111 protein-coding genes and 2 pseudogenes (1 of these 113 cut by a window edge) are annotated in these 111,619 nt (G+C 69.9%); 63 read left to right on the top strand and 50 right to left on the bottom strand.

Translation table 11 applies throughout. The features are described 5' to 3' along the window. From R4I43_RS16655 to R4I43_RS16630, 6 genes are all read left to right on the top strand, one after another. A protein-coding gene (locus tag R4I43_RS16655) for an ABC transporter permease (protein WP_324266535.1) crosses the window boundary here: on the top strand, positions 1-518 show its 3' portion. Its footprint begins 490 nt before the window's first position; the window shows 518 of its 1,008 coding nt (coding positions 491-1,008); its start codon lies off the left edge, out of view; its stop codon occupies positions 516-518. After that, entirely contained in the window at positions 505-1,356 is an 852-nt protein-coding gene (locus tag R4I43_RS16650) for an ABC transporter permease (protein WP_324266534.1), read from the top strand. Before R4I43_RS16655 ends, R4I43_RS16650 begins: the two co-directional genes overlap by 14 nt. Continuing rightward, positions 1,353-2,390 (top strand): ABC transporter ATP-binding protein, encoded by a 1,038-nt coding sequence (locus tag R4I43_RS16645; RefSeq protein ID WP_324266533.1) that lies wholly within the window; start codon positions 1,353-1,355, stop codon positions 2,388-2,390. The genes R4I43_RS16650 and R4I43_RS16645 overlap by 4 nt, the downstream gene beginning before the upstream one ends. Beyond that, positions 2,387-3,406 carry an ABC transporter ATP-binding protein gene (locus tag R4I43_RS16640; RefSeq protein WP_324266532.1) on the top strand — a complete coding sequence of 340 codons (1,020 nt, stop codon included), beginning with the start codon at positions 2,387-2,389 and terminating at the stop codon, positions 3,404-3,406. The genes R4I43_RS16645 and R4I43_RS16640 overlap by 4 nt, the downstream gene beginning before the upstream one ends. 67 nt (positions 3,407-3,473) lie before the next feature. Continuing rightward, entirely contained in the window at positions 3,474-3,701 is a 228-nt protein-coding gene (locus tag R4I43_RS16635; RefSeq protein WP_324266531.1) for a hypothetical protein, read from the top strand. Positions 3,702-3,712: 11 nt separating this feature from the next. Beyond that, positions 3,713-4,642: an SDR family NAD(P)-dependent oxidoreductase gene (locus R4I43_RS16630; protein WP_324266530.1), complete on the top strand. Its 930-nt coding sequence runs from the start codon at positions 3,713-3,715 to the stop codon at positions 4,640-4,642. On the opposite strand, the gene R4I43_RS16625 is transcribed toward R4I43_RS16630, so the two are convergent. Then, positions 4,639-5,400: a TetR/AcrR family transcriptional regulator gene (locus tag R4I43_RS16625; protein ID WP_324266529.1), complete on the bottom strand. Its 762-nt coding sequence runs from the start codon at positions 5,398-5,400 to the stop codon at positions 4,639-4,641. The genes R4I43_RS16630 and R4I43_RS16625 overlap by 4 nt on opposite strands. Positions 5,401-5,466: 66 nt before the next feature. Here R4I43_RS16625 and R4I43_RS16620 point away from each other — a divergent pair, with 66 nt between their 5' ends. After that, on the top strand, positions 5,467-5,844 hold the full coding sequence (locus tag R4I43_RS16620; protein WP_324266528.1) for a VOC family protein: 378 nt from the start codon (positions 5,467-5,469) through the stop codon (positions 5,842-5,844). A gap of 7 nt (positions 5,845-5,851) precedes the next feature. Here R4I43_RS16620 and R4I43_RS16615 read toward each other — a convergent pair whose 3' ends face one another. Continuing rightward, entirely contained in the window at positions 5,852-7,189 is a 1,338-nt protein-coding gene (locus tag R4I43_RS16615; protein ID WP_324266527.1) for an MFS transporter, read from the bottom strand. Between the two features lie 313 nt (positions 7,190-7,502). On the opposite strand from R4I43_RS16615, the gene R4I43_RS16610 reads away from it, so the two are divergent. Beyond that, a complete protein-coding gene (locus R4I43_RS16610; RefSeq protein WP_324266526.1) occupies positions 7,503-8,297 on the top strand; it encodes an SDR family NAD(P)-dependent oxidoreductase in 795 nt (264 codons plus the stop codon). Here the strand turns inward: R4I43_RS16610 and R4I43_RS16605 are convergent. The 4 genes from R4I43_RS16605 to R4I43_RS16590 all read right to left on the bottom strand — a co-directional run bounded on the left by R4I43_RS16605 (position 8,273) and on the right by R4I43_RS16590 (position 11,164). After that, on the bottom strand, positions 8,273-8,506 hold the full coding sequence (locus tag R4I43_RS16605) for a hypothetical protein (protein WP_324266525.1): 234 nt from the start codon (positions 8,504-8,506) through the stop codon (positions 8,273-8,275). The two genes, R4I43_RS16610 and R4I43_RS16605, sit on opposite strands and share 25 nt — an antisense overlap. A gap of 43 nt (positions 8,507-8,549) precedes the next feature. After that, entirely contained in the window at positions 8,550-9,311 is a 762-nt protein-coding gene (locus R4I43_RS16600; RefSeq protein WP_324266524.1) for an IclR family transcriptional regulator, read from the bottom strand. Beyond that, entirely contained in the window at positions 9,311-10,543 is a 1,233-nt protein-coding gene (locus tag R4I43_RS16595) for a D-arabinono-1,4-lactone oxidase (protein ID WP_324266523.1), read from the bottom strand. The genes R4I43_RS16600 and R4I43_RS16595 overlap by 1 nt, the downstream gene beginning before the upstream one ends. Before the next feature lie 69 nt (positions 10,544-10,612). Further along, positions 10,613-11,164, bottom strand: coding sequence for an NAD(P)H-dependent oxidoreductase (locus R4I43_RS16590; protein WP_324266522.1), 552 nt, complete (start codon positions 11,162-11,164; stop codon positions 10,613-10,615). A gap of 115 nt (positions 11,165-11,279) precedes the next feature. Between R4I43_RS16590 and R4I43_RS16585 the strand changes: the two genes are divergently transcribed. From R4I43_RS16585 to R4I43_RS16570, 4 genes are all read left to right on the top strand, one after another. Continuing rightward, positions 11,280-11,936 carry a TetR/AcrR family transcriptional regulator gene (locus R4I43_RS16585; protein WP_324266521.1) on the top strand — a complete coding sequence of 219 codons (657 nt, stop codon included), beginning with the start codon at positions 11,280-11,282 and terminating at the stop codon, positions 11,934-11,936. A gap of 139 nt (positions 11,937-12,075) precedes the next feature. Then, positions 12,076-13,083: a TRAP transporter substrate-binding protein gene (locus R4I43_RS16580; RefSeq protein WP_324266520.1), complete on the top strand. Its 1,008-nt coding sequence runs from the start codon at positions 12,076-12,078 to the stop codon at positions 13,081-13,083. A gap of 9 nt (positions 13,084-13,092) precedes the next feature. Continuing rightward, positions 13,093-13,626 carry a TRAP transporter small permease gene (locus R4I43_RS16575; protein WP_324266519.1) on the top strand — a complete coding sequence of 178 codons (534 nt, stop codon included), beginning with the start codon at positions 13,093-13,095 and terminating at the stop codon, positions 13,624-13,626. Next, on the top strand, positions 13,623-14,933 hold the full coding sequence (locus tag R4I43_RS16570; RefSeq protein WP_324266518.1) for a TRAP transporter large permease: 1,311 nt from the start codon (positions 13,623-13,625) through the stop codon (positions 14,931-14,933). Before R4I43_RS16575 ends, R4I43_RS16570 begins: the two co-directional genes overlap by 4 nt. On the opposite strand, the gene R4I43_RS16565 is transcribed toward R4I43_RS16570, so the two are convergent. Further along, entirely contained in the window at positions 14,930-15,571 is a 642-nt protein-coding gene (locus R4I43_RS16565) for a TetR/AcrR family transcriptional regulator (RefSeq protein WP_324266517.1), read from the bottom strand. The genes R4I43_RS16570 and R4I43_RS16565 overlap by 4 nt on opposite strands. A gap of 144 nt (positions 15,572-15,715) precedes the next feature. Here R4I43_RS16565 and R4I43_RS16560 point away from each other — a divergent pair, with 144 nt between their 5' ends. Next, complete coding sequence (locus tag R4I43_RS16560) at positions 15,716-16,540, top strand: oxygenase MpaB family protein (protein WP_324266516.1); 825 nt, start codon at positions 15,716-15,718, stop codon at positions 16,538-16,540. Here the strand turns inward: R4I43_RS16560 and R4I43_RS16555 are convergent. After that, positions 16,537-17,319 (bottom strand): DUF1932 domain-containing protein, encoded by a 783-nt coding sequence (locus R4I43_RS16555; RefSeq protein ID WP_324266515.1) that lies wholly within the window; start codon positions 17,317-17,319, stop codon positions 16,537-16,539. The two genes, R4I43_RS16560 and R4I43_RS16555, sit on opposite strands and share 4 nt — an antisense overlap. Positions 17,320-17,605: 286 nt before the next feature. On the opposite strand from R4I43_RS16555, the gene R4I43_RS16550 reads away from it, so the two are divergent. From R4I43_RS16550 to R4I43_RS16515, 8 genes are all read left to right on the top strand, one after another. After that, on the top strand, positions 17,606-18,910 hold the full coding sequence (locus tag R4I43_RS16550; protein WP_324266514.1) for an MFS transporter: 1,305 nt from the start codon (positions 17,606-17,608) through the stop codon (positions 18,908-18,910). Between the two features lie 83 nt (positions 18,911-18,993). Continuing rightward, complete coding sequence (locus tag R4I43_RS16545) at positions 18,994-20,502, top strand: sensor histidine kinase (protein ID WP_324266513.1); 1,509 nt, start codon at positions 18,994-18,996, stop codon at positions 20,500-20,502. 25 nt (positions 20,503-20,527) lie between these two features. After that, complete coding sequence (locus R4I43_RS16540) at positions 20,528-21,196, top strand: response regulator transcription factor (protein ID WP_324266512.1); 669 nt, start codon at positions 20,528-20,530, stop codon at positions 21,194-21,196. A 161-nt stretch (positions 21,197-21,357) separates the two neighbouring features. Continuing rightward, positions 21,358-22,068, top strand: coding sequence for an alpha/beta hydrolase (locus R4I43_RS16535; RefSeq protein WP_324266511.1), 711 nt, complete (start codon positions 21,358-21,360; stop codon positions 22,066-22,068). 11 nt (positions 22,069-22,079) lie between these two features. Beyond that, positions 22,080-22,361 carry a muconolactone Delta-isomerase gene (locus tag R4I43_RS16530; RefSeq protein WP_324266510.1) on the top strand — a complete coding sequence of 94 codons (282 nt, stop codon included), beginning with the start codon at positions 22,080-22,082 and terminating at the stop codon, positions 22,359-22,361. Continuing rightward, positions 22,358-22,711 carry a protocatechuate 4,5-dioxygenase subunit alpha gene (gene ligA / locus R4I43_RS16525; protein WP_324266509.1) on the top strand — a complete coding sequence of 118 codons (354 nt, stop codon included), beginning with the start codon at positions 22,358-22,360 and terminating at the stop codon, positions 22,709-22,711. Before R4I43_RS16530 ends, ligA begins: the two co-directional genes overlap by 4 nt. Continuing rightward, positions 22,704-23,558, top strand: coding sequence for a class III extradiol dioxygenase subunit beta (locus R4I43_RS16520; protein WP_324266508.1), 855 nt, complete (start codon positions 22,704-22,706; stop codon positions 23,556-23,558). Before ligA ends, R4I43_RS16520 begins: the two co-directional genes overlap by 8 nt. A gap of 66 nt (positions 23,559-23,624) precedes the next feature. Then, the gene (locus tag R4I43_RS16515; RefSeq protein ID WP_324266507.1) at positions 23,625-24,368 is read left to right on the top strand and encodes a sensor histidine kinase; all 744 of its coding nucleotides are present in this window, start codon (positions 23,625-23,627) and stop codon (positions 24,366-24,368) included. Between the two features lies 1 nt (position 24,369). On the opposite strand, the gene R4I43_RS16510 is transcribed toward R4I43_RS16515, so the two are convergent. Further along, positions 24,370-25,623 (bottom strand): amidohydrolase, encoded by a 1,254-nt coding sequence (locus R4I43_RS16510; RefSeq protein WP_324266506.1) that lies wholly within the window; start codon positions 25,621-25,623, stop codon positions 24,370-24,372. A gap of 173 nt (positions 25,624-25,796) precedes the next feature. Here R4I43_RS16510 and R4I43_RS16505 point away from each other — a divergent pair. After that, positions 25,797-27,448, top strand: a pseudogene (locus R4I43_RS16505) (copper amine oxidase). 6 nt (positions 27,449-27,454) lie between these two features. On the opposite strand, the gene R4I43_RS16500 reads toward R4I43_RS16505, so the two are convergent. Next, complete coding sequence (locus tag R4I43_RS16500) at positions 27,455-27,664, bottom strand: DUF2277 domain-containing protein (protein ID WP_324266505.1); 210 nt, start codon at positions 27,662-27,664, stop codon at positions 27,455-27,457. Positions 27,665-27,738: 74 nt separating this feature from the next. Here R4I43_RS16500 and R4I43_RS16495 point away from each other — a divergent pair, with 74 nt between their 5' ends. From R4I43_RS16495 to R4I43_RS16480, 4 genes are all read left to right on the top strand, one after another. Next, positions 27,739-28,524: an MBL fold metallo-hydrolase gene (locus R4I43_RS16495; protein WP_324266504.1), complete on the top strand. Its 786-nt coding sequence runs from the start codon at positions 27,739-27,741 to the stop codon at positions 28,522-28,524. A 278-nt stretch (positions 28,525-28,802) separates the two neighbouring features. Then, entirely contained in the window at positions 28,803-29,339 is a 537-nt protein-coding gene (locus R4I43_RS16490; protein WP_324266503.1) for a DUF302 domain-containing protein, read from the top strand. A gap of 155 nt (positions 29,340-29,494) precedes the next feature. Beyond that, positions 29,495-30,289, top strand: coding sequence for an SDR family NAD(P)-dependent oxidoreductase (locus tag R4I43_RS16485; RefSeq protein ID WP_324266502.1), 795 nt, complete (start codon positions 29,495-29,497; stop codon positions 30,287-30,289). 119 nt (positions 30,290-30,408) lie between these two features. Beyond that, positions 30,409-30,906, top strand: a complete 498-nt coding sequence (locus tag R4I43_RS16480; protein WP_324266501.1) for a winged helix-turn-helix transcriptional regulator — start codon at positions 30,409-30,411, stop codon at positions 30,904-30,906. An 8-nt stretch (positions 30,907-30,914) separates the two neighbouring features. Here R4I43_RS16480 and R4I43_RS16475 read toward each other — a convergent pair whose 3' ends face one another. Then, positions 30,915-32,531 (bottom strand): AMP-binding protein, encoded by a 1,617-nt coding sequence (locus R4I43_RS16475; protein WP_324266500.1) that lies wholly within the window; start codon positions 32,529-32,531, stop codon positions 30,915-30,917. 25 nt (positions 32,532-32,556) lie between these two features. Next, a complete protein-coding gene (locus R4I43_RS16470) occupies positions 32,557-33,801 on the bottom strand; it encodes an acyl-CoA dehydrogenase family protein (protein WP_324266499.1) in 1,245 nt (414 codons plus the stop codon). A gap of 110 nt (positions 33,802-33,911) precedes the next feature. On the opposite strand from R4I43_RS16470, the gene R4I43_RS16465 reads away from it, so the two are divergent. Both R4I43_RS16465 and R4I43_RS16460 read left to right on the top strand, forming a co-directional pair. After that, a complete protein-coding gene (locus R4I43_RS16465) occupies positions 33,912-34,991 on the top strand; it encodes an acyl-CoA dehydrogenase family protein (RefSeq protein WP_324266498.1) in 1,080 nt (359 codons plus the stop codon). A gap of 20 nt (positions 34,992-35,011) precedes the next feature. Continuing rightward, positions 35,012-36,082 (top strand): LLM class F420-dependent oxidoreductase, encoded by a 1,071-nt coding sequence (locus R4I43_RS16460; protein ID WP_324266497.1) that lies wholly within the window; start codon positions 35,012-35,014, stop codon positions 36,080-36,082. A 261-nt stretch (positions 36,083-36,343) separates the two neighbouring features. Here R4I43_RS16460 and cofC read toward each other — a convergent pair whose 3' ends face one another. Further along, entirely contained in the window at positions 36,344-37,000 is a 657-nt protein-coding gene (cofC, locus tag R4I43_RS16455) for a 2-phospho-L-lactate guanylyltransferase (RefSeq protein ID WP_324266496.1), read from the bottom strand. Then, on the bottom strand, positions 36,997-39,561 hold the full coding sequence (locus tag R4I43_RS16450) for a bifunctional FO biosynthesis protein CofGH (protein ID WP_324266495.1): 2,565 nt from the start codon (positions 39,559-39,561) through the stop codon (positions 36,997-36,999). The genes cofC and R4I43_RS16450 overlap by 4 nt, the downstream gene beginning before the upstream one ends. Positions 39,562-39,915: 354 nt before the next feature. Here R4I43_RS16450 and R4I43_RS16445 point away from each other — a divergent pair, with 354 nt between their 5' ends. Further along, positions 39,916-40,440, top strand: a complete 525-nt coding sequence (locus tag R4I43_RS16445) for an SRPBCC family protein (protein ID WP_324266494.1) — start codon at positions 39,916-39,918, stop codon at positions 40,438-40,440. Further along, positions 40,440-41,486 carry an LLM class flavin-dependent oxidoreductase gene (locus tag R4I43_RS16440; protein WP_324266493.1) on the top strand — a complete coding sequence of 349 codons (1,047 nt, stop codon included), beginning with the start codon at positions 40,440-40,442 and terminating at the stop codon, positions 41,484-41,486. The genes R4I43_RS16445 and R4I43_RS16440 overlap by 1 nt, the downstream gene beginning before the upstream one ends. A 377-nt stretch (positions 41,487-41,863) precedes the next feature. Here R4I43_RS16440 and R4I43_RS16435 read toward each other — a convergent pair whose 3' ends face one another. Together R4I43_RS16435 and R4I43_RS16430 are read right to left on the bottom strand one after the other, a co-directional pair. Next, positions 41,864-42,982 carry an acyl-CoA dehydrogenase family protein gene (locus R4I43_RS16435; protein WP_324266492.1) on the bottom strand — a complete coding sequence of 373 codons (1,119 nt, stop codon included), beginning with the start codon at positions 42,980-42,982 and terminating at the stop codon, positions 41,864-41,866. A gap of 26 nt (positions 42,983-43,008) precedes the next feature. Then, on the bottom strand, positions 43,009-44,376 hold the full coding sequence (locus R4I43_RS16430; protein WP_324266491.1) for an AMP-dependent synthetase/ligase: 1,368 nt from the start codon (positions 44,374-44,376) through the stop codon (positions 43,009-43,011). A 28-nt stretch (positions 44,377-44,404) separates the two neighbouring features. Here R4I43_RS16430 and R4I43_RS16425 point away from each other — a divergent pair, with 28 nt between their 5' ends. After that, positions 44,405-44,935, top strand: a complete 531-nt coding sequence (locus R4I43_RS16425) for a nuclear transport factor 2 family protein (RefSeq protein ID WP_324266490.1) — start codon at positions 44,405-44,407, stop codon at positions 44,933-44,935. Here the strand turns inward: R4I43_RS16425 and R4I43_RS16420 are convergent, their stop codons facing one another. From R4I43_RS16420 to R4I43_RS16405, 4 genes are read right to left on the bottom strand one after another with little or no spacing between them, the layout of a single operon-like run. Beyond that, complete coding sequence (locus tag R4I43_RS16420) at positions 44,936-45,916, bottom strand: LysR family transcriptional regulator (protein WP_324266489.1); 981 nt, start codon at positions 45,914-45,916, stop codon at positions 44,936-44,938. A 31-nt stretch (positions 45,917-45,947) separates the two neighbouring features. Further along, positions 45,948-47,120 carry an acyl-CoA dehydrogenase family protein gene (locus tag R4I43_RS16415; protein ID WP_324266488.1) on the bottom strand — a complete coding sequence of 391 codons (1,173 nt, stop codon included), beginning with the start codon at positions 47,118-47,120 and terminating at the stop codon, positions 45,948-45,950. Beyond that, entirely contained in the window at positions 47,117-48,394 is a 1,278-nt protein-coding gene (locus R4I43_RS16410) for a CaiB/BaiF CoA transferase family protein (RefSeq protein ID WP_324266487.1), read from the bottom strand. The genes R4I43_RS16415 and R4I43_RS16410 overlap by 4 nt, the downstream gene beginning before the upstream one ends. Continuing rightward, a complete protein-coding gene (locus tag R4I43_RS16405; protein WP_324266486.1) occupies positions 48,391-49,713 on the bottom strand; it encodes an MFS transporter in 1,323 nt (440 codons plus the stop codon). Before R4I43_RS16405 ends, R4I43_RS16410 begins: the two co-directional genes overlap by 4 nt. Before the next feature lie 229 nt (positions 49,714-49,942). Here R4I43_RS16405 and R4I43_RS16400 point away from each other — a divergent pair, with 229 nt between their 5' ends. The 3 genes from R4I43_RS16400 to R4I43_RS16390 all read left to right on the top strand — a co-directional run bounded on the left by R4I43_RS16400 (position 49,943) and on the right by R4I43_RS16390 (position 51,869). After that, on the top strand, positions 49,943-50,872 hold the full coding sequence (locus R4I43_RS16400; RefSeq protein WP_407691257.1) for an alpha/beta hydrolase: 930 nt from the start codon (positions 49,943-49,945) through the stop codon (positions 50,870-50,872). A 46-nt stretch (positions 50,873-50,918) separates the two neighbouring features. Beyond that, positions 50,919-51,608 (top strand): SDR family NAD(P)-dependent oxidoreductase, encoded by a 690-nt coding sequence (locus R4I43_RS16395; RefSeq protein ID WP_324266484.1) that lies wholly within the window; start codon positions 50,919-50,921, stop codon positions 51,606-51,608. 135 nt (positions 51,609-51,743) lie between these two features. Continuing rightward, positions 51,744-51,869 (top strand): hypothetical protein, encoded by a 126-nt coding sequence (locus tag R4I43_RS16390; protein ID WP_324266483.1) that lies wholly within the window; start codon positions 51,744-51,746, stop codon positions 51,867-51,869. Between the two features lie 371 nt (positions 51,870-52,240). Here R4I43_RS16390 and R4I43_RS16385 read toward each other — a convergent pair whose 3' ends face one another. Both R4I43_RS16385 and R4I43_RS16380 read right to left on the bottom strand, forming a co-directional pair. Then, positions 52,241-52,786: a hypothetical protein gene (locus tag R4I43_RS16385; RefSeq protein ID WP_324266482.1), complete on the bottom strand. Its 546-nt coding sequence runs from the start codon at positions 52,784-52,786 to the stop codon at positions 52,241-52,243. Positions 52,787-52,844: 58 nt separating this feature from the next. Beyond that, entirely contained in the window at positions 52,845-54,743 is a 1,899-nt protein-coding gene (locus tag R4I43_RS16380) for an alkyl/aryl-sulfatase (RefSeq protein WP_324266481.1), read from the bottom strand. A gap of 169 nt (positions 54,744-54,912) precedes the next feature. Between R4I43_RS16380 and R4I43_RS16375 the strand changes: the two genes are divergently transcribed. From R4I43_RS16375 to R4I43_RS16360, 4 genes are all read left to right on the top strand, one after another. Then, positions 54,913-55,140 carry a LapA family protein gene (locus R4I43_RS16375; RefSeq protein ID WP_324266480.1) on the top strand — a complete coding sequence of 76 codons (228 nt, stop codon included), beginning with the start codon at positions 54,913-54,915 and terminating at the stop codon, positions 55,138-55,140. A gap of 159 nt (positions 55,141-55,299) precedes the next feature. Beyond that, positions 55,300-55,797, top strand: a complete 498-nt coding sequence (locus R4I43_RS16370; protein ID WP_324266479.1) for a DUF1269 domain-containing protein — start codon at positions 55,300-55,302, stop codon at positions 55,795-55,797. Between the two features lie 60 nt (positions 55,798-55,857). Then, on the top strand, positions 55,858-56,925 hold the full coding sequence (locus tag R4I43_RS16365; protein WP_324266478.1) for an AI-2E family transporter: 1,068 nt from the start codon (positions 55,858-55,860) through the stop codon (positions 56,923-56,925). A gap of 625 nt (positions 56,926-57,550) precedes the next feature. After that, a complete protein-coding gene (locus R4I43_RS16360) occupies positions 57,551-57,802 on the top strand; it encodes a hypothetical protein (RefSeq protein ID WP_324266477.1) in 252 nt (83 codons plus the stop codon). On the opposite strand, the gene R4I43_RS16355 is transcribed toward R4I43_RS16360, so the two are convergent. Next, positions 57,779-57,967 (bottom strand): hypothetical protein, encoded by a 189-nt coding sequence (locus R4I43_RS16355; RefSeq protein ID WP_324266476.1) that lies wholly within the window; start codon positions 57,965-57,967, stop codon positions 57,779-57,781. The two genes, R4I43_RS16360 and R4I43_RS16355, sit on opposite strands and share 24 nt — an antisense overlap. Here R4I43_RS16355 and R4I43_RS16350 point away from each other — a divergent pair. The 3 genes from R4I43_RS16350 (at position 57,878) to R4I43_RS16340 (ending at position 59,570) form a co-directional block, all read left to right on the top strand. Continuing rightward, the gene (locus tag R4I43_RS16350; protein WP_324266584.1) at positions 57,878-58,492 is read left to right on the top strand and encodes a GAP family protein; all 615 of its coding nucleotides are present in this window, start codon (positions 57,878-57,880) and stop codon (positions 58,490-58,492) included. The two genes, R4I43_RS16355 and R4I43_RS16350, sit on opposite strands and share 90 nt — an antisense overlap. 110 nt (positions 58,493-58,602) lie before the next feature. Further along, positions 58,603-58,938: an ArsR/SmtB family transcription factor gene (locus tag R4I43_RS16345; protein ID WP_324266475.1), complete on the top strand. Its 336-nt coding sequence runs from the start codon at positions 58,603-58,605 to the stop codon at positions 58,936-58,938. Then, positions 58,935-59,570, top strand: coding sequence for an SRPBCC family protein (locus tag R4I43_RS16340; protein ID WP_324266474.1), 636 nt, complete (start codon positions 58,935-58,937; stop codon positions 59,568-59,570). Before R4I43_RS16345 ends, R4I43_RS16340 begins: the two co-directional genes overlap by 4 nt. A gap of 355 nt (positions 59,571-59,925) precedes the next feature. Here R4I43_RS16340 and R4I43_RS16335 read toward each other — a convergent pair. From R4I43_RS16335 to R4I43_RS16325, 3 genes and pseudogenes are all read right to left on the bottom strand, one after another. Next, positions 59,926-60,417 (bottom strand): annotated as a pseudogene (locus R4I43_RS16335) (oxidoreductase); the annotation flags it as partial. After that, positions 60,417-60,572 (bottom strand): hypothetical protein, encoded by a 156-nt coding sequence (locus tag R4I43_RS16330; protein WP_324266473.1) that lies wholly within the window; start codon positions 60,570-60,572, stop codon positions 60,417-60,419. The pseudogene R4I43_RS16335 and the gene R4I43_RS16330, both read right to left, overlap by 1 nt. A 28-nt stretch (positions 60,573-60,600) precedes the next feature. Continuing rightward, the gene (locus tag R4I43_RS16325; protein ID WP_324266472.1) at positions 60,601-61,539 is read right to left on the bottom strand and encodes an NADP-dependent oxidoreductase; all 939 of its coding nucleotides are present in this window, start codon (positions 61,537-61,539) and stop codon (positions 60,601-60,603) included. Between the two features lie 130 nt (positions 61,540-61,669). Between R4I43_RS16325 and R4I43_RS16320 the strand changes: the two genes are divergently transcribed. Next, positions 61,670-62,158 carry a MarR family winged helix-turn-helix transcriptional regulator gene (locus R4I43_RS16320; protein WP_324266471.1) on the top strand — a complete coding sequence of 163 codons (489 nt, stop codon included), beginning with the start codon at positions 61,670-61,672 and terminating at the stop codon, positions 62,156-62,158. An 86-nt stretch (positions 62,159-62,244) separates the two neighbouring features. Here R4I43_RS16320 and hchA read toward each other — a convergent pair whose 3' ends face one another. Further along, positions 62,245-63,126: a glyoxalase III HchA gene (gene hchA / locus R4I43_RS16315; RefSeq protein ID WP_324266470.1), complete on the bottom strand. Its 882-nt coding sequence runs from the start codon at positions 63,124-63,126 to the stop codon at positions 62,245-62,247. A gap of 198 nt (positions 63,127-63,324) precedes the next feature. Here hchA and R4I43_RS16310 point away from each other — a divergent pair, with 198 nt between their 5' ends. Together R4I43_RS16310 and R4I43_RS16305 are read left to right on the top strand one after the other, a co-directional pair. Continuing rightward, the gene (locus tag R4I43_RS16310) at positions 63,325-64,116 is read left to right on the top strand and encodes a hypothetical protein (RefSeq protein ID WP_324266469.1); all 792 of its coding nucleotides are present in this window, start codon (positions 63,325-63,327) and stop codon (positions 64,114-64,116) included. Further along, entirely contained in the window at positions 64,056-64,583 is a 528-nt protein-coding gene (locus tag R4I43_RS16305) for a PucR family transcriptional regulator (RefSeq protein ID WP_407691261.1), read from the top strand. The genes R4I43_RS16310 and R4I43_RS16305 overlap by 61 nt, the downstream gene beginning before the upstream one ends. A gap of 118 nt (positions 64,584-64,701) precedes the next feature. On the opposite strand, the gene R4I43_RS16300 is transcribed toward R4I43_RS16305, so the two are convergent. The 5 genes from R4I43_RS16300 to R4I43_RS16280 form a co-directional block, all read right to left on the bottom strand. Next, on the bottom strand, positions 64,702-64,953 hold the full coding sequence (locus R4I43_RS16300; protein ID WP_324266467.1) for a hypothetical protein: 252 nt from the start codon (positions 64,951-64,953) through the stop codon (positions 64,702-64,704). Between the two features lie 392 nt (positions 64,954-65,345). Beyond that, the gene (locus R4I43_RS16295) at positions 65,346-66,080 is read right to left on the bottom strand and encodes a dihydrofolate reductase family protein (RefSeq protein WP_324266466.1); all 735 of its coding nucleotides are present in this window, start codon (positions 66,078-66,080) and stop codon (positions 65,346-65,348) included. After that, positions 66,080-66,895, bottom strand: coding sequence for a dihydropteroate synthase (gene folP, locus R4I43_RS16290; protein WP_324266465.1), 816 nt, complete (start codon positions 66,893-66,895; stop codon positions 66,080-66,082). Before folP ends, R4I43_RS16295 begins: the two co-directional genes overlap by 1 nt. 311 nt (positions 66,896-67,206) lie before the next feature. After that, positions 67,207-68,019 carry a thioesterase family protein gene (locus R4I43_RS16285; protein WP_324266464.1) on the bottom strand — a complete coding sequence of 271 codons (813 nt, stop codon included), beginning with the start codon at positions 68,017-68,019 and terminating at the stop codon, positions 67,207-67,209. 41 nt (positions 68,020-68,060) lie between these two features. Further along, a complete protein-coding gene (locus tag R4I43_RS16280) occupies positions 68,061-68,645 on the bottom strand; it encodes a TetR/AcrR family transcriptional regulator (protein WP_324266463.1) in 585 nt (194 codons plus the stop codon). A gap of 121 nt (positions 68,646-68,766) precedes the next feature. On the opposite strand from R4I43_RS16280, the gene R4I43_RS16275 reads away from it, so the two are divergent. Continuing rightward, the gene (locus R4I43_RS16275) at positions 68,767-69,762 is read left to right on the top strand and encodes an NADP-dependent oxidoreductase (RefSeq protein ID WP_324266462.1); all 996 of its coding nucleotides are present in this window, start codon (positions 68,767-68,769) and stop codon (positions 69,760-69,762) included. Positions 69,763-69,800: 38 nt separating this feature from the next. After that, the gene (locus R4I43_RS16270) at positions 69,801-70,502 is read left to right on the top strand and encodes an SDR family oxidoreductase (RefSeq protein ID WP_324266461.1); all 702 of its coding nucleotides are present in this window, start codon (positions 69,801-69,803) and stop codon (positions 70,500-70,502) included. A gap of 27 nt (positions 70,503-70,529) precedes the next feature. On the opposite strand, the gene R4I43_RS16265 is transcribed toward R4I43_RS16270, so the two are convergent. The 6 genes from R4I43_RS16265 to R4I43_RS16240 all read right to left on the bottom strand — a co-directional run bounded on the left by R4I43_RS16265 (position 70,530) and on the right by R4I43_RS16240 (position 75,075). After that, the gene (locus R4I43_RS16265; RefSeq protein WP_324266460.1) at positions 70,530-71,282 is read right to left on the bottom strand and encodes a LysE family translocator; all 753 of its coding nucleotides are present in this window, start codon (positions 71,280-71,282) and stop codon (positions 70,530-70,532) included. Between the two features lie 195 nt (positions 71,283-71,477). Next, positions 71,478-71,906, bottom strand: coding sequence for a VOC family protein (locus R4I43_RS16260; protein ID WP_324266459.1), 429 nt, complete (start codon positions 71,904-71,906; stop codon positions 71,478-71,480). Positions 71,907-72,066: 160 nt separating this feature from the next. Continuing rightward, positions 72,067-72,498, bottom strand: coding sequence for an acyl-CoA thioesterase (locus R4I43_RS16255; RefSeq protein WP_324266458.1), 432 nt, complete (start codon positions 72,496-72,498; stop codon positions 72,067-72,069). 35 nt (positions 72,499-72,533) lie between these two features. Continuing rightward, positions 72,534-73,178: an alpha-ketoglutarate-dependent dioxygenase AlkB family protein gene (locus R4I43_RS16250; protein WP_324266457.1), complete on the bottom strand. Its 645-nt coding sequence runs from the start codon at positions 73,176-73,178 to the stop codon at positions 72,534-72,536. Positions 73,179-73,215: 37 nt separating this feature from the next. Next, positions 73,216-74,385 (bottom strand): acyl-CoA dehydrogenase family protein, encoded by a 1,170-nt coding sequence (locus tag R4I43_RS16245; protein ID WP_324266456.1) that lies wholly within the window; start codon positions 74,383-74,385, stop codon positions 73,216-73,218. Positions 74,386-74,472: 87 nt separating this feature from the next. Beyond that, entirely contained in the window at positions 74,473-75,075 is a 603-nt protein-coding gene (locus R4I43_RS16240) for a QsdR family transcriptional regulator (RefSeq protein WP_324266455.1), read from the bottom strand. Positions 75,076-75,185: 110 nt separating this feature from the next. Between R4I43_RS16240 and R4I43_RS16235 the strand changes: the two genes are divergently transcribed. The 7 genes from R4I43_RS16235 to R4I43_RS16205 all read left to right on the top strand — a co-directional run bounded on the left by R4I43_RS16235 (position 75,186) and on the right by R4I43_RS16205 (position 82,491). Beyond that, a complete protein-coding gene (locus R4I43_RS16235; RefSeq protein WP_324266454.1) occupies positions 75,186-76,154 on the top strand; it encodes a phosphotriesterase family protein in 969 nt (322 codons plus the stop codon). A 73-nt stretch (positions 76,155-76,227) separates the two neighbouring features. Then, a complete protein-coding gene (locus R4I43_RS16230; protein WP_324266453.1) occupies positions 76,228-77,766 on the top strand; it encodes a class I adenylate-forming enzyme family protein in 1,539 nt (512 codons plus the stop codon). 202 nt (positions 77,767-77,968) lie between these two features. Then, on the top strand, positions 77,969-78,718 hold the full coding sequence (locus tag R4I43_RS16225; RefSeq protein WP_324266452.1) for a metallophosphoesterase: 750 nt from the start codon (positions 77,969-77,971) through the stop codon (positions 78,716-78,718). A 43-nt stretch (positions 78,719-78,761) separates the two neighbouring features. Beyond that, positions 78,762-79,085, top strand: a complete 324-nt coding sequence (locus R4I43_RS16220) for a metallophosphoesterase family protein (protein ID WP_324266451.1) — start codon at positions 78,762-78,764, stop codon at positions 79,083-79,085. Positions 79,086-79,264: 179 nt separating this feature from the next. Next, positions 79,265-79,471, top strand: coding sequence for a hypothetical protein (locus R4I43_RS16215; protein WP_324266450.1), 207 nt, complete (start codon positions 79,265-79,267; stop codon positions 79,469-79,471). After that, a complete protein-coding gene (locus tag R4I43_RS16210) occupies positions 79,461-80,600 on the top strand; it encodes an amidohydrolase family protein (protein WP_324266449.1) in 1,140 nt (379 codons plus the stop codon). Before R4I43_RS16215 ends, R4I43_RS16210 begins: the two co-directional genes overlap by 11 nt. Positions 80,601-81,075: 475 nt before the next feature. Then, positions 81,076-82,491, top strand: coding sequence for a sodium:solute symporter (locus R4I43_RS16205; RefSeq protein WP_324266448.1), 1,416 nt, complete (start codon positions 81,076-81,078; stop codon positions 82,489-82,491). 60 nt (positions 82,492-82,551) lie between these two features. Here R4I43_RS16205 and R4I43_RS16200 read toward each other — a convergent pair whose 3' ends face one another. Continuing rightward, positions 82,552-83,919 carry an aspartate aminotransferase family protein gene (locus R4I43_RS16200; protein ID WP_324266447.1) on the bottom strand — a complete coding sequence of 456 codons (1,368 nt, stop codon included), beginning with the start codon at positions 83,917-83,919 and terminating at the stop codon, positions 82,552-82,554. A gap of 75 nt (positions 83,920-83,994) precedes the next feature. After that, a complete protein-coding gene (locus R4I43_RS16195; RefSeq protein WP_324266446.1) occupies positions 83,995-85,368 on the bottom strand; it encodes an APC family permease in 1,374 nt (457 codons plus the stop codon). A gap of 185 nt (positions 85,369-85,553) precedes the next feature. On the opposite strand from R4I43_RS16195, the gene R4I43_RS16190 reads away from it, so the two are divergent. Continuing rightward, positions 85,554-86,990: a gamma-aminobutyraldehyde dehydrogenase gene (locus R4I43_RS16190; RefSeq protein WP_324266445.1), complete on the top strand. Its 1,437-nt coding sequence runs from the start codon at positions 85,554-85,556 to the stop codon at positions 86,988-86,990. Between the two features lie 224 nt (positions 86,991-87,214). On the opposite strand, the gene R4I43_RS16185 is transcribed toward R4I43_RS16190, so the two are convergent. The 6 genes from R4I43_RS16185 to R4I43_RS16160 form a co-directional block, all read right to left on the bottom strand. Then, positions 87,215-87,697: an Lrp/AsnC family transcriptional regulator gene (locus R4I43_RS16185; protein ID WP_324266444.1), complete on the bottom strand. Its 483-nt coding sequence runs from the start codon at positions 87,695-87,697 to the stop codon at positions 87,215-87,217. 78 nt (positions 87,698-87,775) lie between these two features. Beyond that, a complete protein-coding gene (locus R4I43_RS16180; protein WP_324266443.1) occupies positions 87,776-88,804 on the bottom strand; it encodes a Gfo/Idh/MocA family protein in 1,029 nt (342 codons plus the stop codon). Beyond that, positions 88,801-89,520 (bottom strand): ThuA domain-containing protein, encoded by a 720-nt coding sequence (locus R4I43_RS16175; RefSeq protein ID WP_324266442.1) that lies wholly within the window; start codon positions 89,518-89,520, stop codon positions 88,801-88,803. Before R4I43_RS16175 ends, R4I43_RS16180 begins: the two co-directional genes overlap by 4 nt. Positions 89,521-89,534: 14 nt before the next feature. Further along, on the bottom strand, positions 89,535-90,335 hold the full coding sequence (locus tag R4I43_RS16170; RefSeq protein ID WP_324266441.1) for a carbohydrate ABC transporter permease: 801 nt from the start codon (positions 90,333-90,335) through the stop codon (positions 89,535-89,537). Between the two features lies 1 nt (position 90,336). Then, entirely contained in the window at positions 90,337-91,224 is an 888-nt protein-coding gene (locus R4I43_RS16165; protein ID WP_324266440.1) for a carbohydrate ABC transporter permease, read from the bottom strand. Positions 91,225-91,235: 11 nt separating this feature from the next. Further along, positions 91,236-92,456: an ABC transporter substrate-binding protein gene (locus R4I43_RS16160; protein ID WP_324266439.1), complete on the bottom strand. Its 1,221-nt coding sequence runs from the start codon at positions 92,454-92,456 to the stop codon at positions 91,236-91,238. Between the two features lie 244 nt (positions 92,457-92,700). Here R4I43_RS16160 and R4I43_RS16155 point away from each other — a divergent pair, with 244 nt between their 5' ends. The 3 genes from R4I43_RS16155 to R4I43_RS16145 all read left to right on the top strand — a co-directional run bounded on the left by R4I43_RS16155 (position 92,701) and on the right by R4I43_RS16145 (position 96,673). Then, positions 92,701-93,696: a LacI family DNA-binding transcriptional regulator gene (locus R4I43_RS16155; RefSeq protein ID WP_324266438.1), complete on the top strand. Its 996-nt coding sequence runs from the start codon at positions 92,701-92,703 to the stop codon at positions 93,694-93,696. A 20-nt stretch (positions 93,697-93,716) separates the two neighbouring features. Next, the gene (locus tag R4I43_RS16150) at positions 93,717-94,724 is read left to right on the top strand and encodes a sugar phosphate isomerase/epimerase family protein (protein ID WP_324266437.1); all 1,008 of its coding nucleotides are present in this window, start codon (positions 93,717-93,719) and stop codon (positions 94,722-94,724) included. 110 nt (positions 94,725-94,834) lie between these two features. Then, a complete protein-coding gene (locus tag R4I43_RS16145) occupies positions 94,835-96,673 on the top strand; it encodes a CocE/NonD family hydrolase (protein ID WP_324266436.1) in 1,839 nt (612 codons plus the stop codon). An 18-nt stretch (positions 96,674-96,691) separates the two neighbouring features. Here R4I43_RS16145 and R4I43_RS16140 read toward each other — a convergent pair whose 3' ends face one another. After that, a complete protein-coding gene (locus tag R4I43_RS16140; RefSeq protein WP_324266435.1) occupies positions 96,692-97,801 on the bottom strand; it encodes a substrate-binding domain-containing protein in 1,110 nt (369 codons plus the stop codon). Between the two features lie 184 nt (positions 97,802-97,985). On the opposite strand from R4I43_RS16140, the gene R4I43_RS16135 reads away from it, so the two are divergent. The 4 genes from R4I43_RS16135 (at position 97,986) to R4I43_RS16120 (ending at position 103,578) form a co-directional block, all read left to right on the top strand. Beyond that, the gene (locus tag R4I43_RS16135) at positions 97,986-98,966 is read left to right on the top strand and encodes a hydroxyacid dehydrogenase (protein ID WP_324266434.1); all 981 of its coding nucleotides are present in this window, start codon (positions 97,986-97,988) and stop codon (positions 98,964-98,966) included. Further along, positions 98,963-100,912: a DUF2264 domain-containing protein gene (locus R4I43_RS16130; RefSeq protein WP_324266433.1), complete on the top strand. Its 1,950-nt coding sequence runs from the start codon at positions 98,963-98,965 to the stop codon at positions 100,910-100,912. The genes R4I43_RS16135 and R4I43_RS16130 overlap by 4 nt, the downstream gene beginning before the upstream one ends. 308 nt (positions 100,913-101,220) lie before the next feature. Further along, positions 101,221-102,489: an MFS transporter gene (locus tag R4I43_RS16125; RefSeq protein ID WP_324266432.1), complete on the top strand. Its 1,269-nt coding sequence runs from the start codon at positions 101,221-101,223 to the stop codon at positions 102,487-102,489. Between the two features lie 51 nt (positions 102,490-102,540). Beyond that, the gene (locus R4I43_RS16120; RefSeq protein ID WP_324266431.1) at positions 102,541-103,578 is read left to right on the top strand and encodes a cellulase family glycosylhydrolase; all 1,038 of its coding nucleotides are present in this window, start codon (positions 102,541-102,543) and stop codon (positions 103,576-103,578) included. A 57-nt stretch (positions 103,579-103,635) separates the two neighbouring features. Here the strand turns inward: R4I43_RS16120 and R4I43_RS16115 are convergent, their stop codons facing one another. Both R4I43_RS16115 and R4I43_RS16110 read right to left on the bottom strand, forming a co-directional pair. Beyond that, a complete protein-coding gene (locus R4I43_RS16115; RefSeq protein WP_324266430.1) occupies positions 103,636-104,394 on the bottom strand; it encodes a sugar phosphate isomerase/epimerase family protein in 759 nt (252 codons plus the stop codon). Between the two features lie 7 nt (positions 104,395-104,401). Further along, on the bottom strand, positions 104,402-105,931 hold the full coding sequence (locus R4I43_RS16110; RefSeq protein WP_324266429.1) for a BNR repeat-containing protein: 1,530 nt from the start codon (positions 105,929-105,931) through the stop codon (positions 104,402-104,404). Between the two features lie 382 nt (positions 105,932-106,313). Between R4I43_RS16110 and R4I43_RS16105 the strand changes: the two genes are divergently transcribed. Together R4I43_RS16105 and R4I43_RS16100 are read left to right on the top strand one after the other, a co-directional pair. Beyond that, complete coding sequence (locus R4I43_RS16105) at positions 106,314-107,237, top strand: MFS transporter (RefSeq protein ID WP_324266428.1); 924 nt, start codon at positions 106,314-106,316, stop codon at positions 107,235-107,237. Further along, positions 107,207-107,605 (top strand): MFS transporter, encoded by a 399-nt coding sequence (locus R4I43_RS16100; RefSeq protein WP_324266427.1) that lies wholly within the window; start codon positions 107,207-107,209, stop codon positions 107,603-107,605. Before R4I43_RS16105 ends, R4I43_RS16100 begins: the two co-directional genes overlap by 31 nt. 58 nt (positions 107,606-107,663) lie before the next feature. Here the strand turns inward: R4I43_RS16100 and R4I43_RS16095 are convergent, their stop codons facing one another. Continuing rightward, positions 107,664-111,407 carry a glycoside hydrolase family 2 TIM barrel-domain containing protein gene (locus R4I43_RS16095; protein ID WP_324266426.1) on the bottom strand — a complete coding sequence of 1,248 codons (3,744 nt, stop codon included), beginning with the start codon at positions 111,405-111,407 and terminating at the stop codon, positions 107,664-107,666. Positions 111,408-111,619 lie beyond the last annotated feature (212 nt).

Genomic DNA, 111,619 nt, shown 5'->3' with positions numbered 1-111,619 from the left:
TCCTGGCGCTGCTGCTGGTGCTGGTGTTCGCGGTGAACATGGCGGTGTTCCCCGCCATCGGGTTCATCCCCCTGTCGGAGAGCGTCGGCGGCAACCTGCACTCGCTGGTGCTGCCCGCGCTCGGCCTGGGCATCCCGCTGTTCTGCATGTACACCCGGTTCCTGCGCGGCGATCTGGTGGACCAGCTGCAGGGGGAGGACTACATCACCACCGCGCGGGCCAAGGGCATCGGGCCGTGGCGGGTGCTGCTGCTGCACGCGTTCCGCAACTCCGCGTTCGGGCTGATCACCGTCGTCGGCCTCAACCTCGGTACCTTGATCGGCGCCACCGTGATCATCGAGCAGATCTTCGCGCTGCCCGGGCTCGGGCAGCTGCTGCTGCAGGCCATCAACACCCGCGACTACGTGGTGGTGCAGGCCTGCGTCGTGCTGTTCGCCGTGGTCACCGTCGCCGCGAACCTGCTCGCCGACCTGCTCTACGCCGTGCTCGACCCGAGGATCCGCTATGGCAGTCGCTGAAGCCCTCCCCGTCCAGGCGCCGCGGCCGGCCTGGTCCCGCAACCTGCCGATCGTGCTGCCCGCGGCCGTGGCCGCGCTCATGGTCGCCGCCTGCTTCCTGGGCCCGTGGGTGCTGCCGTTGGCGCCGCCGACCGGCGGCAACGTGCTGGAGTCCTACCTGCCGTCGTTCACGCCCGGGCACCTGCTGGGCACCGACCCCAACGGCAACGACATCCTCTCCCGCGTGCTGCACGGCGGGCAGTCCTCGCTGACGGTGGCGGTGTCGGTGAACGTGCTGGGGCTGCTGGCAGGCGGGAGCCTCGGCGCCCTGTCGGGTCACCTCGGCGGGATCGGCGACACCATCATCATGCGGTTGCTGGACGTGCTCATCGCGTTCCCGTCGCTGGTGCTGATCCTCGCCGTGGCCCAGAGCCTGGGACCGAGCCAGACCAACACGATCCTGGCGCTGGCGTTCTTCAGCGTTCCCGCCTTCGCCCGCATCTCGCGCGCGGCGACCCTGCGGTTGCGGGAGCAGCCGTTCATGGCCGCCGCCGAGCTGTGCGGCACGCCGGGCTGGCGCATCCTGCTGCGGCACGTGGCACCCAACATCATCCCGCAGCTGACGACCTTCGCGATGCTGGGCATGGGGCTGATCATCGTCATCGAAGGCGCCCTGAGCTTCCTCGGACTCGGCATCCAGCCACCCGCCCCGAGCTGGGGCAACATGATCGCCCAAGGCCAGCAGAGCCTGTCGGCCACGCCGATGCTGGTGGTGTGGCCGTGCCTGGCGCTGTTCGTGACCGTGCTGGCGTTCAACCTGCTCGGTGAATCCCTGCGATCCCGCTGGAGCGGCGAATGAGCATCGATCGCGCCACCCGAACCCAGGAGTCCACATCGGAGTCATCGGAAACCGCGCCGCTGCTGGAGGTCTCGGACCTGCGCGTGCGGTTCAGCCGCCGCGGCAGGCACGTGCACGCCGTCAACGGGCTGTCCTACCGGCTGCGCCCCGGCCGGATGCTGGCGATCGTCGGCGAGTCCGGGTCCGGCAAGAGCGTCAGCGTCCGCTCCCTGATGGGTCTGCTGCCGCCGACCGCGCAGGTGAGCGGATCGGCCCGCTTCGACGGCGTGGAACTCGTCGGCATGCCCGACAAGCAGCTGCGCCGGTACCGCGGCGCCGACATCGCGATGGTCTTCCAGGACCCGGCCCGGTCGCTGAACCCCACCATGCGCGTCGGTAACCAGATCACCGAAGCCATCCGCGCCCACAGCGACGTCGACCGGGCGCGGGCGCGCGAACGCGCGGTGGAACTGCTGCGGCTGGTGCGGCTGGCCGCACCCGAGCAGCGCTTCCACGAATACCCGCACCAGCTCTCCGGTGGCATGCGGCAGCGGGTGATGATCGCCATCGCGCTGGGCGCTGAGCCCCGGTTGCTCATCGCCGACGAGGCGACCACCTCGCTGGACGTCACCACCCAGGCCCAGATCATGGAACTGCTGCTGGACCTGCAGGAACGGCTGAACATGGCGGTCATCCTGATCAGCCACGACCTCGGGCTGGCCGCCTCCTACGCCCAGGACGTCATCGTCATGTACGCCGGGCGCGCCGTCGAGCGCGCCGCCACCGCCGACCTCTTCGAGCACGTCCGGATGCCGTACACGCGCGCCCTGCTCGGCGCGATCCCGGTGCTGGAACGGCAAGCCCACACCCTGCTCCCGGTCATCCCCGGCCAGCCGCCCGACCTCGGCGCGCTGCCGCAGGGCTGCCCGTTCCGGCCTCGCTGCTCCGAGGCCACCGAGCGGTGCAGCGAGGAACCGCCGTTCGCCGAGCACGAGCCCGGGCACTGGTGGGCCTGCTGGCACCCGGCCACCGACCAGGAGGAGGCGAGCGCATGACGGCGGTGGCAGACCGACCGGCGACCGACCCGGCCCGCACCGGCGAACCGCTGCTGCGGGTCCGCAACGTCGTGCAGCAGTTCACCTCCCGAGGTGCCGGGGGAGTCAAGGGCGGCACCGTGCACGCCGTGTCGGGCGTGTCGTTCGACATCCACCCCGGCGAAACCCTCGGCGTGGTCGGCGAAACCGGCTCCGGGAAGTCCACGCTGGCCAGATCGATCCTGCAGTCGCCCCGGCCGCGCTCCGGCGAGGTGATCTTCCAGGGCGCCGACCTGATGCGGCTGCGCCGGCGGGCGCTGGTGGAGGCCCGCCGGGAGCTGCAGATGGTCTTCCAGGACCCGTTCGGTTCGCTCAACCCGCGCTGGCGCGTCACCGAGCTCGTCGAAGAACCCCTGCTCGGCTACGGGATGCGCAGCGCCGAAGCCCGCCGCAGGCGCGTCGGCGAACTCCTCGACCTCGTGGGCCTCGACCCGGCCACCTACGGTCGCCGCAAACCCAAGGAGCTCTCCGGCGGTCAGTGCCAGCGCGTGGCGATCGCCCGCGCCATCGCCCTCAACCCCGCGCTGGTGATCTGCGACGAGGCGGTGTCCTCGCTGGACGTGCTGGTGCAAGCGCAGGTGCTCAACCTCTTCGAGAACCTGCGCCGCGAACTCGGCCTGTCCTACCTGTTCATCTCCCACGACCTGGCGCTGGTCAAGCAGGTCAGCGACCGGGTCGCGGTCATGCACCTCGGCCAGATCGCCGAGATCGGCCCGGCCGAATCGCTCTACCGGCATCCGCACCACCCCTACACCGCGGCGCTGCTGGCCTCCATCCCCGGCCTGGCACCCGGCGCGGGCAGGGCGCAGGGGCGCTCGGCGCCGCTGAGCGGAGAACCGCCGTCGCCGCTGGATCCGCCGAGCGGCTGCCGGTTCCGCACCCGCTGCCCCGCGGCGCAAGAGCGCTGCGAGCGGGAGCAGCCGGTGCTGCGCGAGCACGCGCCGGGACACCGGGCGGCCTGCCACTTCCCGCGGTGACGGGGTTGTCGCAAACGACCAGGTTCGCGGCGGGCGGGAGCCGGCCGCCTGATTCCGGAGGTGTGGCGTGAGCATCGACGAATCCGCGCTGGCACAGCTGCGCAGCACGCTCGCGGCCGATGACTACCAGCTGGCCGTCGCCGACAGCGACGGGCAGGTGCGGGTGAGCATCACCGCGGGGCCTGCGGCCTGCGAGGACTGCCTGGTGCCCAAGCCGCTGATGCGGGGCGTGCTGCACCAGGCCCTCGGCGTCCCGGAGGACGCCATCACCTTGATCTATCCGGGCGAGGACTAGAGGGAGCGCACGTGGAGATCTCACTCGAAGGCAGGGTCGCCATCGTCACCGGCGCGGGGCCCAACATCGGCAGCGGGATCGCGCTGGCGCTGGCCCGCTACGGCGCGACGGTCGCCTGCAACGACGTCGACGCCGATGCCGCGAAGGCCTGCGTCGAGCGCATCGAGCGCAACGGCGGCACCGCCCTCGCCATCCCCGGTGACGTCACCGACGAGCAGCAGGTCACCGGCTACATCGACACCGTGGTCGAGAAGTTCGGCCACATCGACATCCTCGTCAACAACGCCGCCCTGCTCGGTGGCAGGGGCGTGCTGGACGAGAGCACCGACTTCTTCCGCCGCGCCATCGAGGTCGCCGGGCTCGGGAACTTCCTCAACACCAAGCACGTCGGCAGGCACATGGCCGCCAACGGCATCCGCGGCTCGATCGTGGCGATCTCCTCCTCCAACGGCTGGTCCGGTACCGCGGGAGTCATCGCCTACGCCTTCCACAAGGGCGGGGTGAACAACTTCGTGCGCGCCGCGGCGATGGACCTGGCGCCCTACGGCATCCGCGTCAACGGTTTCACCCCGACCGCGCCCACCCCCGACAACCCGGCGCTGATCGCCGAGCGCGGCCCCGGCGGCGTGCTGGAACGCCCGCGCGCCAACGGAATCGGCGGTGAGACCGGCGACGAGCCCTGGCGCAGGCCGTCGCGCTGGGCGGGGGAGCGGGCGCCGCTGGTGCCGATGGGCAGCACCGGCACCCCCACCGACATCGGCCACGCCGTCGCGTGGCTGTGCTCGGACTATGCCCGCCTGATCACCGGCTGCGACCTCGTCGTCGACGGCGGGGCGCGGGCCAAGAACTTCGCCTACGCCCCCGCGGCCCCCGCCGACGTCGCGGGCCCGGCCCCGCTGTTCCCGCTGGACATCACCGGCGAGCTCGACCGCGATCTCTAGTCGCCGACGAGGGTTTCGAGGCCGTCGAGGATGCGCTGCAGGCCGAAGTCGTAGGCGTGGCCGGGGCTGCTGGGACCCCGGTACTCAGCTCCTCCGGCGGAGCCGATCCGGGCCGCGTTGGGGTACTTGGCCGGGTCGAACACCGCCGCCAGGATGGGTTCGTTGGCGCGCCACCACTGCTCGTCGGTGGTGGCGCTGTCGCGTTGGGCCGCCTCGGCTTCGGCTTCCGAACGCGCCGCGGCCTGCACGAAGTCGAGCACGAGGGTGAGGGCCTGATCGATGTGCACGTCGTCGAGGCCCAGGTCGAGGAACGCCCCGAGCTCGTGCTCGTACTTGGCGATCAGGCCCGGACCCAGCGGCGGGCGGCTGGTCGAGACCTTCAGCGCCCACGGGTGCCGCCGGTACAGCTGGCGGTTCTGCGCGGCGACCAGCGCGACCCGCTCGCGCCACGGCAGGTGCGCCAGGGGTTCTCGCGGCATCCGCTGGTAGATGCCGTCGAGCATGAGGTCCAGCAGTTCGGCCTTGCCGGGGACGTAGGTGTACATCGACATCGTCGAGACCCCGAGGCTCTCGGCGACCCGTCGCATCGTCACGGCCGCCAGGCCGTCGGAGTCGGCCAGCACGATCGCGGCGTCGACGACCTGGTCGATGCTCAGCCCCTTGCGCGGGCCGCGCTGCGGTGGGCGTTCACCCAGCTCGTGCCGCCACAGCAGTTCCAGCGTGCGCCCGGGGTCCCCGGCGCTGCTCCGCTCGACCACCACACATCACCTCCGTACTATGTACAGTGTACGGCGTACGGATTGTCGAGTGGGAGGGGGTGCCCGGTGCGGATCAACGCTACTGCGGTGTCGCTCAACGTCGAGGACGTGGCCGCGTCCAGCCGGTTCCTGGTGGAGCACTTCGGTTTCACCGAGGCCATGTCCGCCGACGGGTTCGCCTCGCTGTCCCGGCCCGACGCCGGGGTCAACGTGGTGTTCCTGCGCCGCGGCCTGGCGACCCTGCCGGAGGACCAGCGCGACGACCACGCCGCTGGGCTGATCCTCGCCTTCGAGGTCGACGACCTGGAAGGTGAGCTCGCGCGGTTGCAGGCCGAAGGGGTGGCGATCACCATGCCGCTCACGGCGGAGGAGTGGGGCGAACGGGCCTTCCAGGTCCGCGACCCCAACGGCGTCATCGTCCAGCTCGTCGACTGGAACGGCTGAGCGCCGATCAGGCCTCCGCGGCCGGAGCCCGAACCGCCTGCTCGCTCGAGGTCGGGTTGGTCTCCGGTCCGCGGCGGACCGCGAAGAACATCAGCACACCGCCCAGCAGCACCAGCACGACCGGCCCGTACTCGTAGGGCATCAGCGCGCTGAGGCCCAGCAGCCAGAACGTGTAGAGGCCGGGCAGGATCAGCCCGAACATGTAGCCGATCCCGTAACCGCTGGCCCGCACGCTCGCCGGGAACCGCTCGTTGAGGTACACCAGGATCACCCCCAGCGGGGCCGACGGCGTGGCCTTGGCGATCACGCCCAGCAGCACGATGAACCAGGCCGGAGCCCCGGCCGGAACCGTGATCGCCAGCAGCAGGAACGAGCCCGACACCGCCACCGTGATCACCAGCGCCGCACGCATCAGCAGCTTCCGGCGGCCGATGCGCTGGCCCAGCACGGCCATGCCCAGGATCGCCGCGATCGTCACCACCGAGGAGACCATCTCCACCGTCGTCGTCAGCTGCGGGCTCACGTCCAGCACCTGCACCAGCAGGGTCGGCAGGAACGACACCGACATCTGCGCGGTGAACCAGTACCCGCAGGTGAACAGGAAGACGCTGAGGATCAGCGCGCGGTGCGTGGTGAACAGCTCCACCACCGGCTGCTTGCGGCCCTCGGCCCGCCGCCGCTCGTACACCGACTCGTCCTCGACGACCTTGCGGTAGTGCATCAGGTACGCCACGCCGAGCGCGAACCCGACCAGGAACGGGATGCGCCAGCCCCAGGTGAGGAAACCGTCGTGGCTGAACGACTCCAGCAACGCGTAGATCAGCAGGTTCACCCCGAGCACCGAGGCCGGTGCGCCGATGCCGATGAGCCCGCCGATCCAGCCGCGCCGCGCCGGCTGCGCCTGCTCCAGCGCCAGCGGGATCGGCGCGGAATACCCGCCGGCCAAGAAGATCCCGCCGATCAACCGCAGGATCGCGAACATCGTGATCGCCCCGAAGCCCATGAGCTCGTAGCCGGGCAGCAGGCCCATCACCAGGGTGATGATCGTGAAGCCCCAGCCGCTGATGATCGTCACGCGCTTGCGCCCGATCCGGTCGGAGAGGTTGCCGAAGATGACGCTGCCGATCGGGCGGGCCAGCAACCCGATGGTGAACAGCAGCGTCGTGAACGTCGCCCGCGCCTCCACCGGCAGTCCCGGAGGCAGGAAGTAGCCCATCGCGGCGGGCAGCACGAACGCCGGGAGGTAGACGTCGAAGCTGTCGACGAACATCGAGATCGCGCCGCCGCGCGCGGATCTGCGCTCATCGGCCTCGCTGATCGACTTTCCGGAACCGGACAGCGTCATCGCTGGCCTCCCGTGGTCGTGGTGGTCAACTCCGGGTTTCTCGGTCAGCTGCCCGGTCAAGCGCCGGATCCGGCTTCGGCGAGGCGCCGACTGCTGGGAAGCGGCACGGATCACACACTAGGGAGGCCACGGCGCCCGGTGGAAATAAACGAAAACCCGCCCACCGCATCAACCCCGTCAATACCCGCAGCTCACCCCGCGCGAACCCGCTGCCGCGCAGGCCGATTCCGCACCCGCCACATCCGCACCCCGGAAGAGCAGTCCGCTGTGGACCGAGCAGCGGGCGCTTCCCGGACGCAATATCCTCGCTGGCATGCAGCTAGATCTTTCCGGACGCACCGCGCTGATCACCGGATCCACGCAGGGGATCGGGTACGCCATCGCTCAGGGGCTCGCGCGGGCCGGGGCCCGGGTGGCGATCAACGGGCGCACCGCCGAACGCGTCGACGAAGCCGTGCGGCAGCTCCAGCAGGACGTGCCCGGTGCCCAGGCCGTCGCAGCGGCCGCCGACGTCACCACCGAGGACGGTGCCGCCGACCTGCTCCGGTCGCTTCCGCGCGTCGACGTGCTGATCAACAACCTCGGCATCTTCGGCGCCCAGCCGGCGCTGGAGATCACCGACGACGACTGGCGCCGGTACTTCGAGGTCAACGTGCTCGCCGCGGTGCGGCTGACCCGCGCCTACCTGCCGGGCATGACACGGCAGGGGTGGGGCCGCGTGCAGTACCTCGCCAGCGACTCGGCGGTGGTCATCCCCGCGGAGATGATCCACTACGGCATGTCCAAGACCGCGCTGCTGGCCGCCTCCCGCGGGTTCGCCAAGGAAGCAGCCGGAACGGGGGTGACCGTCAACTCGGTGATCGCGGGGCCGACCCACACCGGCGGCGTGGAGAAGTTCGTCTACGAGCTGGTCGACTCGACGCTGCCGTGGGAGCAGGCGCAGCGGCAGTTCATGCGCGAGCACCGGCCGCAGTCGTTGCTGCAGCGGCTCATCGAGCCCGAGGAGATCGCCAACATGGTCGTCTACCTCAGCTCGCCGCTGGCCTCGGCGACCACCGGCGCCGCGGTGCGCGTCGACGGCGGCTACGTGGACTCCATCCTGCCCTGATCGTCCAGGTGCGGGTGCGAGCCCAGCCAGTCCCACATCGGTGCGGCGGCGGTGAACTCGCGCTGGGCGCCGCAGCGGCACATCGCCCGCATTCCGCCGGGCGTCCACTCGACGCGGTTGGTGAGGGCCTCGCGGGTCAGGCAGGTGGTGTCGATGGCGGGGCTCCTGTCGGGTCCGCGAGCGGTCGCGAAGGACGGTGGTCCCCACACCGTAGGTCTGTTGATCTTGACAGTAAACGGGGTGAACCGCGAGTCAGGTGATCGCCCGCGAGATCGCGCGGGCGCTCGCGCGCACCAGAGCGCTCAACGAGTGCGGGGTGGCGGAACCGTGCCGCACGACCAGCGACACCGCGGCGATGACCTCGCCCCGCTGGTCGTGCACCGGGGCCGCCACCGACAGCGCGTCCTCGGTGACCTGCCGGTCGCTGACCGCGAAACCGCAGTTGCGCACCTCCGCCAGCATCCGGCGCAACACCTCCGGATCGGTGACCGTCAGGTCGGTGAAGCGCGGGATCTCGGCGCCGAGCACCTCGTCCTGGACCTCGGCGGGGGAGTGCGCCAGCAGCACCAGGCCGACCCCAGTGGCGGTCAGCGCGAACCGCCCGCCCACGCGGGTGCGCACCGGCACGGCACCGCTGCCCGCGATGCGCTCGACGAACACCACCTCGGTACCCTCGCGGATCGCCAGCTGCACGTTCTCCCTGGTCACCGCCGAGAGGTCCTCCATCGTGGGCAGCGCGAGCTCGCGCAGCCCCAGCCCGCGCGGTGCCAGCGCTCCCAGCTCCCACAACCGCAGGCCCACCCGGTAGGCGCCGTCCGGGCCGCGTTCCAGCGCGCCCCACTCGACCAGATCGCCCAGCATCCGGTAGGTCGTGGAGGTCGGCAGCCCGCTCTGCCGGGCGAGTTCGCTGAGCGTCATCGCGGTGCGTTCCGGGGAGAAGGCGTCGAGCAGGTGCAGGGCGCGGCGCACCACCGGACCGGTCGGCCCGGCCGGTCGTCCGCGCCGCGCCGCCATCACAGCCCGATCGTGCGCGCGAGGAAGTCGTTGCCGAACTTGCCGTCCGGGTCGAAACGCCGCGCCAGCGAGCGGAAATCGGCCAGCTTCGGGTACAGCAGGTCGAGGTCGGCGGGTTCGGTGGTGAACAACTTGCCCCAGTGCGGACGCCCGCCGAAGGGCTCCAGCGCGGCCTCGATGTCGGGCAGCAGCGCCTCCACCGCCGACTGCGCGGGCCGCCAGGTGAAGTGGAAGGCCACCGAGTCCGAGCCGTGCGCGGGGCTCAGCCACAGGTCGTCGGCGGCGATGGTGCGCACCTCGCTGATGCGCAGCAGCGGAGCCATCTTGTCCGCCAGCGGCCGCAGCGCCGCCAGGGCCGCCGCGCCGTGCTCGGCGGGCACGAAGTACTCGCTCTGCAGCTCGTCGCCGTCGCTGGGCGTGAAACCGGCCTTGAAGTGCGGCAACCGGTCGTGCCACGCGCCCGCCACGCCCAGCTGCTCGGTGAGGTTGTCGATGCCGGTGTCGCGCAGCATGTGCGTGGGCACCTCGGCCGGGCGGGCGCCGAAGAGCTCCGCGGGCGCGTCCTGGCCGACGCGGGCCTTCGCCCACACCTGGACGACCTCGTCGAAGTCGGTGAACACGCTGACGCTGTAGGCGGCGGAGGTGATCGCCTCGAACTCGCCCAGCAACGCGTCCCAGCCGAGTTCGAGGTGCACGGTCGTGGCCACCTCGAAGGCTGGTTGCACGCGCAGGCCGATGCGGGTCACCACGCCCAGCGCGCCCAGGTGCACCACCGCTCCGGCGAAATCGCGATCCCCGGGCCGCAACCGCACGAGTTCGCCGTCGGCGCGGACGATGTCGAGCCCGGCCACCGCCGCGCTCAGCGACGGGTTGCCCACGCCGGAGCCGTGGGTGCCGGTGGCCGTGGCGCCGGCGACGGTGATGTGCGGCAGCGAGGCCATGTTGTGCAGCGCGCGCCCGGAACTGGCCAGGTGGGTGGCGAGCTCGCCGTAGCGCATGCCGCCCGGGACCCACGCGAGGTCACCGTCGATGTCGACGTCGGCGGGCAGCGCGTCCAGGCTGATGTGGTCGGCGGTGGTGTCGGCGATGTCGTTGAAGCAGTGCCGCGAGCCCAGCGCCTTGACCCGCTCGGCACCGGCGACGATCCGCCGCACCTCGTCGACGTCGCGTGGGCGGTGCGTTCGCTGCGCCCGGTAGGTGAGGTTCTTCGCCCAGTTCGTTCCACCAGCCACGGGCGCCACGTTAACCCGGTGAACACCGGCGGCGGTATGGCCCTCTCCTCCACACCGCCGCCGGGAGGATCACGCGGAGAGGTTGGCCTTGAGCTTGCCCAGCGCGGTGGTCAGCTGCTCGACGACCTCCGGGTCGTCGGCCGGGTGGGTCTCGGCGAAGCGGGTCATCGAGCCCGGGATGCTGAGCTTGACCTCGTCGACGATCGAGGCACCGGCGATGCCCGCGGACTTGCGGGTCTCGTCCTGCGCCCAGACCCCGCCGTACTGGCCGAAGGCGGTGCCGATCACCGCGGTGGGCTTTCCGGACAGCGCACCCGCGCCGAACGGGCGGGACAGCCAGTCGATGGCGTTCTTCAGCACGGCCGGGATGGTGCCGTTGTACTCCGGTGCGAACAGCAGGAACGCATCGGCGGCACCGGCGACCTCGCGCAGCCGGGTGGCGGCGGCGGGCACGTCGGCCTCGGTGTCGATGTCCTCGTTGTAGAAGGGCAGGTCGCCGAGACCGTCGAAGATCTCGATCTCGACATCGCTGGGTGCCAGGCTGCGAGCGGCCTCGGCGAGCTGGCGGTTGTGGGAACCGGCGCGGAGGCTGCCGACGAGCGCGAGGACCTTGACGGACATTGGTATCTCTCCAGGTGAGGAGTAAGGTGAGGGAAAGCGGACCGTGGTCCGATTACGTTGTACCACCGAATCGGACCGCGGTCCAGTTCCCTGTGGGAGGCGTTACGCTGTGCGCATGAGTGGTGGCATACCGCCGATCGGCCCGACCGGTGACACCCTGGCCGGTCCGGTGGATCTCGACGTCACGGCCGCCGACGCCGGCCGCAGGCCGCGCGCCGACGCCGTCCGCAACCGGGCCAAGCTCCTCGACGCCGCCGCGCGCCTGGTCGCCGACTGCGGCGCCGCGAACCTCACGATGGACGCCGTGGCCGCCGAAGCCGAAGTCGGCAAGGGCACCGTGTTCCGCCGCTTCGGCGACCGGAACGGCCTGCTGCTGGCCCTGCTCGACCACGAGGAGCAGCGGATCCAGGAGGCCTTCCTGTCCGGCCCGCCCCCGCTGGGGCCCGGGGCGCCGGCCATCGAGCGGCTGCGCGCCTTCGGCCCGGCCGTGATGCGCCACGAGCTCGACAACATGGAGCTCTACCTCGCCGCCGAGCCGCCGGTGGAGCGCCGCTGCTCGGTCCCCGCGCGCGGGCTGCGACGCGCCCACCTGATGATCCTGCTGCGCCAGACCGAAGCCACCACCGACGTCGAGCTCGCCGCCGAAACCCTGCTGGCCTCCATCGACACCCCGCTGCTGCACCACCTCGTCGAACAGAGGCGCTTCCCGCTCGCACGGCTCGAAGCCGGCTGGCAGGACCTGGTCACCCGGCTGGCCACGCCGCTGCCGTGAGCTTCCGCTGAGCGGGAAGATCAATTTGGTGAAATCCTGTTCGCAGTGCGAGCCTCCGGCGGCTCATGCGTGAAGGGAGTTCGCCGGTGAACGACCCGGTTTTCGAAGTGCGGCCCCAGCGGCTCCCGGGGAGCGCTCGATGAAGGCGATGCCGAGGCGGAACTTCCTCGCCGCGGCCGGGCTGGGTGTTCTCGCCGGCGTCGCGGGCTGCGCGCCCAGCGCGCACCGGCCGGTGGCCGCCACCTACCTGACCACCTCCTACGACGACCTGTACCCGGGCGTCGAGATGTTCCTCGGCAAAGCCCTCGAACTCGGCGGATTCGACTTCGACGTGTTCCCCTCCGGCCAACTGCTCGGAGCCGAGGAACTCGTGCCCGGCATGCTGCACGGCGTCGCCGACGTCGTCCTGCAGACCAGCTCCTACGTGTCCTCCAGCTTCCCGATCCTCGGCTCGCTGGAACTTCCCTTCACCACCGAGGACTTCGACCGCTACCTGCGCGCCTGCGACCCGGACAGCGACGTCTCGCGGCTGATCAACCAGGGGTTGATCGGGCAGAACATGCGGATGCTCGGCGGCATGGCCACCGGATTCGAATACCTCTGGACCATCGACAAACCCATCCGCACCCCCGAGGACGTGCGCGGGCTGCGGCTGCGCGTCGCAGGCGAGATCGAGGGCGAGACCGTCAAAGCGCTCGGCGGCGCACCGGTGTTCCTCGGCTCCGCCGAGCTCTACCAGGCGCTGGAACGCGGCACGATCGACGGGATGATGAGCTACCTCGGCACCGTGGTCTCCCGCGACCTGCAGGAGATCCTGCGCTACGGCACCGCCGCCCACTTCGGCGCGTACACGGTGGACGCCTACTGCCGCGCCGACTGGTACGACTCGCTGCCGCCGCACCAGCGGCACGCGCTCGACGAAGCTGGTCGCGTGCTGTTCCGCGACGGCACCGCCACGCTCGTCGACGTCCACGAGCACGACTACCTGCCCGCGGTGCGGCAAGCCGGCGTCGAACTGATCGAGCTCGACGAAGCCGGGCTGCGGCCCTTCCGCGCCGCCGTGTCCGCCGTGCACGAACGCTGGCGCCACCTGCTGGGCGACCCGGTCGCCGCGCAGCGGGCGCTCGAGCTGATCCGCGACGCATGAGGAGCGACGATGCTTGACCACCTGCGCCGCATCGTGCTGATCGGCACCCGGTCCCTGGCGGTGCTCGCCATGATCACCATCGCGCTGATGATGCTGTCCATCAGCTACGACGTGATCGCCCGCTACGCCTTCCGGGCGCCCACCGACTGGGCCTACCCGCTCAACTCCAGCGCCGTGCTGGCGGTGACCGTGCTCGCGATCCCGCACCTGTACGCCACCGGCCACCACATCTCGATGGACCTCGTGCACCGCTCGCTGCCGCCGAAGCTGCGCCGGGCCGCCGACGGGATCACCGCCACCGCCGCCGCGCTGCTGGGACTCGTGCTGGCCATCACCGGGTTCCAGGCCACCGCGCTGTCCTACACCCACGGGCTCGCCGGGGCCGGCACCTTCAGCGTTCCACTGTGGATGCCCGACCTGGTCCTCGCCGTGTCCGGCGCGTTCCTGCTGCTGGTGGCCGTGCTGTTCCCGCCGCACGCCGAACCCGAACTCGCCGCGACCGCCGCAGGCGCCGACGACGCACAGGACGGAGCCCACGCGTGATCCTCTCCCACGGTCTCATCGTGGCGCTGGCGGTGGTGCTGCTGCTGGTGCTGATCGCGGTGCGCACACCCATCTTCATCGCCCTGTCGGTCTCCGGCATCACCGGACTGCTGTGCCTGTCCGGCTTCGACGGCCTCAAGCTCGTGCCGCTGGCGATGGGCGCGCAGCTGCAGGAGTACGCGCTGGTCGCCGCACCGCTGTACATCCTGCTGGGGGAAGCGCTCGCCGTCACCGGGCTCGGACGCGACCTGTTCGCCGCCGCGCACCGCTGGTTCACCCGCGTGCCAGGCGGTCTCGGCGCCTCGGCCGTGGCCTCCTCGACGCTGTTCGGCGCCATGTCGGGGGTGAGCATCTCCTCGGTGGCGCTGATCGGGCGGATGGCGGTGCCCGAAATGCTCTCGCGCGGCTACAAACCCGGCTTCGCCGCCGGATCCGTGGCGGCCTCGGGCGCGCTGGCGATGCTCATCCCGCCGAGCCTGATGTTCATCCTCTACGCCTCGGTCACCGGCGAGAGCGTCGCGTCGCTGTTCGCCGGCGGCATCGTGCCCGGGCTGCTGCTCGCGGCGCTGATGATCGGCTACGTCGTGGTCCGCGCGAAGCTCAACCCCAGCAGCGCACCCCGCGACGGCGAGACGTTCAGCTGGCGCGAGCGCTGGGCAGCCATCGCCAAGATCACCCCGGCGCTGGTGCTCATCGCGCTGGTGCTCGGCTCGATCTACACCGGGTTCGCCACGCCCACCGAGGCCGCCGCGATCGGCGCGCTGCTGGCGTTCGCCGTGACCGGCCTGGTGTACCGGAAGCTGGGCTGGGCCAACCTCAAGCTCATCTTCGCCTCCACCGCTACGGTCTCGGCGGCGATGCTGGCCATCGTCGGCTCGGCGTTCGTGTTCACCCAGATGCTGGTGGTGGCGCGGGTTCCGGAGAACCTCACCGACTTCGTGGTCGGCCTGGACGTGCACCCCTACGTCGTGCTGATCGGCATCATGCTGGTGCTGATCCTGCTCGGCTGCCTGGTCGACGCCGCCTCACTGCTGCTGGTGGTCACCCCGATCCTCGTGCCGGCGATCGAGGAGCTCGGCTTCGACCCGCTGTGGTTCGGCGTCCTGCTGGTGGTCAACCTCGAGATGGCGGTGATCACCCCACCGGTCGGCCTGAACCTCTACACGATGAAGTCGGTCGTCCCGGAGCTCGACCTCGGCGAGATCTTCAAGGGCATCGCCCCCTACCTGATCATCGAGTTCGCGCTGATCCTGCTCATGATCGCCGTCCCGGGCACCGCCACCTACCTGCCCAGCGTCATCACCTAGGTGGTCGTGCCTCGGCGCTGGTGCGGGAGCTCCGAGGTGGCGAGGAAGATCTCGCTGCACCAGTCGACCACCTCGGCTTCGGAGGCGGCCAGCCCGCCGTCGAGCCACGCCGTCAGCGTCTGGGCGAGGCCGCCGACCAGGAAGCTCGACAGCAGCTCCAGCCGGGCGCCGGCCTGCACCCCGTAGACCTGGCGGGCCTGGGTCCCCAGCAGCTGCGTGAACAGCCGGGTCGACTCGGTTCGCCGGTGCGCCAGCGGGGTGCCGGCCAGGAACGGGGAGAACAGCAGCCGGCCCCGGCGCGGATCGGCGGCGATGAGCCGCACGATGGTCGAAAGACCGGTCCGCACCTTCCGGTCGGGTTCGGCCACGGCGGTCACCGCGCCCAGTGCGGTGGTGGCGATCTCGTTGACCACGTGGTCGTAGACGGCGGTGGCCAGCGCGTCGCGATCGGTGAAGCTCTCGTAGAAGTACCGGTTGGCCAGCCCGGCCTGGCGGCAGACCCCGCGCACCGTCAGGCTCGGATCACCGTCGGGGGAGCCGAGCAGCTCCAGCCCGGCCTCGATGAACGCGGCGCGGCGCTCGGCCTGGCGGTCCGAACCCGTCACGCCGCCGTAGACGCGCAGAGGAGTGGTGGCCACCGGGACATCTTGACATCTCGCGCGGCTGCCCGTCCCCTGTATGTGGGAACGACCGTTGTCAGACGTCCGTGCGATTTCAATGGAGTTCAGGTTCCCGGTTTCCATTGAAATCGGGTTCGGCGCCGGTGGTCAGGAGGTCGTGCAATGCGGGGTCGTGCGGGGGAGCGGACCGGGGTCGGGGGTTCGGTGCTCGGTGCCGGGCTGCTGGCGGGAGCGGCCAACGTCATCATGCAGCTCAGCCACCCCGGCGTCGGCCGCGGAGTGGTGGAGAGCCGCGTCGACAGCGGCAACCTGTTCAAGCGCCCGGTCAAGCGCACCCGCACCACGGTCACCTACCTCGCCGTCGCGCTGCTGGGCACCGACGAGGAGCGCGCGGCGTTCCGGCGCGCGGTCAACAAGCAGCACGCGCAGGTCCGCTCCACCGAGCGAAGCCCGGTGCGCTACAACGCCTTCGACCCCGAGCTGCAGCTCTGGGTGGCCGCCTGCCTGTACAAGGGCGTCGAGGACACCAACCGGATCTTCGGCGGCGTCACCGACCCCGACCAGCTCGACGAGCTCTACCGCTCCTCGGCGGTGCTGGGCACCACGCTGCAGGTGCGACCGGACATGTGGCCCGCCGACCGCGCCGAGTTCGAACGCTACTGGGACAAGCAGCTCGCCGAGGTGCGCATCGATGACGCGGTGCGCGAGCTGCTGCACGACGTGGCTTCGCTGAAGTTCCTGCCGAATCCGCTCAGCGCCGTCCTCGGCCCCGTCAACGCCTTCCTGACCACCGGGTTCCTGCCGCCGAAGTTCCGCGAGGAGATGCAGCTGCGCTGGAGCGACGCCGACCAGGCCAGGTTCGACCGGATCATCCGGGTCGTCGCCGCGGTGGTGAACCACATCCCGCTGCCGATGCGCGGGTTCCCGTTCAACCTCGCGCTCTGGGACCTGCGCAAGCGCATGCGACGCGGGATGCCGCTGGCTTAGCGCCCCTCGCTCAAGCGGGCGTGGAGATCGCGGCTGGCAGCGGCCATGACGGGGGAGAGGCCGAAGTCGGTGAGCATCTCGGTGGCCGCCGCCATCTCGTCGGTCCGGCGCTGCGAGTGCTGGTAGGTGCCCGAGACGATCCGCTCCACAGTGGACTCACCGGCCTTGGTGAAGTCGGCGATGATGTTCTCCCGCAGCAGGTCCTCGAAACCGGCCGCCTTCGCCGCTTCCAGCGCCTCCACGATGGAAGCGGCCATTCCCTTGAAGTACACGCTGCGCAACAACTTCCGCGTCGCCGCCAGCCCCGCCGGACCGTCGAGCACCTCGACGTGGGCGCCGAAACCACCCAGCAGCTCCGCCGTGCGCCCCGCGCCCGGGCCGCTGACCAGCATCGGGACTCGCAGGCGCGGCTCGGGGACCGGAGCCATGATCGCCACGTCGGCGAAGGTCACCCCGCGCCGCTCGGCGATCTCGGCCAGCCGCTGCTTCTTCGCCGGCGAAGCCGTGTTGAGGTCGGCCCACACCGAGCCCTCCGGCAGCGCGCCGATCCCGGCCTCCATCGCCTCCACCGCGACCGCCGAGCGGTTCACGCTGAGCACCAGGTCCGCGCCGGTCGCGGCATCGGCCTCGCTGCTGGCCGCCACCAGGCCCGGCCCGGCCGTCACCGCCGGGTCGTAGCCGCGCACGACCGCGCCCGCCGCCGCCAGGTCCGCGCTGATCGCGCCGCCGGCCTCGCCCAGGCCCAGCACGCCGATCACGGTCCGCTCCGACTGCTCCATCCGGGGCCACCTCCGCTCGCTCCGCCTCGCATCCGCACCAAAAATAGCTCGCCGGACCGATTCGGACCGTTATCGTGACGCATCACAACGTCCGAAACGTCCACACCAGACGGTGTGTCCGCGCAAGCGACATTTGACGCATTCGTCCCGCGCCGGGTGTTGAGCACCGGTTGCGACGCGCGACCCGCGCCCGGCGAGCCCGCAACCACTTGGATGGCGGTGGCAGCCCGCCGCCGTCCGCGCCGGACGGCGTCCGGCCCATCCGCGTCCGAAGGAGTGCGCAGCCGTGGCAGATTCCGAGACGAGCACCGGTCCGTCGAGACGAACGATCCTCACCGCGAGCCTCGTGGGCACCTCCATCGAGTGGTACGACTACTACATCTTCGGCACCGCGGCAGCCCTGGTGTTCGGGACGCTGTTCTACCCGCAGTTCTCACCTGCCGCCGGCACCATCGCCGCGTTCGGCACGTTCGCGATGGGCTTCATCGCGCGACCGCTGGGCGCGGCGCTGTTCGGGCACTTCGGCGACCGCATCGGCCGCAAGTCCATGCTGGTCATCACCCTGGTCATCACCGGAGGTGCCACCTTCTGCATCGGACTGCTGCCCACCTACGCCGCCATCGGCCTCGGCGCCCCGCTGCTGCTGGTCGGACTGCGACTGCTGCAGGGCCTGGCCGTCGGCGGCGAGTGGGGCGGGGCGGTGCTCATCGCCACCGAGCACGCCGAACCCCGCCGGCGCGCCTTCTACGGCAGCTTCGCCCAGTTCGGCGTGCCGATCGGCGTGCTCACCTCGAACCTGGCGTTCCTGGCCGTGTCCGGCATGCCCGACGACAGCTTCACCTCCTGGGGCTGGCGCATCCCGTTCCTGCTGAGCATCGTGCTGATCGTGGTGGGCCTGCTGGTGCGCGCCCGGCTGCAGGACACCCACGACTTCGCCCGGGTCAAGCAGCAGGAGGGCGTCAGCAAGATGCCCATCGGCGAACTGGTCCGCACCGAACCCCGCAACCTGGTGCTGGCCTGCCTGGCCTCCATCGCCCCGCCGGCCACCGGCTACATGGTCATCGTCTACATGCTCAACTACGGCACCAAGGCAGCCGGGTTCTCCCGCTCCACGCTGCTGACCCTGATCCTGCTGTCGACGCTGGTGTGGATCGCGGCGATCGTCGTCGCCGCCATCGCCGCCGACCGCCACGGCGCCAAGAAGGTCTACGTGCTCGGCGCGCTGACCGCCGTCATCTGGCCCTTCCCGATGTTCGCGCTGGTCGACACCGGCAACTGGGCCGCGGCCGGGTTCGCGTTCTTCGTCGCCGCGATCGTGCAGGGCATCATGTCCGGCGCTCAGGGCGGGCTGTTCACCGAGCTGTTCGACGCCCGCTTCCGCTACAGCGGCATCTCCATCGCCTACCAGATGGGCGGCATGATCGGCGGTGCGCTGACCCCCATCGTCGCCACCTCCCTCTACGCCGCCACCGGGTCCTCCAGTCCCCTCGCGCTGTACCTCACGGCGCTGTGCGCCATCACCCTGGTCACCGTGCTCGGACTGCGGACGCGGGCCGGGGTGACCGCGCCGAGACCCGCGGCAGCCGAGTGACGGGCGCTTCCGCCGGGGAAACGCGTGGTTGATTTCGCACGCCCGGTGGGCCTTAGATTCAAGGGGGCAGCGAGGAGGCTGGAGTGCGACCACCCGTGCGTGCGACCTCGGCGGGAGCCACCGCCGAGCCGGTGGTGCGCGCGCTGGTCGACGTCTCGGCCGACGGGCTGGCCGTTCTCGACGGCAACGGCCGGTTCACCGAGGTCAACGCCGCCGGGCACCGCATCCTCGGCCTCGGCGAGAAGGCCCTGCACGGCCACCCCTCACCGTTCGAACTCGGCCGCAGCCAGCCGTCCTCGGACATCCGCAGGCAGACCGAGTGGCAGGGCGGCGACGGCCGCTGGCAGCGCCTGGAATACCGGGTCTCGGCGCTGCCCGACGGCCGCTGCGTCGTGTGGTTCACCGACGTCACCGAAACCCTGCGCGAGCAGGAGCGGCTCTCGGCGATCACCCGCGCCGCCGCCAGCGTCGCCGACTCCGGATCGCTGAGCGCCACCCTCGAGGCGGTGGCCCGCGAGGTGTGGATGACCGCCAACATCTCCGCCGTGCAGATCATGACCATCGACAACCCGCGCGACGAGCTGCGCGTGGTCGGCATGGCGGGTTTCGGCGACACCGCCGGGTTCACCGACCGGCTCAGCGAATGCCGCAGGCTCGGCGCCGACGTGCGCTTCATCGACGCCCTCGAGCAGCACCAGCCCGTGGTGGTGCTGCACCGCAAACGGGTGATCATGAACGATCCGCGCTGGATCCCGCTCAAGCAGATCATGAGCGAACCGGACTGGGACAGCTTCGTGTCCATGCCGCTGGTGGTGCGCGGCAGGGTGTTGGGCGTGATCAACGCCTACTACGTGCCCGGCGACGACCCCGGCCCGAGCTCGCTGGCGTTCCTGTCGGCGATGGCCGACCACGCGGCGGTGGCCATCGAAACCGCCTCGCTGCTGGCCCAGACCCGTTCGCGCGCGCAGATGGAAGAACGCCGCAAACTGGCCCGCGACCTGCACGACTCCGTGGTGCAGCAGCTGTTCTCGATGGGCATGCAAGCCCGCGCGCTGCGCTCCAGCCTGGACCGCACCGGCGGCAGCGGTACCGACGTGCGCGACGGCGTCGAGGAGATGGTGGGCCTGGCCCGCAACGCGCTGGCCGACCTGCGCGGGCTGGTGTTCGAACTGCACCCGCTCGACCTCGCCGACCGCGGCCTGGTCGACGCCGTGCGCAGCTACGCCGCCGGCGTCGAAGCCCGCCACGACCTGGTCATCGACGTCCGCGCAGCCGAAGACCTGGAACTGGACCTGGGCATCGACGTGGCCGAAGACCTCTACCGCATCGTCCAGGAAGCCCTGCACAACGTCGTCAAGCACGCCCGCGCGACCCGCGCCGGGATCGACTTCGGGCGCTCCGGCCGGGGCGGGGTGACCGTGCGCATCACCGACGACGGCATCGGCGGCGAAGCACCGGCCAGCGGCAAGAGCCTCGGCTTGGTGTCGATGCGGGAGCGCGCCGAGCGGTGGCGCGGCGGTCTGGCCGCCGGGGCCCAACCCGGTGGGGGATGGGCGGTCGAGGTCGCCCTGCCCGCCGGCCCGGCCTGCTGAACACGACGGAGGGAGCGGTGACCAGATGATCGCAACCGATGCGGTGGGGGTGCTCGTGGTCGACGACCACGCCATCGTCCGCCGGGGGCTGCGCGCCTACCTCGACTCCGAACCCGAGCTGGAGATGCTCGGCGAGGCCGTCGACGGGCAGGACGCCGTGGCCCGACTCCAGGAGTGGCGCGTCACCGGCGCCCGCATGCCGCACGTGGTCCTGATGGACCTGCAGATGCCCAGGATGGACGGCATCGAAGCCACCCAGGCCATCGTGCGCGCCCACCCCGAGGTCAAGGTGGTGGTGCTGACCAGCTTCGGCGAGGCCGAACGCGTCCACGCCGCCCTCTCGGCCGGTGCGGCCGGATACGTCCTCAAGGACGCCGACACCGACGAGGTCGCCACCGCCATCCGCGCCGCCGCCACCGGCGAGGTGCACCTCGACTCCGCGGTGGCCCGGCTGCTGGCCCGCCGCATGGCCGCGCCCCGCACCGGGCTGACCTCGCTGACCGGCCGCGAACGCGAAATCCTCGTCCTGGTGGCGCAAGGCCTGTGCAACCGCGAGATCGCCGAGCACCTGGTCATCAGCGAGCGCACCGCCCGCACCCACGTCTCCAACCTGCTCGGCAAGCTCCAACTCGCCTCCCGGACCCAAGCCGCCCTGCTCGCCATCCGCGAAGGCCTCGTCGCCCCACCCACCTGAGACCGCGAACCCGTCCGCTCGGCAACGGACGGATGACGTAGCCCAGGTCGTCGCAACGGTGGTGGGCGAGGCGACTGCGGTCGGATCTTCGGGAGCGGGCGGGTTCGTAGGTTCGTCGGGAGAGGGCGGATCTTCGACGCGGCAGGGGAGAACCACGCGACATGGACGAGACTTTCGTGCTGGTGCACGGGGCCTGGCACGGCGGCTGGTGCTGGGACCGGGTCGCCCCGCTGCTGCGGGAGGCCGGGCACGAGGTGCACGCGCCGACGCTGACCGGGCTGTCGGAGCGCTCCCACCTCATCTCCCCGCAGGTCGGGCTCGACACCCACACCGACGACATCGTGCGCCACCTCGACGTCCTGGGGCTGCGCGAGGTCGTGCTGGTCGGGCACAGCTACGCCGGCCAACTGGTCAGCACCGTCGCCGACCGGCGCCCGGAGACCGTGGCGCGCCGGGTGTACCTCGACGCGTTCGTCGGCACCGACGGCGAGGCCGCCTGCAACCTGCTGCCCGACCAGGTGCGGCACCACTGGGCCGAATCGGCGATCAGCGACGGCTTCGGCTGGATGGTGCCGCCGCGCTCGTTGGCGGTGCTGGGCGTGAGCAAACCCGACGACGTCGACTGGCTGACCCCGAAGCTCACCCCGCACCCCTGGAAGACCTACACCGATCCGCTGCGGCTGACCGGGGCCGGCGACGAGGTGCCCGCCGCGTTCGTCGAATGCGTCGACTGGATGCGGGTCTTCCGCGCCCACGCCGCCCGCGCGCACGCCCGGGGCTGGCCGGTGCACGAGCTCAAGACCGGCCACGAAGCCATGGTCACCGCCCCCGCCGAACTCGCCGCGACCCTGCTCGACATCGTCCGGAACTAGGAGGAGCGCACGTGGAGTTCCTGGTCCGCTCGGAGAACCGGATGCCACCCGACATCCCCGAGGAGCGGCGCGCCGAGCTCAAAGCCGCTGAGCGCGCCCGCGCCGTGCAACTGCGCGAGCAGGGCGTGCTCAAGCGCCTGTGGCGGGTGCCCGGCCGCAACGCCACCGTCGGCCTCTACGAAGCCGCCGACCCGGCGCAGCTGCACGAGGCGCTGATGTCGCTGCCGATGTCGCCGTGGCTGGAGGTCACCGTCGAAGCGCTCGCGACCCACCCGCAGGAGGCGGGCGCATGACCGCGATGGACGACATCCCCGGCACCTACGTCTTCGACGGGCGCGCCGGACGCCGCGGGTACCGGCTCAACAAGATGCTCATGACCTTCCGCGACCCGGCCGCCCGACAGCGGTTCCTCGCCGACGAAGCCGCCTACTGCGCCGAGTTCGGCCTCACCGACGCCCAGCGCACCGCCGTGCTGGATCGGGACTGGCGCGCGCTGTGCGACGAAGGCGGCAGCATCTTCTACGTCTTCAAGCTCGCGATGGTCGACGGCAAGTCGATGCAGCACCTCGGCGGTGCGTTCACCGGCATGACCGAAGAGGAGTTCGTGGCGATGATGCGCGCGGGAGGCAAGACCGATGGCTGAGGTGATCTGGGGACTGGCGACCTCCCACGTGCCCTCGATCGGAGCCGCGATGGACGGTGGCAAGACCCGCGACCCGTACTGGAAGCCGCTGTTCGACGGCTACCGCCCGGCCCGCGAGTGGATGGCCGAACGCACGCCCGACGTGGCGCTGGTGATCTACAACGACCACGCCAACGCCCTCGACGTCGACGTGGTGCCCACCTTCGCCCTCGGCACCGCCGAGAAGTACCCGGTCGCCGACGAGGGGTTCGGCCGCCGCCCGGTGCCCGACCTCGTCGGAGCCCCGGACCTGTCGCTGCACCTGCTGGAACAGCTCGTCGACGACGGCTTCGACATGACCGCCCTGCAGGCCCTCGAGGTCGACCACGGCTGCACCGTCCCGCTGTCGGTGTACTGCCCCGAACCCGGCGACGCCTGGCCGTGCGCGGTGATCCCGCTGCTGGTCAACGTCATCCAGTACCCGCAGCCCACCGCCGCCCGCTGCTACGCCCTCGGCAAGGCCATCGGGCGCGTCCTGCGCGACTACCCGGAGGACACCACCGTGGCGATCTTCGGCACCGGCGGGATGTCGCACCAGCTGGCCGGAGCCCGCGCCGGGTTCATCAACCCCGACTTCGACCGGATGTTCCTCGACGAGATCGAAACCGACCCCGAGCACCTGGCGGGCCTGACGCGCGCCGACTACGTCCGCCAAGCCGGATCCGAGGGCTTCGAGCTGGTCATGTGGCTGATCATGCGCGGCGCCCTGGCCGAACGCATCCAGCGCGTGCACGAGGTCTACCACGTCCCGGCCTCCAACACCGCCGCCGCGCTGGCGCTGTTCGACAACCGGCCGCCCGCCCGCTGAGACCCCGGCGTGGCGCGTTCCGCCACGCCGACCGGCCGGGCACCCGGAGCCGGTACGTTGTCGGGCGTGTCACGGGAGAACGAGCGCCACCTCGTCGAGGCGCTGGTGGTGCTGCTGGCGATGGTCTGGTCGCTGGTGCTGGTCTGGAACGACGACCCGTCGGCGGGCGCGTTCTTCGGCGGTTACTTCGTCGCCGGACTCGCCGGGGTCCTGCTGCCGGCGCGCGTCGGCGTCGCGATGGGCGTGCCCTACCTCATCGCCCTGTACGCGGCGCAGACCCGAGGGGCGGACCGCCCGGCGGGCTCGGTCCTGCTCATCGTGCTCGGCGCCATCGCCTGCTTCGCCATCGGCGGCTACGTCCGCAGCCGTCACCGCGGCCACGACACCGACCACACCACGACGACGGCGCAGGAAGCCCCCGTGCTCGAACCCGAAATCGTGCCACCCGGACCGCGGACGCTGCCGCTGCTGGCCGCCGAGTTCGAGCACGACACCAGCCTCCCGTGCCCGGTCGCGGTCTCCGGTCAACCCGTCGACCTGCCCGAACCCGTCGGTGAACTGCTGCACCTGGTCGCCCGGGAAGCGCTCGCCGACGTGCGCGAACACGCCCGGGCCCAGCGGGTGCGGGTGGCCGTCGAACACCGCGCGGAGGAGGTCCGGCTCACCGTGCAGGACCACGGAGAACTCACCGGCCGCGACCCCGTGCACGTCGCCGAGCTCGGGCAGCGCGCCGAAAACCTAGGCGGTGCGCTGGAAACCACGCCGACCGACGACGGGCAGCGGGTGTCGCTGCGGCTTCCGCTGCGCTGACTCAGCGCAGCCAGATCCCGGCCGCGGTCACCAGCGCCGCCGACGCCCGCCGCAGGGTCGGCTCCAGGCCGGTGGGCACGAACTCCGGGGAGTGGTTGCCCGGTGCTCGTCCGGCCGCCACGGCCGCGTTCGGCTTCGCCGGATCCGGGTAGAGCGCGGGATCGAAACCGCCGAAGTTCCAGAACACCGACGGCACCCCGGCCGCCGCGCCGAACACGCCGAAGTCCTCACTGCCGGCCTTCGCCGGCGGCTCGTGCACGAACCCCTCGCCGAACTCCGCGGTGAACGCCTCTGCGATGCGGCGAGCCGCGGCGGAGTCGTTGACCAGCAGCGGGAACCCGTTGATCGGTTCGACGTCGGGTTCGCGCGGCGCGCCCGCCGCGGCGGCCTCGTGCCGGACGATGCGGCCGATGGCGTCGAGGACCTTCTCCCGCACGTCCGGGTCGAAGGTGCGCACGTTGAGCTTGAGCTCGGCGGTGGCGGGGATGACGTTCTCCTTGCCTCCCGCGCGCACCGCCGCCACCGTCACCACCGCGACGTCCTCCGGCGAGATCTCCCGCGCCACCACGGTCTGCAACCGCAGCACGATGGAGGAGGCGATCACGATGGGATCGACCGTGGCCTGCGGCTGCGCACCGTGACCGCCCCGGCCGTGGACGGTGACCCGCAGGCTGTCGGCGGCGGCCATGAACACCCCCGGCCGCACGTACAGGTGCTCGCTCGGCGCCGACGCGACGTGCTGGCCCAGCGCCACGTCGTAGGCGGGGAACCGCTGCAGGAAACCGTCGTCGATCATCGCCTGCGCGCCACCACCGCCCTCCTCGGCGGGCTGGCACACTGCCAGCACCGTGCCCGACCAGGAGTGCCGCTGCGCGGCGAGCTGTTCGGCCGCGCCGATCAACGCGGCCATGTGGGTGTCGTGGCCGCAGGCGTGCATCACCGGCGACTCGTTGCCGTCGGCGTCGAGCCCGGTCGCCGTGCTGCGGTAGGCCACCGCGTCGATCTCCCGCACCGGCAGGGCGTCCATGTCGGCGCGCAGCAGCACCCCGGGCCCGTCGCCGTTGCGCAGCACCCCCACGACCCCGGTGCCGCCGATGCCGGTGGTCACCTCGTAGTCGGCGGCCCGCAGCCGCTGCGCCAGCACACCGGCGGTGCGCACCTCCTGGAACGACAGCTCCGGATTGCGGTGCAGGTCCTCGTAGAGCTCGCGAACCCCCGCGATGCGCTCGTCCAACCCGGCCAGCAGCCCCGACATCCAAGCTCCCCTCTCGCGCGACGGGGTCAGCTTCGCACCTCGCACGCGGCCGGGCGAAGTGCGTTGGCCGGGTCGAGTCTCATCGGGCGACCGGCCTCGCCAGGCGAGGACATCAACGCCCTGCTGGGGGAGGCCTTCGCCGCCGGACCGGCGGCCGTTTTGGGGGAGGAAGCATGACCATCGCCGAACAGCCCGCCACCACGACCGCGCACCCGCTGGACCCGATGACCGCCGAGGAGGTCAGCGCGGTCCGCGCCGCGCTGGAGGAGGCCGGGCTGCTCGGCGAGCACGTCCGCTTCACCTTCGTCGCGCTGGAAGAACCGGACAAGGACGCCGTGCTGGCCCACCGGCCGGACCAGGAGATCGGCCGCCGGTTCCGGGCGGTGCTGCTGGGCCTGGCCACCGGTGTCTCGCACGACACCGTCGTGTCCGCCACGCGTTCCACTGTGGACTCCGCGCGGCGGCTCGATCCGGCGGTGGACGGGCAGCCGCCGATCATCGACACCGAGTTCGAGCTGGTCGAGGAGATCGTCAACGCCGACCAGCGCTGGACCGACGCGTTGCGCCAGCGCGGCATCGACCCGGCCACCGTGCGGGCCCGCGCCGCTGTCGGCCGGGGTGTACGACGAGCCGGGGGAGCGGGGCAGGCGGATCATCCGCTCGCTGGGCTTCCAGCAGTTCCACGCCGCCGACCACCCGTGGGCGCATCCGGTGGACGGGCTGTGCGCCTACATCGACCTGACCCACCGCGAGGTCATCCGCGTCATCGACCACCACCGGTTCCCGGCCCCGCAGGAGCCCGGCAACTTCGACGACCCCGAGGTCACCGGGCCGGCCCGCACGAGCCTGAAACCCATCGAGATCACCCAACCCGACGGCCCGAGCTTCACCGTCGAGGGAAACCGCGTGCGCTGGGAGAACTGGGACCTGCGGCTCGGGTTCAACGAGCGCGAAGGGCTCGCGCTGCACCAGCTGTCCCTCTACCCTGTTCACCGGCTCGCAGGAGACGCGGCGGCAGCGCAGGCTCGTGATCTCGTTCTTCACCACCGTCGGCAACTACGACTACGGCTTCTACTGGTACCTCTACCTCGACGGCACGATCCAGCTGGAGACCAAGGCCACCGGCGCCACCTTCACCGGCGCCTACCCCGACGAGGGCCACGACCACGCCACCCAGGTCGCCCCGGGCCTGGCCGCGCCGTTCCACCAGCACCTGTTCTGCGCCCGCCTGGACATGTCGGTGGACGGGCAGCGCAACGCCGTCGAGGAGGTCGAGGCTGAACGCGTGCCGGTCAGCGAGTCCAACCCGCGCGGAAACGCCTTCCGCGCCAAGCGAACCCGGCTGCGCGGTGAGCGCGAGGCGGCCCGGCTGGCCGACAACTCCCAAGCGCGCACCTGGCGCGTGGTCAACCCCGGCAGCCGGAACCGCTACGGCGACAACGTCTCGTACGTCCTCCACCCGGAGGGGCAGCCGTCGATGCTCGCCGACGAGTCCGCCTCGGTGCACGCCAGGGGCACCTTCGCCACCCAGCACCTGTGGGTCACCCGCTACGACCACGAGCAGCGCTACCCGGCCGGCGACTTCGTCAACCAGAACCCCGGCGGCGCGGGCCTGCCGTCCTGGGTCGAAGCCGATCGGGACATCGACGGCCAGGACATCGTCGTCTGGCACACCTTCGGCCTGACGCACTTCCCGCGCGCGGAGGACTGGCCGGTGATGCCCGTCGACCGCGCCGGGTTCACCCTCGAGCCCCAGGGCTTCTTCGACCGCAACCCCACCCTCGACGTGCCGCCCACCTCTGGCGGGCACTGCCGGGGCGCCTGACGCAGGTCAGCGGCCCCTGACCTGGAGCGTGTCTAGGAGCCTGGCGGTGGCCTGCTCGATCTCGTCCACCGCGCGCTCGAAGGCCTCGGCGTTGTGGGCGGCAGGGGCGCGGAAACCGGAGATCTTGCGGACGTACTGCAGGGCGGCGGCCCGGACGTCGGCGTCGGTGACCTGCTCGGCGTAGGGCGGGCGGAGGGTCTTGATGCTGCGGCACATGTCCGCATTGTCCGCCTGCCCCCTGACAGGGACCAGCGTTAGCGTGGAGCGGTCGCCGAAACCAGGGAGGGACGATGGGGTTGCCGATCTGCGCGACCTGCGGGACGCAGTACGCCGAAGCGCGCGAGGACTGCCCGATCTGCGAGGACGAGCGGCAGTGGGTCCCGCGCGACGGCCAGCAGTGGACCGACCTGGACGCCGTCCGCGCCGAACACCAGGCCGTGCTCCGCGAGGAAGGCGGCGTGCTGGGCATCGGGTGCGAACCGAAGTTCGCCATCGGTCAGCGCGCCCTGCTGGTGCGCACCGAGGCCGGCAACGTCCTCTGGGACTGCACGGCCTACCTGGACGACGAGATCGTCAGCGCCATCAACGGACTGGGCGGTCTGATCGGCATCGCCATCAGCCACCCGCACTACTACACCACGATGGTCGAGTGGGCCCGCGCCTTCGACGCTCCGATCCACCTGCACGAGTCCGACAGCCAGTGGGTCGGCCGCCCGGACCCGGCCGTCCGCTCCTGGCGGGGCACGACGAACGAGATCGCACCCGGCCTGACCCTGATCAACCTCGGAGTGCACTTCGCCGGCGGCACCGTCCTGCACCACGCGACCGGTGAGGGCTCGCTGTTCACCGGCGACATCGTCCAGGTCATCCCGGACCGCACCCACGTGGGATTCATGTACAGCTACCCCAACCTCATCCCGGAACGCCCGTCGGTCGTCCGCAGAACCGCCGACATCCTCGACGGCTGGACCTTCGACTCGCTGTACGGGGCCTGGTGGGACACGGTCATCCCGACCGACGCCCACGAGATCGTCCAGCGCTCCGCGGCCCGCTACCTGCGGTTCGTGCGCGACTGACGGGACGATTCCCGCTGGTCGTTCCGAGAAACTCGTTGATGTGGCCGGCTTGACCGTGCAGGGGGTCGAGCGGGCCACACAACGTGAGGCAGGCGTGTCGGTCTAGCAGGCGGCCGACGTTGGGTTGTCCGCCGGTGATCCGCTCTGGCTCATTGCTGACGTTTCGTGCTAACTTTATGGAAGTACGGTCGTACTTCAATCGCCACGATGACCAGAGCGAGCTGTTGCTGCCGACGAGGTCCTCATCTTCATGAGGGCTCAGCGAGGGGTGAGCGAGGATGAGTCCGACACCGGCCGGAACGGTCGCTGAGGTCGCGCACGAGGTCGTGCGGGTGTCGATCGACACGGGGATGTCCTTCAACGACTTCCGCGAGCGGTACGAGCGCGCTGTGCCTGCGTTGGACGTCGACCGCTTCCTGCCTCTGGTGTCCGCGCAGGCCAGCTGGGACGACGTCGTTGCCGCCACTGTCGAGAACGCGCCGCACGGGTTCATCCGGTACTGGAGCTCGGACGTCGCCAGCTTGATGCGGTTGGCCGGCGACGGCGGCTCCTGCGCGTCCTACCTGATGGGCAACCACACGATCGCCCAGCGGATGTACACCCACGACCCGGCGGTGATGCTCTACGCGCCACTTCGCACCGCCGTTCACGAAGACGGCCACGGGCGCACGTGGTTCGCCGTCGACCAGCCCAGCAGCCGATTCGCCAGCTTCGGGAATGCAGACATCGCGAAGGTCGGCCGGGAACTGGACGCCAAACTCGCAGCCCTGCTCGAAGTTCTCGGAATCGCGGTACCGCTCCGGCTGGCCTCGTGACCCGCGTTCTCCGGGGATGTTGCGAGCGGCGATCAACTCGGCGCGCGCTGGCCAAATCCACTCCTCACGACGTGCGAAAGGGGGCAGGGGACGTGCCCGCGAGGGCCGCGGCCCCGACAGCCCATGACCCGGATCGACTACCGCACCCAAACCACTTGATCACCGGGGCGAGTTCCGGCCTCGGCGCGGAGTTCGCCCGGCGGCTCGCTGAGCGAGGCTCGAACCTCGTGCTGGTCGCGCGTCGCGCAGACTTGCTGGAAGCCCTGGCCGACGAACTGTCCACGAAGTACCGGATCACCGCGACAGCGGTGCCCTTCGACCTCACCGAGCCGGCGCCGGGCGAGGCGTTGGCCGAGGAGCTCGCCCGGCGGGGGATCACCGTGACCAGCCTCGTCAACAACGCGGGCTTCGGCACCCACGCCCCGTTCCGCGAGGAAGATCCCGAACGCATCCAGAAGGAGATCACCCTGAACGTGGCCAGCCTGGTCGACGTCACCAGGGCGTTCATCGGCCAGCTCACCGGCGTTCTGGTCAACGTCTCCAGCGTCCTCGGGTATCAGCCGTGGCCGACCGCGGCCGTATACGGGGCGAGCAAGGCGTTCGTGCTGAGCTTCACCGAGGCGTTGTGGCAGGAGTCGCGAGGCACCGGGCTGCGCGTGCTCGCGCTGAGCCCAGGTCCGACTCGGACGGAGTTCTTCGACGTGGTCGGCTCGGAGGACATGGCCCGCGGTGCGCGAATGCAGACCCCTGGACAGGTCGTCGCCACCGCGCTGGACGCGCTGGACCGGCGCAACGCGCCGCCGAGCGTCGTCTCCGGCACGCTGAACTGGCTGAGCACCCTGGTTTCCCGCTTCGCCACGCGCAGGCGCACCGTGCTCGCCGTCGGTGCCATGACCCAGCGGCAGGCCCGCCCGAGCCGCGCTGAAACGCGCCACACCACCGTCAAGTGAACGACCTCATCGCCGAGTGCCAGCAAGGTCGTCCACTGCGCTGCCGGTTCGCGGGAGTGAGCCGCCAACGTCGTGCAGACCACGTGAGTCTCTCTTTAAGACCGTGTATTCTCCCTGGTATGAGGCGGACGTCTTTCGCGAACTGGCCGTGTTCGATCGCTCGGACGATGGATTTGCTGGGGGATTGGTGGACGCCCCTGGTGTTGCGGGAGGCGTTCTACGGGATCCGCCGCTTCGACGAGTTCCAGGAGTCGCTGGGCATCGCGCGCAACACCCTGACCGACCGGCTGCGTCGCCTGGTGGACGAGGGTCTGATGGAAAAGCAGCCCTACCAGAGCGTCCCGGTGCGCTACCACTACGTGCTGACCGAGAAGGGGCGTGACTTCTACGGCGTGCTCGCGGCGATGAACCGCTGGGGGGATCGATGGCTGTCGGGGGACAAGGGCGTGCCCGTGGTGATCCACCACGACCGGTGCGGGCACGACACCCATCCCGAGGTCGTCTGCGCCACGTGCAAGGAGCCGCTGAGGTCCGAAGAGGTCAGCAAGCGGATGGGGCCGGGGTATCCGCCTCGTCTTGCTGAGCGGCCGGATGTGCAGCGGCGCTTCTCCGGGTGAGACCGCGTTCAGGCGGGCGCCTGCTCGGGGTCGGGCGAGCGATCCGGCGCTGAGCGCTGGCGCAGCTCCTTGCGGAGGATCTTCCCGGTGGGCGATTTGGGGATCTGGTCGACGAAGGCGACTTCCCGGATCTTCTTGTACGGCGCGAGGTGTGCCGCGGCGAAGGCCAGCACTTCTTCCGCGGTGAGGTCGGGATGGCTCGTCTCGCGCGTGATGAAGGCTTTGGGGATCTCCCCGCCGTCCGGACCCGGCGCTCCGATCACCGCGACGTCGGCGATCGCTTCGTGGGCGAGCAGCACGGCTTCCAGTTCCGCGGGGGCGATCTGGTAGCCGTTGTACTTGATCAGCTCCTTGAGCCTGTCCACGACGCGGAAGACGCCGCCATCGTCGACGGTGACGACGTCGCCGGTGTGCAGGTACCCGTCGGAGTCGACGGTGGCAGCGGTGGCCTCCGGGTTGTTGAGGTAGCCGCGCATGACGTTCGGTCCGCGGCACCACATCTCGCCGCGTTGTCCCGGCGCCGCGTCTTCACCGGTGGTGGGGTCGACGACTCGTGCTTGCACGTTGGGCATGAGGATTCCGATCGAACCGCGGTCGATGTCGGTGCGGTCCGGTGGGATGCCGTGGGTGCAGGGACTGCACTCGGTGAGGCCGTAGCCCTGCACGACAGTGGCTCCGAGCCGGTCGCCGACGGCTCGTGCGAGCCTGGCGTCCAGCGGAGCGGCGGCCGACATCACGAGGTCGAGGCTGGTGAGGTCGTGCTCGTCCACGAGCGGGCTGGTGGCCAGCGCCAGCGCGATCGGCGGGACGACGTAGAGGTGGTCGATGCGGTGCTCGGCGATCGCGGCGAGGAACGCTGCGAGGTCGAACCGCGGCATGGTGAAAGTCGTGGCGCGGAGCCGGAGTCCTTGGTTCATGATCCCGGTCATCGCGTAGATGTGGGACAGCGGTAGCACCGCCAGCAGCCTGGAGCCGGGCTGAATTCGGCTGAGGGGATCGGCCTGCAGCAGGTTCGCGACGAGGTTGCGGTGGGTGAGCATCACGCCCTTCGGCAGCCCGGTGGTTCCGGACGAGTAGGGCAGGGCCGCCAGGTCGTCGGCCGCGGTGGTGATCGCCGGCGGGGCCGCACGCGTCGCGAGCAGGTCGGCGAACGCCGTTTCCGGAACGCTGCCCGCTCCTGCGCGGACCGGCCCGAGCACGATGATCTCCTCGACCCGCACGCCTTCGTGGGCCACGGCCGCCCGCGCGCGTTCCAGGCCCGCGGTGGAGGCGAAGAGGATCTTCGCGCCCGCGTCGCGGAGCTGATGGGCGAGCTCGGCCTCGGTGTAGAGGCAGTTCACGGTGGAGGCCACGGCATCCGCGCGGATGATCCCGTGGAACACCACGGGGTAGTCCGCGCAGTTCGGGGAGAACAGCGCGGCGACGTCGCCGTGGCCGAGCCCGCGTTCGGCGAGCCCGGCGGCCACTCGGTCCACGGCATCCGCGAGCTGGGCGAAGCTGTAGGTCTGCAGGGACGCGGTGTCCACGATGGCCGGATCAGCGTGGCCTTCGCCTGATCCGAAGAGGAAGCTGTGGAGGTCGAGGTCCGGGATGTCGATGTCGGCATAGGTGCTGCGAAAGCTCATCGCTTCTCCTCCTGGCGGCTCGAGCTCAGGCTTTGGCGCTGGTGGGCTTGGGTTCCTTCGGCAGGCCGAGCAGGAGCTCGCCGATGATGCCGCGCTGGACCTGGGAGGAGCCGGCGTAGATCGTTCCGGCGCGCGCGTTGAGGTAGACGCTGGTCCACGAGGCCGAGGAGTTGGGCGCCCCGGGATCGTCGGTCTGGTACCAGTTCGGCGAGGGACGACCGGTCGGCGTCAGCGCGTCCGGTCCGAGCACGTCGAGCGCGAGTTCTGTGACCGCTCGGTGGTATTCGCTCCACAGCAGCTTGAAGGCCGCGGCGTTCGGGCCCGGTTCGTCACCGGCGACCAGGGCGTTGGCGGTGCGCAGGCCGTGGCAGCGCAGCTGCTCGACTTGGATGTGGCACCAGGCGAGTCGCCGGCGGATGTCGGGGTCGGCGTCCAGACCGCGCTGCCGGACCATGTCCACGAGACGTGTGAGCTCGTTGCGGAAGCGGATGGGGGCGTGCAGGGCGGTTTCCCCGCGCTCGAAGCCCAGCAAGGTCATCGCGACCGACCAGCCGCCGTCGACCGGCCCGACGACCAGGCCGCGCTCCGTGGTCGCCCCGTCGAAGAACACCTCGTTGAAGTCTGCATCGCCGGTGATGTTGCGGATCGGCCTGATCTCGACACCGGGCTGGTCCAGCGGGACGAGCAGCATGCTGATCCCGCGGTGCGGAGCCGCGTCGGGGTTGGTGCGGGCCAGCACGAACATCCAGTTCGCCCGATGCGCGCCGGAGGACCACAGCTTCTGCCCGTCGAGCACCCACCGGTCACCGTCGAGCCGGGCGCGCAGTGACAGCGACGCCAGGTCGGAGCCTGCGCCGGGCTCGGAGAAGCCCTGGGCGAAGACATGCTCGCCGGAGATGATCTCCGGCAGGAAGCGCTGGAGCAGGTCGGGATCGGACCAGCGCAGCATGGTGTTGCCCAGCATGCTGATGCCGAAGGCGTCGTTGTCCGAGCCGAACGGGATGCCCGCTCCGGTCAGCTCCTCGACCAGCACGATCAGCTCCGAGGCTCCGAGTCCGGCGCCGCCGTACTCCACCGGCCAGGTCGGTGCGACCCACCCGCGTTCGGCCAGCGCCGCTCGGGTCTTGATGCGGAACTCGGTGCGCTCGGACTCCTCGAGGGCGCCGATGCCGCGCCACCCGGGCGGGACGAGGTCAGCGACGAAAGCGCGCACTGATTCCCGGAAGTCATCGGTCTCCGCGTTGTCGTCCCGGGTGTTCGGCAAGGTCACTGCTGCCTCCTGGCGTTCGTCTCTGAGCGCGTGAACACAACAGTTGCGTAGATAGACCCGATAGTCAATGCTAGGTGCCAGTCTCGCGTCCCTCGTTCGAGGAGAAGTCGATGAGTTTCGCTCTGACCGATGAGCAGGTTGAGCTGGGCCGGACAGCCGGGCAGGTGTTCGCCGACGCCGCGCAGAAGGTGCCGCTCCCACCGTCGTGGGACGCCGTTCCCCCGGGGCTCGACCGCGAGCTGTGGTCGGCACTCGGGGAGCTGGGCTTGCTCGGTCTCGGGGTTGCCGAGGAGCTGGGCGGATCCGGCGGGGGTGTGCGGGAGTTGTGCGTGCTCGCCGAGCAGGTCGGCGCGGCGCTGCCCGCGATCCCGTTCGCGAGCTCGGCGGCGGTGGTCGCGACGCTGGCCGCGCAACCTGAAGACAGCCCCGCCAGGAACGTGCTCGACGAGCTGGCCGAGGGATCGAGGGTCGCAACAGCGGCCTGGGAGACCTTCCCGGTGGTCATCGACCCCGGTCGTGGGCGAGGCGCTCTGCGGCAGCGGGGCCCTCAGGTGGACGGCTCGCTGTCAGCGGTGCCGTTCGGACTCGACGCCGACCTGCTCGTCGCGTTCGGTGATGACCGTGGCGCGATGCTCATCGACCTGTCCGCCCCTGGTGCGCGCCGGGCCTCAACCACCGCGTTGGACGTGACAGAGCCGCTGGCGAGCGTGGAACTCACCGGTGCGACGGCGATCCCGCTGGCCCCGTGCGCGTTCGAGAGCCGCGTGCGCGCCGCGTTCGCCGCCGAACTGGTGGGCACCGGTCAGCGCGCCCTCGACGGTGCCGTGGAATACGCCGGACAGCGCCGCCAGTTCGGCCGGGCCATCGGCTCGTTCCAGTCCATCAAGCACATGCTGGCCGACCGCTACGTCCAGCTCGACGCGGCCCGGATGCTCGTCCAGCTCGCGGCGGCGGCCATCGACGACGGGCTCGCGGACGCCGATTCCGCAGCGCGAACCGCCCTCGCGGCTGCGTGCGATGCGGCGGAGTCCGCAACCGGCGACGCGCTGCAGGTGCACGGCGGCATCGGATTCACCTGGGAGCACCCCTCGCACGTGTACCTCAAGCGGGCTCGAGCCCGGCGTTCGCTGCTGGGCTCATCGGCCCGGCAGCTGGACGCGATCGCCGACCACGTCCTCACCCCGAACTGACCAGGAGGAACGCGAACATCATGGAACTCGGTGTCAACCTCGGCTATTGGGGCCTCGGCGGCGAGAGCGACAACGTCGCGGTCGCCCAGGAGGCCGATCGGCTCGGTTACTCGGTCTGCTGGGCCGCCGAAGTGTACGGGTCGGACGCCGCCACCGTCCTGGCGCACATCGCGGCGAAGACGGAACGCATCGACGTGGGTTCGGCGATCTTCCAGATCCCGGCCCGCACCCCGGCGATGACGGCGATGACGGCGGCGACCCTGGACACCCTCTCCGGCGGGCGGTTCCGACTCGGTCTGGGCGTGTCCGGCCCGCAGGTCTCGGAGGGCTGGTACGGCGTCAAGTTCGACAAGCCCCTGGCGCGCACCCGCGAATACGTGGAGATCGTCCGCACCGCCTTGGCGCGGGAGCGACTGGCCTACGAGGGAGAGCACTGGACGTTGCCGCTGCCGGACGGGCCGGGCAAACCGCTGAAGCTGACCATCCACCCCGTCCGCGACGACCTTCCCATCTACATCGCCGCCATCGGCCCGAAGAACCTGGAGCAGACCGGGCGGATCGCCGACGGGTGGCACGGCATCTTCTTCGCCCCGGAGCACGCGGAGCTTTCCCTCGCGCACCTGCGGGCCGGCCGCGGTGGCAGCCTGGACGGCTTCGACGTCGGTGTCATGGCCCCGGTCCAGGTGACGACGAGCGACAGCGCCGCCGACATCCGCGCGGCCGCCGATGCCCAGCGCGCCTTCACCGCCCTCTACGTGGGCGGAATGGGCAGCAGGGAGAACAACTTTTACAACAACCTCGCCTGCCGGATGGGGTTCGAGTCAGCGGCCCGGGAGATCCAGGACAAGTACCTCGCGGGCGATCCGGCCGGTGCCGCTGCTGCCGTGCCGCAGGACCTGATCGAGGCGACGACGCTGCTGGGCACCAAGGAGCGGATCGCCGACAGGCTCAAGGCCTACGCCGAAGCGGGAGTGACCACGCTGACGATCGCGCCCGGAGGATTCGCCCCGGGCAGCAGCGGGCCGAGCTTGGAGGAGCGGCTGGCGACGTTGCGCACGTTCGCTGAAGCCGCCGAGCACGCCGAGGTGTGAAACCGCGCACTGATGCGGCCTCCGCCCTTCGTGCACCGGGCGGAGGCCGCATCAGTGCGCGCGGGACGTTAGGCCCAACCTTTGCTGTGCATTTGCCGGGTGAAGCACGCCCGGCACATCGGCCCTTCCGGGATCAGCTTGGCCATGCCGGGATGGCGGGCCGGGACGCGCTGGTCGGGTGTTCCTTGGCAGATACCGCTGTGACCGGCCTGTGAACAGGCGCAGGTGCAGAACGAGATGAAGGCCCATCCCGGTGTGGGGTCACTGGAGCGGTACGTCATGGCTCGTCCGCATGAGGGCTTGCGTGTTCGGGCCAACACCGAGTGCCAGCGCCTCACGCAGGTCATCGCGTGTGTCGACGTCCCGGCGGACGGTTGTGAACGACGGGTGGGACAGCTCAACCGCTCCCATGTCGAGATGCGCTGTTCGGGACCGTTCACCGAACCGGGGCAGCCGTGATGAGTCGGATCGCATGAAGAACGCCGTGGTGCCCGTGCCTGCGGTGTCGGCGATGAAGCTCATCGGGTGTCGTTCGGCCAGCTCGAAAGCCGTGGCCCACTCCGAAGATCGCGCGGCCGGGAGGTCGCCGGTCAGCACCGCGATCCCGCGCTGTTCCGAGGGTTTCGCGACGGCGTCGACTCCGGTGCGCACGGCTTGCTGGAGGCCGCCACCGGGGTCGCTGAGGACGGTCAGCCCGCGGATCGGTAGCGAGCGCCACGTGGTGGTGTCCGCGGTGACGACGACGATGCGGCGGACCGCTTCGCACTCGGCGACCGCCACGACGGTGTCGCGCGCCATCGTCCACGCCAGCCGCGGTCGCATCGCGCCGAGTTCCAGCCGGGACTTGGCCGACGCGATCGCTTTGAGCGGGATCACCACGTCCCACCGGGCGGACTGGGGTGCTGGGTGGTTGCTCATGATCGGTGGCTGCCGGAGAGGGGAGCGGGAAGTCGTCCGTAGGTCGTGGTGCGTTGCCGGGCGGGACGTCCCACGCGCGCGGCGAGCGCGCCGAGTTCGGCGGGGGTGCGGGACGAACCGTGTTCCGAGCCGGCCATGCGGGAGATCGTTTCTTCCATGAGGCTTCCGCCGACGTCGTTGGCGCCACCGCGCAGCACTCGTGCGGTGCCCTCGTCGCCGAGCTTGACCCAGGAGCACTGCACGTTGTCGATGCGTCCGTGCAGAGCCAGGCGGGCGAAGGCGTGCACGGCGAGGTTGTCGCGCATCGTCGGGCCGGGTCGCGCGATACCGGCGAGGTAGATCGGCGCGCTGTGGTGCACGAACGGCAGCCCGACGAACTCGGTGAAGCCGCCGGTGTCGGCCGCGATCCGCGCCAGCACCCGCAGGTGCGACAGCCAGTGGCCCGGGTGGTCGACGTGGCCGTACATCATCGTGCTGGACGACGGGATGCCGAGGCGATGCGCCGTGCTGACGACATCGATCCACGTCTGCGCCGGGAGCTTGCCCTTGGTGAGCACCCACCGCACCTCGTCGTCGAGGATCTCCGCAGCGGTACCGGGGATCGAGCCCAGCCCTGCGTCCCGGAGCTCGGTCAGCCATTCCTCGACGCTGACACCGGCTTTGGAGGCCGCCGAGACGATCTCCATCGGCGAGAACGCGTGAACGTGCATCTGCGGCACGGCGTCCTTGATGGCCCGGACGAGGCCGGCGTAGTAGTCGACCGGAAGCTTCGGATCGATGCCACCCTGGATGCAGACCTCGGTCGCTCCTGATTCCGCTGCCTCCACAGCGCGCGCGGTGACCTCCTCGGTGGACAGCCGGTAGGCGTCGGCGTCTCGCTCGCGCTGAGCGAAGGCGCAGAAGCGGCATCCGACGTAGCAGACGTTGGAGAAGTTGATGTTGCGGTTGACGACGTAGGTGACGTCGTTCCCGACGACGCTGGCGCGCAGCTCGTCGGCCAGCCGGGTCAGCGCGTCCAGCGCCACCCCCTCGGCCGTGAGGAGCGCCATCGCAGACGTGGCGTTCGATTCGTGCAGCAGTGCGGCCGGGTCGGCGGAGGCGATCCGGAGTCCCTCGCGGGCCTCGGGCGCGATCCGCTCCGGCGCGGGCCGCCCGCCCTGGGAGGGCTGGGTGGTGTGCGAGGCCTGGTCGTGCAGCACGTCCCAGTCCCCGTAGACGCTGTCGAAGTCGCTGCGGCGACTGGATAGTCGGCCTTCGTCGTCGATGGCGTTGTGCAAATCCGCCCGCCCTGCGGTTTCGAGCCCGCCGTCGGGCTCTTGCCAGGGCAGGCCCGCAGCGGCCGCGCCGTTCTCGGCGAGCCCGTCGTGGCCCGCCAGCGCCGCCACGTGGGGGTGGATCCGGGGGTCGAGCCACCTGTCGGCATCGCGGACGTATCTGGGGTAGGCCGTCAGGCGTTCGCGAAGCCGGTAGCCGGCAGCACCGGTCCATTCGGCGAGGGCGTCGATCTGCGGCCACGGGCGCTCGGGGTTGACGTGGTCGGCCGTGACCGGTGAGACCCCGCCCCAATCATCGATCCCGGCCTTGAGCAGCAAGGCGTGCTGATCGCCGATGAGGTTCGGAGGCGCCTGCACGCTCACCCCCGGCGGCATCAGGAGCCTGGCCACCGCAGTGGTCGCTGCCAGGTCCTCGATGCTCGCATCCGGACTCGCGCGCATCGCCGTGTCCGGCTTGGCGCGGAAGTTCTGCACGATGATCTCTTGGACGTTGCGGTACTGGCGGGCCCGTTGCCGGATCGCGTGCAGCGACTCGGCGCGCTCCCACCGCGTCTCACCGATGCCGATCAGGACGCCGGTGGTGAACGGGACCCCGACGCGGCCGGCGTCATCGAGGACACGCAACCGCACGGCGGGTTCCTTGTCCGGGCTGGCGTAGTGCGGCCCGGTCTTGTCCGACCACAACCGCTCAGCCGTGGTCTCCAGCATCATCCCCATGCTCGGTGCGACCGGCTTGAGCCGCTGGATCTCTTCCCAGCTCAGCACGCCGGGGTTGAGGTGGGGCAGCAGGCCGGTCTGCTCGAGTACCGCGATGGCGCAGGCCCGCACGTAGTCGACGGTGGAGTCGTAGCCGCGTTCGGCGAGCCACTGCTGCGCTTGGGGCCAGCGGCTCTCAGGCCGGTCACCGAGGGTGAACAGCGCTTCCTTGCAGCCTGCCGCAGCCCCTGCGCGCGCGATGCTGAGAACTTCGTCGCGCTCGAGGTAGTAGGAGTCGAGCTTGCCGGGAACGGTCGCGAACGTGCAGTAGTGGCAGCGGTCGCGGCACAGCCGCGTCAACGGGATGAAGACCTTGCGGCTGTAGGTGACGATCCCGGCACGTCCTTGATCGGCGAGGTGCTGGTCGCGGACCCGTCCCGCCACGTCCAGGAGTCGCTGGAGGTCGTCGCCTCGCGCGTGCAGCAGCACCGCGGCTTCGGCGACGTCCAGGTTGGCGCCGTCCGACGCGCGGCGCAGAGCACGCCGGATGGCGGACGGAGTCGGCTCTGGGGAACTAGGCGAAGTGGTCACGGAGTGCTGCTCCTGGTCGTGGAGGTGTGCGCTGCCGGTCCCGTTCGGCGGGACCAGCCGTGCGATGACCGAGAAAGTCGAGTGCGAACGATAGTTGTTTAAAGAGACTTAGCTGTCAAGCGCACTGATTGGACTGGTGACGGCCGTGTGGTCCGGGTCCGGGGGTTCAATGGTGGTGCGCTCGTGGCTGTGCCTGGCGAGATGGGTTGCACCTGCGCAGCATGTTTCACCTGGAAATGCGCAGGGGCCGTTCTGGTCGGGCGTGCCGTCTCTTGACAGGTAGGTACAAATGAGCAACTGTTCTGGTCAGAGAACTCTGGTGGATCTTCGGTCGGAGAGGAGTCCTGGCGGGACATGGAGTGGACAGGCGCGCGGTACGCGGACAAGCCGACGGTGCAGGTGGAGACCTGGATCGACGCCTCGCCGGAGCGGGTGTGGGCGCTCATCTCCGACATCGAGCTGATGCCGAAGTTGAGTCCGGAGCTTCAATCAGTGGAGTGGCAGGACGGCGCGACCGGTCCCGAGCTGGGAGCGCGGTTCGTCGGCCGCAGCGAGCACGATGCGCTGGGCAAGTGGGAAACCACCTCGCACGTCGTGGATTTCGAGCCGCCGAACTCGTTCGGCTGGGCGGTGGAGGATCCGGACAACCCCACCGCGAGCTGGCGGTTCACCCTGGTGCCCGAAGCGGGCGGGACGCTGCTGCGGCAGTGGATGCAGATGGGACCTGCGCGTTCGGGGTTGTCGCTGGCGATCGATCGGATGCCCGACAAGGAGCAGAAGATCGTGTTCGTGCGGTTGCGGGAGCACGAGACCAACATGACCGGCACGGTGGCGGCGATCAAGGAACTGGCCGAGGGCTCCGGGAAGGCGGGTTCCTGATGCGGACGGCGACGACGATCGAAGCCTCGGGCGGTGCGTGGCCGGAGCTGGTCGAGTACGTGGTGGAGGCCGAGAAGCTCGGGCTGGACATCTGCTGGGTCGCCGAAGCGTGGGGTTCGGACGCCCCGTCACCGCTGGGGTACCTCGCGGCGCGCACCGAGCGGATGCTGCTGGGCTCGGGGATCATGCAGCTGGGAACCAGGACGCCGGTGGGGATCGCGCAGGCGGCGATCACCCTGTCGCAGCTGTCGCAGGGCCGGTTCCTGCTCGGGCTCGGCCCGTCAGGTCCGCAGGTGATCGAGGGGCTGCACGGCGTGCCGTTCGCGCGTCCGCTGGTGCGCATGCGCGAAACCGTCGAGGTCGTCCGGCAAGCGACTTCGGGCGAGAAGATTTCCTTCGAGGGGAAGCACTTCGCGATCCCGCTGCCGGGCGGGGAAGGCAAGCCCATGCGCTTGTCGGCGCGCGCCGAGCACGACATCCCGATCTACCTGGCCACGCTGTCGCCGGCGATGCTGAAGCTGACCGGCAAGATCGCTGACGGGTGGTTGGGCACCAGCTTCGTGCCGGAAGGAGCCGGGGAGGCGTACTTCACGCACCTGGATGCCGGGCTGGCCGAGTCCGGGCGATCGCGTGCGGTTCTCGACGTCTGCCAGGGGGCGGAGGTCGCGTTCGCCCGGGACGAGGGCGAGTTGCGCGAGATGCTGGGGGAGCGCAAGAAGAAGCTCGCGTTCAGCTTGGGCGGGATGGGCTCGTCGAGCACGAACTTCTACAACAGCGCCTACAGCCGTCAGGGCTGGGCGGACGTGGCCGCCGAGGTCCAGCAGCGGTGGCAGGCCGGGGACCGCGACGGCGCCGCCGAACTGGTCACCGACGAGATGGTGCTGGGCACCACCCTGCTCGGCACCGAGGACATGGTCCGCGACCGGCTGCGGGTCTGGCGCGACGCGGGCGTGGACACCGTCCGCTTCTACCCCGCCGGAGACACGCTCGAAGAACGGCTGTCCACCCTGGGCAAGGCCATCGAACTGACCCGGGGTCTCGATTGAGAACGCCCGTCTCGCCGGTGGTGTGAAATTCCGCTGCGGGGTCAGCCGGTACGCGGCCCGGTAGGGCTGCCCTGCGACGTGCAGCGTCGACCCTGGGTGCTAGACGGGCCGAACAGGCCCTGGGGTGCGGGAAGTGTGGCGCTGCGGAGTCCAAACACTTCCCGCACCCACCCGCGCTGCTCGAAGTGTGGGGGTCTCTCCAGGCGCAACCAGACCAGGTCTGTTCCGGAGAGCGAGAACGCCTCTGGTTGCCGAGGCCGAGCGCGTCTTCGAACTCGGCCTCTAGCCCGTTATCGGCCGGGTGCGAGAGCTCACCGATGAATCTGCTTCCGGATTTCAGCGATGAGCGCGACCCGGGCTGAGGCGTCTCAGTTCGTTCAGAGTCCGTAGGTCTTGCCGATGATGTCGCGCTGGATCTCGCTGGTGCCGCCGTAGACGGTCGAGACCACGGTGGAGCGCAGCATGGACTCCATGCCGTACTCGGTGGTGTAGCCGTAGCCGCCGAGCATCTGCATGCCTTCCAACGACACGTGCTTGGCGAGTTCGGTGCACTTGAGCTTGACCATCGACGCCTCGCACGTGACGAGCTCGTCAGGTGCGGCGTCGATGTGCGCGGCCACGCTGTAGACCAGCAGGTGCGCGCATTCGAGTTCGGTGGCCATGTCGGCGATGCGGTGCTTGAGCGCTTGGAACGAGCCGATCGGGCGCCCGAACTGTTCGCGCTGCCTGACGTGGTCGAGAGTGTCGTCGAACGCGCGCCGGGCGGCGCCGAGCATGCTCGCGCCGAGGATCATGCGTTCCAGGTTCAGGCCGGCCATGAGCTGGTGCCAGGCATGACCGACGGTCCCGACGACGGAGTCATCGGGTACGAAGCAGTCCGTGAAGTACAGGTCGTTGACCTCGCGCCCGCCCATCGTGTCGATCCCGCTGATCCGCAGGCCCTCGACTGAGGTGGGCACCATGAACTGCGTGAGTCCCTCGTGCTTCGAGGATTCCTTCGAGGTGCGGGCGATGAGCAGGATGTGATCGGCGATGTGGGCGTTGGAGCACCACGTCTTCTGCCCGTTGATCCGCCAGCCGCCCTCGACCTCGTCCGCTCGGCACGTCAGCGCGCCGACGTCGGGCTCGGACATCGAGATGGCCTCGACCCGGCCGCGGATCACGCCTTCGAGCACGAGCTTCTTCTGCTCGTCGGTCGCGAACTTCTCGTACGCGGCGGCCGCGATGATCGAGGTGGCGAAACCGCCCATCGGGACGCGCCCGTAGGCGGTCTCCTCCAGGAACAGGCACAGCTCGGTCATGCCCTGACCGGCACCGCCGAACTCCTCGGGCAATGAGATGCCCAGCCAGCCCGCGTCGGCGAGCTTGGCGTAGATCCCTTCGTCGTGCGGTTGCGCCAGCGCATTTCGCTGTTGCGGGGAGCCGCACTCGCGCCGGCAGAAGTCAGCCACGGCGTCGACGAGATCACGGCGTTGTTCGGTCAGGACCCGGGGCATGGAGGACGTCCTCTCGTGTGGATCGGTCAGCGGTACATCTCGTCGATGAGGCCGGCGTAGGTGTCGTGGATGACCGCGCGGCGCAGGCTGAGCTTCGGCGTCAGCTCGCCGGATTCCGCCGTCCACGGGCCCGCGATCACCCGGTGCTCCTTGACCTGCTCGACGCGGGCCAGTTGTGCGTTGACCCGGGCCACGAGCTCGTCGAGTTCGGCACGCACGACGGGGTGGAGCGCCAGTTCTGCGAGATCAGTGGTGTCCAGCCCGCGTGCTGTCGCCCAGGCGGGGGCGCCGTCCTCGTCGAGCACGAGCAGTGCGGTGACGTAGCGGCGCCGGTCGCCGATCGCGACGGCGTGGGCGACGAGAGGATGGGCTCGCAGCAGCGATTCGATGCCGCTCGGGGCGATGTTCTTGCCGCCTGCGGTGATGATGAGGTCCTTCTTGCGGTCGGTGATCGTGACCATGCCGCGTTCGTCGACGACTCCGATGTCGCCGGTGGCCAGCCACCCGGCGGCGTCGGTCGCCGGTTCGATCCCGCCATCGGGGACGAGGTAACCGGGGAACACCACAGGACCGCGGACAAGCAGCTCGCCGTCGGAGGCCACCGACACCTCGACGCCCGGTGCCGGTCGTCCGACGCTGCCGAGCGCGAAGGCCTCCGGGGTGCTCACCGTCGCCGCGCCCGTGGTCTCGCTCAAGCCCCACACCTCGTGGACCACGAGTCCCAGGCCGGCCAGCAACTCCAGGACGGAGGTGGGGATCGGTGCCGCCCCGCTCACGGCGCGGTGGCACTCGTCGAGACCGATCGCCGCCCGGATCGGTCGCAGCACCGCCTGGTCGAGCTCGTCGTAGCGGGTCAGCAGGTCTGCCGGGACCTCCTCGCCGGCGGAGCGCAGGCGGAAGACCTCCAGCGCGGCTTCGCGGGCGCTCTCGACCGCGGCCGCCGCGTCTCCGGCGAGCGTGTCGAGTCGTGCCGAAAGCCCGTCGGCCAGCTTCTCCCAGACCCTGGGGACCCCGAAGAAGCCGTGTGGGCGCACCGCGGCCAGCGTGGGCAGCAGCTGGGCTTGATCAGGGCAGAGGGTGACGTGGCCGGCGTTGCAGATCGGCATGTAGATCCCGAGCACGCGTTCGGCGATGTGCGCCAGCGGCAGGTAGGACACCGACCGGGGATGCTCCGGGACGGGGATGAGGTGCTCCTGCATCGTCGACTCGTGGATGACGTTGCGGTGCGAGAGCACCACGCCCTTGGGTTCGCCTGTGGTGCCGGAGGTGTAGACGACGGTCAGCGGTTGCTCAGGTGTCGCCGCATCGGTGAGCTCCTCGAACGCCGCGTCGACACCCGCCGCGCCGCCCCGCAGTTCGGCGTAGCTGACGAACAGCGGGTCCGAGGAGGGCACGCTGGCAGGGTCCAGGCAAGGAGGCGACATGCCCACGCTTGACGAGCTGCTCGCACGCACCGAGATCGGTGATGTCCTCGCGCGCTACGCCCACGCGATCGACCGCGGAGACCGCGAACTCGCCAGAACCTGCTACCACCCCGACGCCACGGACGACCACGGACGCTTCAGCGGAACCGTCGACGAGCTCTTCGAGTTCTTCGAAACCTACGGCGCCACGCTGGAGAGCACGTTCCACTTCCTGAGCCCGCCCACCATCGCGCTGGACGGTGAGCGTGCGGAGGTGGAGACCTGTTGCCTGTACCGGCGGCAACCGGTCGACGGTGGTGCCTCGTCGGCGGTGTTCCAGGGACTTCGCTACTTCGACATCTTCGAACGACGCGCGGTCCGTTGGCTCATCGCCGAACGGACCGTGATCCTCGACTGGGAGCACGCGGCCCCACCGCTGCCGGCCGCGGTGAGCCCACCGACGTGGGTCCGGGGGAGCCGCGGCGAAACCGACCCTGCCGCACCCTTGACGAGGTCGCTGTCGGCCTACGTGCGACGACCTGCCGGGTGATCACGGGTTCATCGGGAGGTGCACGTCGTCGTAAGCGGCGTCGGCCGCGTCGATCAGGCTCGCCCCGTCGCTCTGGGCGTCGGCGATGGCCGCGTACCAGGCGTCGAGGGTGGCTTTGCAGTGCCGGACCAACTCCTGGGCTGCCGGGCTCAACGCCGCGCGCCGGTGGGCCACGCCGAAGGGGACCGACACCAGCGGCTCGGTTTCGATCACGACGGCACCGAGTCGTCGTGCCTGCACGGCCATCCGCAGCGGCAGGAAGGCGTGCACCCCGCCGCCGAGGACGAGGGTGAGCTGCGCGTGGCGGTTGGGCATGCTCGCGATCAGCCGCGGTTCCACCCCGACGTCGCGCAGGGCGGTCGCCACGCGGTCGTTCTCGCGCTGCGCGAGCGAGCAGATCGTCAGCGGCAGCTCGCCGAGAGCATCGAGCGGGAGGCGGCCGGTCGACGGTGCCGGAGATCCCGGCGGCATCACCAGCAGCAGCCGCTGCACGCCGAGCTCGACGAACTCGAGGCTCTTGGTGGGCACGGGTCGGGTGGTGAACCCGAGCTCGTAGCGTCCAGTCGTCACCTCGCCGCACAGGTCCCGGACGCCGGCGACCTCGGAGATGTCCAGCCGCACGTCCGGGTACCGGGCCCGGAACGAGGTGATCCAGGAGGCGACCGCGTCGCTGGACATCTCCGGCATCGTGGCGATGGACACCGAGCCCACCTCGAGGTCCCTGGCCGAGCTCAGCGCGTCGCGGGCCGCCACGACGTCGTCGAGGATCGCCCGCGCTTTGGGAACCAGCAGCGTCCCCGCCGGGGTCAGGGCCAGGCTGCGCCGCGCGACGCGCTGGAACAGCTCCACGCCGAGCTCGCGTTCGAGTGCCTGGATCGCCTGGGACAGCGCCGGTTGGGAGACGTAGAGGTGCTGGGCGGCGCGGTTGAGCCCCTCGTGCTCGACCACGGCCAGGAAGTACTCGATCTGGCGCAGCTCCATCGCCCCTCCTCCGGTCGCCCGCGGACCAGCACTAACGTACGCGGTAGCTGTCCGGCAGCACTCCCTCCGCCGCGACCGACCGGGTCATCGCGCGGCCGAGGTTGCGTTCGTGGATGGCGGAGGCGCCCTCGTAGATCCGCAAGGTGCGGACGTCGCGCCACATCCGCGGCACCGGGTGCGGTCCGACGATGCCCTCTCCGCCGAGCAGCTGCACGCACTGGTCGGCGACCCTGCCGACCATCTCCGAGCAGTACAGCTTCGCCGCCGAAATCCGGTGCCGGGGAACGGTTCCGGCGTCGAAGGAGCGCGCTGCGTCGAGGGACAGCGCGCGCCCGGCCTCCATCTCCGAGTAGCACCGGCCCAGCTGGGCCTGCACGACCCCGAGCTCGGCGAGCGGTGCGCCGAACTGGTGCCTGTTGAGGACGTGGCGCGTGGTCTCCTCGAGCATCCGGGTCGCCTGGCCGACGCAGGTGGCCGCCACGTGCAACCGGGCGTGGTTGATGCCGCGCATCGCGGCCGCGAGCCCGGTGCCCGGCACTCCACCGAGCAGCCGGTTCTCGGCGACCGCCACCGAGTTCAGGTCGATCTCGCCGACGGGGCCTTCGGCATGGCCGTTCATGAGGTCGGGGATCCGGGTCGACACGCCGGGCACGGTCCGGTCCACGAGGAACGCCGACACCTCGGCGTCGTCGGTGCGCGCGAAGACCAGCAGCGTGTCGGCCCAGTGCGCGTTGGTGATGTAGCGCTTGGAGCCGTCCAGGACCCAGCCGTCGCCGGTGCGCTTGGCCGTGGTCTGGACGTTGGTGGCATCCGAGCCGGCCTCCGGTTCGGTCAGCGCGAACGAGGTGACCCGCCGGCCGGCGGCCATTTCCGGCAGCATCTCGCGGCGTTGCTGCTCGGTGCCGTGGTCGAAGATCGCCTGCGAGCAGAGGCCGATCACGGTCGAGAAGCGCGAGCGGTAGACGCACGAGGCCCTGGTGAACTCCAACGTCAGCAGCACCTGCTGCTCCATGCTCCAGCCGAGGCCGCCGTAGCTGGGTGGGATCGAGATGCCGAACAGTCCGAGCTCTGCCATGCGCTGCACGAGCCCATCCGGGACCTGCCCGGCGGCGACCATGTCGGGTTCGGCCGGGATCAGCTCGTCGTCGGTGAACTGGGCGATCGTGCGCAGGTACGCGTCGAAGTCGGGCGTGCCGCGGCTCATCGTGTCTCCATCCCTCGTGGTTGTTGCGGCGTGGCGACCCCGCCCGCGGCCGGCGGGCGGGCGGTGTGGGACACGCGGCGCCCCCGTGGGGTTGGGGGCGGGGGGCCGCGCCGGCGGGCGGCGCCACGCCGGTCGATCTCGTCCTCGCTGCGCCCGAGTTCGCGCAGCACGTCGCGGGTGTGCTCGCCCAGCCGAGGCGCGGCCGAGGTCCGGCCGCGCGCCGTCGCATCGACCTGGAAGGGCGCTGCAGGGGAGTCGATCCCGAGCTCCTCCAGCTCGACGAGCAGGCCCGACGCGGAGAGGTCCGCGTCCTTCACCAGTTCGTCGAACGAGCGCACCGAGCCGCACACGATCCCCCGCGAAGCCAGCAGCGCGATGGCCTCGGCGCGGGTGAGGTGGCCGAGAGCTGAGCTCAAGACCTCCTTGAGCGCCGGGCGGTTGGCGACCCTCGAGTCGTTGTCCGCGAAGCGCGGGTCGGCGGCGAGTTCGGGCCTGCCGATCGCCGAGCACAGAGCTGCCCACTTGGTCGCGGTGTAGGCCGATACGACGACGGCGCCGTCGACGGTCTGCACGAGGTCCGCGGCGGGTGCCACCGCGGGCTGGCCGTTTCCGGTCCGCCGGGGCGCTTCGCCGGTGAGGCGGTAGTTCATCCATTGCGCCGCCTGAGCCGCCACCACTGCTTCCATCAGCGACGTCTCGACGAGCGCCCCGTTGCCGGTCCGGCCGCGGCGGACCAGCGCGGCGAGCACCCCGGTCGTGAGGGCGTTGGCGGCGAGCACGTCGGCGATGGTGAAGCCGACGCGCTGCGGTTCGCCGTCGGCCTCGCCGGTGGTGTGCATGACCCCGAACTCGGCCTGGGCGGCGATGTCCAGGCCTGCCCGCCCCGCCGAGGGGCCACGGGTCCCGAACCCGGTGACGAACCCGTAGACCAGGTGCGGGTGGCGTGAGCGCGCCTGCTCCGGCCCGATGCCGAGGCGTTCGGCCGAGCCGTGCCGGAAGTTGTGCAGCAGCACGTCCGATCCGGCGCACAGCTCGTCGACGATCTGGAAGCCCTCGGGACGGCGCAGGTCGACCGCGATGCTGCGCTTGCCGCGGTTGTTGGCGTGCAGCATCGCCTCGCCGAACGAACCGACCGAGCGCGCTTGGTCGCCGGTGAGGCTTTCCACCTTGATCACCTCGGCGCCCAGGTCGGCCAGCTGCTGTCCGGCCCCGGGAGCGGCGATGTACTGGCCCAGGTCCACGACCCGGATCCCGGTCAGCGGCGTCTCGCTCACGAGGCCCTCCTCATCGCGGTCTCGGTCTCCAGCGCTCGGCGGGCGGCCTCGGGGTTCAGCAGCCGTGCACCGACCACGGCGCACGCGCAGATGGCGATGCCGACGACGAGGAACCCGTTCGCGTAGCCCGCGGACGCCGTCGGTCCGGCTTGGACGATGAGCCCCAGCGCGTAGGGGGCGATGATTCCCGCGAGGCTGTAGAACCCGATCACGCACCCGAAGAACGCGGCGCGCTGGCGCTGCGGGAGGAAGTCGGACGCGCCCGCGAAGGCGACCGAGAACGCGACGCTGTTGATGGAGAAGGTGCAGATCACCAGCACCAGCTGCAGCGTTCCCGGACCGACCGAGGTGAACGCGATCATGCTCAGTCCTGCGAAGACGATCAGCGCGCCGCTGAAGTACCCGCGAGCGGCCCGTGAGCTCCAGCCCCGCGCGAGAAACCGGCCGGAGAGGTATCCGCTGGCGACGAGGACGACGATCGCGGTGGCGTAGGGCAGGGTGACCAGCCATCCCACGGTGGTCGGCGAGTAGCCGAGGCCCTCGCCGAGGAACGCGGGCAACCAGGCGACCTTCAGCGAGGTGATGAGGTAGCCCGCGAACGACATCAGGCTCAGCCCCCAGAAGCTCGGCAGCCGCAGCAACCGCAGGAACGGCACGTCGATGTGGCCGTTCGGGTCCGCCTCCACCTCCTCGGCCGCGGGGCGCTTGCGCAGCGGCTGCCGCTCGACGTAGCAGAGCCAGACGACCAGCCAGACGATGCCGACCGCGATCAGCACGACGAACGCGGCGTTCCAGGAGTGCGAGACGATCACCCAGGTCAGGGCGGGTGCGGAGATCAGCGGACCGACCGAGGACCCGGCGTTGACGATCGATCCGGCGAACGCGCGCTTCTCCTTCGGGAACCGGTCGGCGACCACGCTCTGGCACAGCGCGTGCGTCGGGCCCTCGAAGAAGCCCAGCACGATCCGCGACACCAACAGCACCCCGAACGTGGTGGGCACCGCGAGCGGGAGCATGCTCGCCACCCAGGTGAACATCAGGATGGCTGCCGCCCACTTCGTGGAGATCCAGCGCATGGCCGACAACCCCACGGCACCGACCGCGAACAACCAGAAGAACGCGCTGCCGACCAGCCCGAAGTCGCCTGCGCTGAGTCCGAGGTCATGGCGAATCTGCTGCGATGCCAACCCCACCGCGGCCTTGTCCGCGAAGTTCAGGGTGAAGAAGGCGAAGAGCAGGATGACGACGCCCCAGGCCTTGCGGTCCCGATGGGGCAGCGGTGGTGACACCACCGGTGTCCCGATTTCGGCTGATGCCATGTGAGCCTCCGTCACGGCTGTGATCTCGTTGACCGGGCGCTGCGCTGGGACAACTCCACCGGTGATCGAGTGCGTCGACAAGGCCGGATCTCGAGTCACGCTTATAGCCAGAGCCGATAATCCGCGTGGCGTGGTCGGCGCAGGAGAGCCTGCAGCTGGTGGCAGCGGTGGCGGGTCGGGTTGGGTCGGTGGGACCGTGGCGTCATTCCCGCGGTGCTGGGGGCGAACGGTGCATCTTGATCGCGAACTGGCGGCAGTCGTGACTGCGTTGCCGGACCTGCACATCCATGACCTGGACGGGGCTCGAGCGCGGATGGCCGAGCTCGCCTCGTCGGCCGGGCAGGTGGTGACCGGCGAGGTCACCGTGTCCGATCACGAGCTGGCGGGTGTTGAGGGTGTGCTGGTGCCGGTCCGGGTGTTCCGCCCGTCGGAGGCGACTGCTCCGCTGCCCGCGGTGCTCCTGCTGCACGGGGGCGGGTTCGTGATGGGAGGCCTGGAGGCCCTCACCGCCCAGGCCGTGGACCTGTGCACGCACCTGCCTGCGGTCGTCGTCGCCGTCGACTACCGCTTGGCGCCCGAGCATCCGTACCCGGCGGCGTTGCGGGACTGCGAGGCCGCGCTGGGCTGGGTGGCGTCGGAGGCCGAGTCGCTCGGCGTGGCCGCCGATCGCATCGGTGTGCACGGCATGAGCGCGGGCGGTGGGCTCGCCGCGGCGCTGACGCTGCTGGTCCGGGACCGGGGCGGTCCGCCGGTGTGCTTCCAGGTGCTCGATGCCCCGGAGGTCGACGATCGCGTCGAAACGTTCTCGGCACGCACGTTCGAGGACACGCCGCTGTGGAACCACTCCGATGCGGTGTTGAGCTGGCGGCACTACCTGCGCGGGTGGAGCGGCGATGTGCCCGCCTACGCGGCTCCGGCGCGGGCGGGTGATCTGTCCGGGCTCCCTGCCGCGTACGTGTCGGTGTACGAGAACGACCCGCTGCGGGACGAGGGCCTGGCCTACGCCTCCGCGCTGCTGCGCGCGGGCGTGTCGGTCGAGCTGCACCTGTTCCCCGGGACGTTCCACCGGTCCGCGGTGCTCACGGGGGCGGCGGTGTCGCGGCGCCAGGCCGCCGAAACCCTCGACGCGCTGCGCCGGGCCCTGCATCCTGTCGCGTGACCCTCGGTCGGTCCGGACACTGGCCAGGAGACGAGTGGGGGATCACATGGATTTCGCGAACCGAACCGTCATCGTCACCGGCGGCACCGGCGCGCTCGGCATCGCCGTCGTGGGTGCGTTGCTCGACGCGGGCGCGCAGTGCCGCGTCCCGTACCTCATCGATGCCGAGGCCGATTCCTTTCCACATGGCGATCGGGTCACCCTCGTTCCACGGTGCGACCTGACCGACGAGTCGGACGTCGATCGCCTCTACGACGGCGTCTCCGACCTGTGGGCCTCGATTCATCTCGCGGGCGGGTTCGGCATGGGCGAGCTGGCCGACACCGACAAGGAAAGCCTCATGCGCATGCTGAACATGAACCTCGTCAGCTGCTACCTGTGCTGCCGCCGAGCGCTCGCCGCTTTCGGCCCGGACGGCGGCCGCATCGTCAACGTCGCCGCCCGCGCCGCGCTGGAACCCCGGCAGGGCGCCGGCACGACCGCCTACACCGTCAGCAAGGCCGGTGTGTCGGCTCTCACCCAAGCGCTCGCCGCCGAAGTGGTGCAGCACAACGTCCTGGTCAACGCGGTCGCGCCCGCGGTCATCGACACCCCGGCCAACCGGGCGGCCATGCCGCGTGCCGACCACCAGCGCTGGCCTTCTCCAGCGGAGATCGCGGCAACGGTCGGTTTTCTGGCCGCACCGGACAACGAGGTCACCACAGGAGGGGTGGTGCCCGTCTACGGCCGAGCCTGAAGCCAGCGGTGATCGCCGAGGTGACGGGACTTTTGGACCTGTTGACCTGCGCTCCTGGTCGGTTCACTTCTGACGGGAGCCCGGTCAACCCGGCCGGGGTCTCACCGACGACTCGGGGGCATAGGGGGACGTGGCATGACCACACCGCACCACGGCGCAGGAACCAGGATCACGATCGACGGGACAACGCTGAGCATCGCGCTCGTCATGCTGTTGGTGCTGGCCACGGTCATGCTGTCGCTGTTCGTCGTCGGGGCCTAGCTCACCGCTTCGACGCGGCTGGCCGACTACGCAGGGTTGTTGGTAATTATCCCCTGTTCGGGGCTGTTGCGGTGGAGGACGTTGGGTGGTGTCAGCTTCGCGCATTGCGTCACCCAGAACGGTCCGATCATGTACTCGTCGCAGGTCCCCCAGCAGCCCTCGCATCATCAGGCGCCCCACGTGTACCGCAATGCGTGCACCGGTACGTGGATATGCGACAGGGAAGGCACTCGCGCCCGGCCCGGGCCGGACAGCGCCCGGACCGTCTGCCGCAGCCACCTCGAGGCGGTCCTCGTCGCCCTGAGCATGAGCTCCACGCGATGACCCGCCTCGTCACGCTCCGTTTCGCCAGAGGTGTGGGGATCCGTGAGTCACAGCTCGTACCACGGCTCGGGCTCTCGTCCTGACTCCCACGTGACGAAGAGCTCGGACGGCTCGGCGGCGACCCGGAGGCTGGCATCCACGTGCTCCCCGCCCCGGTTGCCGACGAACCTCACCCGCTCGCGGTAGAACTCGCCGGGGGCGATGACCGCAGCTCGCCAGCGGTCGTACTCGGGGCCGACGGGGTCTGAGGGTTGGTTCCCTCGGCCGGCGCCGTAGATCTCCAGTTCGGACACCGGCATGGGGCGATCGGCGGTGTTGGTGATGGTGATCTCCGCCGACCACGTGCATCCGGGTACGACCGGGACGCCGCTCATCGGTCCTGATTCGACACCGGGGACGTCGGGAGCCGCGAGCGGGGCGGCCATCGTGATCTCGTAACCGCCGTCCAGGGCGACGGTTTCGCCGAAGGCCACCCCTTTTCCGCGGTCGTCGTCGAACGCGCCGAGAACCATGGCGACGTAGAGCCCGAAACCGACGAGCGCGACGGTGCGCCGGGTGCGGCGACGTGGGCGGAACGAGGAGGAGCGCGTCATGGCCCGCAGGCTAGGACAGCTGATCGTCTCCCGAGGCGATCTTGACGAAATCGCTGGTTCAGGGCGTGACGATGGTGAAGTCCGGGTCGGGGTCGCTCAGGTAGCCGAACAGTTCGGCGATGCGGTTGGTGTTGCCGGTGATCTCGGCGCGACCTCGGTCGGCGAGATCGGTGACCGTCGCGGTGCCGAGCAGGACGCTGCGCAGGTCGGGTTCGTCGAGGGTGACTTCGACGTCGGGCTCACCGGCGGCGGGCCCGGTGCCGGTGACGTGGGTGAGCACGCCGTTGCGCAGGCGCTGGGTGTGCTGCTGGTCGGCGAGGTTCCAGCGGAGCGTGATGTCGGCGTCCCAGCTCTTCGGTCCGTCGAGGCGGATCGCGAGCGCGTCGAAGAGCTGGTCGAGCGTCAGTGCGTTGAGCACGTCGGGTGAGGTGGTGACGGTGGGCGTGCCGATCGAGCCGTTGCGGAGCTCGTAGGCGCCCATCAGGTAGAAGTTGCGCCAGGGCCCGTTCTCGCAGCCGTACCCGAGTTGTTCGAGGGCGTCGGCCTGCAGGGAGCGGGCGGCTTCGTGGTCGGGCTGGGCGAACAGGACGTGGTTGACGACCTGCACGACCCACCGGAAGTCGCCTTCGTCGTAGGACTTCCGGGCGCGGCGGACGATTTCGTCGGCGCCGCCCATGAATTCCACGTAGCGCTTGGCGGATTCGGCGGGTGGGTGTTCCCAGAGGTGGGCGGGGTTTCCGTCGAACCAGCCCATGTACTTCTGGTAGATGGCTTTGGTGTTGTGGCTGACCGAGCCGTAGTAGCCGTGGGTGTGCCAGGCGCGTTCGAGGTTCGGCGGCATCTGGATCTGTTCGGCGATCTCCAACGGGGTGAGCCCCTGGTTGAGCATCCGCAGCGTCTGGTCGTGCAGGTAGGCGTAGAGGTCGCGTTGCTCGGTGAGGAACTCCACCACGCGATCACGTCCCCAGACCGGCCAGTGGTGGGAGGCGAAGGCGACCTCGGTGCCGTCGGCGAACAGGGTGACGGCTTCGGTGAGGTAGTCGGCCCAAGCGTGGGGGTCGCGCACTTCGGCACCGCGCGGGGTCAGCAGGTTGTGCAGGTTGTGGGTGGCGTTCTCGGCCATGCACAGCGCGGAGCGGTTCGGGAAGTGGATGTTGAGCTCGGCAGGGGCCTCCGTGCCCGGGGTGAGCTGGAAGTCCATCCGGATGCCGTCGATCGTTTCCGACTGGCCGGTGGTGGTGATGTCGTGGGTCGGCGGGACGAGGCCGACGCCGCCGGTGGAGGTGGTCGGTCCGAGCCCAGCGCCGATCTGGCCCAGCGGGCCTTTGGCGAGAGCGGCTCCGTACATGTAGGCGGCGCGGCGAGCCATCGCGGTACCGGCGTAGATGTTCTCGCTGACGGCGTGCGCGAGGAACCCGTGCGGGGCGAGGACGGGAATTTCGGCGGTCAGCTCGTCGTCGGTGAGGAGCCCGCGCACACCGCCGAAGTGGTCGGCGTGGCTGTGGGTGTAGAGCACACCGGTCACCTGGCGGTCACCGCGGTGGCTGCGGTAGAGCGCGAGTGCCGCCGCGGCGGTCTCGGCCGACAGCAGCGGGTCGATGACCAGGATGCCGCGCGATCCCTCCACGACGGTCATGTTGGACAGGTCGAACCCGCGGATCTGGTAGATGCCCTCGACGACTTCGAACAGGCCGTGCTCGGAGCACAACCGGCTCTGCCGCCACAGGCTGGGGTTGGCGGTGTCCGGGCAGTCCTGGGCGAGGAAACCGTAGGCCTCCAGGTCCCACACGACGGCGCCCTCGGCGTTGCGGATCAACGGCTCGGCCGCTGTGCCCAGGAAACCCCGGCGGGCGTCGTCGAGGTCGCGGGTGTCGTCGAAGGGGAAGCGCTCCCGCACCGAGGCGTTGCCGGCGACGATGCCCGGCTGTGCGGGTCGCGGGCCGGGGCTCTGGGACATCACGGCTCCTACTCGGTTCCCGACAGCTACGTGGCCGAAAGACATCGTCACCGGCTGCGCAGCAGCACGCCACCGGAAGGGCGAAGAACGCGCCGCGGAGCGACCATCGGTAGCGGGCGCGCTCGCGCCGGTCAGGTGCTGCGGTCCCCGAGCTGAGGAGGTCATCCCGGTGAACAGCTCCCCGATGCTGCAGCGCGTCCGCGCGGTGCCGGCACGTGCCTGGTTCGGCCTCGCCCTGCTGGTGGTGGCGCTGGTGTTCATCCTGCAGAACCGGGCGAGCACGAGCATCGAGATCTTCACTCTCATGATCTCGGCACCGCTGTGGTTGATCCTGGTGATCTCGGTCGCCGTCGGCTTGCTGGTCGGGGTTCTGCTGCGGACACGCCGGAAGGCATGACAGCCCGCTACGCGCGGGCCACGACCGGGTCATCGTCGAGTCGTGAAATGCGTGGTCGGCCCACCGGTAGCGGTGGGTTCGGGCTGCGAGATCGGCTGAAATCCCTACGCTTCGAGCTGACTGTCGGCGCTCGACCGGAGCTCGGAACGGAGACCTGCGATGGCCACGATGACCGTCTGGAAGTTCGACACCGCGGCGGGAGCCGAAGACGCCTCGAAGACGTTGCAGGAGTTGCAGAAGGAGCAGTTGATCACCCTCTACGACGCGGCGACGGTGTCCTGGCCGGAGTCGGCCTCGAAGCCGAAGACGCGGCAGTTGCACCACCTCACCTCCGGCGGTGCTCTCGGCGGAGGGTTCTGGGGCCTGCTGTTCGGGATGATCTTCTTCGTGCCGCTGCTCGGTGCGGCACTGGGCGCAGCGGCAGGAGCGGCGGCCGGGGCGTTGACCGACGTCGGCATCGACGACGACTTCATCCGCAACACCCAGGACAAGGTCGTGCCGGGCACCTCCGCGCTGTTCCTGCTGACCGCTGATGCGGTGCTGGATCGGATCAAGGAGCGCTTCGAGGGCGGCCACGTCGAGCTGATCCACACGAACCTGTCCCACGAGCAGGAGAAGGCGCTGCGCGAGGTGTTCGAGGAGCACGAAGTCGCTTGATGCCCGCACTGGGCGCGACGACGCGGCATCGAGGGCGCACGGGTCCGAAGGGCGGCGGTCATGACGAGCGACTCGTTGGGTGAGGGGAGGAGCGGTCCCCTCCCGCTGACCCGTCACGCGCAGATCGCCTGCGTGTACCTGGCGGTGGGCGTTCTCGCGGTCCTGGCCTACACCGTGCGCGGCATGCTCGTGCTGGTGTTCCTGGGGCTGTTCTTCGCGCTGGGCATCGAACCGGCGATCTCCTGGCTGCAGCGGCACCACGTGCGACGGGGACTGGCGATCGCGGGCATCGTTGCCTCGATCGTGGTCGTCATCGGGGCGGTGGTGCTGCTCGCGCTGGTCCCGGCGGTCAGCGAGCTCGGTCACTTCGTGGGACGCATCCCGACCCTGCTCGCGGGACTCGGCGCGAACCTCGGTGATCCGGGGGAGCTGCGCGCGCACCTGCACGACCCGGCTGTGCAGGAGAAGCTCAAGGAGACCGCGAGCAAGGCGGCGAGCGTCGTCCTGCAGGCGCTGACGGCGGGATTCGCCGCGCTGGGCGTGGTTTTCGGCGGCGTGTTCGCCGCGTTCACCGCAGGGGCGCTGATGGTCTACTTCTCGCTGGCCATGCCGCGCATCCACGCCGCGGTCGACCGGGCGGAGGCGACGGGCGCGGGCCGTGCGGAGGCGCTGCGCTCGGCGATGAGCAGGGTGGGCGGCTACGTCACCGGTCAAGCGGTGGTCTCGTTGTGCGCCGGTGCCGTGTCCTACGTGTTCTTCCTGATCGCCGGTGTGCCCTACCCGGCGCTGCTCGCGATCGTGGTGGCGCTGCTGGACACGATCCCGCAGATCGGGGCGACGCTGGCGTCGCTGGCGGGCACGTTGGTCGCGCTGAGCGAGAGCCTGTCGCTGGCGGTGATCACGCTGGTGTTCTTCATGCTCTACCAAGCCGTCGAGAACTACCTGATCACACCGCGGGTGTTCGCCAAGGCGGTCGAGCTGAGCCCGCTCGGAGCGTTCGTGGCGATCCTCATAGGAGGAGCGCTCGCCGGTGTGCTGGGCGCGATGCTCGCCCTTCCGGTCACCGCCGCGTTGAAGGTCCTCTACCGCCACGCCAGGACCGAAGCCGCGAGTCGCCCGGCTTCCTGACGAGTGCGGCAAACGCTTGTGGTCGGGTGGTCTGGCCGCGGTTGCTCGTCGTGATCGCTGTGCTCGGGTGGACGATCACCGCGATGAACCGATTGGATCGGGTCAGTACCGGCGGCCTGCCCGCAGGCGCAGCCACATGGCTGACCAGCGTGACGCAGTCCGGCAGGTAAATCGAACAGAGGTGTCACTGTAGCGAGGCGATCACTCGTGGTGGCGCACCCCGGCCCGGCGTGATGGCGGGTAACGGCGCTCACCGACGGTTTGATCAGAGGCCGGCGCGATTTCGGTCGTACAAGCGGGCTGGAAGTACCTGGGCATTAACCAGCCTCGGAACTAGGCTCCGTGAATGTTGCGGACCGAGGTCACCGTTCTTGACGTGGGGACGTGGGTGTTCGCCACGGCGCGGATCGGCGTTGACCAGGTGACCGGCAAACAAGAGTACGAGACGAGCGTCTGGGCGCCGCGTTGTGACGTCCCCAAACGCGTTCGGCGCTGCCTCACCGAGCAGCGGCCCGCGAAGTCCATCAGATGGTGGTGGACGAGTTCGCCGCGACCGCGCCCGGGCGGGCCATTGTCGTGCACGGTTGATCAGCCACGATCTTGAATCGCCACTACGCTCCGGCCAATGTGGCGTACCGAGGTGAACATCGGCGCCCGGATGTGGGCGATCTCCACGGCGCGAGTGGGGATGGACTCGACTGGCGCAGAAGTGTTCGAAACGACGGTCATTGAGCCGTGCGGGGAGGCGGCCGAATCCGTTCGGCATTCCTCCCCCGCAGAGCAGGCACGTCGCATCCATGACCTGTTCGTGGCCGACTACGGCCAGCAGCCCGGCGCGGTGGTTGTGGAGCGCTTATCGCGGCCGTGGCGGTTTTAACGATTCGGGGTCAATGCGGGTGTACAGCTCGTTGAGCAGCTGATTCAGCGCCCTTTCGGCCGCCTCGGCGGCGTCCTGCTCACCCAGCGCAAGGAACCGCCGCCGCGCTGCGTACACGGTCTCGATGGAGGCGTAAAGGTCCGCGATCTTGGTGTCTGTTGTCATCTGAACTCCCCGACTCGGACCAAAGATGCACGCCCACCAGCGTCCAAACAACCCGGGGGGAGGAGACATGGCAGGCCGTGGCTCAAGCTCGGGTTGGGAGTGATTCTGCTCGTGGTCGCCGTGAGTCGGTGGCACGCCGATCAAGGCGGGGGCGACGAACCGCAGCTACCAGGCTGGATGGCGGCGGTCGATTCATTCAGCCCTGCGAAAGCAACGGGCCTCGCCGTGATTCTGGCGGTGGCCAACCCGAAGAATCTTGCCTTGACCCTGGCCGCCGGCGTCACCATCGGTGGTGCTGGTCTGACACCGGCCGAGAACGTGGTTGCAACCGCTGCCTTCACGGTCATCGCGGCATCGACCGTCGCCGGGCCTGTGCTCGGGTACCGCGTGGCGAAGGATCGGATGGCTGAGCTGCTCGCGGACCTGAAGGCGCGGCTGATTCGCGACAACAAGACCATCATGACCGTGGTCCTCGTGGTGCTGAGCTTCGTGCTCCTCGGAAAGGGCCTCGCCGGACTGCTCTAGAGGCGCATCGAAAGAGGAAGACGGGCGCCCCTGGCTGTTGCGAGCGGCATCCGGACCGGATCGTATTTCAGGTTCGACTTATATAAGCGAATGATGGTACTATCGGGTGCGTGCACGCGTTCGACGTTCTCGGGGACCCGGTGCGGCGCCGGATCTTGGAACTGCTCGCCGACGGTGAGCAGTCATCCGGTGCGATCACCGCTGCCGTCCAGGCGGAGTTCGGGATTTCCCAGCCGGCGGTCTCCCAGCACCTGCGCGTGTTGCGGGAGCACGGGTTCGCCGTGGTCCGAGCGGAGGGCACGCGGCGGCTGTACGCGGTGGATGCCGCGCCGTTGCAGGAGGTCGACGAGTGGTTGGCCCACTTCCGGAAGTTCTGGACCCAGCACCTGGATGCGCTGGCGACTGAACTGGCCCGGGGCAAGCGCGAACGAAGGAAAGCACCATGAACGAGATCGCGGACAGGATCAACGCCGTCCACAGGGAAGTGGGCGCGAAGAACATTCCCGCAGGTGAGGGCAAGGTCGTGCTGCTGCGGCGAAGCTACGACGCGACGGTCGAGGACGTCTGGGAGGCGTGCACGGATCCGGAGCGGCTCAAGCGCTGGTTCCTGCCGGTCACCGGCGAACTCCGGGTCGGCGGCAAGTACCAGCTGGAGGGCAACGCGTGGGGCGAGATCCTGCGCTGCGAGCCGCCGAACCTGCTGAAGGTGACGTGGATCCTCGGTGAGAGCACCACTGAGAAGGACGTCTCGGAGGTGGAGGTTCGGCTGTCCACCGGGGCCGATGGTGCGGCGGTCCTCGAGCTCGAGCACGCCGCGGTCGTCGACCCCGATTTCTGGGGCCGGTTCGGGCCGGGTGCTGTGGGTGTCGGGTGGGACACCGGCTTGTACGGGCTGGCCGTGTACCTGGGTGGCGAGGACTTCGACGAAGACGCCTGGCAGCACACGCCGGAGGCCAAGGACTTCCTGACGCGCAGCAGTCAGGCCTGGGGACAGGCCCACCGTGCCTCGGGTGCCAGCCCGGAGGCGGTGGCCGCCGCAGTCGAGGCCACGACGAACTTCTACGCACCCACCTCCTGATCAGCGAAGGTTCGCGAAGCCACTTCGATCGAGAGGGTCCAGTGCCGTTCGCTCTCCAAGACTGATGCCGGAGAACTCGTCGGGTGGCGCCGATTAAGGTCTTCGGCTGTGACCACTGCTGGGCAGGTCGAAGGGCTGACGGTTCGGGTGGCGCGGTGGCGGCGGATCGCCGCGCTGTGCCTGAGTGTCCCGTGCTCGGGGTCCTCACCTTCTTCGGGTTTCCCGTGTCTCCGGAAGGCATGGCGGGGTATGCGTTTCGGGTCTGCTCCACATCGGACGGATCGGTCTCGGCGATGTCGTTGAAGGGGTTGCCGGGCGAGATGCGGAAACCGGTGCGGTGGCCGCCGATCGCCTCGGCGACTGCGGTGGCGATCTCGACGCCGAGGCGGATCCGGCCGGACACCGAGCCGCCCCAGTCGTCGAGGCGACGGTTGGCGTTGGGGGCGAGGAACTGGTGGATCAGATAGCCGCTGGCTCCGTGCAGCTCGACCCCGTCGAAACCGGCGTCGACGGCGTTGCGCGCCGCGTCGGCGAAGTCGGTGATCGTCTGGGCGATGTCGTCCTCGGTGAGCTCCTTGGGGGTGACGAAGTCCTGCATCCCCTCGTGGGTGAACACCTGGCCCTGCGCGGCCACCGGTGAGGGACCGACGGGGACCAGGCCGTCGGGCAGCAGGCTGGGGTGGCCGATGCGGCCGGTGTGCATCAGCTGCGCGAAGATCGTGCCCCCGGCCGCGTGGACGGCGTCGGTCACCTGCCGCCACGCGGAAACCTGTTCGGGGGAGTGCAGGCCGGGGGTGTCGGGGGAGCCCTGGCCGATCACCGACGGCTGGGTGCCTTCGGTGACGATCAGTCCGGCCGAGGCGCGTTGGGCGTAGTAGGTGGCGTTGAGCTCGGTCGGGTCGCGCCGGGGCCGTAGGCGCGGCTGCGCGTCATCGGGGCCATCGCGATGCGGTTGGGCAGGCGCTTGCCACCCAGCTCGATGGGGTCGAAAGCGGTCGTCATCGTGGTCTTCCTTCCGCTGTGCGGTGAATCAGGCTGGGGTGAGCACGGTTTTGCCCGCGAGGGCTCCGGTGGCGGCTTCGTCGTGGACGGCGGGCAGTTCGGCGAGGTCTCGGCGGGCGGCGACGTCGATGCGCAGTTCGCCGCGGTCGACGCGGGCGACGAGTTCGGCGAGCTGGTCGGCTTTGCTGACCACGAACACGCGTGCCGTGCGGATGCCGCGTCCGGGGTTCTCCGGCGGTGGGGTGGTGGTGCTGACCAGTGCGCCGCCGTCACCGAGGAGGTCGGCCAGCGCGGCGGTCTGCTCCGGGCTGGTTGTGACGAGGTTGAGCACGGCGTCGAACGGCTGCCCGTCGGTCGTGAGCGGGGTGGTGGTGTGGTCGAGGTGGCCGATGACGGGGTCCGCGCCTTCGGCCTGGAGCCGCTCCGAGTGCCGAGCGCCCGCGGTCGCGGTGACGTGGGCGCCGGCCTGGTGGGCGAGCTGCACGGCGTACCCGCCGACCGCGCCGTCTGCGCCGTTGATCAGCACGGTCTGGCCGGGTCGCAGCTCGGCGAGCTCGAACAGGGCCTGCCAGGCGGTCAGCCCGCCGACCGGCAGCGCGGCGCCGTCGGCCAGCTCGACCGTCCGCGGGGCGGTGGCCAGTGCGTCGGCGGGTGCGAGGACGAACTCGGCGGCGGCGCCGTCGGCGTTCATCGGCAGGAACGCCACCACCTGGTCCCCAGCTCGCCAGCCGTCGACCCCGTCGCCGAGTTCGACGACCGTCCCCGCGACGTCGATGCCGGGGATGTGCGGGAATTCCAGCGGGAACACCTGGTGCAGGGCGCCGGCTCGGATTCCGGCGTCAACCGGGTTGAACGTGGTGCCCGCGACCTCGACCAGGGCCTGTCCGGCGCCGGGCACGGGCCGTTCGGCTGCTTCGTGGACCAGGACCTCGCTGCCGCCGTAGCGGTGGTAGCGCACTGCCTGCATGGCTGCCTCCTCCAGAAAGTGCTTCGATGGCGAAGTGATTTCAGAGTAGCTTGCTTCGAGGTCGAAGCAAATGACACGCCGGGTGACGTGCACCACCATGCTTCGAGGTTGAAGCAATTAGGCTTGCGGGATGGCTGAGGCGCTGGAACCCGAGCAGCTCGACACCTACTTCGCGCTCATGGAGTCGGTGAGCGTGCTGCATCACGCCGTCGAGCAGCAGGTGCGCTCGGCCGGTGAGCTCAGCTACGTCCAGTTCCAGCTGCTGGCGCGGCTCGCCGACGCCCCGGACCGGCAGCTGACCATGACAGCGCTCGCCGACGGCGTCGTCTACAGCCGCAGCGGCCTGACCCACCAGGCCGGACTGCTGGAGAAGGCCGGGCTGATCACGCGCGGCCCCAGTCCCGACGACCAGCGCGCCACACTGGTCACGATCACCCAGGCCGGACTCGACCGGGTCGCCACGATCCTGCCCGGCCACATCGAGGTCGTCCGCGACCTGCTCTTCGACCCGCTGTCCACAAAGGACTTGGCGGCGCTCGGTGACGTCATGACCAGGGTCCGCGATCACATGCGCGCCCAGCCGCCCCGCTCAGCGGCGCCTCGAAAGCGACGAACCTGAGATCGGTTGCGAGCCTTGCCGATTCGCGCAGACGTGAAACGGGCCGCCGCGGATCCCGCGACGGCCCGGGAGTTCCCTGAGGGGGTTCACGCGCTCTTCTGGGCTGCCTCGAGGAGGGCGTCGGCGGCGAGCAGGCCGAGGTCGTTGGAGGCGAGCGGGCTGTCGCCGGTGAGCAACTTGCCGTCCTGGTGGGTCTTGCCGGTCATGTCGTCGTTGAGGACGGTCAGGCCCTGCTTGGTCAACCGATCGGCGGCCAGCCACCGCAGCTGACCCGGTAGGTAGCCGATGTCGACGTTCGCGCCTTCGTCGAGGGCGTCGGGGAACACGCAGACGGAGTAGCCCTGGAACGGCGACTCCTCCCTGCCCAGTGCGGCGGCAAGCAGCGCGGCCGGGCCGTGGCACAACGTGATGATGAACTTGTCGTGGGCCAGGGCCCAGTCCAGCGTGTCCCGCACGGCCTCGCTCTCCGGCAGGCCGATGACGGCGGCGTGCCCACCGGGGATGAACACGGCGAGGTAGTCGGAATCGGCTCCGAGCTCGTTCGCGACGACTTCGGTGAGCTTCTTGGGCTGCTTGAGCTTGGGCTTGAGCGCTTCGTAGGTGGCCGGCACGGCTTCGTCCTCGTGCGGCATGGCCCACAGCTCGAGCTTGGCCGGGTTGCCGCTGATGGTGGCGACATCGACCTCGAAACCGGCTTCGATGAGGTGGTGCAGGGGGAGCAGGGTCTCGACCGGGTGGTTGCCGGTCGAGAAGAACTTGCCGTTGTCCAGCAGGAGGTAGCGCTCATCGGCGGCGATCACGAGGACCTTCCACTTGCCGCCGGTGTACTCGCCCTGGTGCCGCACTCCGGCGAAGTTGGTCTTCGGTGCGGTGTACTGGCTCAGCGAGTACGGGGACGGGAAGAACGCGTTGTCCTCGGCTTCGTCCACCGTGGGGTTCTTGCTCAGAGCGGCTGCATCGGACGCCATCTCGTGCACCTGCTTCCTGGTCGAACGCGTGCTGCCCGTAAGGGGGCGGGGAGTCGGGTTGGTGCCCTCGACTATCCCGGCGACTCGCCCTCGCGGCACGATGACCGGTTCACAACACCCGACGCCTCGACTTGTGGTTGGACGACAAATAGGGGTCTAGCCTGGTCAGGTGATGGTGAACGTGGGCGGGGAGGTGCGGTGAAAGCGCGACGGGAAGGCGAGGTCGCTCCCGCGGTGCGTCGCATCATCGACGGCGTGGAGGCGTCCCTGGACGCGATCGTGGCGCGCTCGGTGGAGCGGACCTGGGCGCAGGTGCCCGCCTACGCGGCGAGCCCGGACGAAGGGCTGCGCGCCGAGCTGACCGCGCACGTCGACGCGGTGTTCAGGGCTGCGCTGACCTCGTTGTCCGAGTCCAGGTCGCCGCAGCGCGCCGACTTCCCGGTCACCTGGAAGTACGCGGCCAATCGCGTGCGCCAGGGCGTGACCTTGTCCGACTTCCTCAAGGCCTACCGGATCGGTCAGGTCACCCTGTGGGAAGGGCTGCTGGAAGCCGCGCAGGACGACCCGGGGGCGCGGGAAGCGGCGCTCACGCTCGCGACCCACGTGATGCAGGTGATCGAAGTGGGCAGCACGGTGGCGGCGGAGGCCTTCCTGCACGCCCAGCAGCACCAGATCGCCGAGAGCGACCGCGTGCGTCGAGACCTGCTCGAGGATCTGCTCGCGGGCCGCGAGTTGGTGTCCGGCCCCAAACTGGCGATGCTGCGCTCGGCCGGCCTGGAGCCCGCGACCGGGGTGAGCCTCGCCTCCGCCGCGCCGGTCCGGCCGCTGCAGGACCAGTGGAGCCTGCGCGATGCCGCATCAGCGGTGCGCGAGGCGCTCGGCGCCGGTGATCACGGGCCGCGGTCGTCCGCCAGGACGAGGTCGTCACGATCTTCCCGGCGCGCTCCAGCAGTGCGGCGGAAGGCCTGGAGGACGCGATCGAGCGGCTGAGCAGGCGGGGGATTCCGCTGGCGGCGGGAATCAGCACCGTCCACAATGGCCTGACCGAGGTGCCTGAGGCCTACGCCGAAGCATGCGTGGCCAGGGACGGGCTCCGGGGACAGCCCGGGGTGCTGGCGCTGCCGCAGCTGTCCACCTTCGACTACCTGATGCTGCGCGAGGATCCGACGGCGCTGCGCCTGATCCGGCCCGCGCTGCGCCGGTTCATCGAGGAAGACCAAGCCCGGGGCGGCGCGCTGATCAGCACGCTGCTGGAGTACGTCGCCACCGACCTCAGCGCGAAGGCCGTGGCCGAACGCCTGCACCTGCACGTCAACACCGCCTGCTACCGGCTGGAGCGCATCGCCGAGCGCACCGGGTGCGACCTGCGCCGGCTCGCCGACGTGCACGAGCTCTTGATCGCCGTGCGGTTGCTCGCCGGTCGCGCACCGGCCGGATCGCCGCCGGAAGGTCGGTGAACGCTCATCAGCAGGTGTGGGGTCCGGCCGCGCACCGGCCTGTGGTCGATCAATACGGCCTACGTCACCGAGACCGTTTGAGGTTCAACGCGCGTAGAGCGCGAGGTCATGTGGCCGTTCACGGCCACGGCCATGACCTGATCTCTGTGTCGGCGCTCTCGGTTGCGGCGAACTCATCCACGAGCGTCTGGTGGACTTGACGTGCCCGCTGTTCGGTCAGGCAGCGCCGAATGGGCTTGGCCGACTGGCAGCACGGCGCGGAGACGGTCGTCTCGTACTCCTCTTTGCCGGTCGCCGGGTCAACGCCGGTCCGGGCCGTGGTGAACACCCACGTTCCCGCGCCACTGACGGTGACCTCGGTTCGCAACATGACCACGGACGCTACGACCAGGGGCCCGTATGGGCCAGGGTCCAAACTCCCCGAACACCTGCCGCCGATCGGTGGAAAGTTCCTCCCTGGGGGGCGGCCATCCGCAGCAGTGAAGATCACCGGGCGCGAAGTGAAGAGAGCTGGGCTGGCCGGATGGGTTTCGGCCAGCCCAGCACCAGCGGATGTGAAGTCGTCACCCACCCACGACTGGAGACCCCGGTGGGAAATCGCCGACGTGAACACAACCGCCGATGCCGGGACGGTATGCAGACGGCCCCCTGCCTCGCTGATTGGATCGCCGACCGATTGGTCATCCAACTCAATCGAATCACAGGCCGAGGTGGCCGATCGCACCCCCGACCGGTGGTTGGCCACCTCCTGGTCCTAGTCGGTCAGTCCCGGACGAGGTAGCGCGTCATCATCGCGCCTTCTTCGGAGATCACCGAGGCGAGTTCCAGGTTGAGGGGCTCCAGCGGGTTGCCGGTGGCGATGCGCGAGTGGGTGCCGCTGACGAGCATGGGCGAGACGGTCAGCCGGAGTTCGTCGACGACGCCTGCTTCCAGCAGTCCGCCGAACAGGTGCGGGCCTCCCTCGCAGTCGATGCGCCGCAGGCCCCGATCGGTGAGCGATTCGGTCGCGGCCGCGAGATCCACGCTGTCCACACCGGCGATCAGCAGTTCCGCGCCCGCTTCCTTCCACGCCATCTGCATCTCCTCCGGTGCGGACTCGCAGGTGATGACGATGGTGGGTGTTGCTGCCTCGGTGATGACCGGTGCGTCGGCCGGGAGCGATTGCCCGGTCGTGACGACTGCGGTCGGGGCGACGTCCGGCAGCCCGTGGCGACGGCGTCGTTCGAGCGTCGTGTCGTCGGGGTGCACGCCGCGGAAGCCTTCGACCATCGCGGTCGTCGCGCCCACCAGGAGGACATCTGCGAGGTCGCTGCCGAGCTGGAGGATCTTCTGGTCGGACTCGCAGGACAGTTGGCGCGCTTTGCCACCGATTTCGACCGCTCCATCGGCGCTGGAGACGAAGTTGACGACCAGCCAGCGATCGCTGTCCCGGTAGGTGTAGAGCCGTTCCAGCTGGTGATCGTCGAGGTCGGCGGGCTCTGGCCAGATCTGCTTCATCAGGAGATCCACTCCTGTGCGCGTGCCGGGGTTCGGGTGCCGCGAATGCAGGCCACCATCTCCAGGGTCCGCCGTGTTTGAAGGGCCTGGTGGACTCGGAACACGGCTGCACCCGCGAAGGCCGCGATCGACGTCGCCGCCAGGGTTCCGGTGAGCAGTTCCTCGCGGTCGGCGACGTCGAGGTCCAGGCTCTCCCGAACGAAGGTCTTGTTCGACAGGGCCATCAGCACGGGCCACCCGGTGGATACGAACTCGCCGGTGCGTTCCACCAGGCTCAGGTGATCGGTGGTGTTCTTCCCGTAGCCGGTGCCGTCGATGAGGATGCCTTCGCGCGGAACTCCCTTGGATTCGGCCAGGTCGGCCAGCCGGGTGGTCTCCTCCAGCACGGCGGAGACGACGTCCTCGTAGTCCGAGCGAACCGGGTCGGCGCGAGGATCGCGGTTGGCGTGCGTGCACAGGTACCCAGCGCCGTAGTTCGCGGCCACGTCGAGGATCTGCGGGTCTGCAGCGCCCCACGCGTCGTTGATGAGGTCCGCGCCCGCTCGACAAGTCGCATCGGCGACCTCGTGCCGCCAGGTGTCAACGCTGATCAGCACGTCCGGATAGTTCTGCCGGGTCCATTCAACGGTCGGGAGCACGCGCCGGATCTCTTCCTCGGCATCGACCTCCGCACCGGGGCTGGCGGTCACACCTCCGATATCGATCATGTCGGCGCCCTCGGAGACGGCACGCTCCACAGCCGCCTTGGCCGCGTCTTCTTCGAAGGTGGCACCCCGGTCGTAGAACGAATCCGGCGTGCGGTTGACGATCGCCATCACCAACGCCCGGTCGCGCACCACTCTGCGACCACGAAACACCAGGTCAACCGCACTAGAGCCAAGATCTTGCACTGACCGTTCCTTCCCGCGAGGAGCCCACAAGGCCGGTGCCGGCCAGTCTGCCAGACCTGACGACGCCCGTAACGAAGCGAAAGCACCCCTCCGGCAGAGCTCACCCAGCGTTGCATCGACCCGAGTTGCGCAATCGCCCTCGGGCTGAGCCCAGCATCAATGGCGCTGAGAAGCGTCCCCCGGAGCCGTGCCCTTGACACTGCGCGACGTCCGAAGATCGGCGCCGCCGGCTTGAGTCATTCGGGTGCGTTGAAGCGGATTCCCGCGAGTTGGATGGCTTGGGCGACGAGCCGGTCGCGGCTGTCCCAGATGTAGCAGGTCTCGTCGACGCGGTTGTCGTCGATGAGCTGGGCCTTGTGCAGCACGCGCACGGGGCCGGGTGCGGGCAGCGCGCGCACGTAGGTGGTGAGCTCCAGGGTGGGCACCCAGCCGGTGATCGCGATGTTCATGGTGGCCGGCGGGAAGGAGTCCACGGCGTAGAGCAGCGAGATCGGGTCGAAGTTCTCGCCGCCGGGCAGACCGAGCCAGCCGCGCAGCACGCCGGAACCGGTCGGGACGCCCCGGCTGAAACCGAAGTCGTCGGGGTCGATGCGCAGGTCGACCTGATCCATGATGGCCAGGCCGCGGCCGCCGGTCACCGGCTCGCAGTCGTCGCGCGCGCGGTCCACCGGCGCGGGCGTGCCGTCGCTCCACTGCGGATTCGCATCGGGCGCGAGCGTGCCGAGGGTGAAGGTCGCCTCGACGCAGGGCGTGCCGTCCTGGCTCAGCCGGGCGCGCACTTGGCTGGCCGAGCGCCCGGTGCGCAGCACCTCGGTGGTGAGGTGGAGCGGACCGGGCTTGGGGGAGTGCGGGTAGTGCGCGCTGGCGGCCAGAACGTGCTGGTGGGTGGCCGATTGCGCGGCCGCGCGCCCGAGCATGGCCAGCAGGTAGCCGCCGTTGGGCTTGCCGCCGATGGTCCAGTCCGGATGGGCTTCGGCGGTGTACTCACCCGGCGAGAGCTCGTCGATGCGGCTGACGTCGGCGAAGGTGGTGCGCTGCAGGTCGGTCATGGTCGATTCCGTTCGTGCGTGGACCTTCGGTCCGGTGGGCGTCAGCTCGGGTCGGCGGAGTTGAGCAGGGCGAGGGCGTTGTGGACGCCCTGCTCGAGGATCACGTCGGAGAGCTTCGGGTCGGACAGGGCGCGCGCGAGCTGCAGCGTGCCGAAGAGGGTGGCGAACAGGGAGAGCATCGTCGCGCGCCCGGACTCGGGGTCCTCGGGCGTGATGCGCGCGGCGATGTCGTCGGCGATGCGCAGCAGACCGTCGGTGTAGGCCTGCTTGACGGTCTCGCCGCAGCGTCCGATCTCGTCGAGCAGCGCCGCCGACGGGCAGCCGCGCTCGGGTGCGTCGCGGTGCCGGGGCGAGAGGTAGTCGCGGATGAACTGCTCGAGACCGGCCTTGTCGGGTGCGCGTTCGTCGAGGCGGGCTCGTTGTGCGGCCAGCTGCTCGGCGACGACGGTGGCGACGAGGTCGTCCTTGGAGGCGAAGTGGTTGTAGAAGGCGCCGTTGGTCAGACCGGCGTCCTTCATGAGCGTGGCGACGCCGGAACCGTCGATGCCGTCCTGCTTGAGCCGGCGGCCGGAGGTCTCGATGATCCTCCGCCGCGTGGCTTCCTTGTGCTCCTTGCCGTACCGCACCACGTCTCCTCCGCGTTCTGGCCGCCACCGGTGGCGCGTGCCAGCATAATTGGCGTACGGTCGTAATTCAATGGCGGGCGATCGCCTCGCCCCACCGGCTAAGCGCAGGAGGCAAGCTGAGATGAAGGCGTTCGTCGTCGAGTCCTACGGTGCGGACGGTCTGCGAGCGGCGGACGTGCCCGAACCGGTCCCGGGCGATCGGGACGTGGTGGTCCAGGTCCGGGCGGCCGGGATCAACCCGCTGGACAAGATGGTCCGCAACGGCGAGTTCAAGCAGCTGCTGAACTACCAGCGGCCGTTCGTCCTCGGCCACGACGTCGCCGGTGTCGTGACCCGGGTGGGCGCCTCGGTGCGCCGGTTCCAGGTCGGCGACGAGGTCTACGCCCGGCCCCGGGACCTGCGGATCGGGACCTTCGCGGAGTCCATCGCGATGGACGAGGACGACGTGGCGCACAAGCCCCGATCGCTGTCGTTCGCGGAGGCGGGCGCGGTGCCGCTGGTGGCGCTGGCGGCCTGGCAGGCGCTGGTCGAAGTCGCTCACCTCCAGCCGGGGCAGAAGGTGCTGGTGCACGCCGGGGCGGGCGGTCTGGGCTCGACCGTGGTGCAGCTGGCCAAGCACCTGGGTGCCCACGTCGCGACCACCGCGCGCGCCGAGAACGCCGAGGCGCTGCGCGAGCTCGGCGCCGACGAGGTGATCGACTACCGCACGACGGAGTTCACCGACGTGCTCGCCGACTACGACGTCGTCCTCGATTCCCTGGGCGGGGCCAACCTGGAGAAGTCGCTGACCGTGCTCAAGCCGGGTGGGCTGGCCATCAGCGTGGTCGGCCCGCCCGACCCGGCCTTCGCCGCCCAACTGGGTCGACCCGTTGTGAAGCCGGTGCTGGCGCTGCTGAGCCGCAAGATCCGCAAGCAGGCCGAGAAGCTCGGGGTGCGCTACTCGTTCTTCTTCATGCGTGCCAACGGTGCTCAGCTGGCGGAACTGGCTCGCCTCTACGACAACGGCACGCTGCGCCCGGTGCTCGACCGGACCTTCCCCTTCGACGACCTCCTGGAAGCGATGTCGCACGTCGAGCAGGGGCGTGCCCACGGCAAGGTCGTCGTCACCCTGGGCTGACCGTCCAGGCCGCATCTCACGCGATTGGGAGTCAGAACATGACCGAGATCAAAGGCGCCGTCGCCCTCGTCACCGGCGGCAGCCGCGGCATCGGCAAGGCGTTGGTGGCACAGCTGCAGGCGCGCGGGGCCGGCAAGGTCTACGCCACGGCCCGTGACCCGCGCACCGTCACGCAGCCCGGTGCCGTACCGCTGAAGCTGGAGGTCACCGATCCGGCCTCGGTGGCTGCCGTCGCCGAGCAGGCCGGGGACGTCACGATCCTGATCAACAACGCGGGAGGCTCCGTCGGCGTTCCGATGCTGGACTCCTCGATCGAGGACATCCGGCGGGAGTTCGAGACCAACTTCTACGGACCGCTGCTGGTCTCCCGCGCCTTCGCGCCGATCATCGAGCGCAACGGCGGCGGGCACGTCCTCAACGCCCACTCGGTGCTGTCGTGGCTGGGCAACGGCGGGTCCTACAGCGCGTCCAAGGCCGCCCTCTGGTCGCAGACCAACTCGCTGCGCCTGGAGCTGCACGCGCGCGGCATCGCGGTGACGGGCCTGCACATGGGCTACGTGGACACCGACATGACCGTCGGCGTGGAAGCCCCGAAGGTCAGCGCCACCGAGGTCGCCCGGCTGGCCGTCGACGGCATCCAGAACGGAGCCCACGAGGTGCTCGCCGACGACATCTCGCGCCAGGTCAAACGAGGACTCGCCGAGGACCTGAGCGCCCTCTACCCGCAACTGGCCGGCTGAACCGAGCCCGCGAGCCGGGTGGGGTGGTCAGGCTCCGGTGTTGCCTTCGAAGGCGACTCGGACGCCGAGGGCCACCATCACCGTGCCGGTGGCGGCTTCCAGGGATCGGTGCACGCGGTCGCGGGCCAGTGCCGTTCGCAGGGCACCGGCGAGCCAGGACGTCAGTCGCCACCAGGTCAACGCCACCGCGACGAACACGAGCGTCAACACGGCCGAGGTGAGCGCTCTCGGCTCCTGCGGCCCGATGAACTGCGGCAGCAGCGTGAGGAACAGCAGTGCGATCTTCGGGTTGAGCAAGTCGCTGATGAACCCTTGCCGGAAGGCCGTCCTGCGGTCGAGATACCCGGTCTCGCCCGATGGCTCGGCGAGGTCCGAGGGAGGTGTCGCGCGGTGGCGGTCCCGCCAGGCCTTCCACAGGGTGCTGATGCCGAGCCAGAACAAGTAGGCGGCGCCGGCGATCTTGACCGCGGCGTAGGCCGAAGCTGAGGCCGCGAGAACTGCGGAAAGCCCCACGACGGAGGCCGCCGCGTGCACGAAAATGCCACTGCAGACGCCCAGTCCGGTCCACCACATGGCGGTGCTCCCACCGCGAAGGCTGTTGCGCAATCCCAGCGCGGTATCCGGCCCGGGAACGACGGTCAGCACGATCACCACGAGCAGAAAAGGAAGCAATTGCTCAGGCGTTCGGCGCGAAGCCCCCAGTCGTGTTCGCTCGGCAAACGACGGGGCGACCCTAGCCGACCGGAATTTCTCCTCGCGAAACCGAGGGACGTCCTTCACCCGGACAGCGCAGCCTCCCGGCGGTCTCACTCCTCCTGTGTCCGGAAAGGTGACGAGCGGACCACCAGTGGAATACGAGGCGCAGCTGCTCGATCGAATCTGGCACCACTCTTGACGGAGTGCCCGTGCTGTCCCGGCGCGCGGGCACTGACCCGCGTCGCCGGGAAGCGGAAGCGCCGGTGGGCGCAGAGCGGCTCAGCCGCCGCTCATGGCCTCGGTCATGCGGCGCGACATCTCCTCGTCGGAGACGTCCTCGACGTGCGTGGCGACGCTCCAGCAGTGCCCGAACGGGTCTTCGAACTCGCCGCTGCGATCGCCGTAGAACTTGTTCTGCACCGAGTTGAGCACCGTCGAGCCGGAGTGGACGGCTTGGTCGAACACCCGGTCCACGTCTTCGACGTAAACGTAGAGCATGGCCGGTGTTCCGCCGATGGACTTCGGGCTGCGGGCGCCCATTTCGGGTGCTTCGTCGGCGAGCATGATCACCGAGTCGCCGATGCCGATCTCGGCGTGGGCGATCTTGCCGTTCTGCATGGGCATCCGCATGCGTTCGGTCGCACCGAGCACCCTGCAGTAGAAGTCGAGCGCGGCCTTGGCGTCGTCGACGAACAGGTACGGAGTCACGCGTGGGAAATCACGCGGAATTGGTTGAACGTCAGTCACGGTTCCCCCTTGTTTGAGCGGCGTGCCCCCGCGCAAGGCGCTCCGGGGGCGCCGAGTGCGAGGCTACGCCGCTCCTGCCCGCTCCGCTGTTCGCCTGCGGTGAGCCCTGGGAGCTGGAAGGTCACGCGTCGTTGGTCGTGAGGGTGTCGAGAGCCTTGCGGATGGCCTCGGGGATCGGTGTGGGGCGGCGGGTTTCGGTGTTGACGTAAACGTGCACCCACGTGCCCGCTGCGGCGTGGGTGCCGTTGTCGTCGAACAGGCCGAGGGCGTAGGTGACGCTGCTGTTGCCGAGCCGTTCCACGCGGAGCCCCACCTGCACGTCGGAGGGGAACCCGACCTCGGCGAAGAATCGGCACCCCGACTCGGCGACGACGTTGACGGCGGCGTCGGCGGTCGGGTCGGCCGCGGCGTTCTCGGCGAGCCATCCGTTGATCATGCTGTCGAACAGCTGGTAGTACACCGCGTTGTTCAGGTGGCCGTACATGTCGTTGTCGGCCCAGCGGGTGGGGTAGGTCTTGAGGACCGGGAAGTCACCGGGTTGCGCAGCACTCACCCGGCCATCTTGACACCTCGACGCACCGAGGTCGCTCAGCCCATGCCGGATTCGCGCAGCGTGATGTTGAGCCGCCCGGAACTCATGCCGAGCGCTGGATCTGCGGTTCCCGGCAGCGTTTTCGGCACACCGTGGTAGGCCTTCCGGGAGGGGCCGCCGAAGACGAACAGGTCACCGGAGCGCAGTTCGACGTCGGTGTAGGGCTGCTTGCGGTTGTCGGTGTTGCCGAAGCGGAACACGCACTCGTCGCCCAGGCTCAGCGAGACCACGGGTGCGCGGCTGAGCTCGTCGCGGTCCTGGTGCATGCCCATGCGCGCCTCGGCGTCGTAGAAGTTGACCAGCGCGATGTCGGGCTCGTAGGGCAAGGCCTCGGGGCGGGCCTCGGCGACGGCGCGCCTGCCGAGCTCGGCGAGCCAGTCCGGCAGCGGCTTGACCGGCGCGCCGTCGCCGTCGTCGACGGTCTTGGAGTAGCGGTAGGGGTACCAGTGCCAGCCGAGGCAGACCGTGCGCACCGACATCTGCGCGCCGCTGGGCAACCGGGCCGCGCGCAACCCCGCAGGTGGGCGGGCCCATTCCCGGCAGGCGGCCACCAGTTGCCGCTGCCACTGCGTCGAGAGCCACCCGGGCACGTGGACCGCGCCCGGGGCGATCTCGGTGCGCGGACGCGGGAAGAGCTCCATCACCTGCGATGTTACCCAGGTCGTCGCAGCGGCGGCGTCATGTCGCCCGCTTCTTCTCGGCGCGCACGAGTCCGCCGCCGATGATGAGTCGTTGGATTTCGCTGGTGCCTTCGTAGAGGCGCAGCAGGCGGACGTCGCGGTAGAGGCGTTCGACCGGCACTTCGCGCATGTAGCCGGTGCCGCCGTGGACCTGCACCGCGAGATCGGCGGCTTTGCCGGCCATCTCGGTGCAGTAGAGCTTGGCGGCGGAGGGGGCGATGCGGCGGTCCTCGCCGGTGAGGTACTTGCGGGCGGCTTCGCGGGCCAGGGCTTGACCGGCCATGACGCCGGTTTGCTGGTCGGCGAGCATGGCCTGCACCAGCTGGAAGTCGCCGATGGGCGTGCCGCCTTGGGTCGCCGAGGCCGCGTAGGACACCGATTCGTCCAGGGCTCGCTGCGCGCAGCCGACGGCCAGCCCGGCGATGTGGATGCGGCCGCGGGCCAGCGAGGTCATCGCGGCCTTGTAGCCGACCTCGCCGTGGGAGCCCACCAGGGCTTCCGGTCCGACGCGGACCTGGGAGAAGGTGACCTCGGCGGTGCGGGAGCCTTCCTGGCCCATCTTCGCGTCGTGGGCACCGACCTGGACGCCTGCTGCGTCGCCGGGCACGAGGAACACCGCGATGCCGTTGCCCGTCTCGGGTGCGGGCTGCATCCGCGCGAAGACCACGAACAGCCCGGCTTCGGTGGCGTTGGTGATGAACTGCTTGCCGCCGTCGATGACCCAGCCGTCGCCGTCGGCGGTGGCGGTGGTGCGCAGCCCGGCGGGGTTGGAACCGGCGCCGGGTTCGGTGAGGGCGAAGGAAGCGACGACCTCGCCGGAGGCGATGCGCGGCAGCCACTGGGCCTTCTGCTCGTCGGTGCCGAAACCGACCAGCACCTGCCCGGCGATGCCGTTGTTGGTGCCGAACATCGAGCGCAGCGACAGCGAGGTGTAGCCGAGTTGCATGGCGATCTCGACGTCCTGCACGAGGTTGAGGCCCAGACCGCCCCACTGCTGGGGGATGGCGTAGCCGAACAGGCCCATCTCGGCGGCCTGGTTGCGCAGGTCCGCGGGGATCGCGTCGGTGTTCATGATCTCGGTCTCGCGGGGCAGCACGCGGGTGCGCACGAAGTCGCAAACCTGGGCGAGGACGTCGCGGAAGACGTCATCGGGAACTTCGGTGTCCATGCTGTTCACCTTCGCGCATGGATTGAGACCAGTCCAATACTCAATGAGTCCTTCAGTGAGACTCCAAACGCAACGAACCAGCTCGGGCTAGGCGGAGCGCGGTGGGATGTTGAGCAGGGCGGCGGCCAGGTCGAGCGCGGTGTCGATCTCCGGTTCGGGCTTGCCCAGCAGCGGTGCGTACAGGTGCGCGTCGCACATGCGGATGATCGCCTGGCCGAGGACCTCCGGTGGCAGCGTCAGCTCCAGCCGCCCAGCGGCCTGCTCCCGGGTCAGCAGGTCCGCGATGAGCCGGGTGGAGGTGTGCTCGACCGGTCCGGGCAGGAGCGTGACCCGGATGAACAGCAGCGGGTCCCGCTTCGACAACGCCTGCAGCGGCTCGGCGTTGATGACCGCGCGCATGAACTGCGCCAGCACTTCGAGCACGTCGCCGTCGCCGGACTCCTCGGCGTGGCTCTTGACCGTCCGGTGGAAGGTGAGCTCGGTCTGCTCGGCCAGCACCGCGGCGATGAGCTCCTCCCTGTTGCCCACCAGCCGGTAGAGCGTGGAGCGTCCGATGTCGAGTTCGCCGGCCAGCGCGGACATGTCCAGGGGTTCGCAGGTCAGGTAGTGGCGGGTGGCGGCGGCGATGACGGCCCGCCGGCTCAGCTGGGTGCCGAGGCGCGTGCCCGACCGGTCCTGCCTCTCGCTCATGAGATCAAGTATGGGACAAATCTTGACCATGTACCACTTCTGGCACAAACTGGCCAACTGTCCCGATGTGATCCGCGAGACATCGAGCGCTTCAACGAGGAGGCATTCAGATGGCAGAGGTCCAGACCGTCCGCGGCCCGGTACCCGCCGAACACCTCGGCACGACCCTCATGCACGAGCACGTGTTCGTGCTGGGCGAGGAGATGCGGCAGAACTACCCCGACTACCCGAACCACTGGGACGAGGACGCCAGGGTCGCCGATGCCGTCGACAAGCTCAAGCAGTGCAAGACGCGCGGGATCGACACGATCGTCGACCCGACCGTGATCGGGCTCGGCCGCTACATCCCGCGCATCCAGCGGATCAACGAGCAGGTCGACATCAACATCATCGCCGCGACCGGCCTCTACACCTACAACGAGATCCCGTTCCAGTTCCACTACACCGGTCCGGGACTGCTGTTCGACCGGCCCGAACCGATGGTCGAGCTGTTCGTCGGCGACATCCGCGAGGGGATCGCGGGAACGCAGGTCAAGGCCGGGCTGCTCAAGTGCGCGATCGAGGAGCAGGGACTGACCCCGGGCGTGGAGCGGGTGATGCGCGCGGTCGGGCAGGCGCACGTCGAGACCGGCACGCCGATCACCGTGCACACCAACGTCCACACCAAGTCGGGCCTGGTCGCGCAGAAGGTCCTCGCCGAGGAAGGCGTGGATCTGAGCAAGGTCGTCATCGGGCACTCGGGCGACAGCACCGACCTCGACTACCTCTGCGAGCTCGCCGACGCGGGTTCCTACCTGGGCATGGACCGCTTCGGGCTGGACGTGCTGCTGCCGTTCGAGCAGCGCGTGGACACGGTGGCCGAACTCGCGCGGCGCGGTTACGCGGAGAAGATGGTGCTCTCGCACGACGCCTCGTGCTTCATCGACTGGTTCTCCGAGGAGGCCAAGGCCGAAGCGGTCCCCAACTGGATCTTCACCCACATCAGCGACGACGTGCTGCCTGCGCTGCGCGAGCGCGGCGTCACCGATGAGCAGATCGACACGATGATGGTGGGCAACCCCCGTCGCTACTTCGAATGAGGGTGTCGCAGGCCGGTTTTCGCCCGCGCTGTCGTCGACGGCGTCGGGATCTGCTCGAGGGAGGCGAACTACGATGGCAACCAGCCAGGCGGTGATCGAGATTCCGCGCCGCCACAACCCGTTCCCGGAAACGGGGGTGTCGCAACGCGACGGCGTGCCGCACTACGACGGCCTGCCGGAGACCCTGCTGGACCTGCTCCGGGCGCAGGTCGACGCGCGCCCGGACAGCGAGGCCGTGGTGGAACTGGGCGCGCAGCGGTTGACCTACCGGCAGTTGTGGGATCGCGCGTCCCGCGTGGCCGGTGGCTTGCGCGCCAGCGGTGTTCGACCGGGCGACCGCGTCGCGGTCCGCTACCCGGCCGGGGTGAACTGGGTCCTGGCGTTCTGGGGAACGGTGATGGCGGGCGCGGTGGCGGTCGCGGTCAACACCCGCTCGGCCCAACCCGAGGTCGAGTTCATCCTCTCCGACGCGGGCACGGCGGTGGACCTGGCCGCCGATGCACCGCTGCCCGACGGAGAACCGCACGTCCACGACGATGCGGCTGCCGGCGACGTGGCCGCGCTGTTCTACACCTCCGGCACCACCGGCATGCCCAAGGGCGTGCCCACCACCCACGAGGCGTTCGTGACCAACGCCGAGAACATGGCTCGCGGTCTGGGCTTGCCGCGCGACATCGGCGAGGACCTGCGCACGCTGATCTCGGTGCCGCTGTTCCACGTGACGGGCTGCAACTCCCAGTTGCTGACGGCCGCCTACCTCGGCGGCACGGCGGTGATCATGCCCTCGCTGGACCTCGCGGAGCTGATCTCGACCCTGTCCGGGGAACGCATCTCGTTCATGGTGACCGTGCCGGCCGTGTACGCGTTGCTGCTGCGGCGCGAGGACTTCGGTGGCGCGGACGTCTCCAGCGTGCGCTGGGTGGGGTACGGCGGCGCGCCGATCGAGCCCGCCCTGGTCGCCTCGCTCAAGCGGGCGTTCCCCGACGCCCAGGTGTTCAACGGCTACGGCATGACCGAGACGGCGTCGCTCATGACCGTCCTGCCCGACGGTGATGCGGTCGAGCACGCCGACTCGGTGGGCTACGCGGTCCCGTCGGTGCGGCTCGGGGTGGCGCCCATCGGCGACGACCCCGCGGTCGGTGAGCTGGTGGTGCGCGGCGCGAACGTGACGAGCGGCTACTGGAACCGGCCCGAGGCCGATGCCGCGACCATCGTGGACGGTTGGTTGCACACCGGTGATGTGGTCCGCGTCGACGAGGCCGGGCGCGTGCGCATCATCGACCGGATCAAGGACATCATCAACCGCGGCGGCGAGAACATCTCCAGTATCGAGGTCGAAACCGCGCTGGTCGGAGCACCCGGTGTGGCAGAAGCCGCGGTCATCGCGGTCGCCGACGAGGTGATGGGCGAGAAGGTCGGCGCCGTGATCCACGCCAGCGGCGTGCAGGTCGACGTCGACGCGGTGCTCGAGCACTGCCGCGGCCAGCTGGCGGACTTCAAGATCCCGCAGTACGTCGTGGTCTCCGACCAGCCGTTGCCCCGCAACCCCGGCGGCAAGTTGCTCAAGGGCCGGTTGCGCGACGACGTGGAATGGGGACAACCCCTGCGGTGATCGGCGTCGGCACCGCCGACGTCCCTGACGACACGCGTTCGGCGAGGCGGAACTGCGCAGCCCGGCCGTCCTTCGGAGGTGATCGAATCCTGCGCGTGCGCCTGAGATCGTGACTCATCCCTGCAGATCCGTCGGGAGACGCGTCCCACCGGTGATCGTTCCGGTCGGCTCCACCACGACGCGCTCGATTGAGAGGTCTGCCATGGTCGATCCGGAACGTTCCGCGCAGGGTGAAGGTCAAGCTGGCAGCGGTTCGCGGTCGTCGGTTCCGCGCCGGGATTTCCTGGCCGGTGCCGTGGCGACCGCGGTGGGTGCGGCGGTGCTGCCCGGCGCCGCCGCTGCCTCGGGCGGGGTGGCGAAGCTGCCATTACCGGCGGGCCGGGACTTCACCGCGCTCATCACCGGTGACGCCGGCACGGGCAAGCCGGAGCAGTACGCCGTGGCCGCCGCCGCTCGGCGGGTCTTCGCCGAGCAAGGTGGTTCGCTGGCGGTGGGGCTCGGTGACAACCTGTACCTCGACGGCCCGGAGAGCTCCGACGACGACGAGTTCCAGACCAAGTTCGAGCAGCCCAACGCCGGGATCGATGCGCCGTGGTTGATGATCCTCGGCAACCACGACACCAGCGGCCTGGTCGCCGGAGGTGGGGACGGGCCGGAGCGCGGTGACTACGAAGTCGCCTACCACGACTCCTCGGCGCGCTGGTACATGCCGGCGCGCTACTACTCGGTGGCCGTGCCGGAGCGCGACCCGGTGGTGGAGTTCTTCGCCCTCGACACCAATCCGGTGGCCCCGTTCCTGCCGCAGCGGGATCCGCACTACGCGTGGAACGGTCCGTACATGCAGGCGCAGCGGGAGTGGCTCCACGCCGCGCTCGGCGAGTCCCGAGCCCGGTGGAAGATCGTGATCGTACACCCCGTACCTCAACAACGGGCCGTACGGGAACTCCGGTGAGTACAACGGCGTCACCCTCGACGACTACGCCAGCGGCAAGCACTTGAAGGAGCTCTACGAGCAGGTCGTGGTCGGGCGCGCTGATCTGATCCTGTCCGGGCACGATCACTGCTCGCAAATCCTCAAGCCGCGCAACGGCACTCAGCAGATCGTCTGCGGAGCGTCCTCGCAGACCGAGGACGGGCAGAGCAAGGTCACCAACGAGGCGTTCTGGCAGGACTTCTCGCACCGCGGGTTCATGACGCTGCGGGTCACCGACGCGGCGCTGACCTTGCGCGCCTACCTCGCGGATTCCACCGACCCGGCCACGGCCACCGCACGACTCGCCCACACCCACGACATCCCGGCTGCTGCCGGTCAGTTGTAGCCGCGCAGGACGATCCCGTCGTCTTCCTGGCCGAGCGCAACCGGGAGGCGTTGCTTCGGATCTGCCCCACCAGCACGATCGGTGGCGGGGACCCGGCGCAGCAGCTGAACTTGGAGTACGGCGGGGCCGAACGATCGCCGGTCTCGAGGGACGACGTAGCGAAGGTGTGGCCAGAAGACATGACGGAGCAGCAGACCACCGACATCCCCGGCTTGCCCCTGGACCTCACCGAGGCCCTCGAGGAGCTGGAGAAGGACACCACCGTGCGCGGCTGGTTCCCGCCGGACCTGGTGCGCACCCACCTCGACGTCAAGCGGGCTGAGCTCCGCGCGGTCGAGGGACTCAGCCCCGCCGAGGTCTGCCGGAGGCTCGTCGATGCGTACTGAGCTGCAGGCCCGCCTAGCCGAGATCCCCCTGATCGACCACCACGTCCACGGTCCGCTCAAGGACCACGTCAGCCGGGCCGAGTTCGAGCTGCTCATCACCGAGTCGGACCGGCCCGTTCCGGCGTGGATGACCCAGTTCGACTCGCAGGTCGGGTTCGCGGTGCGCCGGCATTGCGCTCCCGTGCTGGGACTGCCGCCGCACGCGAGCCCCGAGGAGTACTGGGCGACCCGTTCCGGGCTGGAACCGGGCGAGCTCACCCGCCGCTTGCTGGCGGCCAGCCGTACCCGGCGGTGGCTCGTCGAAACCGGCTACGCCGGCGAGCGCATCGCGGGACTCAGCGAGTTCGGCGAATTGGTGGAGGGCCGGGTGGACGAGGTCGTCCGCCTGGAGTCGGTGCTCGAGTCGGTCGCACGGGGCTGCACCGCTGACGGGTTGGTCGCTGCGTTCCGCGACGAGCTGCAGCGGCGCGCCCGAGACGCGGTCGGGCTCAAGAGCATCGTCGCCTACCGGCACGGATTCGACTTCGATCCCGAGCCGCCCAGCCGCGGCGACGTCCTGCGCGCGGCCGAGCGGTGGCTGCGGACCGTCGACGCCGGCGCCGAGCCCCGCGTCGACGACATCGTGCTGCTGCGCATGCTCCTGCGGGAAGGCGTGTCCACTGGATTGCCGCTGCAACTGCACGCGGGCTACGGCGACCCCGACGTGGAACTGCACCGATGCGACCCGCTGCTGCTCACCCGCTGGTTGAAGGCCATCGAGGGGTCGGGCACCGATGTGCTGCTGCTGCACTGCTACCCCTTCCACCGCAACGCCGGCTACCTCGCGCAGGCGTTCCCGCACGTCTACTTCGACGTCGGACTCGCGATCAACTACACGGGAGCCCGTTCGGCCGCGGTCGTGGCCGAAAGCCTGGAGTTGGCGCCCTTCGCCAAGCTCCTCTACTCCTCGGACGCCTGGGGACCGCCGGAACTGCACCACCTCGGCGCGGTGCTCTGGCGCCGGGGCATGGCGCTCGCGATGGCCGAGTGGGTCGACGAGGGCGAATGGTCGCTGGAGGAGGCGGTTCGAGTGGCCACCCTGATCGGCCGCGAGAACGCGGCACGCGTCTACGGGCTCGACGATGACTGATCACGATCGACTCCGCACCGCGCTCGCCGGAGAACTGGAGATCGCTGGCGAGTTGCGCCGCTGACTCCACGCGAACCCCGACCTCTCCGGTGCTGAAACGGCCACTCGTGACCTGGTTCTGGAAGCTCTGCGGTGCTAGTAGGAGCCGCAGCGCACGGGGCGGGGGGCCCCCCCCCCCGGGGCCGGGTGGGGGGGGCGCGGCGGGGGAGGGGGAGATCGGCCCGGCCGCGCCGGGGGGGCGCCCCCCACCCGGGGGTGGCTGTTTGGGGCCCGCGCTGCTGGAACGGTCAAGTGGCGGAGGGTTGTTCGTTCCTCCAAGCCGCCCATCGCCTGTTGGAGCATCTGCTCATGTCCTGGTGGGCGGGTCGTCGTTCACACTCTCCGGAACGTTCACTCGGTGCAGCTCGGGTCCGCTGCCGGCTCGGGGTGGGCCGTCGAGGCGGCAGCCGCTGTCCGCTCGCTCCGGAGGGGAGCCATGATCTTCGACTACGCGGTGATCGCGTTGTACTTCGCCGTCATGCTCGGCGTGGGCTGGTGGGGCATGCGCCGATCGCGCAGCAAGGAGGACTTCCTGGTCGCCGGTCGGCGGCTGGGCCCGGTCTTCTACACCGGGACGCTGGCCGCGGTCGTGCTGGGCGGTGCCTCCACGATCGGCAGCACCAGCCTCGGCTACGAGTACGGCATCTCGGGGTTGTGGCTGGCGGCGATGCTCGGGCTGGGCATCCTCGCGCTGAGCCTGCTGTTCTCCCGCAAGCTCTCCCAGCTGGGCGTGTACACGGTCTCGGAAGTGTTCGAACTGCGCTACAACGCGGCCGGGCGCTTGCTCAGCGGGATCATCATGATCGCCTACGACCTGATGGTCGCGGTGACCGCCACGCTCGCGGTGGGCACGCTCTTCGACGTGCTGCTGGGCATTCCCCGGGTGCCGGCGATCCTCATCGGCGGGGGCATCGTCGTGCTCTACACCGTCCTGGGCGGGATGTGGTCGATCACGCTGACCGACCTGCTGCAGTTCTTCATCATGACCGCCGGGATCTTCGCGGTCCTGCTGCCCGTGTCGGTGATGCGGGCGGGCGGCACCGACAGCCTGGTGCAGTCGTTGCCGAGCAGCTACTTCGACGTCACCGCCATCGGCGGCGACAAGATCTTCTCCTACTTCCTCATCTACTTCTTCGGGATGCTCATCGGCCAGGACGTCTGGCAACGCGTGTTCACCGCGCGCACCGAGCGCGTCGCGCGCTACGCCGGCGTCGCCGCAGGCGTCTACGTGGCGCTGTACGGCACGGCTGCCGCGGCCATCGGCATGGCCGCCAAGGTCCTGTTCCCGGACCTGCCCAACGTCGACGACGCCTTCGCCACCGTGGCGCAGGGCGTGCTGCCCGCGGGGCTGCGCGGGCTGGTGCTGGCGGCTGCGCTGGCGGCGCTGATGTCGACGGCGAGCGCGACGATCCTGGCGTCCTCGACGATCGCGGCCAACGACATCTACGCCCGCTTCTCGCAGCGCACGGCCGGGGTCGCGGTGAACCGGGTGTTCGCGGTCGGCGGCGGCGTGGTCGTGATCGTCGCGTCGCTGCTGGTGCGCGACGTGGTCGGGGCGTTGACGATCGCCTACAACCTGCTGGTCGGAGGTGTGCTGGTGCCGATCGTCGGTGCGCTGTTCTGGCGGCGTGCAAGTGCCGCCGGTGCGCTGGCGTCGATGCTGGTCGGCAGCCTGACCGTGATCGGCCTGATGATCGCCTACGGCATGGACGCCAACGAACCGATCTACGTGGGTCTGATCTCCAGCGTCGTGGTGTTCGTCGCGGTGAGCCTGTTGGCTCCGCCGACCGAGCAGACCCAGCTCGACTCCTGGCAGCGGCGCCTCCGAGGAGAGGCCGCCGTGGCGCGCTGAGTCCGGACCGGCCCGAGGAGCCCCGCATCGCCCGGCGGTGCGGGGCTCCTCGCGTCTACCTCAGAGCGCCTTCCAGGCGTCGGTGAGCACGGTGCGCAGCACCTGCTCGACCTCATCGAAGTGGTCCTGGGTGGCGATCAGCGGCGGGGAGAGCTGGATGACGGGCTCGGCGCGGTCGTCGGCCCGGCAGAACAGCCCGGCCTCGAACAGCGCGGGGGAGACGTGCCCGCGCAGCACCCGTTCGGCCTGGGCCGGGGTGAACGACTCCCGGGTGGCCTCGTCCTTGACCAGCTCGATGCCGTAGAAGTACCCGGCACCGCGCACGTCGCCGACGATGGGCAGGTCGAGCAGCTTCTCCAGCGTGGTGCGGAAGTTCGCCTCGTTGGCCTGGACGTGCTCGTAGAGCGACTCGGATTCGATGACGTCCAGGTTGGCCAGCGCCACCGCGCACGACACCGGGTGCCCGCCGTAGGTCGAGCCGTGGGTGAAGGTGCTGCCACGGGTGAAGGGTTCCATCAGCCGCTCGTCGGCGATCATGGCTCCCAGCGGCGCGTAACCGGAGGTCAGGCCCTTGGCGACGGTGATGATGTCGGGCTGGTAGCCGTAGCGGTTGGCGCCGAAGTCGTGGCCCAGCCGCCCGAACGCGCAGATCACCTCGTCGGAGACCAGCAGCACGTCGTGGGCGTCGCAGATCTCGCGGACCCGCTGCCAGTACCCGGGCGGCGGCGGGAAGCAGCCGCCGGTGTTCTGCAGCGGCTCCAGGAACACCGCCGCGACGGTGTCGGCACCTTCCCGCTCGATCGCGCGCCCGATCTCCTCGGCGGCCCACTGGCCGAAGCGCTCGTAGTCGTCGGCGTGCACGGGCGCCCGGTAGAAGTTGGTGTTGGGCACCTTGATCGAGCTGGGCACCAGGGGTTCGAAGTCCTGCTTGATGCCGGGGATGCCGGTCAGCGACAGCGCGCCCTGGGAGGTGCCGTGGTAGGCCAGCGAGCGGCTGATCACCTTGTGCTTGGTGGGCTTTCCGGTCTTCTTGAAGTACTGCTTGGCGAGCTTCCAGGCGGTCTCGACGGCTTCGCCGCCGCTGACGGTGAAGAACACGCGGTTGAGGTCGCCGGGGGTGCTCGCGGTGATGCGCTCGGCCAGCTCGACCGCGCCCTCGTGCGCGTAGGACCACAGCGGGAAGTAGCCGAGCTTGCGGGACTGGCGGGCGGCGGCCTCGGCGAGCTCTTCGCGCCCGTGGCCGACCTGGACGGCGAAGAGCCCGGCCAGGCCGTCGAAGTAGCGCTTGCCGCGCTCGTCGTAGACGTAGGGACCCTCGCCGCGCACCATCACCGGGACTTCGGCGTCGGCGTAGCTGCTGTGGTCGGTGAAGTGCAGCCACAGGTGGTCGCGGGCCCGGTCGCCCAGCGAGCGGGTGGATGCGGTCATGATCAACCTCTGTTCGGTCTCAGCTCGATGCTGCGTGTACGAAATTAGTCGTGAAAGTCAATGATCGCAACTGAATCAGTTGCCAACGATCGACCACTGGTTCGGATGGCGTCGCAGATGGGCTGCGTAGTACGTGGCGGCCAGGGCCAGAGCCCCGGCGGTGATCGCCAGGTCGGCAGGTGCCTGGTTGGCCAGCGCGAGCACGATCGCGGAGATGGTCAGCACGGCGGGAACCGGCCACAGCGGCATCCGCCACCCGGCGGTCGAGGGCGTGCGCCGGGCGCGCAGCGCCGCCACGGCGATCGCCAGGTACAGCCCCGCGACGATCACACCGGTCACGCCGACCAGCGTCTCGCTGCTGACCAGTCCCGCCAGTGCAGCGGCGGGCAGCCCGGCCACCAACGTCGCCGCCCACGGCGACTTCCAGCGCGGGTGCAGCTTGGTCATCACCCGGTTGACCGGCTCCGGCCAGGCCTGATCGCGCGCGGAGGCGTAGAGAACGCGGGCGTTCTGCAGCACCATCACGATGACCGCGTTGAGGATCGCCGCGGCCACGCTCAGCCCGACGAAGGTCGACAGGACCGGCCCGCCCCAGGAGTCGACGATCGCGATGAAGTCGGCGCCGGCGAGCTCGGCATCGCTGCCCGTGCCGAGCACCACCGCCACCGTGGGCACGCCGATGATCAGCACCGAGGCCACCAGCGACCACATGACCGTGCGCACCACGCTGCGCTCGGGCTGCTTGAGCTCCTCGGAGAGGTACACCGCGCTGCTGAAGCCCTGGAAGGTGAACATCCCGACGGCCAGCCCGGTCAGCAGCACGCCCCAGGTGAACGGCGAGTACCTGCCGGTGGCGTCCGGGATCGTCGGGGTCAGCAGCGCGCTGACCGGCCGGTGCGCGTGGGCGAAGCCGAACCCGGCCACGAGCGCGGCGGCCAGCACCTCCACGGCCAGGAAGGTGCCGGTCACCAGCGCGTTGGAGCGCACGTCCAGCAGCGCGATGAGCGTGGCCACCAGCATCACCGCCGCCCCGGTCACCGCGACCGGAAGCTCCACGACCGAAGCCAGGTAGTCGGCGGTGCCCAAGGCGATCACCGGCGGCACCACGAAGATCATGCCCAGGCTGAGGACGAACGTCAGCCAGCCCGCGCCGCGGCCCAGAACCCGCGACACGATGGAGTACTCGCCTCCGGCGATGGGGAAGCGGGTGCCGAGCTCGCCGTAGCACAGCGCGACTCCCGCCGAGATCACGGCGGCCAGCACGAGGGTGAGCACGACGCCGGTGCCTTGGGTCTGCACCAGTTCGGGCACGAGGATGAACAGCGATGAGCCGGGTGTGATGCAGGAGAGGGTCAGCAGCACACCGCCGAAGACGGTGAGCACGCGGGGAAGTCGTTCGGAACGGGATCGTCTGCTGGAGGCCGCGGTGGCCTCGTTGGTCCCTGTCATGGGCGTCCTCATCAAAGCCGAGGGGGTGGGGCGGGCGCCGGCGTGACCTCACATTGAAAGCGGCGGTTCACTCCCAGTCAAGGGTTTGGGCAACGAAAACGTTCTCCGATCTCCGTATAGCCAACCGAATGAGTTGCGAATAGGCTCCCGAGGCACTGAATCAGTTGCAGTCGTGTGAAAGGGAGATGTCCGTGGCCGAGCGAGTTCTGCGCAACTTCATCGACGGGGCCCGGGTCGAGGCCGTCAGCGGCGCGACGCTGGACGTCGTCGACCCGGCGACCGGGGAGGTCTACGCGACCCAAGCGCTGTCCCGCGAGTCCGATGTGGACAACGCGATGCGCGCGGCCGAGAAGGCCTTCCGCGACTGGCGCCGCAGCACCCCGGCGCAGCGGCAGCGGGCGATGCTGCGCATCGCCGACGACATCGAGTCCCGCACCGAGGAGATCGTGCGGGTCGAGTCCGAGAACACCGGCAAACCGATCGAGCTCACCCACGGCGAAGAGATGACGATGGTGCTCGACCACCTCCGGTTCTTCGCCGGAGCGGCCAGGGTGCTGGAGGGCCGTGCGGCCGGTGAGTACCTGGCCGGGCACACCTCGATGATCCGCCGCGAACCGATCGGCGTGTGCGCCCAGGTCACGCCGTGGAACTACCCGCTGCTGATGGCCATCTGGAAGATCGCGCCCGCGCTGGCGGCGGGGAACACCGTGGTGCTCAAGCCCTCCGAGACCACCCCGGCCAGCACCCTGCTGCTGGCCGAGCTGGCCGCCGAGCACCTGCCCGCGGGCGTGTTCAACGTCGTCACCGGCGACCGGGACACCGGCCGGATGCTGGTGGAACACCCGGTGCCGCAGATGACCTCGATCACCGGCTCGGTGCGAGCGGGCGTGGAGGTCGCGGGATCGGCGGCCCACGACCTCAAGCGGGTGCACCTGGAACTGGGCGGGAAGGCCCCGGTGCTGGTCCACGACGACGCGGACGTGGCGGCGGCCGCCGAGGGCATCGCCACCGCCGGGCTGTTCAACGCCGGCCAGGACTGCACCGCCGCGACGCGGGTGCTGGTGCACGAGTCGGTGCACGACGAGTTCGTGGCAGCCCTGACCGAGCGCGCCGAGGCGACCCGCACCGGCCCGCCGTCGGACGCCGAGGCCTTCTACGGACCGCTCAACAGCGCCGACCAGCTGGACAAGGTCGCCGGATTCGTCGAGCGGCTACCCGAGCACGCCACGGTGCACTGCGGCGGGACGCGCGTCGGGGAGCGCGGGTACTTCTTCGCGCCCACGGTCGTCTCCGGCCTGCGGCAGGACGACGAGATCGTGCAGCAGGAGGTCTTCGGCCCGGTGCTGACGGTGCAGTCGTTCCGCGACGAGGCCGACGCGCTGGCCAAGGCCAACGGCGTTCAGTACGGCCTGGCCTCCTCGGTGTGGACCAGCGATCACGGTCGCGCGATGCGCGCCGCCGCCGAACTCGACTTCGGCACCGTCTGGGTCAACACGCACATCCCGCTGGTCGCCGAGATGCCCCACGGCGGGTTCAAGCTCTCCGGCTACGGCAAGGACCTGTCGATGTACGGCCTGGAGGACTACACCAGGGTCAAGCACGTGATGTCCAACATGGACTAAGGAGTGGTTGAGGGTCACTTTGCTCAGCGGTGCCAGTGGCGGAAACCCCCGAAGGGGGAAAGCGCAGCGGCTCCGTGGACTCCGCGCGCCGCTCCTGATGCATGTCCAATACACGGCGTCCCGGCGCGCTCGCCACGAAGCCGCTCAGAAATCCCCCGCAGGGGAGGGCACCGCGGTGCCAGCTGCTCAGGGGGTGAAAGAGAGTGCGGCTCCGCCGCACACCCCTAGCGGGTTCCCCAGGCGTAGCTCTGCTTGCGCAGCTTGAGGTAGACGAAGCTCTCGGTGCGGGTGACCGACTCCAGGCTGCGGATGCGCTGGTTGATGATCTCCAGCAGGTGGTCGTCGTCGCGGCAGACGACCTCGACGAGCAGGTCGAAGGATCCGGCCGTGATCACCACGTACTCGATCTCGGGCTGCTCGGCGAGCTGGTCGGCGACCTGCTGGGCATCACCGGCGACGTTCACGCCGATCATGGCCTGGCGCAGGAAGCCCACCTGCATCGGGTCGGTGACCGCGACGATCTGCACCATGCCGGAATCCAGCAGCCGCTGAACCCGTTGCCGCACCGCGGCTTCCGAGAGGCCGACCGCCTTGCCGATCGCGGCGTAAGAGCGGCGCCCGTCCTCCTGGAGCTGCTCGATGATGCGCTTGGACACCTCGTCCAGCGCGGCGGGGGTGGGGTCCGGTTCGGAGATCTTACGAGTCACGACAACATCGTTGTCCTCGCCGCAGGCCGGTGCAAGCACCACCCCCGCCCACGTGTCACCGGCCGAGGCGCTGCGGGCTCACCCGGCCGCGCGCAGCACCTCCTCGACCGTGACGCGGGAGCCGGATTCGGCTGAAGCGATGGCGGCGTGCACCATCGCCAGGCTCCGCAGGTTGTCGTGGCACTCGCCCATCGGCACCACACCCGTGCGCACCGCCCGCACGAACATCGCCAGGGATCCCAGCAGGTCATCGCCGGGGTAGCCGCCGACGACCGCGCCGGGTTGCTCCAGCTCGCCCTCCCCGGTGCGCTCCACGCGTGGCGGTCCGGCTCCGTCCCAGGTGGCCGTGCCGGACTCGGCGGAGACGCGCCAGCTGCTGTTCCACGAGGTCTCCAGGCCCGGGCTGCACCAGGAACCGGTGTAGACGAACCGGACGCCGCCGGTCATCTCGAAGACCGCCGTGGTCGCGGCGTTTCCGGCGTACCAGCTCCACGGCGGGTTGTACTCCTCGCAGTAGACCGCCACCGGATCCGCGTCGAGCAGGAAGCGGGCGGCGTCGAAGTTGTGGATCGCCATGTCCAGCACCAGCGGGTGGTCCATGACCTCGCGGAACCCGCCGAAGTGCGGGGCCTTGAAGAACTCGTGGGTGAGGATGCCGAACCGCCCCAGCGCGGCGATCTCCCGTTTGAGCCGCCACAGCTGCGGGTGGAACCGGCGGTTCTGGCTGACCATGAACAGCTCCCCGGCCTGCTCCGCCGCCCGCACCAGCTCGAGCGCCTCCGGCAGCGTCGCGGCCAGCGGTTTCTCGCCGAGCACCGGCAGTCCCAGGCCCAGCGCTTCCAGCGTGACCGGCAGGTGCGCGGCGGGAGCGGTCACGTCGAGCACGGCCTCGGCCGCGCACCGGCGCGCCACCTCCGACAGGGTCGTTCCCGCCACCGCACCGGGCGGGGCAGCCGCGCGCGCAGCCGCTTCGTCGACGTCCACGACCCCGGCGACGTCGGCGAGCGGGCTGTCGGAGAGGGCGCGCATCCAGGTGCGGCCCATCTGCCCGGCGCCGACGACCACCAGCCGCAGCGGGCCCTCGCCCGGGATGGTCCGGAAGCTCACGCGAACCACCCCGCGGGCCGGTTGCGCAGGACCGGCAGGTCGCGGGCCCGCTCCGGCGCGGCCCAACCGACCCCGTTGGCGATCACCTTGCGCACGTCGGCGTGGTGGTAGACCGGGAAGGCCTGGTCGCCGGGGCTGAAGTAGAAGATCCGGCCGTGGCCGCGCCGGAAGGTGCAGCCCGAGCGGAACACCTCGCCCCCGCTGAAGGAGCTGATGAAGATCAGCTCGTCGGGCGCGGGGATGTCGAAGAACTCGCCGTACATCTCCTGCTGCTCGATCACGATGGGGTGGGGGACGCCCTCCGCGATCGGGTGCGTCGGGTCCACCGTCCACACCAGCTCGCGGTCCTGCTCGCAGCGCCAGTTCAGGTTGCAGGTCGTGCCCAGCAGGGCCCGGAAGATCTTCGACAGGTGCCCGGAGTGCAGCACCACCAGGCCCATCCCGGAAAGCACGTGGCGCTGCACCCGTTCGACCACCGCGTCGTCGACCTCCTCGTGGGCCTTGTGGCCCCACCAGGTCAGCACGTCGGTGCCGGCCAGCACGTCCTCGGTGAGCCCGTGCTCGGGGTCGGCCAGGGTCGCCGTGCGCACCGCCGCCTCCGGGTGGTGCTCGGTGATGGCCGAGGCCACCGCACCGTGGATCCCGTCCGGGTAGCGCTCGGCGACCTCGGTTTCGGTGGTCTCGTGGACGTTCTCGTTCCACACCGTGACCCGCATGGATTCCCTTCCCCTCACTTGGTTGAACCGCCGCTGATCCCGGAGACGATGTGCCGCTGGGCGAACACCAGCAGCACCGCCGCGGGCAGCGACGCGAGAACCGCGGTGGCCATCACCGCGCTCCAGTCGGTGACGTCGACGCCGAGGTAGTCGTAGATGCCCAAGGTGACCGGTGTGACGTCGTCGGTGGTGTTGAGCGTCAGCGCGAACAGGAAGTCGCTCCAGGCGAACAGGAACGCGAAAACCCCGCCGGTGATCAGCGCGTTGCGGCTCATCGGCAGCACCACCGACAAGAACGTGCGGAACCGGTTGGCGCCGTCGACCATCGAGGCTTCCAGGACCTCGCCGGGCAGCCCGGCCATGAACGCGCGCAGCAGCACGGTGACGAACGGGATGCCCAGCGCGGCGTCGGCCAGGACCAGGCCGGGCACGGAGTTGACCAGCCGCAGGTCGACGTAGGCGTTGTAGACCGCGTTGGCCACCACGATGTCGGGCACCATCTGCGCCACCAGCGCGGCGAAGAGCACCCAGCGGGTGCCGGGCAGCCGGAACCGCGCCAGCGCGTAGGCCGCCGGTGCGGCCACCGCCAGGCACAGCACCGCCGCGCCGAGGGCCACGACGAGGCTGGTCAGGATCGAACCGCCCTGCTCGCGCAGCGCCGCGCCGAACCCGCCGAGCCCGACGTCGGTGGGCAGCAGGTTCAACGCCGCGAGGCTCTGCCCGGGCTGGAAGGCGATGTTGAGCATCCAATACAGCGGGAACAGCAGCACGGCCACGATCAGAAGCCCCACCGCGGTGAGGATCGCCTTGCGCACGTCAACGCACCTCCTGCCGGTTGGCGCGCAGGTAGATCACCGCGAACACCAGGCACGCGGCCATCAGCACGTTGCCCACCACCGCGCCGCGGCCGAAGTCGAGGTTCATGAAGGAGTTCTGGAACACCTGGGTGCTCAGCGATTCCGTGGAGTTGGCCGGGCCGCCGCCGGTGAGCACCAGGATGATGTCGAGGACCTTGACCGTGGCGATGAAGCCGAGCAGCAGCACGACGGTCACCACCGGGCGCAGCATCGGCCAGGTGATGGCCCGGAAGGTCCGCCACCGGCCGGCGCCGTCGATGGAGGCGGCTTCGTAGAGGTCGTCGGGGATCTCCTGCAGCCCGCCGTAGAGGATCACCATGTTGAACGGGATGCCGATCCAGATGTTGACCAGCACCACCGACAGCAGGGCGACCTGCGGGCTGCTCAGCCACGGGACACTCCCGCTGATCAGCCCGGTGGCGTGCAGGAAGGTGTTGAGCACCCCGCCCTCCTGGTCGAGGATCTGCCGCCACACGGTGCCGGCGGCCACCAGCGGCACCAGCCACGGCAGCAGCAGGAGCGAGCGCAGCAGCCGCGACAGCGGGAAGTTGCGCCGGAAGTACAGCGCCAGCAGCAGCCCGAAGCCGAACTGGCCGAGCAGCGAGCCGAGGGTGAACACGACGGTGTTCAGCGCGGAGCGGGCGAACACCGGGTCGGCGAAGACCGCCCGCCAGTTGGCGAGGCCGACGAACGGGGCCTCGCCGGTGAAGAACGTGGCGGCGGAGTACTGCTGGAAGCTCATCACCATGTTGTTGACCAGCGGGTAGCCGAAGAAGGCTGCGAGGTAGAGCGCGGCCGGGACCAGGAAGGCCCACTTGGCGGCGATCGAGCGCGCGGAGGGTGTCATGGCCTTCCTCCTCACGATCCCGGGTTCGCATGTTGCTGGGCGGTTTTCAGCGCCTGCTCCGGTGTGGCGTTGCCCGAGATCGCCGATTGGAAGGCCGTCCACATCGCCCTGGCGGTGTCCGGCCAGCGGGTGCCGAGGTGCTGGGTGCGGGCGCGGGCGACCGCGACGGTGTCGTAGAAGACCTCGACGTCCGCGGCCTGCGGGCGCAGCTGCGCGGCGGCCTCGGGCCTGCTGGGCACGCGGTCGGCGGCGCGCGCCACGGCCATCTGCGCGCGGTCGGTGTTCATGCAGGTGACGAGTTCGGCGGCCTTGCGCTGCCGCCAGGGCTCGGTCTTCGGGATCGTCATGACCTCGCCGCCGAGCGCGGTAGCCGGCGGGTCGCCGAGGCGCGGTACCGGGATGGGCACGACGCCCCAGTTCAGACCCGGTGTCTTGCGCAGCTCGGCGGCTTGCCAGCTGCCGTTGACCATCATCGCGAGGTTGCCCGCGGTGAACTGGTTCTTCACATCGCCCTGCTCCCAGCTCAGCACCGACTGGGGTGCCGAACCGGAGCGCACCAGCTCGACCCACAGCCGCAGCGCCTCGGCGGCCTGCGGGGAGTCGAGCCGGCGCTCGTCGGCGCCGCCCGGCCACAGGAACGCCAGGAACTGGTAGGCGCCTTCGAAGGAGGCGTAGGCGCTGAACCCGATCCCGCGGTGCTGCGGGGTGGTGAGGGTGCGCGCGGCGGCGGTGAGCTCGTCCCAGGTCCGCGGCGGTCGCACGCCGGCCCGGTCGAGCAGGTCGCGGTTGTAGTAGAGGGCCAGGGAGTTGACGGTGGGGGCGACTCCGTAGAGCTCGCCTTGGTAGCGGCCGGTTTCGGCGATGTTCGGCGCGATGCCGTCCGCGGTGACCCCCACGTGGTTCAGCGGCACCAGGGCCTGGGTGGTGGCGAACTCGGGCAGGTCCGGGTTGTCGAGCATCAGCACGTCGGGCAGGGAACGGGAGGAGGCCATCCGCAACGCCTTGGGCACCAGCTGGTCCCCGGTGACGCTGTAGTGGCGCACCCGCATCCCGATCTCGTCGCTGCACCGGGCCAGCTGCGCGCCCATCGCCGAGCGCATCGGTTCTTCGCCGTGGTAGTCCATGAACGTCAGCTGGTCGGGATCGGGTCCCGCGGTGCAGCCGGCGGCCACCAGCGCGCACAGCGCGGCGGCCGCCGCCGTTCGTCTTCGGGTTCGCGCCTGCGTTCGCACACCGTCCTCCTGTTGCGTCGTTGCAAAGGGCCATCGTCGAAGCGTTTCGACAGTGCGAATCGAACGTTTCGATGATTTCTCGGCTGGAACGGCTGCGGATTCTGCTGCTCTGTTCGCGCTGGAGTCAACAGCTTTCACGAATCAGCGCTCCGGATGGACCAACGCGGTTGCTTCGCCACTGCCGCATCCCTAGCCTTCAGGACCCAACAGCTTTCGATGCGCTTCGAAACCCCGGGAGGTCCGGATGGTGTCCATCTCCGACGTCGCCAGGGACGCCGGGGTGTCGGCCAGCACGGTCTCCTACGTGCTCTCGGGCAAGCGGTCGATCTCGGCCGAGACCCAGCGGCGCGTCGAGGCCAGCATCCGCAGGCTCGGCTACCACCCGCACGCCGGCGCGCGGGCCCTGGCCAGCAGCCGCACCAACGTGCTGGCGCTGGTCATGCCGCTGCGCACCGACGTGCACATGCCCGCGATGATGCGGTTCGTGACCTCGGTGGTCACCACCGCCCGCGGCCACGACTACGACGTCCTGCTGCTGACCAGCGACGAGGGCCCGGCCGGGCTGCGACGGGTGGCCAACTCGGCGATGGCCGACGCCTTCCTGGTCATGGAGGTGCAGTCGGACGATTCCCGGATCCCGGTGCTGCGCGAGCTGTCCCGGCCGTCAGTGCTCATCGGCGTGCCGGACGACCCCGGCGGGCTGCCGTGCGTGGACCTGGACTTCGCCGCCGCGGCCAAGCGGTGCGTGGCCGAGCTGGCCGACGCCGGCCACACCGACATCGGCCTGATCGGCTCGCCACCCGTGGTCTACGAGCGCGGGACGAGCTTCGCGGGCAGGTTCCTGCGCGGTTTCCAGGAAGCGACCAGCGGGCTCAACGCGGTGACGCGTTCCTGCGCGCCCGACTACGAGGCGGTCGGGACGTGCCTGGACGAGCTCTTCGCCGCCAACCCCGAGCTCACCGGCCTGGTCGTGCACAACGAGGCGGCCTTGGGCAGCGTGCTCGCCGAACTGCGCAACCGCGGACGCCGCGTGCCCGAGGACATCTCGGTGGTGGCGGTCGGCCAGGACACCGCCGCGCACCGCGAGGTGCCGCTGACCACGGTGCCGCTGCCGACCGAGGACATGGTGCGCATCGCCGTGGAAATGGCGATGCGCGCCTTGCAGGGCTCCAGCACACCCGAAACCCGGTTGCTGACACCGCAGGTCAACCCGGGCAAGAGCGTCGCACCGCGGCGCTGACTCGCAGTGAGGAGCGGCGCATGCCGAAACCAGTCACGTTGTTCACCGGGCAGTGGGCCGACCTGCCTTTCGAGGAGGTCTGCCGGCTGGCCTCGGAATGGGGGTACGACGGTCTCGAAATCGGGTGCCAGGGCGATCACTTCGACGTCGAGCGCGCGGTGAACGAGGACGGTTACGTCGCCGGCAGGCGGGAGATCTTGGACCGCTACGGGCTGCAGGTCTGGACGATCTCCCACCACCTGGTGGGCCAGGCGACCTGCGATCACCCGATCGACGAGCGCCACCGCAACATCCTGCCGAAGCGCATCTGGGGCGACGGTGAGCCCGAGGGCGTGCGCAGCCGAGCGGCCGAGGAGCTCAAGAACACCGCCCGGGCGGCCCGGATGCTCGGTGTGTCCACAGTGGTCGGGTTCACCGGATCGTCGATCTGGCACCTGGTGGCGATGTTCCCGCCGGTGCCACCGGAGATGATCGAGCGCGGCTACCAGGACTTCGCCGACCGCTGGAACCCGATCCTCGACGTCTTCGACGAGCAGGGCGTGCGGTTCGCGCACGAGGTGCACCCCAGCGAGATCGCCTACGATTACTGGACGACGCACCGGGCGCTGGAGGCGATCGGGCACCGCGAGGCCTTCGGCCTCAACTTCGACCCGAGCCACTTCATCTGGCAGGACCTCGACCCGCTGGCCTTCCTCTGGGACTTCCAGGACCGCATCTACCACGTCGACTGCAAGGAGTCGGTCAAGCAGTTCAACGGCCGCAACGGCCGCCTGGGTTCGCACCTGCCGTGGGCCGATCCCCGCCGGGGCTGGGACTTCGTCTCCACCGGCCACGGCGACGTCCCGTGGGAGCCGATCTTCCGGATGCTCAACGCGATCGGCTACCAGGGCCCGATCTCGGTCGAGTGGGAGGACGCGGGCATGGATCGCCTGCGGGGAGCCCCGGACGCCCTGGAGTTCGTCCGCGAGCTCGTGGCGATCGAGCCCCCGCCGCAGTCCTTCGACGCGGCCTTCTCGAGCACGACGTGAGCGCGAGCGGGCGGGAATGGAGCTGGTAACAGTGTGAAAACGGCTTCCTGACTTCCTCGGTTCGGTCCTCTAACGTCGCCCGGACGTATGGCCGGGGAGGTGGTCGCTGCATGTCGGAGCGCGCGTTGACCAGGTTGAGGACGTCGCGGCGTCGTCGGGGCGCCGGAGTCGTGGTGGCCGCGGTGGTGGCGGTGGTGGTGCCGGCCGCGCCACCGGCCCAGGCCGCGGGTGTCTCCTACCCGGACGCCGACTGGAGCGAGGCGTGGATCTCCTCCCCCTCCAGCGCGGGGGAGGCGCGGCTGCACGCGGACGTCCTGCGGCCCAAGGGAGCCAAGGACACCGACAAGACCCCGGTGATCCTCTCGATCGGGCCGTACTTCAACCACTCCGGTCAGACCGGGCCCGCCGGTGCGGTCGAGGGCACGCCCTACGACCCGGTCGGGCCCAACGACGGTCCTTCGGAGCGCTTCCGGGACTTCGTCGAGGGCTCCGGCTTGCTGCAGAAGGGCTACACCTTCGTCATGGTGGACCTGCGCGGCTTCGGCGGCTCCACCGGATGCCTGGACTGGTCGGGGCCCGGCGAGAAGTCCGACGTGGTCAACGCCGTGAAGTGGGCGGCGAGCCAGCCCTGGTCGACCGGCCGGGTCGGCATGTACGGCAAGTCCTACGACGGGCTGACCGGACTGGTCGGGGTCAACGAGCGGCCTCCGGGCCTGACCGCGGTCGTCAGCCAGGAACCGGTCTACGACGACTACCGGTACCTCTACGGCGACGGGATGCGCCGGATCAACTCGCTGGCCACCCCGGCCCTCTACGACGGCATCGCCGCCACGCCGGGGCCGATCACCGACCAGCCCGCCTACAACCTGCAGAGCCTCAACGACCCGCTGTGCCTGGCCCAGAACTTCGCTCAGCAGGCGGGCGATGACAACCACGACTCGGCGTTCTGGAAGGAGCGCAACCTCATCCCCGGCGCCGCGGGCTCGAACGTCCCGCTGTTCCTGACCCAGGGCCTGACCGAGAACAACACCGTCGCCGACGGGATGCAGGACTACCTGGACAACCACACCGGCTACGAGCGCAGCTGGCTGGGACCGTGGGAGCACGTGCGCGGCAACGACGTTGACGAGGCCGGTCGCCTGAAGATGGGGCGGCAGGGCTGGTTCGACGAGGTGATGCGCTTCTACGGCCGCTACCTCAAGGACGAGGTGCCGGCCGTGGCGGACCCGCCGCACGCGGTGCAGACCAACGACGGCAGGTGGCGGTCGGAGGCCCAGTGGCCGGCGGCGGACATGAGCGAGTTCCGCACGCCGCTGAAGGCCGGCAGCTACGTCGACCACGCCCAGTCGGTGTCGACGGCGGCCCACTCCCAGTCCGGCCAGCCCGGCGATCCGGCTGTGACCTCCGGGGTGTGGACGGTGTCGAACCCGCTGCCGCACGACGTGCACCTGTCGGGCTCGCCGAGGGCGGCGGTCGAGGTCACGACGACGAGGCCGAACGCCAACCTGGTCGTCGACGTCTACGACCTCGGCCCGGACGGCACCGGCCCGCTGATCACCCGCCAAGGCCACCTCGTGCGCGAGCCGGGCGAGTCCACGGTCCCGCTGGAGCTGTGGGGCGCGGACTGGAAGCTCCCGGCCGGTCACCGCATCGGCGTGCGCGTCACCGACAACAACCAGGACTGGTGGGCCGTGGCCGCACCCAGCGGCCAGACCGTCGAGGTCCGCGGCGGTTCGGTGGAGCTGCCGTTCCTGGAGCACCGCCGGACGATGACGGTCGAAGGCGCCCCGGGCGTGCAGCTGGCCGGGTACCTGGAGCAGCAGAAGGCCAGCGCACCGGCCGATGCCGTGCGCGGTGCGGTTGACTTCGCCGTTCCGGGTCCGCTCGCCGATCCGCCGCCGGGTTCGGTGTTCACCGGGGGCTACGTCGAGCCGGTCGGCGGCAACTGACCGCCGACCGCGCTGTCCCTACTCGGGGACCGTGCCGGTGGCGGCGCCGCAGGACTCGCGGATGTGCAGCGTCGGCCACAGCTGCACGCGGTGCACCGGTCGGTCGGTGACCTCGGCGAGTCGTGCGAGGGCGAGTTCGGCCGCGAGGGCGCCGAGCCGGTGCTTCTGCGGGCGCACGGCCGACAGCGGTGGGTCGGAGGCTGCGGCGACCTCGTCGTCGTAGGAGACCACGGCCAGTTCCTCCGGGACGGCCACTCCGCTGTCGCGGGCGAGCTCGACGATCCCGACGGCCTCCCGGTCGGAGTGCACCAGCAGGGCGCTCACTCCCCGTCGCTGGTAGTGGCGCAGCACTTCGGCGTAGGCGTCGGCCCACCCCTCGGAGCCGTAGCGCGGGACCTCGGTGGCAAGGGAGGTCGGATCGGGGATGCCGAGGTCGTCCACGGCGTCGCGCCAGCCCTGCTGCAGCGCGCGGCTGGTCGGGCTGGTGCGCGAGGTGATCAGTCCGACGCGTTCGTGGCCCAGCCCGACCAGGTGGCGGACGGCGAGCCCGGCGCCGAGCGCGTGCGCGGTGGTGACCGCATCCAGCGCGAGCGTCGGGAGTTCCGGGGGAGGGACGCGTTCGACGAGGACGACCGGGATGCGCAGCGAACCCAGCCAGCGCAGCAGGTCGACGCCGGCTTGCCCGGACACCGCAGGCGCCACCATGAGCGTCTGGACTCCGCGTTCGAGCAGCTTGGAGACCTGCCGCCGGTCCTCGGCCGGGTCGTAGCTCGAGGCGCGCAGCACCAGTCTTCCGCGCGCAGCGGCCACGGTCGATTGCGCGCCTTGGATGACCTCGGGCCAGTAGTACTCCACCGAGGGAGCCACCATCCCGACCAGCGCTCTGCTCGCGGACGCGCCGAAGGCGGAGTGGGCGCTCGGGGTTGAGATGTCCGAGGAGTCCGGGCGGTGCGGGAGGGTGATCCCGCCGTGGACCCGCACCACCAGGCCCTGATCGGCCAGCGCCGTCACGTCCCGCCGCACGGTCACGGGCGTGACCGCCAGCCGCTCGACGAGATCGGCGAGCTTGACGGCGCCGTGCTGGCGGACCGCGGCGAGGATGATCTTCCGGCGTTCCGAGGCGAGCATCGTGGTCGACTCCCATGTTCGTTTCTGATCGAACGTGAGCGAAGCGGTTCTTTTGCGTTGACCGGGAACTATGCCACGGGTTGGAGTGTTCGTCACCACTCAGTGCGGAGGATCGATGGAGCTTCAAAGCCCGGAGGCGGGTGCGGTCCCGGTTGGTCCGAGGAAACCGGAAACGATGCTCGCGATGAGCGCGAGCACGCTGGAAACCCTGTTCGGCGCGGAAGAAATGGCCAGGTTGCGCGCGGTGGCCTCGCTCGCGGAGCCGGTGGCGGTCGCTGACTTCCGGTCGGCCGCCGCGCGGGCGAGGCTCGCCGAAGTCGAAGTCCTGATCACCTCGTGGGGCTGTCCTGCGCTGGACGACCAGGTGTTGCGCGCTGCACCGCGCCTGCAAGCGGTGCTGCACGCGGCGGGAAGCGTCCGCGGGCACGTCGGGGATGCGGTGCTGGGACGTGGACTCCGGGTCACCACAGCAGCGGACGCCAACGCCGAACCCGTCGCCCGGTACACGCTGGCCGCGATCCTGTGGGCGTCGAAGAAGATTCCCTTCCTCGCACCGGATGTGCGCACCTTCCGCGACGACTGGCACTACCGCGACCGGAAGTGCCTGCCGGTCAAGGCCGAGCAGGTCATCGTCCTGGTCGGGTTCTCGCGCGTCGGGCGGAGGGTCACCCAGCTGCTGCGCGACCTCGGGCTGGGGCGGGTGTGCGTGGTGGACCCCGTCGTGGATCCCCGGGAGATCGTCGCCGCCGGAGCCGAGCCGGTCTCGCTGGCCGAGGCGCTACCGCATGCCGACGTGCTCAGCCTGCACGCGCCGTCGCTGCCCGAAACCCACCACCTCATCGGCGCCGCCGAACTGGCCGCGCTGCCGGAGCACGCCGTGCTCATCAACACCGCGCGGGGCGCGCTGGTGGACACCGCAGCGCTGGAACGGGCGTGCGCGGCGGGGCTGCACGCGGTCCTCGACGTCACCGATCCGGAACCGCTCCCGACGGATTCACCGCTCTACGACCTGCCGAACGTCATGTTGACCCCGCACGTGGCCGGTTCGCTGGGGGAGGAGACCCGCCGCATGAGCGCCGCGGCGCTCACCGAACTGGAGCGCTACGCCGCCGGACTGCCCGCGCTGGCACCCGTGACCGCCGAAGCCCTGGAGGTGCAGGCATGACCGATCCGCACGAACGAAGCCAGCACACCGGGTGGACCCGGCAGCACTGGGCCGAACTGGCCGACCGGATGCTGGCGGCGGTGGGGCGGTACCGGTCCCCGTCGGGGGCGCTCATCGAGTTGCCCGGCCCGCACAGCAGCCACGGTGCGGTGTCCGACGGGCTCGAGGGCTTCGCGCGAACGTTCCTGCTCGCCGGATTCCGCATCGCCGGGGAGCGAGGTTCGGACCCCGGGGGCGTGCTCGAGCGCTACGCCGAGGGGCTGGCGGCGGGCACGGATCCGGCTTCCCCGGAGCGGTGGCCGCGCCCCGACGAGCTCCACCAGGCCAAGGTCGAGGCGGCCTCGATCGCGTTGGTGCTGCAGTTGACCCGCCCGTGGCTGTGGGACCGGCTCGACGACGGCGTGCGGGAACGCGTCATCGACTGGCTGACGGCGGTGATCGGCCAGCCGTACCCGCCGATCAACTGGATCTGGTTCCGGATCACCGTCGAGTCCTTCCTCCGGGAAGCCGGCGGGCCGTTCTCAGCCGCCGACATCGAGGAAGACCTCGCCGTGCACGCCTCGCTGCGCCGCCAGGGCGGCTGGCTCAGCGACGGTCCCGAGCGGGCCTTCGACCACTACGTGGGTTGGGCCCTGCACGTCTACCCGCTGCTGTGGACCCACCTGTTCGACGTCACCGGCTCGCTGTGCCCGGAATCGGTGCGCGCGACGTGGCAGGCCGATCTCGCCGATTACCTCGACGACGCCGTGCACTTGATCGGCGCCGACGGATCACCGCTGATGCAGGGGCGCAGCCTCATCTACCGGTTCGCCGCGGCCGCGCCGTTCTGGGTGGGCGCGATGACCGGGACCGGGGGAGTGCCACCGGGACTGACCCGGCGGGTGGCCAGCGGGATGCTGTCGCACTTCGACCGGCATGGCGCTCTCGGGGAGGACGGGCTGCTGAGCATCGGCTGGCACCGGCCGTGGCCGGAGATGCGCCAGTCCTACTCAGGACCTGGCTCGCCGTACTGGGCCTCGAAGGGGATGCTGGGCCTGGCGCTCCCGGCGGATCATCCCGTGTGGACCGACGCCGAGCTGCCGCTCCCGGCGGAGAGCGGTGACCGGGCTCGGGCGATCGCGGCGCCGGGATGGCTCGCGGCCACTCGTGAGGACACCGGGATCGCGTTCGTGCTCAACCACGGCACCGATCACGCGACACCGGGCGACGAGCGGAGCGATTCGCCCCTGTACGCACGCCTGGGCTATTCGACGGCCACGATGTCTCCGCTGACCGGCCCGACGGTCGAAGACCCCGTCGACAACGCGGTCGTGCTCGTCGACGCGCAGGGCGGGGCCACGCACCGCACCGGCTTCGCGACCTCGCGCACGCGGGAGCTGCCGAACGGTGCGCTGATGGCCACTTCGAGCGGGCTCGTGCGCTGGGTCGATTCCACGAACGACACCTCGCCTGATCACGGCTCGGGCCGCACCGGCCAGGTCCGCCCGGGCACGGAGATCACGATCGCCTCGGTGCTGCGGGACGGCCTGGAGGTGCGTCTGGTCCGGGTCGAAAACCCGCCAGGAGAGGGGGTTTCGCTGCGGCTCGGCGGGTGGCCGGTGGCGGCCGATTCCCGGCCGGCGGCGACCAGCGGTGGAGCGGACGGCGCACCGCACGCCCAGGCGCGGACGGCCGAGCTGCGCTCCCACCTGCGCGGCCTGAGCGGGTTCACCACGTCCGGAACCGCGGCGGAACGGGGAACCAGCCCGCTCGGGGACTGGACGGTGATCCCGTGGCTGTCGGTGGACCCGGTTCCGGCCGGTGAGGTGCTGGCGGCCTTGGTGGTGCTCGACCGCGGCGACCAACTCCCTGCGCACCCTTCCGTGGAGGTCAGGCTCTGCGGAGAGGGTCGGCATGCCGTGGTGGTGACGTGGCCGGACCAGGTGAGGACCGAGATCGATCTCTGAGTTCCAGGTGCGAGAGCGACGTCCTGTTCGTTCCTGATCGAGTGTGAGCGGGCGTTTTCCGTTCCGTTGACCGCTCACCACGCCGTGGTGTGGTCTGTTCGAAACGCTCAGCGGCAGAAGTGGAAATCCCGGCCGAGCTGAAAGTGGTTGTGACAGCGCCGAAAATGCGAATCCGCCTGTGGTGTTCGTGAATCGAGCTCGGCCGGTCGTTCGAGTCGCGTGATGGGAGTGCAATGGTGCATGCAACGCAAGGCTCTGCTGGCGTGGTCGGCAGCGAAGAGCCTGAAAGAACTCCGAAGAAAGCTGCGGTGGCGGCGTGGGTGGGCAGCGCCCTCGAATTCTACGACTTCTCCATCTACGGAACGGCTGCGTCGATCGTCTTCCCGAAGCTGTTCTTCCCCGACAGTCACCCGGTCGCCGCGATGGTCGGCTCGCTGGCCACGATCGGCGCGGCTTATGTGGCCAGGCCCGTGGGTTCGCTGTTCATGGGGCATTGGGGCGACAAGTACGGGCGCAAGACGGTCCTGGTCGGCACCATGCTGCTGATGGGCTTCTCGGTCTTCGCCATCGGCTGCCTGCCGACCTACGGGCAGATCGGGGTCTTCGCCCCGATCGCCCTGCTGATCCTGCGGATGCTGCAGGGATTCGCCGTGTCCGGCGAGGCGTCCGGCGCCAACGCGCTGGTGCTCGAACACGCGCCTGCGCGGCGACGCGGCTACTTCACCAGCTTCACGCTGAGCGGAACGCAAGGCGGTGTCATCCTCGCATCGCTGGTGTTCGTGGTGCTGACCAGCACGCTGACGCAAGAGCAGCTGATGAGCTGGGGCTGGCGGGTGCCGTTCTGGCTGAGCCTGATCATCGTGGTCGTGGGGTTCATCATCCGCCGCACGCTGGCGGAATCGCCTGACTTCCAGAAGAGGAAGGACAGCACCCGCCCCGGAGGCACCGCGTTGCGGGTCGTGTTCGCCGATCACCGCGCCGCCATGATCCGCGTCTTCCTGATGATCTTCACCAACGCAGTGGGCGTCACCTTCGGGGCGTTCGCGTTGACCTACGCCACGCAGTCCGACTACGGGGTCGGTATTTCCAAGAACACCATGCTGTGGGTGGTCATCGCCGTGAACGTCCTGGCGGTGTTCACCATTCCGGCCTTCGCCGCGCTGTCCGACCGGATCGGCCGCAAGCCGGTGTTCATCGGCGGCGTGGTGTGCGCGGTGGTCATGTCGTGGCCGTTCCTCTACGCGATTTCGATCGCGAACGTGCCGCTGGTGTTCGCCACCGCAGTGGTGATGATGAGCTTCGGCTTCAGCGCCTACAACGGGACGTGGCCGTCGTTCTGGAACGAGCAGTTCCCCGCCCGGGTCCGGGTGTCCGGTGTGGGCATCGCCTCGCAGTTCGGCATCGCGCTGACCGGTTTGCTGCCCAGCGTCGCCGCGCTGCTCGCGCCGCCCGGGGCCAACGTCGTCGTGATCGTGGGAACGATGATCGTCCTGTTCACCCTGCCGGGGATCGTGGCGGCGTTCATGGCGCCGGAAACGCACAAGACCTCGATCGAGGAGCTCGACGCAGTTCGGTGAAGTACCGACGAGAGGAGAGACATGCGCTACCGCCGTGTCGACGGAGGACCAATGCGAGGTCGGTTAGGCGCCGCGATCGCGCTGACGATGTCGGTGCTGATCGCCGGCCCTGCGGTGCACACCGCCGCTGCCGCACCGGCCGAGTCCAGCGCGTTGCAGGCCCGGCAGTTCCAGGGCGTCAACTGGGCCATGCCCGGCGACAACTTCGTGGAGGGCCCGGTCGTTCCCGAAGGGCTCAGCGAAGCCGACAACTACAGCGTGGTGAAGGACAAGGCGACCGCCGTCTACGACGGGTTCGCGAGCACCACGGGTGCGAACACCGTGCGTTTGCCGATCAACACCCATTCGGTGCCGGGAACCAAGTGGGGTGCGGCCTACGCCGGTGCCATCGATGCCGCGGTGGACAAGGGTTTCAAGGTGATCCTGTCCTATTGGGAGGACGACGCCTCATCGGACGGCCGGATCGTTGACAAGGCAGCGTTCGATGCGATGTGGGACGCGGTCGTCGACCGCCACGGCGCCAACGGCCAGGTGTACTTCGAGCCGATGAACGAGCCGCACGGCTACAGCGCGCAGGAGTGGGCCGACATCGCGGCCACCTGGATCGCCGATCGTCCGTCGGTTCTCAGGGACCGGATCATCGTCAGCGGCAGCGGCTACAACGGCGAGGTCACTTCCGTCTGCGCTGACGACCGCCTGGACGGCACGTACCTCTCGCTGCACCTCTACGCCTTCCAGTTCCAGCCGAAGACCTACGAGGAATGGGTGAGCCTGTTCCGCGAGCGGATCGGATCCTGCGGGTCGCGCACCGTCCTGGACGAGTTCGGCGCCCCGATGGACGACGAGCGCAACTACGACGACACCAACAGCTCCGACAACTTCGTCCGCTACATCCGCGCGGCCACCGACACCAGCCGGTCGCTGGAGATGGGGGCGGTCTACTGGCCGGCGCTGGGCGGGAAGCACTCGCACCGCCCCGACCACGACTGGTACTCGCTCTACGCGCTCGAGGGCAGTGGCACCGACCTCAGCGTGCGCCTGCGCAACACCACGATCGTCGACCGGCTCGAACACGCCTGGGGACGGTAGCGCAGATTCCAGGAAGGGCCTCGCGAACGTCGCGAGGCCCTTCGTCATCGCCGGTTGTCATCCGAGCCAGGAGAGCAGCGTGGCGGCGTCCTCGCGGAGCTCGTCGGGCGAGTCGTCCCGCACGAACTCCAGCAGCGCGTGGCGTTCGCGCTGGTCGCGTGCCAGTTCGGCGAACGCGGCCCGCCACAGGTCCTGGTGGTCGCTGAGCGGCAGCCGGTCGTGGTAGCCGCCGGGTCCCCAGGCGAAGACGTGGACGCCGACCAGGTCGGGACGCAGTTGGGCCACCTCGTGGACCGCGTCGGCCACGGGGTGGTTCGCCCTCGGTTGCCAGTAGCTCTCCAGGGCCTCGTGATCTGCTGCGCGGAGGAGGACCTGGGCGGAGCGGAGCTCGTCGGTCAGTGTGTCCGGGTGGTACTCGACCGCGATCCGGAGTCCGCGCGCGGCCGCGGCGTCGGCGCAGCGGCGCAGGTCGTCGACCACCGAAGTCCTGTCCTCGGGCGAGCAGTCGGCTGAGCCGCGTCGACCGGCCCACACCCGAACGCGCGGTGCTCGCAGGGCCAGGGCCGTGTCGAGCACCGCGGTGAAGGAGTCCGGATCGGTGTCGCCCGCCCGGTAGTAGGACCCGTAGGCCTCGACCTCGATGCCCTCGGCGGCGCAGCGGCGTTGCGCGCGCTCCGCGGCGGCGTGATCCCCGAGGGGCACGTGCACGTCACCACCCCAGTGGATGGCCTGCAGGCCGCACTCCGCGGCGAGCGCGACGACTTCGTCGATGTCGCACTGCCGCAAGGTCACCGAGACCAGTCCCGGCACGATCATCTCAGTTTCAACTCCGTTCGAAGGTCAGGCCGGAAAGCGGGCCCGCCGCGAGGGCGGGGCCGTTGCCGATCCTGCCTCCTCCTCGTTCGAGCCGGAAGTCGGCCACCGCGATCGGCGACGGGGTGGTGCCTTGCGAGCGCTGCTGGTACATCACCGAGATCACGCCGTCCTTCGCCGCCCGGGTGTCGTCGACGAGCACTTCGCCGAAGGCGTTGAAGTCCTGCGGATCGAACCGCAGCGTCCAATCGGTCCAGCCGCTGGCCTTGGAGGCGGTGAGGATTCGACCGTAGGGCATGACCGCGTAGGCGTTGTCGTCGCGGTCGAAACCGATGCGGGTGCGGCCGAAGGCCTCCAGCGGCACCGGCAGCTGGGTCTCCACCCAGCGCCCGTCGGCCTCCCGGTGCTGGTGGTAGACCCGGCCCTGGCTGCGCCGCTGCGCGGTGAAGTCGGTGACGCAGTCGGTCGCGTCCTCGGGAACGCGGCTGACGAGCACGTGCGGCCGGCCGGTGCTGTCGACGGCTTGGCTCTCCTGGTTGATCAGTGCGTGGTCGACGCCCGAGGGCCGGACGACGTGGCCCGGGGAGCTGATCGAGACCCGCTGGTCGGTGCCCGTGGTGGCGATCTGCTCGCCGGTGTTGTTGCGCCAGGTGCGGCCCTGGTCGTCGCTGTAGGCGTAGCCGGTGTCGTGGTTGGTGAGCCCACCGGGGTCGCACAGCACGGAGTTGTCGCCCTCGCGCCAGGTGAAGGCCGCGTGCAGCCGGCCGCGGGGGCCGTAGGTGAGTCCGTGCAGGTACATGTTCCGCGTCGTGCTCGTGCCCCCGTTGGCGCTGTAGTCGCCGGTGCTGCTGGTCCAGGACCCGAGCTCGTGCCAGGCACCGTCGTACTCGGCCAGCTCCAGCACGCCGTTGCCGGAGCCCTGCCCGGTGCGGTAGCTCAGCTGCAGCTTGCCGTTCGGTGCGACCACGAAGCGCGGATAGGTCATGCTCCCCACGTCGACGCCTTCCAGCGTGCGCTGGAGCGGACCGAAAGCCTCCGCCTGCCAGGCGCCTCGGCCTGCGGCCAGGCCCGGCTTCGACCGGAAGTAGTGGACGGGGTTGTTGTGGGTGTCCATCGCGACGTGCAGCCGGTCGTCCTGCGGTGAGATGCCCAGCGAAATGGTGTTGTGCGAGTCGTCGACCGAGAGCCGGTGGGGCAGTGCGACCGTCTCCCAGCGGGTGGTGCCCAGGGCGCGGCGGGCCACCACCGCGCTGCGGTCGGCGGTGTACCAGGCGGCGTACTGGAATCCCCCGTGGGTCAGGATTCCGCTCTGCTGGTACGAGGAGCTGTTGACCAGGCCGTCGTAGGAGACGAAGTACAGCGCCTGCGGATCGAGCGTGCTCTGCTGGATCATCCGCACCTCGGGAGCAGCGGAGTCGGCGCTGGCCGGGGCAGCGGTGCCGAGCGCCAGCAGCGAGGCCGTGAGGGCCAGGCCTGCTTTCGCGTGCGCCGCGGCGAACGCGCGGGGTGCGGTGGGTTTCCTGGACGCTTTTCCGGGCATGCGGGACTCCTCGTCGAGCTCGGGGAAGACGCGGCCTCGTCCGGTCAGCCGTGGCGGGCCGTGGGCACCTAGAGTAGTGAAACGTTTCACTCAGTAGTTCGGACGCTAGATCCGCTGGGTCGGGTTGTCAAGATCACAAGTGGCCGTCTCGAGGAGGGTTGGGCGCGGCGGATTCAGCTCCAGTCCACGGGGGCGGGCCTGGACTTTGCGCGAAAGGGCCGCTCGCGGAGGGTGTTTCGGTCAAGGTTGGAACCGGGGGTTGTTCGGTGACTCGGGACACTCTACGGTGGAGGGCAACGCAGGAGTTGAAACGTTTTAAAGCCCCGGCGGTGCCGGCGTGACATGCCTGCGACATCAGAGTCGATGGACGGGAGGGCCGAGCATGGTTCGGTCGGGCAAGCGCACGACGGGCTGGCGCGCGACGATCGCCGTGGCCATGTCGAACTACATCGAGGCGGGCTCGATCATCGCGATCGCCACTAGCCTGAGCCTCTGGCAGGAGCGGTTCGGGCTGGACGACCTGGCGGTCGGACTGCTGGCCTCGCTGAGCGCCAACGCCTTCGGCGCCGCGTTGGGCGCGGCCATCGGCGGTCCGCTGTGCGACCGCTACGGCAGGAAGTTCATCTACACCTACGACCTGCTGCTGTACATGTTCGGCGTGCTGCTGGCCGTCTTCGCGGTGTCCTACGGCATGCTGCTGACCGGTTTCGTGCTGACCGGGATCGCGGTCGGCGCCGGGGTGACCGCCTCGTGGACCTACATCGCCGAGGAGGCTCCGTCCGATCAGCGGGCGGCGCACGTGGGCACCGCCCAGCTGGCGTGGTCGATCGGCCCGATGGTGGGCTACCTGCTGGCGGTCGTGGTCGCCCCGCTGGGCTTGCTCGGCAGCAGGTTGATCTTCGCGCACCTGTTCGTGGTGGCGTTCGTGACCTGGTGGGTCCGGCGCGGCCTGGCGGAGTCGAAGATCTGGGCCAGCCGCAAGGAGGTTCCCAACAACCAGATCACCTTCACCAGCAGCCTGCGCGGCCTGTTCTCCAAGAAGGTGAACCTCTACGCCATGATCTTCCTGGTCGGCGTGTACGGCTTGTGGAACGCCGTGGCCGGGCAAGCGGGGATCTTCCAGCCGCGGGTGTACGACGCGGCGGGCTTCACCTCCGAGAGCGAGCAGTACCTGGTGCAGGTGCTGCTGTGGGGCTGCACCAGCTTGGCCACCTACTTCGGCTTCATGCGCCTGGCCGACCGGGTCAGCCGCCGCTGGCTGTATTCGCGGGTGCCGTGCTCGGCGTCGTGGCGTGGGCGGCGTTGATCTACGGGCCCGGCAGCTCCGCTGTGGTGCTGTTCTTCGCGATCGGGTGGGGCATCTCGGCCGGTATCGGGGCGCAGGCCTTCTACGGCCTGTGGACCAGCGAGCTGTTCGCGACCCGCTACCGCGCGAGCGCGCAAGGCGTGCTGTTCCTCGCCGCGCGGGTGCTGGTCGGTCTGCTCAGCGTCGGATTCCCCGTGCTGCTGACGCAGATCGGGCTCGAAGGCCTCGGCCTGCTGATCCTCGGTCTGCTCGTGGCCGCCCTGTTGGTCGGCACGATCTGGGCGCCCGACACCCAGGGCAAGAGCCTGCAGCAGATCGAGCAGGAGCGCTACGGCGCCGAGGACGCCGAGGTGCTGGCGCGCGGCTGAACGCCGACGTGGCGCCGCCCGGACCTGCGGGCGGCGCCACGTCGACGTCTGCGCCGGTTCAGCCACCGTCCGGGAGGCCGGCTCGGGCTTCTCGCGGTGACAGCGGGCGGATCGTGAGGGTGTTGCCGTAGGTGGCGTCCGCCCGCACCTGGTAGTGGTTGCGGACCGGGTTCGGGGTGTCGCCCACACCCGTGACCGCGTGGTCGGCGTGCAAGGTGAACCAGCCGTCGTTGCGGTGGAGCTGGAACGGGTAGGCGGCCCGGTCGAGGTCGTCGTAGGGGGTCACGCTGACCTCCGGGGCCCCTGCCACGAGCAGACCGCCGGTCTGGCCGTCGGTGAGCAGCGCCCACCGCGAATCGGTGTGGTTGCCGTGGTCTTGCGGTCGGTGGTATTCGACGTACTGCTCGTCGACGGTGGAGGTGTTGACCCCGATGGGGCTGCCGTTCTTGCGGTCGTTGTAGCTCTCGGCACCGCGGCCGTACCAGGCGAAGCGCTCGTAGCGGTCCGGCACCGCTAGGGACACGCCGATGCGCGGCAGGTACGGCAGTTGGCGCACCTCGCCTTGGGGCACGACCTGGTGCCCGAGCTCCAGGACACCGTCCCGGCCGATCGTGTAGGTCATGGTCTGGTCGAACCAGGCGCCGGCCACGTCCGGTGCCGCCACGCGGGTGTCGACCACGATCCGCGCGCCGCCTGCCGGGGCCGGTTCGACGCGGTGACCGGTCATGCTGGTCGCCAGCCGGTCCAGGCCCGCCTTGCGCCAGTCCTCGCCTTCAGCACGACCCCAGGCGAAGGTCTCGTTGCTGATGGGGGCGCGCCAGGCGTCGAGCTTCGGCCCACCTGCGAGCAGTTCCTGACCGTCGGCGCGGATCGACGACAGCGCACCGGTGGTCTTGTCGAGCTCGTAGGTGACTCCCGCGGCCGAGGCCCTCACCTTCGTGCCCTCGTCCTCGACCTGCACCGGCGGGCCTTCCGCCGGGCGCCGGTCGAGACCGGGAACACGGGTTCCTGCGAGCGGGAACTGGTCGTGGGCGAGCACGTGACCGGCCGGAACCCCGTGCTGGGCGCCGGTGGTGACCGCTTCGACGCTGAGGAACCGCTCCCGGTCGTCCGGGTTCGGCGGCAGCGGCAGCGCTTCGGTCCACGTCGAGTTCGGCCCCACCCGCAGCGGCTGCTCGTGCTCGGCCACGACGCGGGACCCTTCGGTGACCTTCCACCGCAGCGCGAGCTCGTCGGTGCCGGTGAACTGCCTTTCGTTGGTCACCGACAGGGTCTGGTCGTCGAAGTCGAATCGGAGGGGCTGGTGCGACCAGGCCATCTGGGCCGCCTCCGGTTGCGGCCGGCGATCGGAGCTGACCAGACCGTCCACACCGGACAGGCTCGAACCGTAGGACAGGTGGGTTCCGGCGTCCTCGACGCGGTCGAAGTCCAGCGCGAGCAGCGCGCCGCCCACCGGCTCCGGTGCGCCGAGCTCGGCGGCGGTGAGCGGCCGGTCGTAGATGCGCGCGTCGTCGACCGCACCGCGCGCCATCCAGCCCACGTCGGACGGGTCGTTCCACGAGGTTTCGAAGTCCCGTCCGATGTTGACCTCGGCGGAGGAGGGGTCGATGGCGCCGGTGAACGGCGTGCTGCCGACTTCCTTGCCGTCGATGTAGAGGCGCAGCGCCGTGCCGTCGTAGGTTCCGCTGACCCGGTGCCAGTTGCCGTAGAAGTCGGCGGGCACCTGCGCCTGCACGGACCGCCAGGTGCCGCTGTGGATGAAGAACTCGAGGGTGTTCTCCGACTTCATCTTCAGCGCGTACTGGTGATCGCCCTTGCCCAGGATCCGGAAATCACCGGTCCACTTGCCGGGTTTGACCCAGGTGTCGAGGGTCAGGGCCTTGCCGGTGATGTCCAGCTTGCGGTCGCGGTAGACCTCGACGAAGTCGTCCAACCCGGACAGCGCCAGCGCTTTGCCTCGGTGGCCGTCGACCAGCTCCGGTTTCCCGGACAGGTGCGCGGAGATGCCGTTGCCGGAGGTGTCGGGTGTGATCCGGGTTTGCTGCCGGATGTTCTGCTCGGCCCAGTCCCAGATGAACCCGCCCTGGGTCTGCGGGTGGGCGCGGATGATGTCCCAGAACTCGTGGAAGTTGCCGAGGCTGTTGCCCATCGCGTGCGCGTACTCGCCGAAGATCAGCGGTTTCGTGGTGGTCTTGGCCTGGTCGGCGAACTTCTCCGGCGAGGGGTAGCGCGGGCCCCACACGTCGGCGAAGGGCGCGTCACCGTCGGGGTTGTTCGACTGGTGGTAGACCGGCCGGGTCGGGTCGTTGCGCTTGACCCAGTCGGCCATCTCGAAGTGGTGCGCGCCGAGCCCGGCCTCGTTGCCGGTGTCCCAGAGGAAGATGCTCGGGTGGTTCTTGTCGCGCTCGACCATGCCGATCATGCGGTCCATGAACGCGTCTCGCCATTCCGGCTCGTTCGCCTGGCACCACTGGGTGCAGTCCTCGTGGTTGTGGGTCTCGATGTCGACCTCGTCGTCGACCCACAGGCCGCGCTGGTCGGCCAGGTCGTTGAAGTACGGGTCGGCGGGGTAGTGGGAGGTGCGCACGGCGTTGACGTTGAGCTGCTTCATCAGCTCGACGTCGCGTTCCTGCGCGGGGCGGGGCACGTGCCTGCCGTGGTCCGGGTCGGTCTCGGCCCGGTTGACGCCTTTGAACAGGGTGCGCTTGCCGTTGATGAGCAGTTGCCGGTCGCGGATCTCGATCTCCCGGAATCCGACCGTCTCGCTGGTGATGTGGCCGACCGCGCCGTCCGGGCCGCTCAAGGTGAGCACGACGGTGTAGACGTTGGGCGTCTCGTCGGTCCACTTGGCGGGGTTGCGGACCGGGAGGTCGAGCTGGGCCTGCGAGTCGGGTCCGGTGACCTCGACGTCCTGGCTCACCGATCCGACTTCGGTGCCGCGCTGATCCCGCAGCGAGGCGGTCACGCGGTGCGGGCCGGTCGTTCCGCCTTCGCGGCGGCCGAGATCGACCACCGCCGAGAGGTTCGCGTCGGTGTAGGTGGCGTCGAGATCGGTCCGCAGCGTCACGTCCCGCACGTGCGTGGCGGGTGTGGAGTACAGCTCGACGGAGCGGAAGATGCCCGAGTAGCGCCACTGGTCGACGTCTTCGAGGTAGGAACCCGCGCTCCAGCGGTGCACCTGCACGGCGATGCGGTTCTTGCCCGGGTGCAGCGCCCGCGAGATGTCGAACTCCGCGGGTGTGTAGCCGCCCTGGTCGTAGCCGATGTACTGGCCGTTGACCCAGACGAAGAACCCGGAGGTGACCCCTTCGAACCGGACGAAGGTGCTGCGCTGCGTCCAGTCGGCGGGCAGGTCGAAGTCGCGGGTGTAGGCGCTGGTGGGGTTGACGTCGCGAGGCACGTGCGGCGGGTCGTCCGGCTGCACCTCGGTGGCGATGTTGCGGAACATCGGGTGGTCGAGGCCGGCGGTCTGCCAGGTGTGCGGCACCGAGACGGTGCGCCAGCTCGACGAGTCGTAGTCCTCGGCGTAGAAGCCGGGCGGAACCTCCTCGGGCCGGTCGGCCATCGCGATCTGCCACTGGCCGTCCAGCGATCGCGTGTAGGGGGTGCCTTCCTCGCCGCGCGCCGCCGAGTCGACGTTGTCGTACGGGCGGAGTCGGGCGTGCGGTGCTTCTTGGCCTTCGGCGACCTTCTGCGGGTCGTCCAGGTAGGCGTGCACGTCGCCGCCCGGCACGCCGTTGTCGGGTGGTTGAGCGGACGCGGCGACACCGGTGGTGCTGAGGAAAGCCAGTAACAGTGACACAAGAGCGAACAACCGATACACGTTGAACCTCCACGGTCAAACAGGATCGCACAGAAGAACACAGCATCGACCGTCGATCGTCAAGGGTTCCTTTGGGGCATCCCGGACGTCGCGGAGCGCCCGACACGACGAGAGGCGGGGGGGGGGGGGGGGGGGGGGGGGGGGGGGCGCCGGGGGGGGGGGGGGGGGGGGGGTGGGGGGGGGGGGCGGGG

This window comes from Saccharopolyspora mangrovi (assembly GCF_035320975.1).
GTDB lineage: Bacteria > Actinomycetota > Actinomycetes > Mycobacteriales > Pseudonocardiaceae > Saccharopolyspora > Saccharopolyspora mangrovi.
The sequence above is the reverse complement of the archived record's forward strand: the minus strand, read 5'-3'. Positions and strand labels throughout refer to the sequence as shown.

Excerpts from the sequence above, each read along its gene's own strand:
- R4I43_RS16365 (WP_324266478.1), top strand. The coding sequence starts at position 55,858 with ATGACGAGCGACTCGTTGGGTGAGGGGAGGAGCGGTCCCCTCCCGCTG.
- R4I43_RS16215 (WP_324266450.1), top strand. The coding sequence starts at position 79,265 with ATGACGGAGCAGCAGACCACCGACATCCCCGGCTTGCCCCTGGACCTC.
- R4I43_RS16210 (WP_324266449.1), top strand. The coding sequence starts at position 79,461 with ATGCGTACTGAGCTGCAGGCCCGCCTAGCCGAGATCCCCCTGATCGAC.
- R4I43_RS16115 (WP_324266430.1), bottom strand. The coding sequence starts at position 104,394 with ATGATCGTGCCGGGACTGGTCTCGGTGACCTTGCGGCAGTGCGACATC.
- R4I43_RS16150 (WP_324266437.1), top strand. The coding sequence starts at position 93,717 with ATGCCGAAACCAGTCACGTTGTTCACCGGGCAGTGGGCCGACCTGCCT.
- R4I43_RS16510 (WP_324266506.1), bottom strand. The coding sequence starts at position 25,623 with ATGTCGGGGCTGCTGGCCGGGTTGGACGAGCGCATCGCGGGGGTTCGC.
- R4I43_RS16535 (WP_324266511.1), top strand. The coding sequence starts at position 21,358 with ATGGACGAGACTTTCGTGCTGGTGCACGGGGCCTGGCACGGCGGCTGG.
- R4I43_RS16330 (WP_324266473.1), bottom strand. The coding sequence starts at position 60,572 with ATGACGACCGCTTTCGACCCCATCGAGCTGGGTGGCAAGCGCCTGCCC.
- R4I43_RS16325 (WP_324266472.1), bottom strand. The coding sequence starts at position 61,539 with ATGCAGGCAGTGCGCTACCACCGCTACGGCGGCAGCGAGGTCCTGGTC.
- R4I43_RS16175 (WP_324266442.1), bottom strand. The coding sequence starts at position 89,520 with ATGCGGGTCACGGTGTGGAACGAGAACGTCCACGAGACCACCGAAACC.
- R4I43_RS16645 (WP_324266533.1), top strand. The coding sequence starts at position 1,353 with ATGAGCATCGATCGCGCCACCCGAACCCAGGAGTCCACATCGGAGTCA.
- R4I43_RS16380 (WP_324266481.1), bottom strand. The coding sequence starts at position 54,743 with ATGTCCCAGAGCCCCGGCCCGCGACCCGCACAGCCGGGCATCGTCGCC.
- R4I43_RS16235 (WP_324266454.1), top strand. The coding sequence starts at position 75,186 with ATGGCAGAGGTCCAGACCGTCCGCGGCCCGGTACCCGCCGAACACCTC.
- R4I43_RS16615 (WP_324266527.1), bottom strand. The coding sequence starts at position 7,189 with ATGACGCTGTCCGGTTCCGGAAAGTCGATCAGCGAGGCCGATGAGCGC.
- folP (WP_324266465.1), bottom strand. The coding sequence starts at position 66,895 with ATGGCGATCGTCAACCGCACGCCGGATTCGTTCTACGACCGGGGTGCC.
- R4I43_RS16245 (WP_324266456.1), bottom strand. The coding sequence starts at position 74,385 with ATGGACACCGAAGTTCCCGATGACGTCTTCCGCGACGTCCTCGCCCAG.
- R4I43_RS16555 (WP_324266515.1), bottom strand. The coding sequence starts at position 17,319 with ATGGAGCAGTCGGAGCGGACCGTGATCGGCGTGCTGGGCCTGGGCGAG.
- R4I43_RS16360 (WP_324266477.1), top strand. The coding sequence starts at position 57,551 with ATGTGGCGTACCGAGGTGAACATCGGCGCCCGGATGTGGGCGATCTCC.
- R4I43_RS16420 (WP_324266489.1), bottom strand. The coding sequence starts at position 45,916 with ATGGAGCTGCGCCAGATCGAGTACTTCCTGGCCGTGGTCGAGCACGAG.
- R4I43_RS16465 (WP_324266498.1), top strand. The coding sequence starts at position 33,912 with ATGAGTTTCGCTCTGACCGATGAGCAGGTTGAGCTGGGCCGGACAGCC.
- R4I43_RS16285 (WP_324266464.1), bottom strand. The coding sequence starts at position 68,019 with ATGACCGACCTGCAGCGCACCACCTTCGCCGACGTCAGCCGCATCGAC.
- R4I43_RS16460 (WP_324266497.1), top strand. The coding sequence starts at position 35,012 with ATGGAACTCGGTGTCAACCTCGGCTATTGGGGCCTCGGCGGCGAGAGC.
- R4I43_RS16475 (WP_324266500.1), bottom strand. The coding sequence starts at position 32,531 with ATGAGCTTTCGCAGCACCTATGCCGACATCGACATCCCGGACCTCGAC.
- R4I43_RS16600 (WP_324266524.1), bottom strand. The coding sequence starts at position 9,311 with ATGGCGGCGCGGCGCGGACGACCGGCCGGGCCGACCGGTCCGGTGGTG.
- R4I43_RS16435 (WP_324266492.1), bottom strand. The coding sequence starts at position 42,982 with ATGCCCCGGGTCCTGACCGAACAACGCCGTGATCTCGTCGACGCCGTG.
- R4I43_RS16425 (WP_324266490.1), top strand. The coding sequence starts at position 44,405 with ATGCCCACGCTTGACGAGCTGCTCGCACGCACCGAGATCGGTGATGTC.
- R4I43_RS16140 (WP_324266435.1), bottom strand. The coding sequence starts at position 97,801 with ATGCTCGCCTCGGAACGCCGGAAGATCATCCTCGCCGCGGTCCGCCAG.
- R4I43_RS16275 (WP_324266462.1), top strand. The coding sequence starts at position 68,767 with ATGAAGGCGTTCGTCGTCGAGTCCTACGGTGCGGACGGTCTGCGAGCG.
- R4I43_RS16145 (WP_324266436.1), top strand. The coding sequence starts at position 94,835 with ATGTCGGAGCGCGCGTTGACCAGGTTGAGGACGTCGCGGCGTCGTCGG.
- R4I43_RS16405 (WP_324266486.1), bottom strand. The coding sequence starts at position 49,713 with ATGGCATCAGCCGAAATCGGGACACCGGTGGTGTCACCACCGCTGCCC.
- R4I43_RS16415 (WP_324266488.1), bottom strand. The coding sequence starts at position 47,120 with ATGAGCCGCGGCACGCCCGACTTCGACGCGTACCTGCGCACGATCGCC.
- R4I43_RS16300 (WP_324266467.1), bottom strand. The coding sequence starts at position 64,953 with ATGTTGCGAACCGAGGTCACCGTCAGTGGCGCGGGAACGTGGGTGTTC.
- R4I43_RS16120 (WP_324266431.1), top strand. The coding sequence starts at position 102,541 with ATGCGAGGTCGGTTAGGCGCCGCGATCGCGCTGACGATGTCGGTGCTG.
- R4I43_RS16385 (WP_324266482.1), bottom strand. The coding sequence starts at position 52,786 with ATGACGCGCTCCTCCTCGTTCCGCCCACGTCGCCGCACCCGGCGCACC.
- R4I43_RS16500 (WP_324266505.1), bottom strand. The coding sequence starts at position 27,664 with ATGTGCCGCAGCATCAAGACCCTCCGCCCGCCCTACGCCGAGCAGGTC.
- R4I43_RS16480 (WP_324266501.1), top strand. The coding sequence starts at position 30,409 with ATGAGGCGGACGTCTTTCGCGAACTGGCCGTGTTCGATCGCTCGGACG.
- R4I43_RS16225 (WP_324266452.1), top strand. The coding sequence starts at position 77,969 with ATGGTCGATCCGGAACGTTCCGCGCAGGGTGAAGGTCAAGCTGGCAGC.
- R4I43_RS16190 (WP_324266445.1), top strand. The coding sequence starts at position 85,554 with ATGTCCGTGGCCGAGCGAGTTCTGCGCAACTTCATCGACGGGGCCCGG.
- R4I43_RS16390 (WP_324266483.1), top strand. The coding sequence starts at position 51,744 with ATGACCACACCGCACCACGGCGCAGGAACCAGGATCACGATCGACGGG.
- R4I43_RS16355 (WP_324266476.1), bottom strand. The coding sequence starts at position 57,967 with ATGACAACAGACACCAAGATCGCGGACCTTTACGCCTCCATCGAGACC.
- R4I43_RS16650 (WP_324266534.1), top strand. The coding sequence starts at position 505 with ATGGCAGTCGCTGAAGCCCTCCCCGTCCAGGCGCCGCGGCCGGCCTGG.
- R4I43_RS16230 (WP_324266453.1), top strand. The coding sequence starts at position 76,228 with ATGGCAACCAGCCAGGCGGTGATCGAGATTCCGCGCCGCCACAACCCG.
- R4I43_RS16240 (WP_324266455.1), bottom strand. The coding sequence starts at position 75,075 with ATGAGCGAGAGGCAGGACCGGTCGGGCACGCGCCTCGGCACCCAGCTG.
- R4I43_RS16640 (WP_324266532.1), top strand. The coding sequence starts at position 2,387 with ATGACGGCGGTGGCAGACCGACCGGCGACCGACCCGGCCCGCACCGGC.
- R4I43_RS16205 (WP_324266448.1), top strand. The coding sequence starts at position 81,076 with ATGATCTTCGACTACGCGGTGATCGCGTTGTACTTCGCCGTCATGCTC.
- hchA (WP_324266470.1), bottom strand. The coding sequence starts at position 63,126 with ATGGCGTCCGATGCAGCCGCTCTGAGCAAGAACCCCACGGTGGACGAA.
- R4I43_RS16155 (WP_324266438.1), top strand. The coding sequence starts at position 92,701 with ATGGTGTCCATCTCCGACGTCGCCAGGGACGCCGGGGTGTCGGCCAGC.
- R4I43_RS16165 (WP_324266440.1), bottom strand. The coding sequence starts at position 91,224 with ATGACACCCTCCGCGCGCTCGATCGCCGCCAAGTGGGCCTTCCTGGTC.
- R4I43_RS16580 (WP_324266520.1), top strand. The coding sequence starts at position 12,076 with ATGAAGGCGATGCCGAGGCGGAACTTCCTCGCCGCGGCCGGGCTGGGT.
- R4I43_RS16270 (WP_324266461.1), top strand. The coding sequence starts at position 69,801 with ATGACCGAGATCAAAGGCGCCGTCGCCCTCGTCACCGGCGGCAGCCGC.
- R4I43_RS16495 (WP_324266504.1), top strand. The coding sequence starts at position 27,739 with ATGGGGTTGCCGATCTGCGCGACCTGCGGGACGCAGTACGCCGAAGCG.
- R4I43_RS16135 (WP_324266434.1), top strand. The coding sequence starts at position 97,986 with ATGAGCGCGAGCACGCTGGAAACCCTGTTCGGCGCGGAAGAAATGGCC.
- R4I43_RS16370 (WP_324266479.1), top strand. The coding sequence starts at position 55,300 with ATGGCCACGATGACCGTCTGGAAGTTCGACACCGCGGCGGGAGCCGAA.
- R4I43_RS16445 (WP_324266494.1), top strand. The coding sequence starts at position 39,916 with ATGGAGTGGACAGGCGCGCGGTACGCGGACAAGCCGACGGTGCAGGTG.
- R4I43_RS16590 (WP_324266522.1), bottom strand. The coding sequence starts at position 11,164 with ATGTCCGTCAAGGTCCTCGCGCTCGTCGGCAGCCTCCGCGCCGGTTCC.
- R4I43_RS16575 (WP_324266519.1), top strand. The coding sequence starts at position 13,093 with ATGCTTGACCACCTGCGCCGCATCGTGCTGATCGGCACCCGGTCCCTG.
- R4I43_RS16585 (WP_324266521.1), top strand. The coding sequence starts at position 11,280 with ATGAGTGGTGGCATACCGCCGATCGGCCCGACCGGTGACACCCTGGCC.
- R4I43_RS16130 (WP_324266433.1), top strand. The coding sequence starts at position 98,963 with ATGACCGATCCGCACGAACGAAGCCAGCACACCGGGTGGACCCGGCAG.
- R4I43_RS16440 (WP_324266493.1), top strand. The coding sequence starts at position 40,440 with ATGCGGACGGCGACGACGATCGAAGCCTCGGGCGGTGCGTGGCCGGAG.
- R4I43_RS16250 (WP_324266457.1), bottom strand. The coding sequence starts at position 73,178 with ATGGAGCTCTTCCCGCGTCCGCGCACCGAGATCGCCCCGGGCGCGGTC.
- R4I43_RS16200 (WP_324266447.1), bottom strand. The coding sequence starts at position 83,919 with ATGACCGCATCCACCCGCTCGCTGGGCGACCGGGCCCGCGACCACCTG.
- R4I43_RS16340 (WP_324266474.1), top strand. The coding sequence starts at position 58,935 with ATGAACGAGATCGCGGACAGGATCAACGCCGTCCACAGGGAAGTGGGC.
- ligA (WP_324266509.1), top strand. The coding sequence starts at position 22,358 with ATGACCGCGATGGACGACATCCCCGGCACCTACGTCTTCGACGGGCGC.
- R4I43_RS16320 (WP_324266471.1), top strand. The coding sequence starts at position 61,670 with ATGGCTGAGGCGCTGGAACCCGAGCAGCTCGACACCTACTTCGCGCTC.
- R4I43_RS16295 (WP_324266466.1), bottom strand. The coding sequence starts at position 66,080 with ATGAAGCAGATCTGGCCAGAGCCCGCCGACCTCGACGATCACCAGCTG.
- cofC (WP_324266496.1), bottom strand. The coding sequence starts at position 37,000 with ATGAGCAACCACCCAGCACCCCAGTCCGCCCGGTGGGACGTGGTGATC.
- R4I43_RS16610 (WP_324266526.1), top strand. The coding sequence starts at position 7,503 with ATGCAGCTAGATCTTTCCGGACGCACCGCGCTGATCACCGGATCCACG.
- R4I43_RS16195 (WP_324266446.1), bottom strand. The coding sequence starts at position 85,368 with ATGACAGGGACCAACGAGGCCACCGCGGCCTCCAGCAGACGATCCCGT.
- R4I43_RS16540 (WP_324266512.1), top strand. The coding sequence starts at position 20,528 with ATGATCGCAACCGATGCGGTGGGGGTGCTCGTGGTCGACGACCACGCC.
- R4I43_RS16105 (WP_324266428.1), top strand. The coding sequence starts at position 106,314 with ATGGTTCGGTCGGGCAAGCGCACGACGGGCTGGCGCGCGACGATCGCC.
- R4I43_RS16490 (WP_324266503.1), top strand. The coding sequence starts at position 28,803 with ATGAGTCCGACACCGGCCGGAACGGTCGCTGAGGTCGCGCACGAGGTC.
- R4I43_RS16110 (WP_324266429.1), bottom strand. The coding sequence starts at position 105,931 with ATGCCCGGAAAAGCGTCCAGGAAACCCACCGCACCCCGCGCGTTCGCC.
- R4I43_RS16395 (WP_324266484.1), top strand. The coding sequence starts at position 50,919 with ATGGATTTCGCGAACCGAACCGTCATCGTCACCGGCGGCACCGGCGCG.
- R4I43_RS16520 (WP_324266508.1), top strand. The coding sequence starts at position 22,704 with ATGGCTGAGGTGATCTGGGGACTGGCGACCTCCCACGTGCCCTCGATC.
- R4I43_RS16560 (WP_324266516.1), top strand. The coding sequence starts at position 15,716 with ATGCGGGGTCGTGCGGGGGAGCGGACCGGGGTCGGGGGTTCGGTGCTC.